This window comes from Photobacterium kishitanii (assembly GCF_000613045.3).
GTDB classification, from domain to species: Bacteria; Pseudomonadota; Gammaproteobacteria; order Enterobacterales; family Vibrionaceae; genus Photobacterium; species Photobacterium kishitanii.
The window spans coordinates 2,130,308-2,245,650 of record NZ_LN794352.1 but is presented as its reverse complement, the minus strand read 5'-3'; the positions used below and the strand labels follow the sequence as shown (position 1 = coordinate 2,245,650).

97 protein-coding genes (2 of these 97 running past the window's edge) are annotated in these 115,343 nt (G+C 39.0%); 48 read left to right on the top strand and 49 right to left on the bottom strand.

The genetic code is table 11. From position 1 onward, the window contains the following. From PPBDW_RS10515 to PPBDW_RS10480, 8 genes are all read right to left on the bottom strand, one after another. Positions 1-537 carry the 5' portion of a septation protein A gene (locus PPBDW_RS10515; protein ID WP_036795361.1) on the bottom strand. It extends 3 nt beyond the left edge of the window, so 537 of the gene's 540 nt are visible here — the first part of the coding sequence; its start codon is at positions 535-537; its stop codon lies beyond the left edge, outside the window. A 117-nt stretch (positions 538-654) separates the two neighbouring features. Continuing rightward, positions 655-1,899 (bottom strand): dicarboxylate/amino acid:cation symporter, encoded by a 1,245-nt coding sequence (locus PPBDW_RS10510; RefSeq protein WP_080888901.1) that lies wholly within the window; start codon positions 1,897-1,899, stop codon positions 655-657. A gap of 409 nt (positions 1,900-2,308) precedes the next feature. After that, positions 2,309-3,115, bottom strand: a complete 807-nt coding sequence (gene trpA / locus PPBDW_RS10505) for a tryptophan synthase subunit alpha (RefSeq protein ID WP_036795357.1) — start codon at positions 3,113-3,115, stop codon at positions 2,309-2,311. Beyond that, positions 3,115-4,305, bottom strand: coding sequence for a tryptophan synthase subunit beta (trpB, locus tag PPBDW_RS10500; protein WP_036795356.1), 1,191 nt, complete (start codon positions 4,303-4,305; stop codon positions 3,115-3,117). Before trpB ends, trpA begins: the two co-directional genes overlap by 1 nt. 2 nt (positions 4,306-4,307) lie before the next feature. Continuing rightward, complete coding sequence (gene trpCF, locus PPBDW_RS10495; RefSeq protein ID WP_036795354.1) at positions 4,308-5,708, bottom strand: bifunctional indole-3-glycerol-phosphate synthase TrpC/phosphoribosylanthranilate isomerase TrpF; 1,401 nt, start codon at positions 5,706-5,708, stop codon at positions 4,308-4,310. Positions 5,709-5,710: 2 nt separating this feature from the next. Continuing rightward, positions 5,711-6,721 carry an anthranilate phosphoribosyltransferase gene (trpD, locus tag PPBDW_RS10490; protein ID WP_036795353.1) on the bottom strand — a complete coding sequence of 337 codons (1,011 nt, stop codon included), beginning with the start codon at positions 6,719-6,721 and terminating at the stop codon, positions 5,711-5,713. 11 nt (positions 6,722-6,732) lie between these two features. After that, on the bottom strand, positions 6,733-7,362 hold the full coding sequence (locus PPBDW_RS10485; RefSeq protein WP_036795352.1) for an aminodeoxychorismate/anthranilate synthase component II: 630 nt from the start codon (positions 7,360-7,362) through the stop codon (positions 6,733-6,735). Between the two features lie 10 nt (positions 7,363-7,372). Beyond that, positions 7,373-8,965: an anthranilate synthase component 1 gene (locus tag PPBDW_RS10480; protein WP_054262059.1), complete on the bottom strand. Its 1,593-nt coding sequence runs from the start codon at positions 8,963-8,965 to the stop codon at positions 7,373-7,375. Between the two features lie 493 nt (positions 8,966-9,458). Here PPBDW_RS10480 and rnm point away from each other — a divergent pair, with 493 nt between their 5' ends. The 3 genes from rnm (at position 9,459) to rluB (ending at position 12,457) form a co-directional block, all read left to right on the top strand. Next, on the top strand, positions 9,459-10,352 hold the full coding sequence (gene rnm, locus PPBDW_RS10475; protein WP_036795351.1) for an RNase RNM: 894 nt from the start codon (positions 9,459-9,461) through the stop codon (positions 10,350-10,352). Beyond that, positions 10,349-10,969 (top strand): L-threonylcarbamoyladenylate synthase, encoded by a 621-nt coding sequence (locus PPBDW_RS10470; RefSeq protein WP_036795349.1) that lies wholly within the window; start codon positions 10,349-10,351, stop codon positions 10,967-10,969. Before rnm ends, PPBDW_RS10470 begins: the two co-directional genes overlap by 4 nt. A 309-nt stretch (positions 10,970-11,278) precedes the next feature. Continuing rightward, entirely contained in the window at positions 11,279-12,457 is a 1,179-nt protein-coding gene (rluB, locus tag PPBDW_RS10465) for a 23S rRNA pseudouridine(2605) synthase RluB (RefSeq protein ID WP_036795347.1), read from the top strand. Between the two features lie 105 nt (positions 12,458-12,562). Here rluB and PPBDW_RS10460 read toward each other — a convergent pair whose 3' ends face one another. Further along, positions 12,563-13,333: a YciK family oxidoreductase gene (locus PPBDW_RS10460; protein ID WP_036795346.1), complete on the bottom strand. Its 771-nt coding sequence runs from the start codon at positions 13,331-13,333 to the stop codon at positions 12,563-12,565. Between the two features lie 264 nt (positions 13,334-13,597). Between PPBDW_RS10460 and sohB the strand changes: the two genes are divergently transcribed. After that, entirely contained in the window at positions 13,598-14,659 is a 1,062-nt protein-coding gene (sohB, locus tag PPBDW_RS10455) for a protease SohB (protein WP_036795345.1), read from the top strand. Between the two features lie 56 nt (positions 14,660-14,715). Here sohB and PPBDW_RS10450 read toward each other — a convergent pair whose 3' ends face one another. Next, a complete protein-coding gene (locus tag PPBDW_RS10450) occupies positions 14,716-14,973 on the bottom strand; it encodes a YciN family protein (RefSeq protein ID WP_036795344.1) in 258 nt (85 codons plus the stop codon). Between the two features lie 617 nt (positions 14,974-15,590). On the opposite strand from PPBDW_RS10450, the gene topA reads away from it, so the two are divergent. Further along, the gene (topA, locus tag PPBDW_RS10445) at positions 15,591-18,242 is read left to right on the top strand and encodes a type I DNA topoisomerase (protein ID WP_036795343.1); all 2,652 of its coding nucleotides are present in this window, start codon (positions 15,591-15,593) and stop codon (positions 18,240-18,242) included. An 84-nt stretch (positions 18,243-18,326) separates the two neighbouring features. Here the strand turns inward: topA and miaE are convergent, their stop codons facing one another. Beyond that, a complete protein-coding gene (miaE, locus tag PPBDW_RS10440) occupies positions 18,327-19,124 on the bottom strand; it encodes a tRNA isopentenyl-2-thiomethyl-A-37 hydroxylase MiaE (protein WP_036795342.1) in 798 nt (265 codons plus the stop codon). 91 nt (positions 19,125-19,215) lie between these two features. Then, positions 19,216-19,977 (bottom strand): hypothetical protein, encoded by a 762-nt coding sequence (locus PPBDW_RS10435; protein WP_036795340.1) that lies wholly within the window; start codon positions 19,975-19,977, stop codon positions 19,216-19,218. 448 nt (positions 19,978-20,425) lie between these two features. Here PPBDW_RS10435 and cysB point away from each other — a divergent pair, with 448 nt between their 5' ends. Both cysB and PPBDW_RS10425 read left to right on the top strand, forming a co-directional pair. Continuing rightward, positions 20,426-21,400, top strand: a complete 975-nt coding sequence (gene cysB / locus PPBDW_RS10430) for an HTH-type transcriptional regulator CysB (protein WP_036795338.1) — start codon at positions 20,426-20,428, stop codon at positions 21,398-21,400. A 123-nt stretch (positions 21,401-21,523) separates the two neighbouring features. Continuing rightward, positions 21,524-22,726, top strand: a complete 1,203-nt coding sequence (locus tag PPBDW_RS10425) for a methyltransferase (RefSeq protein ID WP_036795336.1) — start codon at positions 21,524-21,526, stop codon at positions 22,724-22,726. A 40-nt stretch (positions 22,727-22,766) separates the two neighbouring features. Here the strand turns inward: PPBDW_RS10425 and PPBDW_RS10420 are convergent, their stop codons facing one another. Together PPBDW_RS10420 and tyrP are read right to left on the bottom strand one after the other, a co-directional pair. After that, on the bottom strand, positions 22,767-24,737 hold the full coding sequence (locus PPBDW_RS10420) for a putative bifunctional diguanylate cyclase/phosphodiesterase (protein ID WP_036795334.1): 1,971 nt from the start codon (positions 24,735-24,737) through the stop codon (positions 22,767-22,769). A 189-nt stretch (positions 24,738-24,926) separates the two neighbouring features. Next, positions 24,927-26,141, bottom strand: coding sequence for a tyrosine transporter TyrP (gene tyrP / locus PPBDW_RS10415; RefSeq protein WP_036795333.1), 1,215 nt, complete (start codon positions 26,139-26,141; stop codon positions 24,927-24,929). Positions 26,142-26,565: 424 nt separating this feature from the next. Between tyrP and PPBDW_RS10410 the strand changes: the two genes are divergently transcribed. The 4 genes from PPBDW_RS10410 (at position 26,566) to adiA (ending at position 32,809) form a co-directional block, all read left to right on the top strand. Next, the gene (locus PPBDW_RS10410; RefSeq protein WP_036795332.1) at positions 26,566-27,783 is read left to right on the top strand and encodes a CinA family nicotinamide mononucleotide deamidase-related protein; all 1,218 of its coding nucleotides are present in this window, start codon (positions 26,566-26,568) and stop codon (positions 27,781-27,783) included. A 210-nt stretch (positions 27,784-27,993) separates the two neighbouring features. Continuing rightward, positions 27,994-28,836 (top strand): META domain-containing protein, encoded by an 843-nt coding sequence (locus tag PPBDW_RS10405; RefSeq protein WP_036795331.1) that lies wholly within the window; start codon positions 27,994-27,996, stop codon positions 28,834-28,836. Positions 28,837-29,140: 304 nt separating this feature from the next. Further along, the gene (potE, locus tag PPBDW_RS10400) at positions 29,141-30,463 is read left to right on the top strand and encodes a putrescine-ornithine antiporter (RefSeq protein WP_036795330.1); all 1,323 of its coding nucleotides are present in this window, start codon (positions 29,141-29,143) and stop codon (positions 30,461-30,463) included. 54 nt (positions 30,464-30,517) lie between these two features. Next, complete coding sequence (adiA, locus tag PPBDW_RS10395) at positions 30,518-32,809, top strand: arginine decarboxylase (RefSeq protein ID WP_036795328.1); 2,292 nt, start codon at positions 30,518-30,520, stop codon at positions 32,807-32,809. Positions 32,810-32,888: 79 nt separating this feature from the next. Here adiA and yfaE read toward each other — a convergent pair whose 3' ends face one another. The 5 genes from yfaE to PPBDW_RS10370 all read right to left on the bottom strand — a co-directional run bounded on the left by yfaE (position 32,889) and on the right by PPBDW_RS10370 (position 38,149). After that, positions 32,889-33,188, bottom strand: coding sequence for a class I ribonucleotide reductase maintenance protein YfaE (gene yfaE / locus PPBDW_RS10390; RefSeq protein WP_036795326.1), 300 nt, complete (start codon positions 33,186-33,188; stop codon positions 32,889-32,891). Continuing rightward, positions 33,185-34,318 carry a class Ia ribonucleoside-diphosphate reductase subunit beta gene (gene nrdB, locus PPBDW_RS10385; protein WP_036795324.1) on the bottom strand — a complete coding sequence of 378 codons (1,134 nt, stop codon included), beginning with the start codon at positions 34,316-34,318 and terminating at the stop codon, positions 33,185-33,187. The genes yfaE and nrdB overlap by 4 nt, the downstream gene beginning before the upstream one ends. Before the next feature lie 45 nt (positions 34,319-34,363). Next, entirely contained in the window at positions 34,364-36,631 is a 2,268-nt protein-coding gene (nrdA, locus tag PPBDW_RS10380) for a class 1a ribonucleoside-diphosphate reductase subunit alpha (protein WP_036795322.1), read from the bottom strand. A 501-nt stretch (positions 36,632-37,132) separates the two neighbouring features. Continuing rightward, on the bottom strand, positions 37,133-37,843 hold the full coding sequence (gene ubiG, locus PPBDW_RS10375; RefSeq protein ID WP_036795320.1) for a bifunctional 2-polyprenyl-6-hydroxyphenol methylase/3-demethylubiquinol 3-O-methyltransferase UbiG: 711 nt from the start codon (positions 37,841-37,843) through the stop codon (positions 37,133-37,135). A gap of 162 nt (positions 37,844-38,005) precedes the next feature. Beyond that, positions 38,006-38,149 (bottom strand): hypothetical protein, encoded by a 144-nt coding sequence (locus PPBDW_RS10370; protein ID WP_162836313.1) that lies wholly within the window; start codon positions 38,147-38,149, stop codon positions 38,006-38,008. Positions 38,150-38,639: 490 nt separating this feature from the next. Between PPBDW_RS10370 and gyrA the strand changes: the two genes are divergently transcribed. The 4 genes from gyrA to PPBDW_RS10350 all read left to right on the top strand — a co-directional run bounded on the left by gyrA (position 38,640) and on the right by PPBDW_RS10350 (position 45,680). After that, entirely contained in the window at positions 38,640-41,309 is a 2,670-nt protein-coding gene (gyrA, locus tag PPBDW_RS10365; RefSeq protein ID WP_036795318.1) for a DNA topoisomerase (ATP-hydrolyzing) subunit A, read from the top strand. A 266-nt stretch (positions 41,310-41,575) separates the two neighbouring features. Next, positions 41,576-42,658 carry a 3-phosphoserine/phosphohydroxythreonine transaminase gene (serC, locus tag PPBDW_RS10360; RefSeq protein ID WP_036795316.1) on the top strand — a complete coding sequence of 361 codons (1,083 nt, stop codon included), beginning with the start codon at positions 41,576-41,578 and terminating at the stop codon, positions 42,656-42,658. 158 nt (positions 42,659-42,816) lie between these two features. Further along, complete coding sequence (locus PPBDW_RS10355; RefSeq protein ID WP_036795315.1) at positions 42,817-44,868, top strand: EAL domain-containing protein; 2,052 nt, start codon at positions 42,817-42,819, stop codon at positions 44,866-44,868. Between the two features lie 86 nt (positions 44,869-44,954). Further along, positions 44,955-45,680, top strand: coding sequence for a sulfite exporter TauE/SafE family protein (locus PPBDW_RS10350; RefSeq protein ID WP_036795313.1), 726 nt, complete (start codon positions 44,955-44,957; stop codon positions 45,678-45,680). 52 nt (positions 45,681-45,732) lie between these two features. Here PPBDW_RS10350 and PPBDW_RS10345 read toward each other — a convergent pair whose 3' ends face one another. Genes PPBDW_RS10345 through PPBDW_RS10335 form a run of 3 tightly spaced genes read right to left on the bottom strand, consistent with a single transcriptional unit; the run spans position 45,733 to position 48,163 of the window. Then, a complete protein-coding gene (locus tag PPBDW_RS10345) occupies positions 45,733-46,257 on the bottom strand; it encodes a lipocalin family protein (protein ID WP_036795311.1) in 525 nt (174 codons plus the stop codon). Positions 46,258-46,272: 15 nt separating this feature from the next. Further along, complete coding sequence (locus PPBDW_RS10340) at positions 46,273-47,523, bottom strand: sensor histidine kinase (protein ID WP_036795310.1); 1,251 nt, start codon at positions 47,521-47,523, stop codon at positions 46,273-46,275. Then, positions 47,492-48,163: a response regulator transcription factor gene (locus tag PPBDW_RS10335; protein ID WP_036795309.1), complete on the bottom strand. Its 672-nt coding sequence runs from the start codon at positions 48,161-48,163 to the stop codon at positions 47,492-47,494. Before PPBDW_RS10335 ends, PPBDW_RS10340 begins: the two co-directional genes overlap by 32 nt. 100 nt (positions 48,164-48,263) lie before the next feature. Here PPBDW_RS10335 and PPBDW_RS10330 point away from each other — a divergent pair, with 100 nt between their 5' ends. Then, entirely contained in the window at positions 48,264-49,403 is a 1,140-nt protein-coding gene (locus tag PPBDW_RS10330) for a DUF5666 domain-containing protein (RefSeq protein WP_036795308.1), read from the top strand. 81 nt (positions 49,404-49,484) lie between these two features. Here the strand turns inward: PPBDW_RS10330 and PPBDW_RS10325 are convergent, their stop codons facing one another. After that, positions 49,485-49,913 carry a nucleotide triphosphate diphosphatase NUDT15 gene (locus PPBDW_RS10325; protein ID WP_036795307.1) on the bottom strand — a complete coding sequence of 143 codons (429 nt, stop codon included), beginning with the start codon at positions 49,911-49,913 and terminating at the stop codon, positions 49,485-49,487. Positions 49,914-50,086: 173 nt separating this feature from the next. Here PPBDW_RS10325 and aroA point away from each other — a divergent pair, with 173 nt between their 5' ends. The 7 genes from aroA (at position 50,087) to pyrF (ending at position 56,873) form a co-directional block, all read left to right on the top strand. Further along, a complete protein-coding gene (gene aroA, locus PPBDW_RS10320; RefSeq protein WP_036795306.1) occupies positions 50,087-51,367 on the top strand; it encodes a 3-phosphoshikimate 1-carboxyvinyltransferase in 1,281 nt (426 codons plus the stop codon). 213 nt (positions 51,368-51,580) lie between these two features. Then, a complete protein-coding gene (cmk, locus tag PPBDW_RS10315; protein ID WP_036795304.1) occupies positions 51,581-52,258 on the top strand; it encodes a (d)CMP kinase in 678 nt (225 codons plus the stop codon). A gap of 124 nt (positions 52,259-52,382) precedes the next feature. Next, positions 52,383-54,053, top strand: a complete 1,671-nt coding sequence (gene rpsA / locus PPBDW_RS10310; RefSeq protein WP_036795303.1) for a 30S ribosomal protein S1 — start codon at positions 52,383-52,385, stop codon at positions 54,051-54,053. Positions 54,054-54,133: 80 nt separating this feature from the next. Further along, positions 54,134-54,424 (top strand): integration host factor subunit beta, encoded by a 291-nt coding sequence (gene ihfB / locus PPBDW_RS10305; RefSeq protein WP_036795301.1) that lies wholly within the window; start codon positions 54,134-54,136, stop codon positions 54,422-54,424. Positions 54,425-54,552: 128 nt separating this feature from the next. Further along, complete coding sequence (locus tag PPBDW_RS10300) at positions 54,553-54,837, top strand: LapA family protein (RefSeq protein WP_036795300.1); 285 nt, start codon at positions 54,553-54,555, stop codon at positions 54,835-54,837. Positions 54,838-54,843: 6 nt separating this feature from the next. Beyond that, on the top strand, positions 54,844-56,013 hold the full coding sequence (gene lapB / locus PPBDW_RS10295) for a lipopolysaccharide assembly protein LapB (RefSeq protein ID WP_036795299.1): 1,170 nt from the start codon (positions 54,844-54,846) through the stop codon (positions 56,011-56,013). Positions 56,014-56,162: 149 nt separating this feature from the next. Further along, a complete protein-coding gene (pyrF, locus tag PPBDW_RS10290) occupies positions 56,163-56,873 on the top strand; it encodes an orotidine-5'-phosphate decarboxylase (RefSeq protein ID WP_036795298.1) in 711 nt (236 codons plus the stop codon). Positions 56,874-56,948: 75 nt separating this feature from the next. Here the strand turns inward: pyrF and PPBDW_RS10285 are convergent, their stop codons facing one another. The 6 genes from PPBDW_RS10285 to pspF all read right to left on the bottom strand — a co-directional run bounded on the left by PPBDW_RS10285 (position 56,949) and on the right by pspF (position 63,388). Next, positions 56,949-57,773 (bottom strand): peptide ABC transporter ATP-binding protein, encoded by an 825-nt coding sequence (locus PPBDW_RS10285; RefSeq protein WP_036795297.1) that lies wholly within the window; start codon positions 57,771-57,773, stop codon positions 56,949-56,951. After that, on the bottom strand, positions 57,770-58,768 hold the full coding sequence (locus PPBDW_RS10280; RefSeq protein WP_036795296.1) for a peptide ABC transporter ATP-binding protein: 999 nt from the start codon (positions 58,766-58,768) through the stop codon (positions 57,770-57,772). The genes PPBDW_RS10285 and PPBDW_RS10280 overlap by 4 nt, the downstream gene beginning before the upstream one ends. Position 58,769: 1 nt before the next feature. Next, positions 58,770-59,657, bottom strand: a complete 888-nt coding sequence (sapC, locus tag PPBDW_RS10275) for a putrescine export ABC transporter permease SapC (protein ID WP_036795295.1) — start codon at positions 59,655-59,657, stop codon at positions 58,770-58,772. Continuing rightward, the gene (locus PPBDW_RS10270; RefSeq protein WP_036795294.1) at positions 59,644-60,606 is read right to left on the bottom strand and encodes an ABC transporter permease; all 963 of its coding nucleotides are present in this window, start codon (positions 60,604-60,606) and stop codon (positions 59,644-59,646) included. Before PPBDW_RS10270 ends, sapC begins: the two co-directional genes overlap by 14 nt. 3 nt (positions 60,607-60,609) lie before the next feature. After that, on the bottom strand, positions 60,610-62,229 hold the full coding sequence (gene sapA, locus PPBDW_RS10265; protein WP_036795293.1) for an ABC transporter substrate-binding protein SapA: 1,620 nt from the start codon (positions 62,227-62,229) through the stop codon (positions 60,610-60,612). 136 nt (positions 62,230-62,365) lie between these two features. Next, entirely contained in the window at positions 62,366-63,388 is a 1,023-nt protein-coding gene (gene pspF, locus PPBDW_RS10260) for a phage shock protein operon transcriptional activator (protein ID WP_036795292.1), read from the bottom strand. A 218-nt stretch (positions 63,389-63,606) separates the two neighbouring features. Between pspF and pspA the strand changes: the two genes are divergently transcribed. The 6 genes from pspA to tyrR all read left to right on the top strand — a co-directional run bounded on the left by pspA (position 63,607) and on the right by tyrR (position 69,379). After that, positions 63,607-64,275: a phage shock protein PspA gene (pspA, locus tag PPBDW_RS10255; protein ID WP_036795291.1), complete on the top strand. Its 669-nt coding sequence runs from the start codon at positions 63,607-63,609 to the stop codon at positions 64,273-64,275. A gap of 76 nt (positions 64,276-64,351) precedes the next feature. Further along, the gene (pspB, locus tag PPBDW_RS10250; RefSeq protein WP_036795289.1) at positions 64,352-64,579 is read left to right on the top strand and encodes an envelope stress response membrane protein PspB; all 228 of its coding nucleotides are present in this window, start codon (positions 64,352-64,354) and stop codon (positions 64,577-64,579) included. After that, complete coding sequence (pspC, locus tag PPBDW_RS10245; RefSeq protein ID WP_036795287.1) at positions 64,579-64,965, top strand: envelope stress response membrane protein PspC; 387 nt, start codon at positions 64,579-64,581, stop codon at positions 64,963-64,965. The genes pspB and pspC overlap by 1 nt, the downstream gene beginning before the upstream one ends. A 139-nt stretch (positions 64,966-65,104) precedes the next feature. Then, entirely contained in the window at positions 65,105-66,502 is a 1,398-nt protein-coding gene (locus PPBDW_RS10240; RefSeq protein ID WP_036795285.1) for a YcjX family GTP-binding protein, read from the top strand. Next, complete coding sequence (locus PPBDW_RS10235; RefSeq protein WP_036795284.1) at positions 66,499-67,530, top strand: YcjF family protein; 1,032 nt, start codon at positions 66,499-66,501, stop codon at positions 67,528-67,530. Before PPBDW_RS10240 ends, PPBDW_RS10235 begins: the two co-directional genes overlap by 4 nt. 310 nt (positions 67,531-67,840) lie before the next feature. Beyond that, a complete protein-coding gene (tyrR, locus tag PPBDW_RS10230; protein WP_036795282.1) occupies positions 67,841-69,379 on the top strand; it encodes a transcriptional regulator TyrR in 1,539 nt (512 codons plus the stop codon). A 76-nt stretch (positions 69,380-69,455) separates the two neighbouring features. Here tyrR and PPBDW_RS10225 read toward each other — a convergent pair whose 3' ends face one another. Next, positions 69,456-69,950, bottom strand: coding sequence for a methylated-DNA--[protein]-cysteine S-methyltransferase (locus PPBDW_RS10225; RefSeq protein ID WP_036795281.1), 495 nt, complete (start codon positions 69,948-69,950; stop codon positions 69,456-69,458). A 163-nt stretch (positions 69,951-70,113) separates the two neighbouring features. Between PPBDW_RS10225 and rimJ the strand changes: the two genes are divergently transcribed. Continuing rightward, positions 70,114-70,698, top strand: coding sequence for a ribosomal protein S5-alanine N-acetyltransferase (rimJ, locus tag PPBDW_RS10220; RefSeq protein WP_036795280.1), 585 nt, complete (start codon positions 70,114-70,116; stop codon positions 70,696-70,698). A 75-nt stretch (positions 70,699-70,773) separates the two neighbouring features. Here rimJ and pyk read toward each other — a convergent pair whose 3' ends face one another. Together pyk and PPBDW_RS10210 are read right to left on the bottom strand one after the other, a co-directional pair. After that, a complete protein-coding gene (pyk, locus tag PPBDW_RS10215; RefSeq protein WP_036795279.1) occupies positions 70,774-72,219 on the bottom strand; it encodes a pyruvate kinase in 1,446 nt (481 codons plus the stop codon). 185 nt (positions 72,220-72,404) lie between these two features. Then, entirely contained in the window at positions 72,405-73,262 is an 858-nt protein-coding gene (locus PPBDW_RS10210) for a MurR/RpiR family transcriptional regulator (RefSeq protein ID WP_036795278.1), read from the bottom strand. A gap of 342 nt (positions 73,263-73,604) precedes the next feature. Between PPBDW_RS10210 and PPBDW_RS10205 the strand changes: the two genes are divergently transcribed. The 5 genes from PPBDW_RS10205 (at position 73,605) to PPBDW_RS10185 (ending at position 80,156) form a co-directional block, all read left to right on the top strand. Next, positions 73,605-74,429 carry an SDR family oxidoreductase gene (locus tag PPBDW_RS10205; RefSeq protein ID WP_036795277.1) on the top strand — a complete coding sequence of 275 codons (825 nt, stop codon included), beginning with the start codon at positions 73,605-73,607 and terminating at the stop codon, positions 74,427-74,429. A gap of 776 nt (positions 74,430-75,205) precedes the next feature. Then, positions 75,206-75,850 (top strand): TetR family transcriptional repressor PsrA, encoded by a 645-nt coding sequence (gene psrA / locus PPBDW_RS10200; RefSeq protein ID WP_036795276.1) that lies wholly within the window; start codon positions 75,206-75,208, stop codon positions 75,848-75,850. Between the two features lie 63 nt (positions 75,851-75,913). Then, the gene (locus tag PPBDW_RS10195; protein WP_036795274.1) at positions 75,914-78,172 is read left to right on the top strand and encodes an acyl-CoA dehydrogenase; all 2,259 of its coding nucleotides are present in this window, start codon (positions 75,914-75,916) and stop codon (positions 78,170-78,172) included. A gap of 207 nt (positions 78,173-78,379) precedes the next feature. Then, on the top strand, positions 78,380-79,582 hold the full coding sequence (fabV, locus tag PPBDW_RS10190; RefSeq protein ID WP_036795272.1) for an enoyl-ACP reductase FabV: 1,203 nt from the start codon (positions 78,380-78,382) through the stop codon (positions 79,580-79,582). 163 nt (positions 79,583-79,745) lie between these two features. Further along, on the top strand, positions 79,746-80,156 hold the full coding sequence (locus PPBDW_RS10185) for a PACE efflux transporter (protein ID WP_036795270.1): 411 nt from the start codon (positions 79,746-79,748) through the stop codon (positions 80,154-80,156). A 47-nt stretch (positions 80,157-80,203) separates the two neighbouring features. Here the strand turns inward: PPBDW_RS10185 and PPBDW_RS10180 are convergent, their stop codons facing one another. The 5 genes from PPBDW_RS10180 to PPBDW_RS10160 all read right to left on the bottom strand — a co-directional run bounded on the left by PPBDW_RS10180 (position 80,204) and on the right by PPBDW_RS10160 (position 85,834). Then, on the bottom strand, positions 80,204-81,547 hold the full coding sequence (locus PPBDW_RS10180; RefSeq protein WP_036795268.1) for an ATP-binding protein: 1,344 nt from the start codon (positions 81,545-81,547) through the stop codon (positions 80,204-80,206). Beyond that, positions 81,544-82,218 carry a response regulator gene (locus tag PPBDW_RS10175; RefSeq protein WP_036795267.1) on the bottom strand — a complete coding sequence of 225 codons (675 nt, stop codon included), beginning with the start codon at positions 82,216-82,218 and terminating at the stop codon, positions 81,544-81,546. The genes PPBDW_RS10180 and PPBDW_RS10175 overlap by 4 nt, the downstream gene beginning before the upstream one ends. Positions 82,219-82,498: 280 nt before the next feature. Next, entirely contained in the window at positions 82,499-84,181 is a 1,683-nt protein-coding gene (locus PPBDW_RS10170) for an aspartate:alanine antiporter (RefSeq protein ID WP_036795266.1), read from the bottom strand. Positions 84,182-84,441: 260 nt separating this feature from the next. Further along, on the bottom strand, positions 84,442-84,705 hold the full coding sequence (locus PPBDW_RS10165; RefSeq protein ID WP_036795265.1) for a GrxA family glutaredoxin: 264 nt from the start codon (positions 84,703-84,705) through the stop codon (positions 84,442-84,444). A gap of 178 nt (positions 84,706-84,883) precedes the next feature. Next, the gene (locus tag PPBDW_RS10160) at positions 84,884-85,834 is read right to left on the bottom strand and encodes a porin (RefSeq protein WP_036795264.1); all 951 of its coding nucleotides are present in this window, start codon (positions 85,832-85,834) and stop codon (positions 84,884-84,886) included. Positions 85,835-86,148: 314 nt separating this feature from the next. On the opposite strand from PPBDW_RS10160, the gene PPBDW_RS10155 reads away from it, so the two are divergent. Next, positions 86,149-87,321 carry an iron-containing alcohol dehydrogenase gene (locus tag PPBDW_RS10155; protein WP_036795263.1) on the top strand — a complete coding sequence of 391 codons (1,173 nt, stop codon included), beginning with the start codon at positions 86,149-86,151 and terminating at the stop codon, positions 87,319-87,321. A gap of 502 nt (positions 87,322-87,823) precedes the next feature. Next, on the top strand, positions 87,824-88,414 hold the full coding sequence (locus PPBDW_RS10150) for an acetate uptake transporter (protein ID WP_036795262.1): 591 nt from the start codon (positions 87,824-87,826) through the stop codon (positions 88,412-88,414). A gap of 119 nt (positions 88,415-88,533) precedes the next feature. On the opposite strand, the gene PPBDW_RS10145 is transcribed toward PPBDW_RS10150, so the two are convergent. From PPBDW_RS10145 to pabB, 5 genes are all read right to left on the bottom strand, one after another. Beyond that, complete coding sequence (locus tag PPBDW_RS10145; RefSeq protein ID WP_036795260.1) at positions 88,534-89,418, bottom strand: helix-turn-helix transcriptional regulator; 885 nt, start codon at positions 89,416-89,418, stop codon at positions 88,534-88,536. Between the two features lie 362 nt (positions 89,419-89,780). Next, positions 89,781-91,142, bottom strand: coding sequence for an L-serine ammonia-lyase (locus PPBDW_RS10140; protein WP_036795258.1), 1,362 nt, complete (start codon positions 91,140-91,142; stop codon positions 89,781-89,783). Between the two features lie 240 nt (positions 91,143-91,382). Beyond that, positions 91,383-92,642: an aromatic amino acid transport family protein gene (locus PPBDW_RS10135; RefSeq protein WP_036795256.1), complete on the bottom strand. Its 1,260-nt coding sequence runs from the start codon at positions 92,640-92,642 to the stop codon at positions 91,383-91,385. A gap of 180 nt (positions 92,643-92,822) precedes the next feature. After that, a complete protein-coding gene (locus PPBDW_RS10130; RefSeq protein ID WP_036795254.1) occupies positions 92,823-93,431 on the bottom strand; it encodes a CoA pyrophosphatase in 609 nt (202 codons plus the stop codon). Positions 93,432-93,471: 40 nt separating this feature from the next. Further along, a complete protein-coding gene (gene pabB / locus PPBDW_RS10125) occupies positions 93,472-94,869 on the bottom strand; it encodes an aminodeoxychorismate synthase component 1 (RefSeq protein ID WP_036795252.1) in 1,398 nt (465 codons plus the stop codon). Positions 94,870-95,045: 176 nt separating this feature from the next. Between pabB and PPBDW_RS10120 the strand changes: the two genes are divergently transcribed. After that, entirely contained in the window at positions 95,046-96,560 is a 1,515-nt protein-coding gene (locus PPBDW_RS10120) for a fumarate hydratase (protein ID WP_036795250.1), read from the top strand. Between the two features lie 85 nt (positions 96,561-96,645). Here PPBDW_RS10120 and pyrC read toward each other — a convergent pair whose 3' ends face one another. Together pyrC and PPBDW_RS10110 are read right to left on the bottom strand one after the other, a co-directional pair. Continuing rightward, a complete protein-coding gene (gene pyrC / locus PPBDW_RS10115; protein ID WP_036795247.1) occupies positions 96,646-97,677 on the bottom strand; it encodes a dihydroorotase in 1,032 nt (343 codons plus the stop codon). Positions 97,678-97,846: 169 nt separating this feature from the next. Next, complete coding sequence (locus PPBDW_RS10110) at positions 97,847-99,850, bottom strand: methyl-accepting chemotaxis protein (RefSeq protein ID WP_036796435.1); 2,004 nt, start codon at positions 99,848-99,850, stop codon at positions 97,847-97,849. 352 nt (positions 99,851-100,202) lie between these two features. Here PPBDW_RS10110 and hinT point away from each other — a divergent pair, with 352 nt between their 5' ends. The 6 genes from hinT to PPBDW_RS10080 all read left to right on the top strand — a co-directional run bounded on the left by hinT (position 100,203) and on the right by PPBDW_RS10080 (position 104,960). Continuing rightward, the gene (gene hinT / locus PPBDW_RS10105; RefSeq protein WP_036795245.1) at positions 100,203-100,553 is read left to right on the top strand and encodes a purine nucleoside phosphoramidase; all 351 of its coding nucleotides are present in this window, start codon (positions 100,203-100,205) and stop codon (positions 100,551-100,553) included. Positions 100,554-100,755: 202 nt separating this feature from the next. Continuing rightward, positions 100,756-101,151: a YcfL family putative periplasmic lipoprotein gene (locus PPBDW_RS10100; protein ID WP_081045104.1), complete on the top strand. Its 396-nt coding sequence runs from the start codon at positions 100,756-100,758 to the stop codon at positions 101,149-101,151. Positions 101,152-101,181: 30 nt separating this feature from the next. Continuing rightward, positions 101,182-101,775, top strand: coding sequence for a penicillin-binding protein activator LpoB (gene lpoB / locus PPBDW_RS10095; protein WP_036795243.1), 594 nt, complete (start codon positions 101,182-101,184; stop codon positions 101,773-101,775). Positions 101,776-101,809: 34 nt separating this feature from the next. Continuing rightward, entirely contained in the window at positions 101,810-102,727 is a 918-nt protein-coding gene (locus PPBDW_RS10090; RefSeq protein ID WP_036795242.1) for a phosphotransferase, read from the top strand. Between the two features lie 215 nt (positions 102,728-102,942). Further along, positions 102,943-103,482, top strand: coding sequence for an alpha/beta hydrolase YcfP (gene ycfP, locus PPBDW_RS10085; RefSeq protein ID WP_036795241.1), 540 nt, complete (start codon positions 102,943-102,945; stop codon positions 103,480-103,482). A 188-nt stretch (positions 103,483-103,670) separates the two neighbouring features. Beyond that, complete coding sequence (locus PPBDW_RS10080; RefSeq protein WP_036795240.1) at positions 103,671-104,960, top strand: NAD(P)/FAD-dependent oxidoreductase; 1,290 nt, start codon at positions 103,671-103,673, stop codon at positions 104,958-104,960. Positions 104,961-105,047: 87 nt separating this feature from the next. Here PPBDW_RS10080 and bamJ read toward each other — a convergent pair whose 3' ends face one another. Then, positions 105,048-105,521 (bottom strand): BamJ family beta-barrel-assembly machinery protein, encoded by a 474-nt coding sequence (gene bamJ / locus PPBDW_RS10075; RefSeq protein ID WP_036795239.1) that lies wholly within the window; start codon positions 105,519-105,521, stop codon positions 105,048-105,050. 285 nt (positions 105,522-105,806) lie between these two features. On the opposite strand from bamJ, the gene PPBDW_RS10070 reads away from it, so the two are divergent. Beyond that, complete coding sequence (locus PPBDW_RS10070; RefSeq protein ID WP_081045105.1) at positions 105,807-106,811, top strand: VirK/YbjX family protein; 1,005 nt, start codon at positions 105,807-105,809, stop codon at positions 106,809-106,811. A gap of 200 nt (positions 106,812-107,011) precedes the next feature. Here the strand turns inward: PPBDW_RS10070 and PPBDW_RS10065 are convergent, their stop codons facing one another. From PPBDW_RS10065 to PPBDW_RS10050, 4 genes are all read right to left on the bottom strand, one after another. Then, on the bottom strand, positions 107,012-107,260 hold the full coding sequence (locus PPBDW_RS10065) for a YecH family metal-binding protein (protein ID WP_081045106.1): 249 nt from the start codon (positions 107,258-107,260) through the stop codon (positions 107,012-107,014). 94 nt (positions 107,261-107,354) lie between these two features. Next, positions 107,355-107,906 carry a GNAT family N-acetyltransferase gene (locus tag PPBDW_RS10060; protein ID WP_036795238.1) on the bottom strand — a complete coding sequence of 184 codons (552 nt, stop codon included), beginning with the start codon at positions 107,904-107,906 and terminating at the stop codon, positions 107,355-107,357. Between the two features lie 85 nt (positions 107,907-107,991). Next, the gene (gene mfd, locus PPBDW_RS10055; RefSeq protein WP_036795236.1) at positions 107,992-111,450 is read right to left on the bottom strand and encodes a transcription-repair coupling factor; all 3,459 of its coding nucleotides are present in this window, start codon (positions 111,448-111,450) and stop codon (positions 107,992-107,994) included. Continuing rightward, entirely contained in the window at positions 111,440-112,024 is a 585-nt protein-coding gene (locus PPBDW_RS10050) for a PilZ domain-containing protein (RefSeq protein WP_036795235.1), read from the bottom strand. Before PPBDW_RS10050 ends, mfd begins: the two co-directional genes overlap by 11 nt. A 241-nt stretch (positions 112,025-112,265) precedes the next feature. Between PPBDW_RS10050 and lolC the strand changes: the two genes are divergently transcribed. The 3 genes in view from lolC to lolE are tightly spaced (each overlapping or abutting the next) and all read left to right on the top strand, a layout consistent with a single transcriptional unit that may run on beyond the window. Next, a complete protein-coding gene (lolC, locus tag PPBDW_RS10045) occupies positions 112,266-113,474 on the top strand; it encodes a lipoprotein-releasing ABC transporter permease subunit LolC (protein WP_036795234.1) in 1,209 nt (402 codons plus the stop codon). After that, positions 113,467-114,156: a lipoprotein-releasing ABC transporter ATP-binding protein LolD gene (lolD, locus tag PPBDW_RS10040; protein ID WP_036795233.1), complete on the top strand. Its 690-nt coding sequence runs from the start codon at positions 113,467-113,469 to the stop codon at positions 114,154-114,156. The genes lolC and lolD overlap by 8 nt, the downstream gene beginning before the upstream one ends. Next, positions 114,156-115,343: the 5' portion of a lipoprotein-releasing ABC transporter permease subunit LolE gene (lolE, locus tag PPBDW_RS10035; protein WP_036795232.1), read on the top strand. 57 nt of this gene lie beyond the right edge of the window; 1,188 of the gene's 1,245 nt are visible here — the first part of the coding sequence; the start codon lies at positions 114,156-114,158; its stop codon lies off the right edge, out of view. The genes lolD and lolE overlap by 1 nt, the downstream gene beginning before the upstream one ends.

Genomic DNA, 115,343 nt, shown 5'->3' with positions numbered 1-115,343 from the left:
TTTATCATCAGGGCTTTTAGGTAAGTGGCGATAAATATAGCCACCCGTGGCTAAGGTAAATAGTAGCGTTAACGCTAGTAAACCAAATACCTTGAAATCCACCCAAATATCAAGCGGGAAATTGAATGCAATATAAATGTTTACAATAGCACAAACAACAAAAAATACTGTCCATGCCATATTGATACGTAACCAAACGTTATCTGGTAGGGTCATTTCTTTGCCAAGCATCGATTTAATCAATGGTTTGCGCATTAGTTGGCTAACTAGCAGTGCGAGTGCAAATAGACCATAGATAATAGTAACTTTCCATTTAATGAAGTTTTCATCATGTAAAATAAGAGTCAAACCACCAAAAATGGCGACCATAACAAAGGTAATTATCTGCATTTTTTCTAGTTTTTTATAGATAATCCACGTAACGATCAGTTGGATTGCCGTCGTCACAATCAACGCACCTGTGGCGACAAAAATACCATTGGTTTTAAATAACACAAAAAAGATCAGTAATGGAATAAACTCTATCAGTTGCTTCATTGGTACGGCTCATTAAAAAGAATTAACCAGAGTATACCCGTTCCAAGCCTTGAATGAAAAAAAGCTACTTAGTTGCCCAAGTAGCTATTGATTATATTGTAAAATGAGTAGTGACTATTATGATGTTACTGCAACTGGTTGTTGTTGATCTTCATATAAACTATCAATAATTACGGCACATGCCGCATCACCAGTAATATTGAGTGCGGTACGAATCATGTCAAAGATACGATCAAGCGCAAATAATAATGGTAAACCTTCAATCGGAATACCAGCAGAAAGAAGTACAGCAACCACTAAGAATGATGGTCCTGGTACACCGGCTTGGCCAATAGCACCGATGGTTGAGGTGACAATGATAGCAATATAAGCACTCATACCCAGTTCAATATTGAAAATTTGAGCAAAGAAAACAGCAACTAAACCATAGTAAATAGCATTACCACTCATATTAATAGTGGCACCTAGCGGTAATACAAATGAAGCGGTTGAGTTTTTAACGCCGAGATCTTCTTCACATGTTTCCATTGTAACGGGTAATGTTGCCATTGATGATGCTGTAGATAATGCTACTGCTTGGGGCTTTTTCATAGCTGAAAGAAATTTAAGCGGTGAAGTTTTTGAGAACAGCTTAATCATGATTGGGTAACCAATAAAGCCATAGATCAAAATAGCGGCAACATAAACAGTAAATAGTTTTAGTACGACAGTTAGCGCGCTGAATCCAAAAGTACCGATCGCATCAGCCATTAAACCAAACACACCGATAGGTGCAAACTTCATTACAACGTTAATCATCCATACCATTGCATCTACAATAGCATTTATGCCGTTAATTAATGGTTGGCGACGTTCTAGTTCTAGTTTAGAAAGTGCAATGCCAAAAAATAAGCAAAAAACCAAAATTTGAAGGATATTAGCTTCATTTAAGGAGTGAAAGATATTAGTTGGGATCATACCTAAAATGGTTGCCCAAAACGAAGGTAATGCTCCTTTATCGGCATAAGTGTTGGCAAACATTCCTGCAACACCAGATAAATCAACCCCAGTTCCTGGTTGGAATACTACCCCCATCACAAGCGCTAATGCGACCGCAAGTGCCGACGTTATTCCGAAAAAAGCTAATGTTGTGACACCTATTTTACCGGCGGCATGGCTACTACCTAAGCTTGCAGCACCTGAAATAATAGCGACAGCAACTAAAGGTATAACTAGCATTTTAATAAGATGGATGAAAAGACTACCAAGCGGCGCAAACATTACTGCATCATGTCCCATTATGATGCCGACAATCGTACCGATGATCATTGCTATAACGACTTGTATGCCGATATTATTTAACAATTTTTTATTTTTTAACACGATATATACCCCTGTGATATCGAGATGACACTTTAGCGATGTTGTTGGTTTGTTTTTATTTGTTTCAAATGTTGCCGTTATTGTTATTTTGTATATTTGGTGTGTCTTTTACACTGAAGGGGATATGTTGGCAATATATAAATGATTATTTTACTGATGATTATTATGTATTTTATGAATATACAAATTATTATCATTGGAATATTTTGAGCAGATGTTGAAATTTAAATAATAAAACATGAGGGGGTTTATTGATGTTTATTAGCTGGGGTAAGTATGTGGGGTGAATCAGGTGTGATTTATTGTTAACAGAGTATTTCATTGTTAACGATGAGGCCGATCAGTCGAGCCTTGTGAGCATAGGCAACAATAGTCACCAAAAAACGTTGGTGACTATTGTGATAATAAATTAGAAGCGTGTTGCTAATTTCATCTGGGTGACAAAGTGACTTAATGCATTAAGCATCTCACTTTGATCCTGTAAGTTGTGTTCGATAATATTGACGACGGCTGATCCTGAAATTGCCCCTGCTGCGCCAGCTTTAATTGCAGCTTGAACTTGGGCTGGGGTTGAAATCCCAAAACCTAATAATGCTGGCGGTGCGTTATGTGATTTTAAGCAGGCTAAAAGAGGTTCAATTGGCATTTCAGCTTTTGTTTCTGCACCTGTTACTCCTGCTCGTGAAAGCAGGTAAGTATAACCACCACCAAGTTCTGATACTGTTTTTAAAGTTTCTGTGTCAGCGTTAGGTGGAGCGATAAAAATAGGGTGAATACCATGTACTTCTGCTGCCATTCTAAATTCGTGTGAAGCATTAACGGGCACATCGGCAATTAACACTGAATCAACTCCTGCGTCAGCACAGCGACGATAAAAATTATCGATACCAGAGGCAAACACTAAGTTAGCATACATCAGTAAACCGATAGGTAATTCAGGATACTTAGCTCGAATCTTGGTTAGCATTTCAAAACAGATTGTTGGAGTGGTTTTAGCAGCAAGCGCGCGAATGTTTGCACCTTGAATCGTTGGTCCATCAGCAAGAGGATCAGAAAAGGGAATACCTAATTCTAATGCATCTGCACCTGCGGCCACTAAGGTATCAATAATATCCATTGAGTGCTGTGGCGTTGGATCGCCAAGAGTTACAAACGGTACAAAAGCCCCTTCATTACGGGCGCTAAGTTGAGTAAATAGGTTGTGATAGCGATCCATTATAAAACTCCTTTCGCCGTTAAAATATCATGGACAGTGAAGATATCTTTATCACCACGACCTGACAGGTTGACCACCAGCAATTGTTCTTTTTGTGGTTCGTCGGCAATCATTTTTAATGCGTAAGCGAGTGCATGAGCTGACTCTAGGGCTGGAATAATACCTTCTTTACGGGCTAGTAATTGAAACGCCTCTAATGCTTCGTCATCAGTAACTGCACCATATTCTGCACGACCAATCGCATTTAGATGTGCGTGTTGTGGTCCAACAGATGGAAAATCTAACCCTGCAGAAATAGAATATGACTCTTCAACTTGGCCATGTTCATCTTGCATTAGCGGGGCTTTCATACCAAAGAAAATACCAAGTTTGCCATGTTTAAGCGGTGCGCCATGCATGTCTGTGTCTAATCCTTTGCCTGCTGGTTCAACCCCAATTAAACGGACATTACTTTCTTCGATAAAATCAGCAAACATACCAATGGCATTTGAGCCACCGCCGACACATGCAATAACGGCATCAGGTAAACGGCCTTCTTTAGCCATAATTTGGGTTTTCGTTTCTTCCCCAATGATTTTTTGAAACTCACGTACTATGGTTGGAAATGGATGTGGTCCAGCCGCGGTGCCTAATAGGTAATGGGCTGTATCATAACTGGCTGACCAATCACGCATTGCTTCATTACAAGCATCTTTTAAGGTTGCTGATCCTGAATGGACGGCGATTACTTTCGCTCCCATTAATTTCATCCTAAAGACATTGGGGCTTTGGCGTTCAATGTCTTTTGCTCCCATATAAATACGACATTTTAATCCCAGTAGTGCACAAGCGAGTGCTGTTGCAACGCCGTGTTGACCAGCACCTGTTTCAGCGATAATTTCTTTTTTCCCCATTCGCTGGGCAAGTAATGCCTGGCCTAATACTTGGTTGGTTTTATGTGCGCCACCATGAAGAAGATCTTCACGTTTAAGGTAAAGTTTAGTGTTTGTGCCTTGAGTTAAATTTTGACACAACGTTAATGCTGTTGGTCGGCCAGCATATTCTTTTAATAGGCTCATAAATTGTTGCTGAAACTGTGGATCTTGTTGGGCGTCAATAAAAGCATCTTCGAGTTGATCTAGCGCTGGCACTAAAATTTGGGGGACATATTGGCCACCAAACTCACCAAAGTAGGCATTCAATTTACTCATAATTATTTATCTTCCTTAATGTGTTTGATTGCTGCAAAGGCTGCTGCTAATTTCTGGGGATCTTTTTTACCGGGGGCTGTTTCAACACCTGAATTTAAATCTAAGCCACTAAAACCCAGTGATGCAGCATGGTGTGCATTATCAGGGGTCAGTCCACCAGCGAGTAAACAGTTTGATTTGTCAGTAGTGGTAATCAGTGACCAATCAAAGCTGACGCCAGTACCGCCACTTTTCCCTTCAACTTTACTGTCAAAAAGGTGTTTATCAGCTGGCCAGAGGCTGATATCAGGGACGCTATCGGTAATGGCATGCGCTTTCCATATTTGACAATCAATGGGCAGCTTTTTACGTAACTGATTAATATATTGTGGTGACTCATTACCGTGTAATTGTACTGCTGTGAGTGCTAATTTTGTGGCGATCGTTATAACTTCAGTGAGTGGACTATTTTGGAATACGCCGACAAAACCTAGCGGTGCAGAAGTAACGATAGCTGCCGCTTGATCGATGCTGATATAACGCGGTGATGATGGTACGAAAATTAAACCGCCATAAGTTGCCCCTTGCTGGTAGACTTCATTTGCATCTTCGGTTGACGTTAAGCCGCAGACTTTATGCTCACCAAATAATACTTTGCGTACCGCGAGATCAAGGTTATCAGCAGCCATTAATGAACTACCAATTAAAAAGCCGTTAGCATAATGTGATAGTTCACGTACTTGCTGATGGGTATAAATTCCTGATTCAGAGATAACAATCGTACCTTCAGGGAGATCAGGTGCAAGTTGCTTAGTACGATTTAAGTCAATAGTGAGGTCGCGTAAGTTACGGTTATTAATGCCGACAACTTTCGCTTTAAGATTGATGGCGCGTGTCAGTTCAGTTTCATTACTGACTTCAGTTAAAATACCTAATTGTAGCGATTCAGCAACGGCTGCAAGGGTTTGGTATTGATCGTCATCCAGTACCGATAGCATCAGTAAAATAGCATCAGCTTGATAATGGCGTGCTAAATAGACTTGGTAGCTATCAATCATAAAGTCTTTACACAAGATCGGCTGTTTAACCTGACTACGTACTTTGGGTAAAAATTCGACATTACCTTGAAAGTATTTTTCATCAGTGAGTACTGAGATAGCACTGGCGTATTGGTTATAGACAGTTGCAATATAATCTAAATCAAAATCTTCACGGATTAAGCCTTTAGATGGCGAGGCTTTTTTACATTCAAGAATAAAAGCAGGGCGGCGAACATTATTATCGTCAGTGTTGTTTAGCGCTTGATAAAAATCACGATCACTTGGGGTTAGCTGATGGCGAAAACTGGCAAGTGGTTGGGCTTCTTTACGCGCATCAACCCATATCTTTTTATCCGCAATAATTTTAGTAAGTACTGTTTCCATAATTAACCTCGTGCGGCCAGTTGTTGTACTAATTGATAAGCGCTGCCTGAACGCATAGCGGCAATGGCTTGTTGGGTATTTGCTTTAAGATCTTGTTGACCAAAAAGGCGCAGTAATAGTGCGACATTGACTGCGATCGCACCTTCTTGAGCCGGTGTCCCTTTACCCGTTAGAATATTTTTGATAATGGCTTGATTTTCTTTTGGTTCCCCACCGCGAATAGCTTCTAAAGGGTAACTGTTAAGCCCGAAATCAGCAGGAGTGAGAGTATATTCGGTAATAACACCATCAATGATTTCAGCAACATGGGTTTCACCATGAATCGCGACTTCATCAAGGCCACTGCCATGCACAACAGCTGCGCGTTTTAATCCCATGGTTGCTAAGGTTTCAGCAATAGGACGCACTAAAGCATTATCGTAAACCCCCATTAATTCAATATTAGGTTTGGCAGGGTTAATTAATGGTCCTAATACATTGAAAATAGTGCGAGTTTTTAATGTTTGTCGTACCGGCATTGCATGGCGTACACCACCGTGATATTGAGGAGCAAATAAAAAACAGACTCCGAGCTCATCTAATGCTTGGCGCGCTGTTTGAGCTGGCATTGCTAAGTTGATACCAAACTTATCGAGTAAATCAGATGAACCTGATTTACTTGAAACGCCACGATTACCATGTTTAGCGACTTTAACGCCACAAGCTGCTGCTACAAATGCGGCAGTGGTTGAAATGTTAATGGTATTAGCCCCATCGCCACCGGTGCCGACAATATCAGCAAAATCATAATCAGGACGAGGGAAAGGATTGGCATTCTCCACTAGCGCTTTTGCGGCTCCTGCAATTTCATCCGGTGTTTCACCTTTGATTTTTAATGCAGTTAATACTGCTGATAATATAATAGGTTCAACCTCGCCATTAATAATGGCATCAAACAGGGTATGGCTTTCTGCTTGGCTTAGAGGTTGTTGAGCATAAAGCTTCTCAGCAATATCAGAAATAATAGCGTTCATAATCATCTTCCTTAATGGTTATTTTGGCATTCTGTAGGTGACGCCATCACCCAAGCCAGTGTGTGAGTGAGTAGCTCTGCGCCTTGGGTTGTGAGGATTGATTCAGGGTGAAATTGAAAGCCACAGACTTTATCGTGTTCATTGATAACGGCCATCACCAGTCCATTTGCAGTAGCAATCGTTTTAAGTTCTGTTGGTACTTCAGTAGCAACTAATGAGTGATAACGGGCCACGGCTAATGGGCTTGCGAGCTGACCAAAAACAGGATGTTGATTATGGGTCATCATTGCAGCTTTACCATGAACAATATCGCCTGCGCCAGCGACTTGACCACCATAAGCTTCGACAATCGCTTGATGACCAAGACAAATCCCCAGTATCGGAATTTTACCCTTAACCGATTGAATAAGGGCTGGCATGCACCCAGCATCAGCCGGAGCACCGGGACCTGGTGATAACACTAACACTGGATTCTCATGTTCAAGTAATGCGTGTTCGATGTGCTGCGCTGATAGGTTATTACGATAAACGGTTACCGGTAAACCGAGGCTACGAAATTGATCAACAAGGTTATAGGTAAAAGAATCAAAGTTATCGAGTAGAACAATATGGGGATTATGGTGACTATTTTTAATGGTCATACTGTGCTCCTTAACCTTGATGGGTACTACGAATAGCATTGATAACGGCTTGTGCTTTGCTTCTGGTTTCGTCGGTCTCAGCTTGCGGTATTGAGTCGTAGACGACCCCCGCTCCAGCCTGCACACTGGCAATTCCGTTTTCAACATACGCTGAACGGATCACAATGCAGGTATCCATATCGCCATGACCAGTGATATAGCCAACTGCGCCGCCATAACTACCACGTCGACGCTGTTCAACATCACGAATAAGCTGCATGGCTCTAATTTTAGGAGCGCCAGTTAAAGTGCCCATGTTCATACAGGCTTGGTAAGCATGAAGGGCATCTAGATCATGACGTAATTGACCAACCACTCGTGATACGAGGTGCATTACATGGCTATAGCGGTCAACATGTAATAGATCGGCAACGTGGCGACTACCTGCTTGGCAAATACGCGCGATATCATTACGAGCCAAATCAACGAGCATCATGTGTTCGGCGTTCTCTTTAGTATCACAACGCAGTTCTAATTCGATGCGAGTATCGAGATCTAAATTGATTGAGCCATCACTGTTTTTACCCCGTTGACGAGTACCTGCGATTGGGTAAATTTCAACTTGATTGGACTCAGAGCAATACTTTAAGGCACTTTCTGGTGATGCACCAAATAAGGTAAAATCAGTATCATGTAGATAAAACATGTATGGACTTGGATTACCTATTTTTAATGCCTTATAAGCGTTAAGCGGTGATGGGCATGGCAAAGTAAATTGACGCGAAGGAACTACTTGAAAAACATCACCACGAATAACAAAGTGTTTGAGATCTGCCACTGTTTGGCTAAAAGCGTCATCACTAATACTGGTGTGAGGTTCACATGCAGCAACAGGTTCTGGTGTTGGTAACGTTTGCGGATTTTGGCAATGGGTTTTTAGTGTCTCTAAACGTTGCTGAAGCTGGTCGTAAACCTGTGGTGTACTATTATCAAAAATAGTCGCTTGTAAGTGGGCTTGTTGACGTTGGTGATCGATGATCAATAACGTTTCGGCGATATAGAAAATGTAATCAGGGCAGTTATTATCGCTATCAACGGCTGCGAGAGGTTCAAAGTCAGCCACTAAATCATAGGCAAATAAACCACCAATAAATAACGCATCCCGAGGGTGGTTATCAGTATCAAATGCTTGTTGAATCAGACGTAATGCATCAAAAGATGATGTTTGACGTAGGCGACTATCTTCATCTAAAAGTTGATCGTGATTTGGAAATTGTAACTGTAAGTTATCAGCACAATAAGTCGCTTCAATATCAGGCTTGAGATGTGTTTTTAGTGCGCGTAATAACTGGCGACCATTGTCTGACTGGGGTTCTAATACAACAGTTTTTCCACGACAGACAATGCGTATTGCTGCATCAATTAAGAGCAAGCTTTTCAGATCTTGCTTAGAATCGACCTCGGCCGATTCTAATAGTAGATGGCAAGGACTATCGCCACAAAGCGTATAATAAACGTCAGTTGGGTCAGCAATATATGCTACATCTAAATTTAGTAATTCAATCTGATGTTGGGCTAGTGCTGTCGCGTTATAAGGATGAGATCCAATCGAGTTAGTATTCACAGCGTTCTCCCTGCCGTTTGTACAAAATAGCAATCCTGCTTTCATTGTTCGATAGTGGCGTAAACTAAGCATTTGAGCAAGACTAGTTTTTTACTTTTACCTACAATTATTAACAATATGTTTTTTTGCACATTGTTTGGGTCAAATTTATAATAATCAATATATTGGGATGTTGTTTTTAGCTGCGTTATAGCCCCAAAAAGCCCGCTATAATAACGGGCTAATGTGAAACTGCAGATTGTTACTGAATTTCACACTTCCCATACGTAACAATGCCACCAATAGGTCATGAATAAAGTCGATTGTTGTGTACTAATTTGCTGTAACATGACGTTATCCTATTTGTCTGCTGCTATATCCAAGGTTTATCGAGGTGTATAGCAGTGAATTAGTTTAAACTAGCTAAAGGTTGGGTTATTGAAACTGACCATCATTGCCTAGTAATTGCGTACTAGTAAACTAGTTCATAAAAACAAAGTCAAGAAGTAAAGTTATGTTGTTTGATTTACATTGTCATACTACAGCGTCAGACGGCCGCTTATCGCCGCAAGATCTTGTTCGACGTGCCGTTGAAATGCGAGTTGATGTGTTGGCAATTACTGATCACGATACAATTGATGGGCTTGCACAAGCACATGCAGTTATCGAGCAAGAACAATTACCGATCACATTAATTAATGGTATTGAGATATCAACAGTATGGCAAAACTTTGATATTCATATCGTTGGGCTTAATATAGATCCCAATCATCCTGAGTTAATTTCATTTATTAACGCTCAAGCTGCACATCGACTTGAACGTGCAAAAGAGATTGGCGCACGATTAGAGAAAAACAAAATGCCAGGTGCTTTTGAAGGCGCTATGGCATTGGCGGGTGACGCATCGATTACACGTGCGCATTTTGCTCGTTGGTTGGTTGAACAAGGTTATGCCAAAACTATGCAAGCGGTGTTTAAGAAATTCTTAACCCGTGGCAATCCCGGTTATGTACCACCTAGTTGGTGTTCCATTGCTGATGCCGTCACCGTGATTCATGCTGCTGGTGGTCAAGCAGTTATTGCACATCCCGGTCGCTATCAAATGACGGCAAAATGGATAAAGCGTTTAATTCAACACTTTATTGAAGCGGGAGGTGATGGTATTGAAGTTGCTCAACCTCAACAAGCACCGCAAGAACGACGTACCTTTGGGGATTACGCCATCCAATATAATTTACTCGCCTCACAAGGGTCTGATTTTCATTATCCATCACCGTGGACTGAATTAGGCCGTAACTTGTGGTTACCAAAAGATGTGTCACCGCTGTGGCAAGATTGGACGGTAGAGAAAAAGCGAGTAGAGGTAGAAATAACCGCTGAGTTATCTACCTCGAAGGAGGATAAATGAGTCAATTTTTTTATGTACACCCAGAAACACCTCAAGCACGCTTAATAAGTCAAGCTGTTGAGATTATTAAAAATGGTGGTGTTGTTGTTTATCCAACAGATTCAGGTTATGCCTTGGGTTGTCAAATGGAAAACAAACAGGCACTTGAGCGTATTTGCCAAATTCGACGTTTAAATGATAAGCATAACTTTACGCTGTTATGCCGTGATTTATCTGAGTTGTCGCTTTATACTCGTGTCGATAATATCGCCTTTCGTTTATTAAGAAATAATACTCCTGGTGCGTATACATTTATCTTTAAAGGTACTAAAGAAGTACCACGCCGATTGATGAATGCTAAGCGTAAAACGATCGGTATTCGTGTTCCTGATAACAATATCGCTCTGGCGTTGTTAGAAGCGTTAGGCGAGCCAATGATGTCGACCAGTTTAATTTTACCGGGTAAAGATACTACGGAAGCCGATCCGGATGAAATTCGTGATCAATTAGAGCACGCCGTCGATTTAATTATGCATGGTGGATATCTTGGTGAGCAACCAACCACTGTTATCGATTTTAGTGATGGTGATATCAATATTGTACGTGTCGGTGCTGGTGATATTACACCGTTTGAATAAAACAGTTTAATTTACCTGTAATTGTATTGCGATAATATGCATTTTTATAAACGTATCTCATTGTTTGCGATACGTTTTTTTTATCGCTATTTTTATGGTAAATAAGCTATATATTTGCGATAATAATCGGCTACATATCTAGCATGATAAATTGTTTATTATCAGGTTAGAGTCTAAATTATTGCTATTCGCATCAATCATCCATAATCACTTTCTTTGTCGTGCAATGTTTGCCGTAAGAAGCTATGAGTATATGGCAATTTTGATGAGAATTTCGACGCCTGTGAAGGCGACAAAGGTTTGTTTATAATGAGTGAAAAATTACAAAAAGTGTTAGCGCGTGCTGGCCAAGGTTCACGTCGTGAAATCGAATTAATGATCCAAAACGGCCGTGTGAGCGTTGATGGTGTTGTAGCTAAACTTGGTGATCGTCTTGAAGATCTAAGCGTGAGTGTACGCATCGATGGTCACAATATCGCACTAATTTCGTCAGATGAAGAAATCTGCCGAATTTTGGCTTACAACAAGCCGGAAGGTGAGCTATGTACTCGCCATGATCCTGAAGGTCGTCGTACTGTTTTTGATCGTTTACCACGTTTAACAACAGGCCGTTGGGTTTCTGTTGGTCGACTAGATGCAAACACGTCAGGCTTATTACTGTTCACTACGGATGGTGAATTAGCTAACCGTTTAATGCACCCAAGCCGTACTGTTGAACGTGAGTACATGGTACGTGTGTTCGGTGAAGTGAACGAGCAGATGGTAAAAAATGTCGTTAAAGGCGTAGAGCTAGAAGACGGCATCGCACGTTTTGAAGATGTTGTTTATTCTGGCGGTGAAGGTATGAATCATACTTTTTACGTTGTAATCACTGAAGGTCGTAACCGTGAGGTTCGTCGTCTATGGGATTCGCAGGGTGTAACAGTTAGTCGTCTGAAACGTGTTCGTTACGGTGATGTTTACTTAACTAAAGACATGCCTCGTGGTGGTTGGAGCGAGCTTGAATTAAAAGAAGTGAACGAATTACGTGCAACGGTAGAATTGCCGCCTGAAACTGAAACTGTATTAACAGTTGAAGGACAGAAGCGTAAAAAAGGTATTCGTCAAATTCGTCGTGCTGTTCGTCGTCACGAAGAGCGTGTTGAAACAACGGGTCCTGCTGGTCGTCGTGGTCGTAACAATGATCGTCGTGTACCGTCAAGTTCAAGCCGTAATGCTGAAGTTGATTCTCAACAACAAGAGCAACGTGGTGGTCGCGGTCGCACAAAACCTGCACCAACAGGTCGTGATAACGCAAAGCCACGTTCAGATCGCGCTCAAGGCAAATCTGTTCATATAGCGGGCAAGCCACGAGATGATGAGAAGAAGCCTTATAAAGCATCAGATAAGCCACAAAGTACATCTGGTAAGCGTAAGCCTTCAGGTAATGCGGCAAATCGCCGTAACCCGTTAGCGAATAAGCCTGCTAAGCCACGTACACGTAAGTAATATTTAAATGTTGCTTACGATGTAAGCGCACTATGAGTATTAAAAAGCCGACAGTGATGTCGGCTTTTTTTATCACTATCATTTACAAATCACTGTATAAATTACTTATTCTTCTTCACAACTGATGCCTGGTTTACGTTGTGGTTGAGCGTCGATACATTGTCCTGAAACATGATGGCTTTCAGGCCCCATTAAATATAAGTAAAGTGGCATAATATCTTGTGGTGTTTTGAGTAAACGGGCGTCCTCAGCAGGAAAGGCTTGTGCGCGCATGCCTGTGCGAGTGCCGCCAGGGTTAATGGCATTCACATTAACAGTGGTATCACTAAGTTCATCAGCCAAGACTTGCATCATGCCTTCGGTGGCAAATTTAGAAATAGCATATGTGCCCCAAAAAGCACGACCACTGTGACCAACTGTTGATGAGGTAAAGATAATACGGCCATCGGGTGATTGCTTGATCAAAGGTAAAATAGCTTGAGTCAGTAATAGTTGCGCTTTAACGTTAACTTGCATTACATCATCAAAAATAGTTTCTTCAATATGCTCGATAGGGCTTAATGCTCCTAATAGACCAGCATTATGTAATACGCCATCTAAACGTCCAAATTGTTGCTCAATAGTATGTGCCATATCAAGATAATGTTGTTTGGTCGCACCCATTAAATCTAGGGGTACAATGGCAGCTTGCTTACCGCCATTTTTTTCTATTTGATCATAAACAGCTTCGAGCTTAGCAACTGTTCTACCTAATAAAATAACAGTAGCGCCATGAGCTGCATATTGAATTGCAGCTTCTCGACCGATACCATCACCAGCACCTGTAACTAAGATCACTCGATCTTTTAAATTGTCTGCAGCAATTAGATAATCCACGCTAGCTTCCTTTTAAATAATGTCTTTTTGTTGTTATTTGAGTGTTTTTTCGTCGAAGTACGCATCAAGTCTTGAGCTTAACTGTAATATCGATTACTACTAAAACATATCAGAATTTATACTCTGAGAGAACGTACATTTATTTGAAAATCGTGACGGTGAGCTTGATTTATTATAGTGATAAATTGAAGTGATAGCGGCGATAATGATTACACAGTTACAATAACTTATGGCGCTTTTTCTTGCCTAATAGAGGATTTAATATTGGAATTTTTGTTTGAATATGGTTTATTTTTCGCCAAAATAGCGACAGTTGTGATTGCGATTGTGGGTGTATTGGTGTTAGCAAAAGCCTTAAATGGTCGTCATGGTTCGCAAAAAGGTGAACTAGAAGTGATCGATTTAACTGAACAATATAAAGACACCGTTGAGCAGTTGGAATCACATTTATTTGATAAAGCTTTATTAAAAGCACGTGATAAAGCGGAGAAAAAATCAGATAAAGAGCACGATAAAGCACGTCAAAATGAAATCAAGCAAGCGGTAAAAAATGGCAATTTAACTACAACTCGTGAACCGCGTTTATTTGTAATTGATTTCCATGGCAGTATTGATGCGCGTGAAGTTTCATCATTACGCCAAGAAATTAGTGCAATTTTAGCGATTGCGATTGAAGGTGATGAAGTATTGCTACGCTTAGAAACTGGTGGCGGTATGGTGCATGCTTATGGCTTAGCGTCATCACAGCTTGATCGTTTAAAAGCTGCCGGTATTACACTAACAATTGCTGTTGATAAAGTTGCAGCAAGTGGCGGTTATATGATGGCATGTGTTGCTGATAAAATAGTATCAGCCCCATTTGCTATTGTGGGCTCAATTGGCGTTATCGCACAACTACCAAACTTTAGTAAGGTATTGAAGAAAAACGATATTGAGTTTGAACAAATTACAGCAGGTGAGTTTAAACGTACCTTAACAATGTTTGGTGAAAACTCTGATAAAGCGCGTGAGAAATTCAAGGAAGAAATTGAAGAGACTCATGGTTTATTTAAGCGATTTATTGCCGTTCACCGCCCAGAGCTTGATCTTAATAAAGTAGCAACGGGTGAGCATTGGTTTGGTCAACAAGCACTTGAATTAGGTTTAGTGGATCAGATTAGTACCAGTGATGATTTGATCACTGAAGCCTGTAAAGCACGTGAGGTGCTACAAGTTAAATATGTGCGTCGTAAGAAGTTGATTGAGAAACTATCTGGTGCATCAAGTGAGGCTGCTGATAGCTTATTAATGAAGTGGGTTGCTCGTGGTCAGCGTCCCTTCATGTAAGATTGTAAGTTGATTGAGAATCAAGAAAACCCGCAGTAATTGCGGGTTTTTTTAATTTAAACAAGTAGGGTGTTTAAGGTAAATTCTGGTGATAATTTATGAGCGAGAAACTTAAACATATTAAATACAGCAGTAGTTTTAGCGGTTGGTAGGCCTTCATCATCGAGGAAGTATTCGCCTTTGAAGATCAGTACACCGTCTTTTTCTGTTACAGATGTTGCGCGCATACCTTCAACATAATCTTTATGATCTTGAATGATTTGGTTAGCGATCATTAATAGCTCATTGATTGAAATTTCAGCTTTATTAGCCATGATTGATCCTCATCGATAGTGAAATAGCAACAGTCTAAGTAACTTGGTGTCAGAAAACAAATAACAGCTTTGTTAATTGGTTAATATCTATTCAGGTATGGTCATTAACCATATCAAAAAAAGCGGATATTGTGATTAAATGCAAAAAAATTTACTAAGGCTGATCAAATTATTCTATACAGATGATAATGGTAACGCGGTTTTATGTTATTACAGTGGTCATTGATCATCAAAGTGATTGTCCTATAAGGTAAATTATGATTTTATCACCTTGATAATCAGTACGTTGTAAATGGATTAAACTAAGCTAGAAACAGATTTACAAATTAATAACAATTGCAGAAGGTACAACCAAATAGACGAAATAAATTAAAAACCAGTTGACCTTCTTGTTTTCTAGCCCAATATGTAAAGAGTATTTTACGTAAATGAAGTGCAATAATTAATTGCAAATATGTATCATTATCAAATTGGAACTCATCATATTAATTCACTGCTCTTAGATTTTTCGATTAGTGACTTAATGAGATTGGTCGAATGTTGTGGCGCTAATGATTAGCTAAGCAGTTATTTATATTTTTAGTATTTAGCGAGCACGAGGACGTAATAGGGTCATTATGGGTAAATCTCTCGTTATCGTGGAGTCCCCAGCCAAGGCGAAAACAATTAATAAGTACTTGGGTAAGGATTTCATTGTAAAATCAAGCGTTGGTCACGTACGTGATTTACCAACGGGCGCACGCAGTGGCGGCAAAAAAGCGGCAGCAACATCGACCAAAGGGTTGAGTGTTGAAGAAAAAGCAGCGATTAAACAGAAGAAAGATCGTAAAGCGTTAATCAGCAAGATGGGTGTTGATCCCTATGATGATTGGAATGCGCACTATGAAATACTTCCAGGTAAAGAAAAAGTCGTTAGTGAACTTCAAAAATTAGCAGAAGATGCTGATTTTGTTTATCTCGCAACGGATTTGGACCGCGAAGGAGAAGCCATTGCGTGGCACCTTCGTGAGATCATCGGCGGCGATGAGTCACGCTACAAGCGAGTTGTATTTAACGAAATTACCAAAAATGCTATTCAACAAGCGTTTGAACAGCCTGGTGAATTAAATATTGATGGTGTGAATGCGCAACAAGCACGTCGATTCCTCGATCGTGTTGTTGGTTTCATGGTATCACCACTATTATGGAAAAAAGTTGCACGTGGTCTATCGGCAGGCCGTGTACAGTCGGTGGCAGTAAAACTGATTGTTGAGCGAGAGCATGAAATTAACGCGTTTGATCCTGAAGAGTTCTGGGATATTCATGCTGATACTTTAACGGTAGGCAAAGATGCCTTACGGTTAATGGTCGCGCAACAGGCGGGAAAACCATTCCGCCCAGAGAATAAAGTCGATACGATGGCAGCTCATGCGCTACTTGAAAAAGCAGCCTATGAAGTGATTGAGCGAGAAGATCGCCCAACCAGTAGTAAGCCATCTGCGCCTTATATCACCTCGACATTACAGCAAGCGGCAAGTACACGTTTAGGTTATGGTGTTAAGCGTACCATGGGCCTTGCACAGCGTTTGTATGAAGCTGGTTATATTACTTATATGCGTACTGACTCAACCAACCTTTCAAAAGAAGCGGTTGAAGCAGCTCGTGAGTTTATTGGTAACGAGTATGGTAATGAATATTTACCTGAAAATGCCAATATTTATGGTAGTAAGAAAAACGCTCAAGAAGCGCACGAAGCTATTCGTCCTTCAAGTGTTGATGTAAAAGCTGAAAATTTAGAAGGCATGGATCAAGATGCAATTAAGTTATATGACTTAATTTGGCGTCAATTTGTGTCTTGTCAGATGATGCCAGCAAAATATGACTCAAGTACGATTAACGTTAAAGCAGGTGATTTCTTGCTAAAAGCGAAAGGCCGTACATTGCGTTTTGCTGGTTGGACATTAGTACAGCGCCCATCAGGCAAAAATGAAGATACGACACTGCCTGAAGTGAACGTTGGTGATGTACTAAAGTTAGAGCAACTTGAGCCTAAGCAACACTTTACTAAGCCACCAGCTCGCTTTACAGAAGCAGCATTGGTTAAAGAACTTGAAAAACGTGGTATCGGTCGTCCATCAACGTATGCGTCGATTATTTCAACTATTCAAGATCGTGGTTATGTACGTGTTGATCAGCGTCGTTTCTACGCTGAAAAGATGGGTGAGATTGTTTCTGACCGTCTTGATAACAGTTTCCCTGATTTGATGGATTTTGACTTTACCGCCCGCATGGAAGGTAATCTTGATAAAATCGCTGAAGGTGAGAAAAACTGGAAAAAAGTACTTGATGAATTCTTCTCTGATTTTACAGCTGAGCTTCAAAAAGCTGAGTTAGATGAATCAGAAGGCGGTATGCAACCTAACAATATCGTTCTGACAGACATTCAATGTCCAACCTGTTCTCGTCCGATGGGTATTCGTACCGCATCAACAGGGGTATTCCTTGGTTGTTCAGGTTATGCACTGCCACCTAAAGAGCGTTGTAAAACAACCATCAATTTAGGCAGTGAAGATGGTATTGTTAATGTACTTGAGGAAGACGTTGAAACAGCAGCATTACGTGCTAAGAAACGTTGTCCTATTTGTAGTACAGCAATGGACGCTTACCTGATTGATCAAGATCGTAAACTACACGTTTGTGGTAATAATCCAAGTTGTGATGGTTACATCGTTGAAAAAGGTGAGTTCAAGCTTAAAGGCTATGAAGGCCCGTTGATTGAATGCGACAAGTGTGGCTCTGATATGGAGTTAAAGAACGGTCGTTTTGGTAAGTATATGGGGTGTACCAATGAAGCTTGTAAGAACACCCGCAAGATTCTAAAGAATGGCGAAGTTGCGCCACCAAAAGAAGACCCTGTACATTTACCAGAGATTCCATGTACCCAAGATACTAGTGCGTACTTTGTTTTACGTGATGGTGCTTCTGGTTTGTTCATGGCAGCAAGTACATTCCCTAAATCGCGTGAGACACGTGCTCCTTTAGTGGAAGAGCTTGTACGCTTTAAAGATCGTTTATCACCTAAGTTCTTATACTTAACTGATGCGCCTGTTGCTGACCCTGATGGTCTACCAACTGTCGTTCGTTTCTCTCGTAAGACCAAAGAGAATTACGTGCGTTCAGAAGTCGACGGTAAACCAACCGGTTGGACGGGTTTATTTGTAGATGGTAAATGGGAAATTACCGATAAGCGTAAGAAACCTAAAAAAGCGAAATCAGCAGAAGAAGAGTAATTAATTATTCTTTTGCATTAAAAAAAACCGCCAAATTTGGCGGTTTTTTTATTGGTTATGATAGTAATATGTTAGCGACTTGGCTTAAGCAGAACAAACAGCCATCACTGGAATACCACTGTGAAAACGGAAAGTATCATCTGGCGTGCTAATTAATTCCGCTTCTTTGATACCAATAGCCCTGATACGATCGGCTATATTCTTACCGGCGATTTTTTCTGCAAGGGTAAGGTAATCCTGATAATGGCGTGCTTCTGAACGTAATAATGAAATATAGAATTTCTTAAGCTCTGGATCTAAATAAGGTGCTAATTTAGCAAAACGTTCACAGGAACGTGCCTCAATGTATGCGCCAACAATTAATTTATCAATTAAGGTTGCTGGTTCATGAGTGCGTACGGCTTTCATCAATCCTTTAGCATAGCGCCCAGCATGAAGATTACTATAAGGGATATCACGCTTATCCATAATCTCTAATACTTGCTCAAAGTGATGAAATTCTTCTTTGATTAAACGTACCATTTTATCGATTAATTCTTGCCCATGAGCAAAATCATTGCGTGGTATTAAAGGTGCGAGTAAGCCATTTTTTTTATCATGAAAGTCAGTAGTTGAACGGCTCTTACCACCATAAACAAAATCTTCGTACGGTTTTGCCCATGCCATTAATATTGCGCCACTTGGTTTATCAATGGCGTATTTACGCACCATAAACATCGCAGTCTGACTTGCCTTTAATTCACAATTACAGTGATCGACTAATAAAGCAGTTAGATTTTCTGGTTTACGAGCTTCTTCAATCCAGCTATCAGGGGTTTCACATTGAAGAAATTGATTAATAGGTTGGAGTAACATATTAATCATTTGTTGAGTGTTATCCATAAGGCATGTCTTTTTATTGTTATTGAAGGCGTAAAAAAGGCCGCTATTGCGACCTTTGTCGTTGTACTATTTTAAGCCAAAGTGAATCAGATCACCATTTTCGCTTCGGTTGAAATAATACATCTAATTCATCGTTATCTTTATCAAGTAGTTGTTGACGTTCTTGTTCGCTACTTACGCTCATGTTGTTGTCGATTTCGTTGAGCATATATTGCAGTTTTTGTTGCGCTTTGGTGGCGTAGTTATCATTACGTGATGATAGAACATCAATGCCTTTTTTAAGTAATTGCTTAGCGGTACCAAATTGGCGTTTTAAACGTGCGTCATTAGCTCTTTTAACGACATTTTCAATATTAATTCTTAATTGCATGTTATCTAGACGTGTATTTTCAAGTACATAGGTTTGGGTCGCGATACGACCTTTACTATGCTCTCCTTTAAGAACATTTTTTAAACGCTTAACTAATTGCAACATGCCAATTGCCTGACGATCTGAGTTAGGTACTTGAAAAGGAACAACATTGGTTTGGTCAAAATGGGTTTCTAAATGTGCTAATTGTTCGCTAACATGATGAATTCGTTGTTTTAATGATCTATCTTTAGTATCGATTTCGGCTGTACTTTCAAGTGCATAAAGGATACGTTTATTAAGGCAGATTAATAATTCTTTACTATAGGGTAAGTGATTAGCGTTACTAATGAGTTCTTCTGTTGCATCAATGATCGCAACTTGTTTTGCTAATTCTTGCTGTTTAGCACTTTCTAGTCGTTGGCGATATTGAATGATTATGTTGTAACCAATAATTAAAATTAGTAGAAGACTGATTAAGCCAATAACAAGAGGGATACTCATAAAGTGTGTCTATCTTCCATGGTTGATATATAACTATGGAAGATACACTATCTCATTGTTTAGTGGTAGTTTATTAGTAAAAAATGCTAACTAAATAACGCTGTAGAGAAAGATATAGTTTTTTAATTAAATACTTTGTTTTTATTCTGACTTTACTTCAATATGCAGAATTAGAGTGTAAATATATTATTATTTATTCCCCTTTCTAACACCTTATTTAATATGATTAAGCGCTTATATTTTGGTAAGTGTTTGTGCATTGACTTATGCCTATTCGATAGTGAAACCGTATTTTTATGGTTAAAAGTAAATAAATACTATGAAATAGGGTTAATTCAATATATAAAATATTTATTACATGGTTGCACGATCATGCTTTGAAATGAAAATCAGTGGCTGAGTTTATGGATAAGTGTGAAAGGTAACGGATTATTGACTGGGCGAGACCATGAAATTACAACAATTACGTTATATCGTTGAGGTCGTAAATCATAACCTTAACGTATCATCGACGGCTGAGAGTTTATATACCTCTCAACCGGGTATTAGTAAACAAGTACGTTTATTGGAAGATGAATTAGGTATTCAGATTTTTGAACGTAGTGGTAAACATTTAACTAAAGTTACCTCTGCTGGTGAAGATATAGTACGGATTTCGCGTGATATTTTATCACGTGTTGAGAGTATTAAGGCTGTTGCTGGTGAGCACACCCATCCAGAAATGGGAACGCTGAATATTGCGACTACTCATACGCAAGCACGTTATGCGCTACCACATGTTATTCAAGGTTTTACACATCGATTCCCTAAAGTCTCATTACATATGCATCAAGGTACACCAGCGCAAATTGCAGATGCTGTTGGTAAAGGGAACTCTGACTTTGCAATAGCAACCGAAGCGCTGCATTTATATCAAGATATGATTATGTTGCCTTGTTACTATTGGAATCGTTCAATTGTGGTGCGTAAAGATCATCCCCTTGCGACTAAACAAACTATCACCATTCATGATTTAGCAGCATATTCATTAGTGACCTATGTGTTTGGATTTACTGGGCGTTCTGAACTAGATAGTGCCTTTAATCGTTCGGGCCTAACGCCAAGAATTGTTTTTACCGCTACAGACGCTGATGTTATTAAAACATATGTGCGCTTAGGTATTGGTGTCGGTGTGATTGCCAGTATGGCAATGGATCCTGATGCCGATCATGATTTGGTTGCTATTGATGCAAGTCATATCTTTGCCTCTAGTACGACCATGATAGGTTTTAAAAAAGGTACTTTCTTACGTACTTATATGTATGACTTTATGGAACGTTTTGCGCCTCATCTTACCCGTAATGTGGTGGATCAAGCGATTGGATTAAAAAATGCAGCAGAAATAAACGAGATGTTTGCATCAATGGATTTACCTGTTAGATAACGTGAAATATTGTTGTTGGAATTAAATAGACCGCTAGTGATAGCGGTTTTTTTATTTGGTTAATGTGTCAGGCGTAAGCTTGGTATACACTAGCCCCAATTTTTGGTGGGTAAATGGTTGTTTATGTCTAACTACGTTGAGCTTTTTCATCGTCTTGATGCATTATTGGTAAAAAATCGTCAATTTTGGCAGTTTATGCCTTTTGCTGAACGTGGCTTCGTTTGGCCCCAACATGCGCAATTTTGCCAATGGTTAATGACTATAGATGACAGCCAATTACAATTGTTAACTCATGATATCAATGCATTAACAGCAGCATTAATGCCATGGATTGAAGATGCCGAATTATTAACTCACCTTACAACTGAAATACAGCCTTTAAATCGCACCGCGAGATCAGTACCACAGGGGTTTGATAGCGGCATTCCTGGTCGCAAGTGGCAACAAATTATCGCGTTTAATGAAGTGTTACCACCATTAGGCTTGCCATGGTTAGAGTGGTGCGCCGGTAAAGGCTATCTTGGGCGTGTACTTGCCGTATCACATCAACAGTCAGTAACTAGCCTAGAGTGGCAACAGCAGCTATGTATTGATGGTGAGCAAGCAGCTAAGCAATTAGAATTGGATATTAATTTTGTTCATGCTGATGCGTTTAGTGCGGATAGTGACGATGCTATTGCTACTGAGCAACATGCCGTTGCCTTACATGCTTGTGGTGATTTGCATGTCTCATTATTGCAGCGAGTTGTGGCTAAAAAAGGTGCCGCCGTAAGTATTTCACCTTGCTGTTATCATTTAATCCGTCAATCACATTATCAGCCGATGTCAGCCGCTGCTAAGACAAGTACATTGGTTTTATCTAAACATGATCTACGGTTGCCATTACAAGAAACTGTTACCGCTGGTAATCGAGTGAGACAGTTACGCTTTGTCGAGGTTAGCTTTCGTTTAGGGTTTGATTTATTACAGCGCGAGTTAAATAACACTGATACTTATCTTGCTATTCCTAATGTACAAAAAGCATTATTAACACAAGGTTTTGAAGCTTTTTGTCAGTGGGCAGCATTAAAAAAGGGGATTGAGTTACCTGCCAATATTGATTTTAATATGTGGCAACGCCAAGGTGAAAAGCGATTTGCAATTACTGAAAGAATGGAGCTTGTTCGGCAATTATTTCGACGACCACTTGAAATTTGGCTTGCGCTTGATCGGGCTTGTTTTCTTGAAGAACAAGGATATAAAGTCGTGCTCGGATCTTTTTGTGATAAGCCAATAACACCTCGTAATTTATTGATCCATGCTGAGCGTGGTGATATCGCAAAATAAGGGTGATATATTCCCTATCAAATTAATGATAGGGAAATAGTTAAGCTGATAATTGTATTGGCATATCCGCTAATTGGACATGAAAGTATTTCTGTTCGATCTCGTGAACAGGCATGGGTTTACTAAAGAAATATCCCTGACAGTAATCAAAACCGCATTGATTGATATAATCAAGCTGAGCTTGTGTCTCAACACCTTCTGCAACAATCTTTAGATTTAATTTCTCACAGATAGCTTTGGTCGCTTCAATGATGACTTTGCTACTTGTGTGTTCGCCTTGTACAAAACTTTGATCAAGTTTAACGGTACTAATTGGTAAATCATGTAACTGTGATAATGAAGAATATCCAGTACCAAAATCATCTAAATAGAGCTCAATACCCATCGCAGCTAATGCATCTAAGCAAGGCTTAGTTTCGCAGTAATCCTGCAGCATCGCTGATTCAGTGATTTCTAATGCAAGTTGTGATGGATTGACATTATATTGATTGATAATTTGTTCAATAGTTTGGGCTAAGTTCGGCTGTAATTGTGCTCGTGATAAATTAATACTGATGATAAACGTTTGCTTATAAAGTTGTGTCCAATATGCAAGCTGTTGGCAAGCACTGTGTAAAATCCATAATCCCAGCGGTACAATTTGGCCTGTTTCTTCTGCTAGCGGAATAAATTCAGCTGGTGAAACTTGGCCTAAAGATTCATCATACCAGCGGATCAAGGCTTCAAAGCCTTTTAATTGTTGAGTGCTTAAGTCAATAATTGGCTGATAATATAACTCGAAATCTTGATTTTCGAGTGCTTGGGATAAGTGGTGACGCAAGGTCATTTTGCGATATAACGCATCGGCCATTTCTTGTAAAAAAGGATAAGAACAATTGCGCCCTCGCTGTTTAGCGCGGTGCATTGCCATATCTGCTTGTGTTACCAGCGTATCAAAATTATTGGCATCATCAGGGTAGTTTGATGTACCTATACTGCAACTAATTGAGAGCTCACCAATATCTTTAATGTGGAACGGTCGATTTAACGTTTCTATTATTTGATTTGAAAAATTGGCAATGGTTGTGTAATTACGTCTCTCTATTTGAATAATAAACTCATCACCACCGAAACGTGCTACCAAGCCTTTATCTTTAACGACATTTAATAATCGTATTGCCACAGCACGTAGTAATTTATCGCCAGCAGCATGGCCATACGTATCATTAACAAGCTTAAAACCATCAAGATCAAGAAATAGTAAACTATATTGTGACAATCGATGATGACTGGCTTTTAATGCCGCAGATACCCCTCGACGATTCATTAGCCCAGTAAGGAAATCATGTTCAGCATTGTATTTTTCTTTATTTAGTTTTTCTTTATCTTTAGTGACATTAACCAGTTGTAATAATAATTGTGAATTATCGCAAAGCCATTTAGCTTCAATATCAAACCAATGATGACGTTGGCCTGTCCAACATAAACTGTTGCATTTGAAGTGATTATTTTTTTTGGCGTTATCGAGCCATTGCTGTGCAATATTAATATCACCAATGAACTCTGAAAGATCGACTAAATGATTACCGTAACTACTTGAAAAGGCATCATTAGCGCTAATGAATTTGCCATCACTAGAGAAAAGAAGTGCTAAATTTGAACAATCTGAAAAAGCGAGATCGCGGCGTAGAGATGATTCATCAGCAATCACTTCAACCAGCATTGCAGTGCGGCCATCATCGAGTGGAATACCCGAAAATAAGCACAGCATATTTTTAGTGATTTTTTTGGGGTTAAAACGCCACCAAGTTTTAATTACTTTGTTTAATTTAAAAGCTTGTTGGTATTCTACTAATGTTGCCCCCGCTGCCGCGGACATATCTTGACCTAAATCACGATTTAAGAGCTCTTCAATAGATGTAGCTTCCCATAAACGTAGCGATTTATCATTTGCCCATAGGATTTTTTTATTATCAACATCAAATACCCAGATTGGATTTTGGAGATAATGTAAAGGCGAGAATGGATCCATCTCCAACTTCTTTCTTTTTATTGAGGTGTTAATTCCTGAGAGAATAACCGAAATAATATCAGTTAAACATCCTCTTATTATCACTACGTGATATTAGTTCATGTTTTTATATGTCAAATGTGGATGACTAACTGTAATAAGAGCAAAAAAAAGAGGCTAGTAATAGCCTCTTTTTATATATCAGTATAATTAACCGACTGCAGGTATTATTCCAACCATTTGTAATAACTGTGCGGTGATAATAATAATACCGACGATAGTTACAAGACCTAAAGACAATGAGCCACCTTTTACAACATAGCCTGATTGATGGTTTGTAGCATGCTGTGCTTTACGTTGTGCTCTAACCATAGCGACGGGTAAAAATATAGCCAAAATCACCAATGAAATAGCAGCGTAACCTAATGCCATAATAAACCCTTGTGGGTAGAACACAGCAAAAGCGAGAGGTGGCAAAAAGGTGATTAAAGCTGTTTGCCCACGACCAGCAAAATGATTACCACGATTAAGTGTATCAGCTAGAAAATCAAACAGTCCTAAGCTCACACCAAGGAATGAGGTTGCTAATGCAAGGTCTGCAAAAATAGATACAGACTGACCTATCATTGGATTGTGAAGTAATTGACTTAAGCTACTGATAAACGAACCAAGGGTACTGTTAGCCATTAATTGTGGCTGCCCCATAATACCTTGGCTGGCTAATTGCCATAAAATGTACACTACCAGTGGTAGTGCAGAGCCAAAGATCATGATTTTTTTCAGTGCTTTAATATCAATCCCAATGTAACGCACAATTGAAGGGATACTGCCGTGAAAGCCAAAGGATGTAAAAATAACAGGTAAGGCAGATAAAATTAACCCCTTCTCGATCGGCATTTCAACCAGATGTTGCCCCTGAACATGTGGCAGTAATAATCCAAGCATTACTGCAAGAGCCACTACTTTTGCAGTGAAGAGGATACGATTAACCATATCAACACTGTGTGTGCCTATTGATACAACACTAGCAATAGCGATAGTAAAAATCACCGCACCTATTTGAGGAGCAATAGTTGTTCCTGTCCAAGTAGAGATCTTTTCACTTAATTGGCTTCCACCTCCAGCAATGTAGGCGGCGCATAATGCGTAAAATAAGAAGAACATTGCCAATGTTGCAATGGTTTGTCCCTTACGACCTAATAATTGGTGTGCCAATGAATTTAATGTCGAAGAGGGATCTGCGTGTTGATGAACTTCTAGCATTAATAATGCGGTGTAGGTCATTAATGCCCAAATACCGATCATAATAATTGTTGCAGTGGTAAAACCTAAACCTGCAGATGCAAGAGGAAGAGCTAGCATACCTGCACCAATAGTAGTGCCAGCAATGATCAGCATACTGCCGAATGTTTTATTTAAAGACATGATTATGTCACTCCCTGAGGATAAAAAATGTAACTTGGGAGGGGGTATAAATACACCTGTGGTCGCTCCCTATATATAAAGCAGGCCACAATGGCATAATCGAGATGACGTGTTTTAAAATGTTTACACCTAGATTGAGCCACTGTGGCTATCGATAGGCTGTGTTTAGACGGTTAGTTCGCACGTTTATTCTCTCTTCATTAGATATAATAACAAATTAAAGATGTTCAGCTGTTGCTATTAGTCGCTACATTAACGATAGAGTTTGCGGCTGTCAACTTATCTTTATCGTGTAAACAATTATTTACAGTGCTTGTTAAGATAAACAATAATCAATAATAAAGCCGATATAATATTCTATCTATGGCTTAAGGTTAGGCATAAACTGTAGTTAATAAACAGGATTTTATAAGGAATAATAACCATGCTTAATGTAGTGATGATCAGTACTGGGGAAGAAGTACTGTATGGCGATATTACGGATACAAATGCAGCATGGTTATCGGCACAGTTTTTCGAACAAGGTTTTGCGATGACGCGTCGAGTAACTGTGGGTGATGACTATGAAGCATTAGCGAAAGAAATTGAGATGTGTAGTTTAAGTGCCGATATTGTGATCGTAAATGGTGGCTTAGGACCAACATCAGACGATCTTACGGCGGCATCTGCTGCAATGGCTGCTAATGTTGGTCTTGAGCAATCGGATGCTTGGATTGCTGAGATGAAAGCGAAGTATCAGCAATTGGGGCGAGTGATGCCTACTGCTAATCTTAAACAAGCGATGTTACCCGAAGGTGCGGAATTAATTGATAATCCTGTTGGTACTGCATGTGGGTTTATTATGCAGTTAAATCGCGCGTGGTTGTTTTTTACTCCCGGTGTGCCGAGTGAGTTTAAAGTAATGGTGAAGGAACAAATATTACCGCGCCTGCAAGCTATGTTTAATGTAACGGATAGTAAAGTTTGCCATCGTCTTTATACTTATGGATTATCTGAATCTAGCATTAGTGATCTATTCCAAGTCTTAACATTGCCTGATGGCTATTGCTTAGGTTATCGATCATCGTTGCCTTTTATTGAAATAAAGTTATTTGCTCCTCAAGATGATATTCGGTCAACGGCGTTATTATCCCAAATGACAGAGTTACTTGGTGACAATATTGTCGGAGAAGGGTGTTCTTTACTTGATTCAATTGCGAACTTATTACCAAAGGATGCCACGCTAGCATTATCAGAACAAAGTTCGGGTGGATTTGCGATTAATTGGTTACAAGATGTGTCGTCATTAAGTGCGAGATTAGCGCAGAGTGAGGTCATGACTGATAGGGTAGATGAGCATGCTTGTGTTGAAGAATTATCAACCTTAATTGCATTACGTGCACAGCGATTGCATTTACACTCATCTGCAACTTATACACTAACAACTGGCCCGTCATTAATTGATGGTGGATTTATGCTAGGCCTTACAACCCCTGATGGTTGCTGGTGTCAGCAGTTAATGTTTAAGCGTCAATATCGTAATTATGATCGACGTTGGATTATATCAACCGTGTTATTTGATATGTTACGTCGCTATTTACAAGGTAAAGAAGTGTTTGGCTGTTATGAGTCACTCGATCGTGTTGTAAGTGAGCGATTATAGAATCTTATAATAAGAATAAGGTAATGTATTACAGGCATTATTATTATTTTGAATGCTGTATTATTGTGATAATAAGTGATAGGATTCAGAAAAAGTTAGTCGCAAATCATTGTCTGTATGATTAATACTGAAGTTATGATCATGATCGCGACTCAAAAAATAAGCAGAGTAATTTCTTCAAATAAATAGACATAGATTTAAGGAAAAATAATGGCTTTCAAATTAAAAAAAGTAGTATTAGCAACATCCGTTATGTTATCCGCTTTAATGCTACAAGCATGTAATGATAAAGAAGCTACTGTTAAAGCACCTCAGCAACCAACAGCTGTTGTTCAAGCAGAGAAAGCTGATATGAAACCATTAGATGTAAGTGTTATTTATTTAGATCGTCGTATGCTACCGCCAGGTGCTGTGTTGAATGTTACACTTGAAGATGTATCACTTGCAGATGCACCATCAGTAACATTGAGTACCGAGTCAATGGATATAGCGGGTGCGCCACCTTATCCAGTAACGTTGAATTATGATGCCAATAAAGTAAAAGCTAATCATCGTTACAGTGTTCGTGCAACAGTGAAAGTCGATAATAAATTGATCATGACTTCAACTTCAGCAATGGATCCATTTGCAGCTGATGCAAAACAGCCATTAGCGGTTAAATTAGATCGTGTTGCACCTGCTCAAAATGCAGCTCCAAAGGCGAATCAACCGAGCCTTGCTGGGCCACAATGGCAATTAGTCACCTTATCAGGTCAAGCTGTTCAACCTGGCGCAGGTGGTAATAGTGCTTTTATTCAATTTGATGCGACGACTAAAAATGCCAGCGGTTTTTCTGGCTGTAATAATTTTCACAGTGCATTGGAGTCTCAAACAGCAACAACATTGACGTTAGGTCAAGCAGCATCTACACGTAAAATGTGTATGGATGGAATGGAACTAGAACAAGCATTTTTAGCTGCATTACCTGAGTTTTCTACTTATAGCATTAATAATAATATATTAAGTATTAAAGATAATAACGGTAATGTTATTGCGACTTTTAAAATAAAATAATAGTCTAATAAAAAAGTATTATAGCGTATAGAAGAAGCTTTTCTTTTATGCGCTTTTTTTTGTGTAAATATTAGTTATTGATTAATAAATAAATAACAAAATTACTTAGTTCATGTATTTAAAATATGCAAAAAAAAAGGTTATTTTATTCTTACCACCTCAAAATATTTGAATATATCATTAACAAATAAACCTATCCTCATATTTTAAATTATACTTATTCCGATATAAAACATTGGTGTCTAATTTCATTGAAATAATATTGTTTTAAAGATAATTAATAAGCTATAAGGTAGTTTACGCTATGAGTTCAAACAGTAACAAAATGGGACTAATGGGATTAACGACCATAGTTACCGTTAATATGATGGGATCGGGGATAATATTATTACCCTCAAGTTTAGCCGCAACAGGAGGAATAGCTTTACTTGCATGGGTTGTTACTGCAATAGGTGCATTAGCAATAGCTTATGCGTTCGCTAAATGTGGTATGTATTGTAGCGATGATGGTGGTATGTCAGCTTACGCAGAAAAAGCGCATGGTAAATCCAGTTTTTTTATTGCCTCTTATACTTACTATGTGTGTCTTGTTATTAGTGCCGTTGCTATTGCGGTATCAGCTGTAGGATATTTGGAGTATTTTATTCCATGGTTAAAAGAAACGCCAATACATACCTTTGTTGGTGTTATTTCCATTTTAATTATTACTATGTTTGCGAATGTAAGAGGAGCAAAAATAACGGGGGGGATCTCAACAATAACAGTATGGGGGATTATTATTCCAGTGCTGGGTTTATCTATAATAGGCTGGTTTTGGTTTGATCCTAAGATATTTGCAGAAGCATGGAACCCTAATGATATCTCTGTTGGTAGCGCTGTCTATGCGGGTATGGCATTAACATTATGGGCATTCTTAGGTATTGAATCAGCAGGTGCTAACTCAGGAACCGTTGAAAATCCAGAACGTAATGTACCACTTGCTTGTATGCTTGCCACTGTGTTTTCTGCTGCTACATATATTGCTTCAACAACAGTTATTCAGGGGATTATTCCTAATGAAGTATTATCTAAATCCGATTCCCCATTTGGATTAGTTTTCGCGCAGATGTTTAATCCATTTGTAGGTGAAATTATTACAGCAATGGCAATTGTTGCATGTCTTGGTTCATTATTAGGTTGGCAGTTTACGAATGCGCAAGTATCTAGAGTTGCTGCAGATATGCGATTATTCCCTAAAATATTTGGTGAATTAAATAAATATGATGCGCCGTTTAAAGGCATGATGCTTATGTTGGCATTTGAATTAATTCTTGCCGTTATGACAATTTCCCCAACATTATTAAAACAATTTAATGTGTTAGTTAATCTTGCTGTATTTATTAATATGGTACCTTATATTCTTTCTCTAACTGCCCTCGGTATTATTATGAGAAATGCCAATGTGAATCAAAAGGAATATCGTAACGGTATTATTATTGGTTCTGTCGCTGTTTTATATAGTATTTATGGCGCTTATTCTACTGGAGAAGAGGCCGTATTTTATGGTGCTATAATTACCTTGCTTGGTTATTTCTTCTATGGGTTTATTGCTAGTCGTGAAGCTGTAATTAATAAAGAGTCATCGTGAATTTAATTATATTAAATGAAATTTAATTATTAATCTGATATTAAAGGATTGTATATGTTGAATTATGGTAAGCATATGAGAGTGTTAATTTTTGATAACTCTCAAGCTACAGGTGTGGTTGCTAATGCTATCGACCGATTAGTTGAGCAATTTGAAGATGAATCAATTATTGTTGCTAAAGCATCTACTTACGATGATTGTTATTCAATGCTAAATGTCAATATGGCTATTGATTGCTTTATGTTGACCTCAAGTATGACGGGGCAACAGCAAGAAGAGAACGATATGTTCTTTTCACTCATAGAAAAGTTGAATCAGCGTCAACAAGGTGTTCCTGTTTTCTTATTAGCGGAACGTAAGAAAATGACCTTAACCGTTGATCGCCATCTAATGTCATTAGTGAGCGAATTTGCTTGGATTCTAGAAGATACCTCTGATTTTATGGCGGGTCGAGCGATTGCTGCGATGCAACGTTATCGAGAGCAATTATTGCCACCGTTAGCAAATGCAATGATGAAGTACGATAGTGTGCATGAGTATTCATGGGCAGCCCCTGGTCACCAAGGTGGGGTGGGTTTTCTAAAAACACCTGAAGGTCAGCGGTTTTATAATTATTACGGTGAAGGGCTCTTTCGTTCAGATATGGGGATTGAGCGTGGTTCTTTAGGTTCATTACTTGATCATACCGGTGCATTTGGTGAAAGTGAGGATTATGCCGCTAAGGTCTTTGGGGCAGATAAATCCTATTCATTGGTAACAGGAACTTCTGGAGCCAACCGTACCATCATGCAAATTTGTATGAGGGAAAACACCTTAGCGATTTGTGATCGAAATTGTCATAAATCGATAGAGCAGGGGTTAATGTTAACTGGAGCATTACCTGTCTATATGGTACCGACTCGTAATCGTTATGGGATCATCGGTCCAATTTATCCTGAGCAAATGTCGCCCGAAGGTTTAAAAAAATCAGCCGAAAGTAGTGAGTTAACAAAAGCTCAAGCTGGCGGGCAGGCAACCTATGCGGTGGTAACAAACTGCACTTATGATGGTTTATGCTATAACGCTAAACGCGCTCAAGATATTTTAAGTGAAAGTAGTAATAGAATTCACTTTGATGAAGCATGGTATGGCTACGCACGTTTTAATCCTATTTATACCGATCACTTTGCAATGCGTGGCGAGCCAGAAGAAACCCCTGATGATGGACCAACGGTCTTTGCTACTCATTCAACCCATAAATTGTTGAATGCACTTTCTCAAGCGTCATGGATCCATGTTCGTTATGGTAAAGATCATATCAACTTTGAACGTTTTAATCAGTCATACATGATGCATGCGACTACATCACCGTTGTATGCTATTAGTGTTTCTAACGATATTGCCGTTTCACAAATGGCTGGTAATCGAGGGGAGTCATTAACCAATGAAGTGATTAAAGAAGCGGTTGATTATCGTCAAGCAATGGGACGTTTACATCGAGAGTTTGTGGCTGATGGCGATTGGTTCTTTAAACCATGGAATGCGGAATCTATCGTTGATCCAGATACTGGGGTCGAATATGCATTTGAAGATGCACCAGCAGAATTATTAGCCACTAATCAAGATTTTTGGATCATGAAGCCTGGTGATAAATGGCATGGTTTCGACGATATTCCCAAAGATTGGTGTATGCTCGATCCAATTAAGGTCAGCATTTTAGCGCCAGGTATGGGGGATAATGGTAAGTTACTTGATACAGGTGTTCCGGCAGCGTTAGTGACGCAATATTTAACCCGTTTTGGTATTGTGCCAACGCGTACCACTGATTTTCAAGTGATGTTCTTGTTCTCAATGGGGATAACGAAAGGTAAGTGGGCAACCTTAGTGAATACCTTACTCAGTTTTAAAACGCACTATGATAATAATACCCCATTAAAATCAGTACTGCCTGATTTAGCAGCGAGTCACCCGCAAGTGTACGGCGATTTAGGCTTGAAAGACTTGGGTGATAAGATGTTTACCTATCTAAAAACGCATACTCCATCTGAAATGTTGAATGCCGCTTATTCGACGTTACCAAAAGCAGATATCACCCCACGAGCAGCGTTTGAAGCGATAGTCGATGATAATGTTGAAATGGTACCATCGACGAAACTACAAGGCCGTATTGCTGCAAATGCAGTTATTCCTTATCCACCAGGTATTCCAATGTTGATGTCAGGTGAGAACTTTGGCGATGCAAATAGCCCTCAAATTGGTTATTTACACAGTTTAGAAATTTGGGATAAAGAATTCCCTGGTTTTGAGCATGAAACTGAAGGTACGGAAGTGGAAGATGGTGTTTATCATGTGATGTGTGTGAAGTAATTACAGTTAACGATTATATTTATAGTAAGTAAAAAATAGCCCTTTATATTTTATTTTGATTTAATGAGTTAAAGATATTTTAGAGGGCTATTTTAGTGTTAGTTACTTTAAGGTTACGATTAGGTTGGTAATCAAAGCTAATTTCAATATCTTGTTGTGGAATAGAGCAACAACTTAATATTTCATTTAAACCAACGAAAGCTAGAGTATCTTGCTGAGTGACAGAGCCTGAGATCAGTTTACATCGACAAGCACCGCACATTCCATGGCGACACTGATACTCTGGTTCAATACCTGCTTTTTCTAATTGGGTTAATAAAGGTTCATGGCGATTGCCACAAACCTTAATGCCATTAACCGTAATGGTTAATTGACTCACAACTCAAAATCACCGAGATCATCAGCGCTAATATCATTATCGATTTGACCGACAAGATATGAGCTAATTTCAGCTTCCTGAGGAGCAACTTGGACGTTATCTGATGATAACCAAGAATTTATCCATGGAATTGGATTTTGATTTGCGCCGTCATAAGCTGGACGTAAACCGACAGCAGCCATACGTAAGTTAGTAATGTATTCAACATACTGGCACAAAATTTCTTTGTTTAAACCAATCATTGAGCCATCTTTAAATAGGTATTCTGCCCATTCTTTTTCTTGCTCTGCTGCTGCTTTAAAGATACTGAAACACTCTTCTTCACATTCCGCTGCAATAATTGCCATTTGTGGATCATCATGGCCATTACGTAGCAAGTTCAACATATGTTGAGTACCCGTTAAATGTAATGCTTCATCACGAGCAATAAGCTTGATGATTTTTGCATTACCTTCCATTAACTCACGCTCAGCAAAAGCAAATGAACAGGCAAAACTAACATAGAAACGTATAGCTTCTAATGCGTTTACTGACATTAGACACAGGTACAGTTTCTTTTTAATTTCATGTAAATCGACAGTGAAACTAATGCCATTAGCTGAGTGTTGGCCTTCACCGTAACGATGATAATCATTGGTTGCTGAGATTAAATCATCATAATATTTAGAAATATCACCAGCACGCTTGATAATATGCTCATTACGGACGATATCATCAAAGATAATCGACGGGTTATTAACGATATTACGAATAATATGCGTATAAGAGCGTGAGTGGATTGTTTCAGAAAATGACCATGTTTCGATCCATGTTTCTAATTCAGGTAGTGAAACGATAGGCAGTAATGCTACATTTGGGCTACGACCTTGAATGGAATCAAGCAGGGTTTGGTATTTTAAGTTACTGATAAAAATATGTTTTTCATGATCTGGCAGGTTATTGTAATCAATGCGATCACCAGATACATCCACTTCTTCTGGACGCCAAAAAAAACTTAGCTGCTTTTCGATAAGTTTTTCGAAAATTTCAAATTTTTGTTGATCGTAACGTGCAACATTCACTGACTGACCAAAGAACATTGGTTCTTTAAGTTGATCGTTACTTGTTTGACAAAAAGTACTGTAGGCCATGATATCCTCAAATCAAAGAGGAGCCCTAAGGCTCCCTTTGAATGCTTAAATTTTACAACTTGTACAATCATCACCACTCAGGTCGCTCTGGCTATCAGATGCGCCATCTCGAGTGTTATGGTAGTACAGTGTCTTAACACCTAATTTATAAGCATTAAGCAGATCTTTTAGTAGCAGTTTCATTGGAACTCTGCCACCAGGCTGTTTACTCGGATCATAGTTAGTATTTGCCGAGATAGCCTGATCAATAAATTTCTGCATAATGCCAACAAGTTGTAGGTAGCCATCGTTGCTGCCAATGTTCCAAAGTAACTCGTAGTTGTCTTTGTATTTAGCAAACTCAGGAACAACTTGCTTGAGGATACCATCTTTTGATGCCTTTACGGAAACGTATCCACGAGGTGGCTCAATACCATTGGTCGCATTTGAAATTTGCGATGATGTTTCTGATGGCATTAAAGCAGAAAGGGTCGAGTTACGCAGACCATGAGTTTTAATCTCTTCGCGTAATGTTTCCCAATCGTAATGCAACTCAGCATTACAAATATTATCGATATCTTTTTTGTAAGTATCGATTGGCAAAATACCTTGTGCGTAGGTTGTTTCGTTAAATAACGGACATGGACCTTGCTCTTTTGCTAAATTAACAGATGCTTTCAATAGGTAATATTGAATCGCTTCAAAAGCTTCATGAGTTAGATTATTTGCACTACCGTCTGAATAACGAACACCGTGTTTTGCTAGGTAATAAGCAAAGTTGATAACGCCAACACCTAGAGTACGACGATTCATGGTAGAACGACGTGCAGCAGGCAACGGGTAATCTTGGTAATCTAATAATGCATCGAGTGCACGAACTGTTAATTCAGCGAGTTCTTCTAAGTCATCTAAGGTGTCAATTGCACCTAAGTTGAATGCAGATAATGTACATAATGCGATTTCACCATTTTCATCTTCAACATTCTTCAATGGCTTGGTTGGCAAGGCAATTTCAAGACATAAATTTGATTGACGAATTGGCGCGACAGCCGGATCAAATGGGCTGTGTGTATTACAATGATCAACGTTTTGAATGTAGATTCGACCCGTTGACGCACGTTCTTGCATTAGCAATGAAAATAATTCAATCGCTTTAATCGATTGTTTCTTAATGCTGTCATCTTGCTCATACAAGTTGTATAAACGTTCAAATTCTACTTGGTCTGCAAAAAATGCATCGTATAGCCCTGGAACATCAGAAGGAGAGAACAATGAGATGTTCTGACCTTTGATTAAACGGGTGTACATTAATTTGTTAATTTGTACGCCGTAATCCATATGACGAACACGGTTTTCTTCTACGCCACGGTTGTTTTTAAGCACTAGCAGCGATTCAACTTCACGGTGCCAAATAGGGTAGAATAACGTTGCCGCACCACCACGAACACCACCTTGAGAGCAGCATTTAACCGCCGTTTGGAAGTATTTGTAGAACGGGATACAACCGGTATGGAATGCTTCGCCACCACGAATTTCGGATCCCAATGCACGAATTCGACCAGCGTTAATACCAATACCTGCACGTTGAGAGACATAACGTACAATTGAACTTGCCGTTGCATTAATTGAATCGAGGCTATCATCACATTCAATTAGTACACATGAGCTGAATTGACGTGTAGGTGTACGTACACCAGACATGATCGGCGTTGGTAATGAAATTTTGAACGTTGAAGAAGCGTCGTAAAAGCGTTTGATATAATCAAGACGTGTTTCTTTCGGGTATTTATTGAACAGTGCAGCTGCAATTAATAAATACAGAAATTGCGCACTTTCAAAAATTTCACCAGAGACACGGTTTTGAACAAGGTATTTACCTTCAAGCTGCTTAACTGCAGCGTAAGAAAAATTCATGTCGCGCCAGTGATCGATAAACGTATCCATCACTGCGAATTCTTCTTCGGTATAATCATCTAATAAATGGCTATCGTACTTACCTTTTTCGACCAAGTTTTTGACATGGGTAAATAAGGCTGGTGGCTCAAATTGACCATAAGCTTTTTTACGAAGATGGAAAATTGCCAATCGAGCAGCAAGGTATTGGTAATCTGGTGTTTCTTCTGAAATAAGATCAGCCGCCGCTTTGATGATAGTTTCGTGAATATCATCAGTACGAATACCGTCATAAAACTGGATATGTGACTTTAGTTCGACTTGAGAAACCGATACATTTTCTAAGCCTTCTGCAGCCCAGTCGATGACACGATGGATTTTGTCGAGATCGATAAGTTCTTTACGACCGTTGCGCTTGGTAACTGTTAGTTGTTGAGTCATTTGTTGTTGTTTTCCCAGTTTTCCTTGCAGATGATATTTTTTTGCAATTTATCTATTAGATTAGCAAAGAATGTGATCTTTATTTATAAATATCGTTATTCGGCAGAAACACTACATGTTGGGGTGTTGAGCGAAAGTGCTTACAAGATAGTGGTGAATGCGAGGTTTTGCAAGATGGTATTTTTTGACCAGCTGTGGATAACATGGGGATTTTAATAAAAAAGTTAGTACCAACTCACTGATGTAGCGAATAGCATCAAATAGATAGTAAAAATCAATGCCTTTTACGTTATTTTTTTAGAGAAATAAAATATTTTTTTATTGCTTTTTGGGCTCGAATTTGAGTTGGATAAATGGTGAGTTTTTAGTTAAAGACAGCGTTAATAGTCCTTGATCTTGCTAGTTTTTTTTGGTTGTAAAATCGTAAATGTAATTACATTTGTTAGTAGAATGTAGTTTAAAGGAGATAATGTGATCTCCTTTAATATTTGTTTTGATCAACTACAATGGTTTAATCGTATGAACGATGTAATTCACATCGACATTATTGCCTAGACTATAGGTGTTGGTGAGTGGATTGTAGTGAAGTCCAATAATATGACGATCTTGTAGTGGTGTTTTATCGATCATTGCCATTAATTCTGATGGACGAATGAATTTTTGATGATCATGAGTCCCTTTAGGTACGAGCTTCATAACATATTCGGCACCAACAATCGCAAATAAATAGGATTTAATATTACGATTCAATGTTGAGAAGAAAACATGCCCGCCAGGTTTGACCATTTTGGCACATGAAGCAATAACTGATGCAGGGTCGGGTACATGTTCTAGCATTTCCATACATGTTACGACATCGTAAGCTTCATGATGATGTTCAGCGTGTTCTTCGGCTGTACATTGAACATAATCGAGTTTTGTTCCTGTCTCTAATGCATGTAATTTTGCAACCATTAAAGGTTCTTTACCCATATCAAGGCCAGTTACATTAGCCCCTTCAATTGCCATGCTTTCCGCTAAAATGCCACCGCCACAACCGACATCAAGTACTTTTTTGCCAAATAAACCATTGGCATTGTCAATGATGTAATTTAAACGTAAGGGATTGATTTGATGAAGTGGTTTAAATTCGCCTTCTAGATCCCACCAGCGTGAAGCTATTTGTTCAAACTTTTCGATTTCTGCAAGGTCAACATTGCGTGATTTGGTCATGTTAATGGTGCCATTTTCCTTAATAGATAGTCGCTATTATGCGAAATAAAGTGGTAGTTGCAAAGGATAACTGTGAGAAACACGGGCACAAAAAGAGGATATTCATAATAAGAAAAGTATATGGGCGCCAAGTACAATCGTGCTACTTGGCGAAATTTGGTGTCACTCATTAAAATTACTTATTGTGGCTGGAATGAGTTCTGGTGTGAACATACCACCAGACAAAGTGGTGATAGCAAGAATGAGCATTAAAATATATTTACCTACAATGATTGATATGCCAATCATATTAATTGCTGCACCCATCACTTTATCCTCAGTGGATTTATGTTGCTAACAAGTATGGAGTGTTCAAATTAACGATAAGGGGTATTTTAAACACTAATGTATCAGTTATTGCGAAAATAAGTTCATTAACAGCAATCGCTAATATTTAATACAGTGTGCTCAATAAAGATGATTGATAAATGGTCAAATGTCGCATTTTTGATTTTATTTTGTTAATTTTCAGCTGTTCTCTTATAAAACAGTGTTACATCTTGCTTTTACAAATGGTTACATACTCTGTAGGTTAAAGGGAGTAGTTTAAGGTAGTTGGCATAATGAACAATAAATAAACAGCCATATGCGGTTAATCCACAGATGTGACGATGTTTGTTTCTGTTTTCTTTAAATTCCGCTAAATTACTCATAACATAAGTCGTGAAAGGTGGCCTATTTAGGCTGAAATATGCTATATTATTGCACCTTGCACGTATAAAAATACGACAGAAATTACCTGAGGGATATTGGCTCCATGAGCGATCTTGCAAAAGAGATCACGCCCATAAATATTGAAGAGGAGCTGAAAAGCTCTTATCTCGACTACGCGATGTCAGTTATCGTTGGTCGTGCTCTTCCTGATGTGCGTGATGGCCTTAAGCCTGTGCACCGCCGCGTTTTATTCGCGATGAATGTGCTAGGCAATGACTGGAATAAAGCATATAAGAAATCTGCCCGTGTGGTAGGTGATGTTATCGGTAAGTATCACCCACATGGTGATAGCGCTGTATACGATACTATTGTACGTATGGCGCAACCGTTCTCACTGCGCTACATGCTTGTAGATGGTCAAGGTAACTTCGGTTCAATCGATGGTGACTCTGCCGCTGCGATGCGTTATACCGAAGTCCGTATGTCTAAAATTGCCCATGAATTATTGGCTGATTTAGATAAAGAAACGGTTGATTACGTTCCTAACTATGATGGAACCGAGCAAATACCAGCAGTTTTACCAACGAAGATCCCTAACTTATTAGTGAATGGTTCTTCTGGTATTGCCGTGGGTATGGCGACGAATATACCGCCCCATAACCTTGGTGAAGTGATTAACGGCTGTTTAGCATATATCAATGATGAGAGCATCACTATTGATCAGCTAATGGAATATATTCCAGGCCCTGACTTCCCAACTGCTGCGATGATCAATGGCCGTAAAGGTATCGTTGATGCTTATCATACTGGTCGCGGTAAAGTTTACATGCGTGCCAAAGCTGAAATCGAAACTGAAAAGAATGGTCGAGAAACTATTCTGGTTCATGAGATTCCATATCAAGTTAACAAAGCACGTTTAATTGAAAAAATTGCTGAGCTTGTTAAAGATAAGAAAGTTGAAGGTATTAGTGCATTACGTGATGAGTCAGATAAAGACGGCATGCGTATTGTTATTGAATGTAAGCGCGATGCGGTTGGCGAAGTTGTTCTGAACAACCTTTATGCTCAAACTCAGTTGCAAACGACATTTGGTATCAACATGGTTGCGCTTGATAATGGCCAACCAAAGATCTTCAATCTAAAAGAAATGATTAAGTGCTTCGTTAATCACCGCCGTGAAGTGGTGACACGTCGTACAATTTACGAATTGCGTAAAGCACGTGATCGTGCTCATATTCTTGAAGGTCTTGCACTTGCATTAGCGAATATTGATGAAATTATTGAATTAATTCGTCAAGAAAATACCCCAGCTGAAGCCAAAGCAGCACTAGTTGCTCGTGGTTGGCAGTTAGGTAACGTTGCCGCAATGCTTGAGCGCGCAGGTACTGATGCAGCACGTCCAGATTGGCTAGAAGAGCAATTTGGTATTCGTGATAATCGATACTATTTAACGGAACAACAAGCGCAAGCTATTCTTGATCTTCGTTTACATAAGTTAACAGGTCTTGAGCATGGCAAGATTCTTGAAGAATATAAGCAACTTCTAGAAGAAATCGCTGAACTAATGTTCATTCTATCAAGCTCTGAGCGTTTGATGGAAGTTATTCGTGAAGAACTAGAGCTAGTGAAAGAACAGTTTAGCGATGAACGTCGTACTGAAATCACAGCTGCAAGCAATGATATTGATTTAGAAGATCTGATCCCTAAAGAAGATGTTGTTGTAACACTTTCTCACGAAGGCTACGTTAAGTACCAAATCTTGAGCGATTATGAAGCACAACGTCGTGGTGGTAAAGGTAAAGCAGCAACGCGTATGAAGCAAGAAGACTTCATTGAACGTTTGTTGGTTGCTAATACCCATGACACGATTCTATGTTTCTCAAGCCGCGGTCGTATGTACTGGCTGAAAGTATATCAATTACCATTAGCTAGCCGTACTGCTCGTGGTAAGCCAATTGTGAATATTTTACCACTAGAAGAAAATGAGCGTATTACTGCTATTCTTCCTGTGCGTGAATACACAGAAGACAAGTTTGTCTTTATGGCAACCGCTGATGGTACCGTGAAGAAAACACCATTAACTGACTTTAGTCGTCCTCGTAGTGCCGGTATTATTGCCGTTAATCTACGTGAAGGTGATTCATTGATCGGTGTTGATGTAACTGATGGTGATTGCGATATCATGTTGTTCTCAGCATTTGGTAAAGTAGTACGTTTCTACGAAAGCCCAGTTGTTATTGACGATGAAGGCAATACCAAAGGTGGCGTACGCGGTATGGGTCGTACTGCAGCTGGTGTTCGTGGTATTAAACTTGCTGAAGGCGATAAAGTTGTTTCGCTAATTGTGCCACACAATGAAGGCGATATTCTTACAGTAACTGAAAATGGTTATGGTAAGCGTACTGGACTTGCTGAGTACCCGGCGAAGAGCCGTGCAACTCAAGGTGTAGTTTCAATCAAAGTCTCTGATCGTAACGGTAGCGTTGTTGGTGCTGTTCAAGCAGAAGATGGCGATGAGTTTATGATGATCACTAATGGAGGCACACTGGTTCGTACTCGTGTTGCTGAAGTAAGTCGTGTTGGTCGTAATACTCAAGGCGTTACACTTATCCGTACCGCTGAAGACGAAAAAGTAGTTGGTCTACAGCGTATTGATGAGCCGGCGGAAGAAGAGTTAATTGAAGATGCAGAGTTAGTTGATGGTGAGACTGTTGAAAATACAGAACAACCAGCAGCAGACGCAGAATCAGGTGATTCAACCGAACAAGAGTAAGCATTATAGTGCTTTATTCTAAATAAAACGCAGCCATTGGCTGCGTTTTTTTTATCTTCGCATTTATAAATAATGTAATTTTTAATTAAGCCTTTAAAGTTGCGCAATAAAGGTGTAAAAATAAATAAACGATCTCTATCACAATGTTGATATTTACCGTTAATGTCTGTTTTTTAATGCTAAAAGTAGCACAAATTGTGATGCTATTAGCTTTATGAAGCAGTAATTTTTTATTGTGCAACTCGAGCAGGAGCAAGTACAACATTATGGATAAGGTTTATAACTTTTGTGCCGGACCGGCAATGATCCCCGCTGATGTGATGGCGCAAGCCCAACAAGAATTAATCGACTGGCAGGGTTTAGGCACTTCCGTTATGGAAATCAGCCACCGTAGTAAAGAGTTTCTTGCGGTTGCTGCTCAGTCAGAACAAGATTTACGTGAATTACTGAATATTCCAGCTAATTACCATGTGTTATTTTGTCATGGTGGTGCCCGTGGCCAGTTTGCTGCTGTACCGTTAAATTTATTGGGTGAAGCAACAACAGCTGATTATATGGATGGCGGTTTTTGGGCGCACAGTGCGATTGAAGAAGCATCTAAGTATTGTCAGCCAAACAGTGTCGATATCACTTGTATTAAAGAGGGTAAAAAAGCTATTTTACCAGCAGTAGAATGGCCGCTTTCCGATGACGCTGCATTTGTGCATTTTTGTCCAAATGAAACTATTGATGGCATTGAAATTCGTGACTTACCTATTACAGATAAACCGATTGTCGCAGATATGTCATCGACTATTTTATCGCGTCAAATCGATGTCTCTAAATATGGGGTCATTTATGCAGGAGCCCAGAAAAATATTGGTCCTGCTGGATTAACGATTGTTATTGTTCGTGATGATTTATTAGGTAAAGCAAAATCAATTTTACCGAGTATTTTAGACTACACAGTTTTAGTTGATAAAGAGTCAATGTTTAATACACCACCGACATTTGCATGGTATTTAGCGGGTGAAGTGTTTAAATGGTTAAAAAGTGTCGGCGGCGTTGCGGCAATGGAACAACGTAACCTTGTGAAAGCTAAATTATTATATGATTTTATCGATCATTCTGACTTCTACATTAATGACGTCCATGCAGATAATCGTTCAGTGATGAATGTACCATTCCAATTGAAAAATTCTGAGCTCGATGATGTATTTTTAGCCCAAGCAGAAAAAGCAGGATTAAAAGCATTGAAAGGGCATCGTGTGGTTGGTGGTATGCGCGCCTCTATTTATAATGCGATGCCATTAGAAGGCGTACAGGCTTTGGTTGATTTTATGCGAATGTTTGAAAAAAATAACGCTTAATTAATTTAAATGTACAGCATTGATAAAAATACACACCTAAAGTGTGTATTTTTTTATAAATAAGCAATAATAAGTAATACCTAGTTACAATGTTTTTGATTGAGCCTTTAAAATTGCTATATATAATCCATGGCTAATTTCTATTGCTATGTGAACGTATGTACAAAAGCTCAGTATTAAAATCATATTACAACGATTATATCCGTGATATTTCGATTGTTTTCTTATTATTACTGCCTTTAATTATTTGTAATGCGATTACGCTATTTGTTGGCCATGGATTAAATTTGGCTCAGTTGAGTGATCTAGCCAATAATTTTTTTTATTTTTCTAACTTATTAATTGGTATTTATCCTATAGCACTGTGTTTAATCACTAGCTATTATATTGCAACTAAACATGGCGTGAATGCAATGGTGGTAGTGCCATATTCATTATTGCTATTCATTGCAGTATCCGTCCCTAACGAATTAGTTTCAGCACAGAGTGGTTTGCCTAATAATCCATTGATAGCGTTACTTGCTGCAATGATATCTGCAATATGTTGTATCTCATTTCGTCTCTTTCCATTAGATCCTTCACGAATTGATTTTGTAAACACGCTTTATAAGCATGTATTACACTTTTTTTGTTTCCTGCTTTTCACTGTGGCCTTGGCAAAACTAACTAAAATTATTATAGCCTTAAGTGAATACGTGCGACATGACCTTTCTCTTAATCCATTAACATTTTATGGCGGTTTATCGTATCAATTTATTTTAGGATTATTAGGTGCAATTGGTATTAATGGACATAATTTCCTTTTTAGAGCCAAACAACAACTATTTGAAAATACCCAACAAAATATTGCTGATTGGCAAGCAGGGGAAGCCTCTTTAAATGTGTTAGGGCAGGGTTTCTATGATGCTTTTTTATCAATGGGAGGTTCTGGAAATACCATTAGTCTGTTGTTATGTGTTTTATTATTTTCAAAAGAGAAACGGCATATTACCTTGGCTTTATCAGCTTTACCGTTAGTGATATTTAATATAAATGAACTATTACTCTTTGGTTTACCCATTATTTTTAATCCTATATTAATTATACCTTTTGTGTTGGTACCATTGGTTAGTTTTGTGGTTGTATATGGCGCAATTACATTTGGATTAGTGAATCCAGTCAGTACTATTGTTGATTGGATGACACCGCCTTTTATTAGTGGCTATATTGCAACTCAACACAGTTTATCTGGTGTGTTATTGCAAGTTGTGGTGGTCATAATTGGTATTGGTATTTATCGACCTTTTTACCTTCATTATGTGGGAAGAAGTCAAAATAATAATATGACAATAAGTCGGCAGCACGAGCTTGACCGCAGCACATTAAAGTCATTTTTAGGTGATGTTAACCAAGCAATGAGTAGCTATATCAATAAACATGATATCAGTCGCCGTGTGAGTCGAATGCTTAGTCGTGGCGAGTTTATTATGCATTATCAGCCACAGGTACATTTGAATAATGAGCATTGTTTATCTTTTGAATCTCTTATTCGCTATAAAGATCCTGAAGGAAAATTATGGCCACCAGTCTTTATTCAAGATTTTCAGCAATTAGGTGCCATAAAACAGTTGGATCAAATGGTTATTGATTTAGTATTAATTGATATCCAAAAAATGCCATTAGAGAAAAATTGTAAAGTGGCAATTAATGTTTCAGCAGAAACAATTTCTGATAAACATATTGTGGCATATATTGTTGAACGCTTAAGTTATTATGATATTTCACCGCAGGTACTGGAAATAGAGATCACAGAAGAAGCAATTATTGATAATGATAAACAAGTTTCTGAGAATATTGCAGTATTGCAAGCATTAGGTATAACAATTGCCATTGATGATTTTGGCTCAGGTTATGCTTCTTTTCCTCATTTACTCAAATTCAATTTTGATAAGGTGAAGTTAGATCGATCATTATTGTTTAATATTGAAAATGAGCGTGAAAAAAGTTTATATCAGCTTTTAGCTAAAATTAGCGAAGTAACTGGTTGTGTATTGGTTGCTGAAGGTGTGGAAACTGAGGCTGAAAAACACTTCGTGCAGCAGTGCGGTATTGATATTTGCCAAGGATTTTATTTTGCTAAGCCAATGCCGCTTGATAATGCTTTAGCGTGGACTAAAACTGTAGCGTTAAAGGATGAAAATGTTACGAAGCAAGACTGCTTTTCAATCTAAGATTTCATTTGTTAAGCGCTGATTGTACTTTATGAGTAAAAATAAAGAGTAGGATTATTAACAGTCTTTCACTGTATAAGAATGTTATGGATCCACTTATCTTTTTCGCTTGTTTATTGGTATTTATTTGTGGATGTTTTATCCAAAGTGCTCTCGGTTTTGGTATGGGAGTTCTTGCTGGGCCATTTATTTTATTACTTGAGCCGCGTTTAATGCCGAGTGCCGTTGTTTTTATCGGTATGTTTATGTCTGCAATTGTGTGGTATCAGTATCGTCATGCTGTATCACTTCGTTTTTTAATCTTTGCTTTTTTAGGACGCTTACCAGGTACATTAGTTGCTGCTTATGTATTAATGGTGATCTCTACCGATCAATTAGAGATTATGCTGGGAGTGACGGTATTAGCGGCAGTGATATTAAGTTTAGCTAAATTACGCTTAGCGCCAACATCACTTAATTTGTTTATTGGTGGTTTTATTTCGGGTGTAACAGGCACAGCGACAGGAATTGGTGGCCCACCGATTGCTTTGCTGATGCAAGATGAAGAGCCAGAAAGTATTCGCGCTAATTTAGCTGCGTTTTTTTGTGTAACAGGTGTTATTTCATTGGTCGCACTTCATTATTCAGGACGGTTCACAATGGCTGATTTTAGCTCTATTGTATGGCTGTTACCTGCCCCTATAATTGCTAGTCTTATTGCTTATCGCGTCCGTAATAAAATCAAAAAACAGGTGATGCAATATGGAGTATTAGTATTATGTTCGTTGTCTGCTGTTGTTTCATTATCACAAGGGCTACATGTGTTCCGTTAGAACAATAATATTCTGAGTTAATAAGTTATGAATGATAATAATATAGGTTTAGTTATTGTTGAGGATAAATAAATTTATCAGTATCAAATCCTGCTTGCTTAGCGAGGGTAAGGTAGTGAGTGAGTAATTTCGGTGATATGTTTTTTTCGCGTGCTAAAATCCATAAATAGTCATAGTTATAGCTACTGACTAGCGCTGCAGAATAATCCTTTTCAAGGGCAAAGATAATATAGCTACCATAAAAGGGTCCAAAGAAAGACACTTTGAGATAGCCAATGTTTGGTTGTTTAACAAATTTTGCTTTGCCTTGTGCCTGTTGCCATTGTTGATTAGCACTATCAAAACCGCGGTTAATAACGTTGATCGTTTTATCTGTATTTAGACTATAAGTCGCAGTTACCTGATCTAAACCGCGTTCAAAACTATGATCCAATCTCGCTATTTCATACCATTGGCCTAAATAACGATTTACATCAAAATTTGTAATTGGTTCAACGTTATTGGGCTTGCCTGTAGTACAGCCGCTAATCATGCTTAATAAGCTGATACTGCAAAACCATTTAATATAAGCAAGCATCCAATATTCCTTAATCTATGGCTGTGGTGATGAGAAAGTAACCTTAGCGGTAAAAGTGACCTCATTATCTGTAATCGTGAACGGCCATTGCATGCGCTCACAAATACGTTGCACGATAACCAATCCGCAGCCATAGCCTTGGTTATAGATTTCATTACCATCATGGCGATTGATGATTATCAGTTGCTCATGTACCAATTTTATTTCTATATCACCAATACTGTAGCTAAATGCATTTTTTATCAGATTATTAATGATGATAGTAATAAAACTGAGAGGGGCACTAATAGTCGCTGCATGATTAATCTCAAGATAGTAGCTCGCGTCTTGTTTAGCAAATAAAGGCTCCATTACAATTAGTTGCTGACGAAGCTGAGCGGCAAGATCACACTGGCTAAAATGATGCTTTTCAATTGATTCTTTACCTAACAATAAAAATGTCTCGGTTAAGATCCGCATATCGTCACTAGCTTGATGTAATCTATTTATCGCTTTTTTGGCAACGTTAGGTTGGTTGGGTACTTTATTGAGTAAATCAGCTGAGCCTTGAATCACCATGATTGGAGTACGTAATTCATGGGATGCAAAACGACTAAACTCTTTTTCACGTTGAAAAAAGCCAGCAATATTGTTTTTACTATCAAGTAATGCTTGTTCAATCTCTCGTGTTTCACGGTATTGCGTTTCAACTTCAAAGTTTGGTTGATCAGGCGGCATTTGGCGAATTTTCTGATCTATTTTGGCTAATGGCTGTGATAAAGAACGTACAAAATAGAAGCTGTATCCACCCATGATTAACGATAGTAGTAGCCCAAAAATGAAGGTGAAATAATGCAGGCTATCTTCATAGTCATCAAGATAATCATCGGCATCATCTTGATAAATAACATACATTAGTCCTCTTCCTGATGGGTGATCAAAGACTAAAAAATGTTTATCTTCCGTACCACGTAAATGCTCAAAAAAACCTGGCTTATTGTATTTTTTTATCCAATTTGGTAATGATTTCTCACTCCAATAACTTTTAAATTCACTATTATTAGGTAGGGGGGCATTCTCACCCATTTCTTTATAATCAATAATATATTGGCTTGATTCTTTATCTAGCCAATGATGAAGACTAATAATCTCTAATTGATTTTCTGCAACATAAATGACGACCCAGAATAAAACAAACATGCCAAATGTCATTAATCCAAAACTTAAGCCAACCTTACGGTAAATACTTGGAAAATTATTCGGTTTTGATGCGGTAACCTTGTCCATGAATTGTCTCTAATCGTGAAGTGGCAAAATCTTTATCAATTGCGTTGCGTAAACCATAAATATGGCTACGTAAAGCGTCGCTAGATGGGGACTCTTCTCCCCAGACCGTATCAATTACTTGTTGGCGACTAACAATATTGGGTGCATGGTGTAATAACACTTTAAGTATTTTAAATTGAATACGACTTAACTTGATGGTTTTTCCATCACGACTGACTTGATCGCTACGGTTATTCATTACAATATCAGCGTATTTTAATAGTCCAATATCTTGTCTAGGACCTCGATTTGCTAAGGCATATAGTCGTAAGCACAGTTCTTCCATCGCAAAAGGTTTTAATAGATAATCGTCCCCACCTGCTTTAAAGGCTGCAACTTTATCCTCTAGGGTATCTTTAGCGGTTAAGAAAAGAATCGGAGTGCCGCAATAGATTTCGTTACGTATTTTTTGTACTGCAGCAATACCATCTATTTTAGGCATCATGATATCCATGATGATGACATCATAATGGTTATTTTCAACAAACGTTAATGCCGCTTGTCCATGATAGGCACAATCAACTGTCATACCTTCTAGTTCTAAGTAATCAGCAATAGTTTCAACAATCTGATGGTTATCATCAACAATAAGAATTTTCATCTGTTCAATTACGCTCTTCACGAATACTTCACGTTTGAGGGGGTAGTATACGCGCCAATAAAACAATATTCATAATTTGTTCATAAAAAGGTTTGTATTCATGAAGAAAATCACATTAGCGACATTGGTTGGTTTCGTTCTTACTGGTTGTGGTGGTGGCGGTGATGATAGTGCTTCACCTCAACCGCCTGTTGAGACCAAGCCACAAGCTGTTCAAGGTACAATTAATGCCGTTAATGTTGGCGCTAATACGATAGAAGTTAATGGTCACAGTTATAACGTAGCGTCAGTAGCGTATGGTACAGATACCCAGTTTACAATTAATGATCTTCAACAAGACATGATGGTTGCTGTTTCTACTTCATCAAAAGTCGGGGCACAAGTTCAATTAGAACCAACCATGGTAGGTAGGGTTACAAATATTGATCGTGCTAAGTCAACATTTGTTGTTAATGGTGCGACATTAAAATTCTTGCTTAATCAACATATTGACGTTGGTGATTGGGTGATGGTGTCATCGTTACCACAAGCAACTGACGCTGGTCTTGGCTATAAAGTACTTTCAGTCGTGAAATTTGAGCATGAGGGTATTGTTGGTCAGTATGAAGTTGAAGGGCGCTTATCAGCACTAGATCCGAACGTTAAATCATTTGTATTAGGTGCTGCAACTAACGTTGATTATAGCGGTGCCGTAATTGAAGATAATGCGAAATTGCAAAATGGTCAGTGGGTTGAAGTAAAAGGTCAAATGAGTGGTAACACCTTTAATGCCGCGGAAGTTGAAGTCGAAACCTATGATGATTTCGATAATGACAATGAAATTGAAGGTGTCGTAACCTGGGTGAGCCGTGATAAAAGCCAGTTTGAGTTAAATGCCCGTGGTCGATTTATGGTGACAGGAGTTACTCGCTTTGAAGATGGTACTAAAGCTAACTTAAATGTTGGAGTAATGATTGAAGTTACAGCTGTGAATGGCATCGCGCGCGAGATTGAATTTGAAAATGATTTCGATGGTGATTTTGGCGACTCTTGGCGTGAATTTGAATATATTGGTCAACCATCAATTGTGAGTCAGGATAATACTTTTACTATCAATAAAAAAGTGGTTCATATTGATGCTTACACTGAGTTTGATGATGGTTTAAATAAAGATAATATTAGTTATCATAAAGTTGAAGTTGAAGGTGTGATTATTGGTACTCGTTACGTTGCGCGTGAAATCGAGCGTGAAGACGACTAACTAAACCGTAATCATTGCTACAAAAGCGCCTATTATTGAGGCGCTTTTTGCATTTTAAGAGAGCGGTTTTATTTATAGTGACTATTCATTGATACAAAAACGTTGTTCTAAGTAACATTGAATTGATTGTTCGCTAGCATCAAATTGTGGTGAAGGTACCTTAGTTGGATCGATCCACTGCCAGCCCTCACATTTATCCGGTTCTTTTAAGGTTAATTCGCCGCTAAATTGAGTTGCGAGTAGAGCGATACTAATATAATGCTTACCTGATTCATGATAAGTCGTGAGGTTATTGGTTACAGCGAACACTTGTGGTTGATAAATAGTGAGTCCAGTTTCTTCTTCAACTTCACGAATAGCGCATTGGCTGAATGTTTCGCCTAATTCCATGTGTCCGCCGGGAATAGAATAATACGGTGCATGACTATTTTTACGTTTACCAATTAATATTTGACCGTATTGATTAACAATAATAATCCCAATCCCAACCATGGGTGTTACAGCATTCATTATTACTCCAAGATTTAGCCATGTTATATACAACTACTTTACCGCAATTAGTAAGTAGATGGTGGAACTATATTTAATAGAGTTATCAAAAATATAAAAAACTGTCGCTAGATAACAGCGACATTATTGGGTACTCTGCTAGATAAGAAAAATTAGGATTGGAAGAATAATAAATGGAAAGTTTAACCTTACAACCGATTGCCAAAGTTAATGGCGAAGTGAATTTACCAGGATCTAAAAGTGTCTCAAATAGGGCTTTGTTATTAGCGGCTTTAGCACAAGGTACAACACGCTTAACTAACTTATTAGATAGTGATGATATTCGCCATATGCTTAATGGATTAAAGCAACTTGGGGTTAATTATCGGTTATCAGCAGATAAAACCGAATGTGAAGTTGATGGTTTAGGGCATGCCTTTATTGCGACAGAACCGCTTGAATTATATTTAGGTAATGCAGGCACCGCAATGCGACCATTAGCGGCCGCACTGTGTCTCGGCACTGGTGAATATATATTGACTGGTGAGCCAAGAATGAAAGAGCGCCCAATCGGTCATCTTGTTGATGCTCTACGTAGTGCTGGCGCTGAGATCACTTATCTTGAAAATGAACACTACCCACCATTAAAGATTATTGGTACTGGCTTAAATGGCGGTGAGGTTGAAATTGATGGTTCGATTTCAAGCCAATTTTTAACTGCATTTTTAATGGCGGCGCCACTTGCTAGCGCTGATACGGTGATCACTATTAAAGGTGATTTGGTTTCGAAACCTTATATTGATATTACCTTACATATTATGGCGCAATTTGGAGTTAAGGTTGAAAACCGTGATTACCAACAGTTTGTCGTTAAAGGTTGCCAGCAGTACCAATCACCGGGAGAGTTTTTGGTTGAAGGTGATGCTTCATCAGCCTCGTATTTTTTAGCAGCGGCTGCCATTAAAGGTGGGGCGATAAAAGTAACGGGTATTGGCAAAAATAGTATTCAAGGTGACATTCAATTTGCAGACGCACTTACCGCTATGGGGGCTGATATTGAATGGGGTGATGATTACGTCATTGCTCGTTGTGGTAAATTAACCGCTGTTGATATGGATTTTAATCATATTCCAGATGCAGCGATGACAATAGCAACAACAGCATTGTTTGCTAAAGGCACAACTTCAATTCGTAATGTTTATAACTGGCGCGTAAAAGAAACAGACCGTCTTGCTGCTATGGCAACCGAATTACGCAAAGTAGGTGCGGAGGTAGAAGAGGGCAGTGATTACATTACTATTACGCCACCAACAAAGCTTAACCATGCAGTGATTGATACTTATGATGATCATCGAATGGCGATGTGTTTTTCGCTGGTGGCATTAAGTGATACCGCGGTGACGATCAATGATCCTAAGTGTACCTCAAAAACATTCCCAGATTATTTTATTAAGCTGCAGAGCTTAAGTGCGTAGTTTTGAGTAGTTGATTATTGATATATAAATTTACACTCGTATTAAGCCTGATGTGATTGCATCAGGCTTTTTATTTAGTATAAAAAGGTATGATAGATAGGGAATAACTATATAAATTTAAGATTTTTTTCCGTATAATGTGCCACCGTTTGATGGCTAACCTTTATTTAGGTTAAGTTGCCGCTATTACGGATCCATATTCGGAGAAAACTTATGTCTACTCATGCTCCAGTCATTACTGTTGATGGGCCAAGTGGTGCTGGTAAAGGCACACTATGTATGCTGTTAGCAGAAAAACTTGGCTGGAATCTGCTTGATTCTGGCGCGATTTATCGTGTTCTTGCACTTGCAGCACTTCATCATGGTGTAGATACTGAATCAGAAGAGGCTTTGGTACCACTTGCTGCACATCTTGATGTTCAGTTTGTTGCTGAAGGTGAATTGGTGCGAGTCATTCTCGAAGGCGAAGATGTTTCAGATACACTCCGTACTGAGAAAGTAGGCAATGCGGCATCAAAAGTCGCGGCATTACCGCGAGTGCGTGAAGCATTATTGCGCCGCCAGCGTGCATTTAGTGAGCAACCAGGCTTGGTTGCTGATGGCCGCGACATGGGTACCGTAGTGTTTACATCGGCAGAAGTGAAAATCTTCTTAGATGCTAGTGCTGAAGAACGTGCAACTCGCCGCATGAATCAGTTGCAAAAAAAGGGCTTAGATGTTAGCTTTAGCAGCCTTTTGAGCGAAATTCAGGAGCGAGACTACCGCGATCGTAATCGTGCTGTAGCGCCTTTACGCCCTGCTGATGACGCTTTGGTACTTGATTCAACTGAAATGTCAATTGAACAAGTATTAGAAAAAGTCTTGGCATATGTTGATGCTAAGCTAAAATAAACGAATCCATATTTAGTTGCGTAAGCAGCTAAATAACGTCGGTGTCATGGATGATAACTGACTTTATTATCAACCCCATGCGGTAGGATACCCATGGTTGTTTATCATATTGAAGATTAATTAAATGACTGAATCTTTTGCTCAACTCTTTGAAGAGTCGCTAAACCTAGTTGAAACTCGCCCAGGTGCAATCGTTAAAGGTACTGTAATCGCTATCGAAAACGGTTACGTACTAGTTGACGCTGGTCTAAAATCTGAGTCATCTATTCCTGTTGAAGAATTCAAGAACGCTGCTGGCGAACTAGAAATCGAAGTAGGCGCTCAGGTTGACGTTGCTCTTGACGCGATCGAAGATGGTTTTGGTGAAACTAAACTTTCTCGTGAGAAAGCTAAGCGTCACGAAGCTTGGATCCAGCTTGAAAAAGCTTATGAAGATGCTGAAACAGTTGTTGGTATCATCAACGGTAAAGTTAAGGGCGGCTTCACAGTTGAACTTAACGGCATCCGTGCGTTCCTACCAGGTTCACTAGTAGACGTACGTCCAGTTCGCGACACTGCTCACCTAGAAAACAAAGAACTTGAGTTCAAAGTAATCAAGCTTGACCAGAAGCGCAACAACGTTGTTGTTTCACGTCGTGCTGTTATCGAGTCTGAGAACAGTGTTGAACGTGATGAGCTACTTGCTTCTCTACAAGAAGGCATGGAAGTTAAAGGTATCGTTAAGAACCTTACTGACTACGGCGCATTCGTTGATCTTGGCGGTGTTGACGGTCTTCTACACATCACTGACATGGCTTGGAAGCGTGTTAAGCACCCTTCTGAAATCGTTAATGTTGGCGATGAAATCAACGTTAAAGTTCTTAAGTTCGACCGTGAGCGTACTCGCGTATCACTAGGTCTTAAGCAACTTGGCGAAGATCCATGGGTTGCAATCGCTAAGCGTTACCCAGAAAGCACTAAGCTTACTGGTCGCGTAACTAACCTTACTGACTACGGCTGCTTCGTTGAAATCGAAGAAGGCGTTGAAGGTCTTGTTCACGTTTCTGAAATGGATTGGACTAACAAAAACATCCACCCATCTAAAGTTGTTAACGTGGGCGATGAAGTTGAAGTTATGGTTCTTGATATCGACGAAGAGCGTCGTCGTATCTCTTTAGGTCTTAAGCAGTGTAAAGCTAACCCATGGCAGTCATTTGCAGAAATGCAAGCTAAGGGCGACAAAGTAACTGGTAAGATCAAGTCAATCACTGATTTCGGTATCTTCATCGGTCTTGAAGGCGGCATCGACGGTCTAGTTCACCTATCTGACATTTCTTGGAATGTTTCTGGTGAAGACGCAGTTCGTGACTTCAAGAAAGGCGACGAAATTTCTGCAGTAGTTCTTGCAGTTGACGCAGAGCGTGAGCGTATCTCTCTAGGCGTTAAGCAAATCGAAGAAGACCCATTCAACAGCTTCGTAGCTGATACTAAGAAAGGTGCTCTAGTAACTGGTAAAGTTATCGCTGTTGACGCTAAAGGCGCAACTGTTGAGCTAGGCGAAGGCATCGAAGGTTACCTACGCGCTTCTGAAGCATCTGTAGACCGTGTTGAAGACGCAACTCTAGTTCTTTCTGTTGGCGATTCTGTTGAAGCTAAATTCACAGGCGTTGACCGTAAGAACCGCGTAATCAACCTTTCTGTACGTGCTAAAGACGTTGCTGAAGAGCAAGAAGCAATGGCTACACTAAACAAAGCTGACGATGCTGCGTTTGGTAATGCTATGGCTGACGCTTTCAAAGCTGCTAAAGGCGAATAATTGAGCGTTGAGGGAAATCGCTTTAGCTTTTTCCCTCTAAACGGCTATACTATTGAGAAACTTACTAAAACGGAGTGTTTATGACAAAGTCTGAATTAATTGAAAGACTATGTAGTCAACAAACACATCTTTCTGCCAAACAGGTAGAAGATGCAATCAAGGATATCCTTGAACATATGGCGAACACACTTGCTGAAGGTGATCGTATTGAGATCCGTGGCTTTGGTAGCTTCTCTTTACATTACCGTGCTCCTCGCGTTGGCCGTAATCCAAAGACAGGTGATAAAGTTGAGTTGGACGGCAAGTACGTTCCTCACTTCAAGCCAGGAAAGGAATTACGTGACCGTGTTAATGCATCGATAGCTGCTTAACCGCGAATAGAACAAAAAAACGGCATCCTCTCGGTATGCCGTTTTTTTATGTCTATAGATCATGGTTTGATCAGTAAAATTACTGCATAATCAGTAATTATAATTTAGATTTAGTGAGAGGATTCACGATGAAGATTTTAGGAATTATTGTTCTAGTAGCTGCCTTTTTAATCACTCTGGCTCTTGGTGCTCAAAATCAAATAATGGTTAGCTTTGATTATTTAATCGCTCAGGGTGAATTTCAACTTTCTACGCTATTAGGCACAGCATTTGGTGCTGGTTTTGTTATTGGCTGGGTGATTTGTGGTACTTTATATCTTAAAGCTCGTTTTGCTAAAAATCGTTTAATGAAAAAAGTAACGAAGCAACAGCAAGAACTTGATCAACTTCGTGCTAAGCCTATTAAGGAATAAGAATTAATGCTTGAATTGTTGTTCCTACTTTTACCTATTGCTGCCGCTTACGGTTGGTATATGGGTAACAGGAGCGCAAGTAACCAAAAGCAAGAAAAGTCTGACCACTTATCTCGCCAATATGTAACAGGTCTTAATATGCTGTTATCAGATGAATCTGATAAAGCAGTAGACCTGTTTATTGAGTTGCTTCAGGTTGACAGTGAAACTATTGATACTCATCTTGCTCTCGGTAATTTATTCCGCAGCAGAGGAGAGGTCGATCGCGCCATTCGTATTCACCAAAATTTGATAGCCAGACCTAATTTATCGATTGAACAGCGCAATTTAGCCTTACAACAATTAGCAAAAGATTATATGGCTGCCGGTTTTTTTGATCGTGCTGAGCGTATTTTTGAGCAGTTGCTGGATGAGCCTGATTATCGAAAGCCAGCATTACAACAGTTATTAGCTATTTATCAACAAACACGTGAGTGGGAAAAAGCCATTGAGATGGCAACCCAGTTGGTGAAATTAGGTAAAACTAAATTAAAGCACGATATTGCCCATTATTGGTGCGAACTCTCCATGCTTGAGCTTAGTGCTCAGAATCAAGATAAAGCGATTCAGTTATTAAAAAAAGCACTGTCAGTGGATAAACATTGTGTGCGTGCCTCGATTGCAATGGCTAAAATACAAGTTAAACAACAAGAATATAAGCAAGCAGCAAAAATTTTAGAAAGGATCTCAGATCAAGATATTGAGTTTGTTGGCGAAGCTTTACCGCTACTACTTGAGTGTTATGAAGCGATGCACAATCAAAATGCATGGCTAAAGTTTTTACAACATTGTGTCGAACAAAAAGCAGGGGCAAGTGCCGAGTTAATGCTCGCTGATGAAATTGCCAAGCATGACGGTGCAGTAACGGCGCAGTCTTTTATGACCCGCCAACTTCAAAAAAATCCGACCATGAAAGGTTTTTATCAATTGATGGAATATCATCTTGATGAAGCTGAAGAAGGTCGTGCTAAAGAAAGTTTAACCAGTTTACGCCACTTAGTGGGTGAACAGCTTAAGGTGAAGCCTCGCTATCGTTGTCGTCAATGTGGCTTTGCTACTCATTCATTGTATTGGCAGTGTCCATCTTGTAAGAGCTGGGGACAAATAAAGCCAATTCGAGGGCTTGATGGTGAATAATGACCATCGAATGTTTTTTCTAAAACCAGTGCAGTTATGTACTGGTTTTTTTGTAGTTGTAGCTATCAAATTTAATCAATTGATGTAGAATCCTGCCGGCGGTTGGGACAACCGCACAGTGGATGTATTTAGATATAATAGGAGCCTCAATGCTAGACGCTAAAGTAACAGACCCTAAAGTAATCGTTGCCCTTGATTATGATAATCATAATGAGGCACTCGCTTTTGTCGATCGTATTGAGCCGGGAAGCTGCCGTTTAAAAGTCGGTAAAGAGATGTTCACTTTTTTTGGCCCTGACTTTGTGCGTCAATTGCATGATCGGGGTCATTCTGTATTTCTAGACTTGAAATTTCATGATATTCCAAACACTTGTTCGAAAGCGGTGAGAGCTGCTGCTGAATTAGGTGTATGGATGGTAAATGTCCACGCCAGTGGTGGTGAGCGGATGATGACGGCATCGCGTGAGATTCTAGAACCCTATGGTAAAGATCGACCACTATTAATTGGTGTGACGGTACTGACAAGTATGGAAGCGAATGATTTAGCGGGTATTGGTATTTCATGCCAGCCACAACAACAAGTATTGAATTTAGCAACATTAACTAAAAATAGTGGTCTTGATGGGGTGGTTTGTTCAGCACAAGAAGCGAGTTTGTTGAAAGCGCAGCTTGGACAACAGTTTAAATTAGTCACCCCGGGTATTCGTCCTGTCGGTAGTGAAGCTGGTGATCAGCGTCGTGTGATGACGCCTGTAGAAGCAATGGCTGCGGGATCTGATTATCTGGTGATTGGTCGTCCAATTACTCAAGCAAGCGATCCTGCTGCAGTATTGGCTGCCATTAATAAAACATTAGCTTAATTTTTAACGATTAAGCAAACGATAACGCCAGCATTTTTACACTAATATGTAGTAATGCTGGCGTTTGTTTTATGATTAATAGCTAATTTTTGGAGTGCTATTAAGTATTCGGCCGCTTTTTTCTCGTGTTGGTGAGCTAAAGTGACTATCAAGTAGTTTTTGCGTTAACGAGTGCTTGGGGTTTGCGAAGACATTAGCGGTACGTCCTTTTTCTACTACTTCGCCATCTTGCATTACCATGACTTTGTCACTGAAATGTTTTATCACGCCCATATGTTGTGATACATACACATAAGACAATCCCATCTCTTCTTGCAATTCGAGCAACAGGTTTATCATCTGTGAACGCATTGACATGTCTAAACCATTTAACGCTTCATCAGCGACAATAATACAAGGTTGTAAAATCAACGCACGCGCTAAGGAAACACGTTGTTTTTGTCCTGTTGCCAGCATTTGTGGGTAGAAATACGCATGTTCTGGTAATAATCCAACTCGTTTTAGGGTATCCATGATACGTTTTTCACGGGCTTGCGGAGTCATGTTGGTATTACGCTTTAGCGGACCCTCTAGAATACGACCAATCTGAATACGGGGATTCAGCGACGTATTGGGGTCTTGAAAAATCATCCGTATTAGTTTGCAGCGAGTCTGGTAATCATGGTGATGTAGTTGTTCACCATTCACTCGTACAATCCCTTCTGTTGGAGTGATTACGCCAGCTAACATTTTTGCTAATGTGGATTTACCTGAGCCATTTTCACCTAACAGGGCGATTGTTTCGCCAGCATTTAGTTGAAATGAGACTGGCTTTACAGCTTCAATAGTACGGCGACGAAATAAGCCTGAGCGATAATGGTAATCTTTTTTCAGGTTTTCAACTTCAAGTAATGAACTCATTTGTTGTCATCCTTCATATTTAGCGGAAAATGACAGCTAAACTTGTGACTTTTAATTTTTTGGCGCTGAGGTACCTCAACACATTTTCGTTGTGCATAAGGGCATCGTGGCCCTAAACGACAACCTATCGGTAAATGTTGTAGTGGTGGAATAGAGCCCGGTAGTGTTTCTAGCTTACATTTGTGGCTTACATCCATTGAAAAGTCAGGCATTGCGCGCATTAATGCCGCAGTATAAGGATGATGAGGGAGTTCAAGTAGTTGCTTAGAAGTGCCAGATTCTACTGATTGCCCACAATACATTACAGTGATCCTATCTGCCCATTGAGTCACGGTATTTAAATCGTGGCTTACTAATAAGATCGTTGTGTTACCTAATTGGTTCATGCGACTTAGTAGTCGGAAAATTTGCGCCTGAGTAATAGGATCAAGATCGTTAGTCGGTTCATCAGCAATCAGTAATCGAGGACGGTTAGCTATCGCCATCGCAATCATCACTTTTTGACATTCGCCATCGGTTAATTCATAAGGATAACTGCGCATTACGCGTTTATGCTCTTTAATACCGACTTTATGGAGCAAGGCAATTGCTTGCTTTTGGCGCCAATGAAAACGCTGCCAAATACGGCCATTAAAGGATGATGACGGAATGGCTTCTTCTAGTTGTTCACCAATACGCTCTGATGGATCAAGACAAGTTGATGGTTCTTGGAAAATCATCGCGATTTCGCGGCTAACAATTTTACGCCGTTGGCGAGGCGACAACGCTAATAGATCAACATCACCTAAGCGCATACGGTCAGCGTTTACTCGCCAGTTATCTTTACATACGCCGGCAATGGCTTTTGCAACTAAGCTTTTACCTGATCCTGATTCACCAACTAAGCCACGAATTTCGCTTTCGTTAATGGTGATACTCATGCGATCAACTGCTTTTACCATCCCTTGGGGGGTATCGATTTCTATGGTTAGGTTACGTATATCGAGTAATGGCATATTAATCAATTCCTGCGTTAAGTGCTTGGCGTATACCATCACCAACAAGGTTGATAACTAACACACTAAACATAATCGCAAGCCCTGGCAGTGTCACTGTCCATGGCGCGAGATAAATAAGATCAATTGAATCCCCAAGCATTGCACCCCATTCAGGTAACGGTGCTTGGGCGCCTAAACCAAGAAAACCAAGCGCTGCAATATCCATAATGGCAACTGAGATAGCACGAGTCATTTCAGTAGTAATTGTGGTTAAGATATTGGGTAATATCGAGTTATAAAGGAGATAAAAGTTGTTAGCACCATCAAGGCGAGCAGCAATAATGTAGTCTTTTTCTACCTCAGCATGCACGGCTGTGTATACGGCACGAATGAAACGAGGGATTAATGCTAGCCAAATAGCCAGCAGAATATGTGTTTCCCCTGGTCCCATGTATGCAACAACAATTATCGCCAGCAACAATGATGGAATTGATAATACGGTATCTAAAATATGGTTAAGAAAGCTAGACTTAAGGCCGCTACTCATGCCAGCTAAAATACCAATTAATAGACCAATTGCGCTTGATGCAAATGCGACCAGTAAAGCGTAGCCGAAGGTTAATTGACTCCCAATCAATAACCGCGACAAAATATCGCGCCCAAGATCGTCAGTACCAAAAAAGAATGATACATGGCCTGAATTATCCCATGACGGTGGCATCAGTAACTCACCGACTTGCTCTATCGCAGAATAGGGAGCTAACCAGCGGGCATTAATGGTAATTAATAGCAGTGCTAGTAGGCTCCACAAACCAAACATGGCTAATGAATTAGCACGGAAATTTTGCCATGATCGTTCCCATTGAGTAGGGATTGTGGCTTCTTGGTAAACACTATTTGATGGCATACCATTCCTTCCTTACCAGCGGATTAACAATTGCGCCAACAATATCAGACAAAATATTAGCTAATAAAATAAATCCACCAACAGTAATAACACCAGCTTGGATTGCAACATAGTTTTGGGCTGCAATTGCATTGAGTAGCCAGCGACCAATACCGGGCCAGTTGAAAATAGATTCGGTTAGCATTGCGAATGTCATCATTGCTGCAAACTGCATCCCAAGCTTGGGAATGATGGGTGGAATCGCATTTTTCATACCGTGACGACGGACAATTTCAAAGGTTGAAAGGCCTTTGGTTTGCGCGACTTTAATATAGTTTTTAGTCATAACCTCAGCAATTGATGCGCGTGTTAAACGAATGACCTCAGTGGTTGGTGCCATCGCTAAGACAATAGTAGGCAAAACAAGGTGTTTAACAGCATCAAAGAAAGCTTCCATGCGATAAGGCTTATCGGAGAGCAAAATATCAATCAATGCAAACCCCGTCACGTGGTTAAATTGATACAATAAGCTATAACGACCTGAAACAGGTAACCAGCCTAAGTTGAGTGAAAACAGTAAGATAAGTAACATTGCTAGCCAAAATAATGGAATAGAGTAGCCTAATAATGTAATTGAACTTATTACTGTATCAATAGGACGGCCGCGACGGACGCCAGCAATGGTACCTAAAGGAATACCAATGACTAAAGATAAAATAAAAGCAAAAAAGCATAGCTCTAATGTTGCGGGAAAAACTTTGAGTATTTCTGCGCTCATAGGTATACCTGACGGGCTAATACCTAAGTTACCAGCGAATAAATTTTGTAGATAAATGATCCAACCCTGCCAAAACGGCTCATAGGCCCATTGTAATTGGGTATCAAGTCTTAAAATGCTAAAACTAACGATAGTTAGAATGAGTAACGTAATAATAAACAGATTTAAGCGACGTATAGTGTAGATAAACATACTTTACTCAGTCCGATAGACACTGGAAAATGAACGCGAGCCGAAAGGGCTCATTTGTAGTCCGCCGAGTGTTTTATTATGCGCTTGAAAATGCACGCCATGAGCAAGAGGGATGATCGGCACTTGCTGATCGAGGATATCTTGTGCATGTTGATAATAGTTGACTCGTTGCTGAGTTTTATTCGTGCGTGATGCTAGTTCAAGTAAATTATCAAATTGAACATTGCACCAATTCGCAACATTTAGCCCAGCATGTTTAGCATTACAAGAGAGTAATGGGCGTAAGAAATTATCAGGATCACCATTATCAGCAATCCAGCCAGCTAACATCATATCGTAGTTATTCATATCATTAACGCCAAGACGACCAACGTTATCTTGATGATAAATAATAACATTAATTCCAATTGCTTTGAGGTTAGCTTGAATAAGTTCTGCCGTTTTTTGTGGGCTTGGGTTGTAAGGTCGAGACTCTAAAGGTACCCACATGGTTAATACTTGATCGCTGTTATAACCTGCTTGTTTAAGTAATTGTTTGGCTTTTTTAGGATTATAATTAACCGCTTTACTGTCATTGTTATAAGCCCAAGATGTTGGCGGTAATAAGCTTTTTGCTTTGGTTGCCGTACCATAATAGACCGAATTTAATAAGGTGTTTTTGTTAATGGCATAGCTAATGGCTTCACGCACTTTGAGATTATTTAAAGGAGCAATACTGGTATTTAAGGCTAAAAATGACACGTTCATGCCCGCTTGTGCCAATAATTCATAGTTATCATTGTCGGTGATCACCGGTAACTGACTGGCAACGGGGGACGCTAATACATCACATTCCGCGCTTAATAATTTAGTTAAATTGCCCATGCCACGTGAAGAAATATCAAACACAATTTGCTCCATTGGTGCGACACCTTGCCAATAACCAATATGGTGCTTTAAACGAATTAGATCGTTAGGAATAAACTGATCAACATAAAATGGTCCAGTACCAATAGGACGGCTATCCAATTTACCTATTTGACCTGATTTTAGCAGTTGTTTGCCATATTCGGCTGAATATACAACCGCATAGCTAGTCGCTAAATTTGATAAGAAAGAGTTATCAGGACGTCGTAGAGTAAATTGTACTGTGTGTGGATTCAGCGCTTTAATACTTTCAATATCATCAGCAAAGCCGAGACTTTCAAACCACGGATAACGACCACCTGAAATATGATGGAAAGGATTATCGGGGTTTATTACGCGTTCAAAGCTAAATACAACATCATCAGCATTCATGGTACGCGTTGGTGTGAACCAGGTTGTGGTTTGAAACTTTACACCTTGACGAAGGGTAAATGTATACACTAATCCGTCGTCACTAACTGTCCAGCTTTTAGCAAGATCAGGTAATGGCTTATGGCTGACGGGATCAAGTAATAGCAGACGGTCAAAAATTTGTGCCGAAAGGGTTTCTGCTGTTAGCCCACCGTCTGTTAACTGGGGATTAAGTGTTGTCGGTGTATCTTGGCCACAATAGACAAAACCCCGATGTTGAATAACTGAATCTTTTGCTGGTTGCTTACACCCACTAAGGGTCAATAAAACCAAACTAGCGATAAAAAGACGATAGTAAGCGCTCATATGTAATAGGCGTTATTTGAAATTAAGTTTTTAAATTTAACATTTTCCATCTCGCTCACCAAGTTATCCAGCCTGTTTTGAATTAAATTAGCGAAAAAGCGTCAATTATGTTGAGTTTTCCCCTCAATTTGGTTGATTAATCACCATTAACATTGAGGTCATATTTACGAATTAAGCCTCTTAGTTGATGGTAGCTAAGACTTAATAACTCGGCAGCTTTTGTTTGATTAAATTTAGCGAGTGCCAAAGCTTGTTCAATCCATATGATTTCTTGTTGTTGCAGTTGTTGACGCAGATCTATTGGAAATGTCAGCGCATTAGAATCTTGATTTGCAGGTGATTTAACTGTTATTGGTTGAGAATCTTTCTCGGTTATTACTTTATCCCATGAGGTCATAAAGGGATCAATAATAATAGTATCGATAATTTCATCTTCTATTGCGTGGCGAAATACCGAACGTTCAACCACATTTTTTAATTCACGAATATTACCAGGCCATGAATAGTTTAATAACTGTTGTTGGGCCTGATAACTAAAACCAGCAAAGTAGCTAAAATTCATTTCACGACACATTCTTACAGCATAGTGTTCAGCGAGGGGTAAAATATCATCAAGTCGTGCTCTTAGGGGCGGTAAATGGATCACCTCAAAGGCTAATCTATCGAGTAAATCGGCGCGAAACTTTCCGTCAGCAGCGAGTTGTGGCAGGTTTTGATTGGTAGCACAAATTAATCGTACATTGGCTTGGCAGCTTTTATTACCGCCAACACGTTCATATTCACCATATTCAATCACACGTAATAGTTTTTCTTGGACACCCATTGGCGCTGTGGCGAGTTCATCTAAAAACAGAGTCCCATTTTCGGCGCGTTCAAATCGCCCTTGATGACGGCCTTTTGCTCCTGTAAATGCTCCTGCTTCATGACCAAACAGTTCCGAATCAATCACCCCGTCAGCTAATGCGGCACAATTTAAGCTGATTAATGGTTGATCCCATCGCGTCGATAGATAATGGATTCGTTGTGCTATTAGTTCTTTACCTGTACCGCGTTCACCTAAAATAAGTACCGGCCGGTTAAGTGTTGCAAGCCGTGATGCATGATCAAGTACTGCTAAAAAAGCATCTGACTCACCGATTAAATTTTCGGTCTTTCTCATTGGTAAATCTCACTACAATTTAGTTATATTCACTATATCATTATTTGTTAAAAGCGCGTGTTATTTATTTAGTTTAATTAAAACAATAACTTAAAAGTTGGCACGCAAGTTGATATGTATATAACAGAATTACACCTCACATGACAACATAACGTTAGTCTGATGATATAAACCGTTAATTGAACGTGATTCAATGCGGTTGACCAAGGAGTTTTATTATGGGTATTTTTTCTCGTTTTGCTGACATCGTAAATGCTAACGTCAATTCATTATTGGACAAGGCAGAAGATCCACAAAAATTGATCCGTCTTATTATTCAAGAAATGGAAGATACATTAGTTGAAGTGCGTACTTCTTCAGCGCGTGCGCTAGCAGATAAAAAAGAATTGCGCCGTCGTATCACTGCGATTGAAACGCAATCGACAGATTGGCAACAAAAAGCAAGTTTAGCGATTCAAAAAGGCCGTGAAGATCTAGCACGCGCTGCATTGATTGAAAAACAAAAGCTAGTTGATGTTGCGTTAACGTTAAATGAAGAATATAAATTAGTAGATGAAACGATTGAAAAATTATCGTTAGAAGTTGCTGAACTTGAACGTAAATTGCAAGAGACACGCGCTCGCCAGCAAGCGTTAGTTACTCGTCATAAAGCTGCGGGAACACGTCGTGATGTCCGTCGTCAACTTGATACCAGTAAAGTCGATGAGGCAATGTCGAAGTTTGAACAATATGAGCGTCGTATTGATGAAATGGAAGCAGAAGCGGATAGCTATAGTTTTGGTCGAGGAAAAAGCTTAGAGTCAGAGTTTGCTGATCTTCAAGCACAAGATGATATTGAAAAAGAGCTTGAGCGTCTAAAAGCAAGCATGAATGATAAACAACAGTAATCGCAGGACAATTGTCTTTTAAATTATATAAAAAGAATAATATTGCTATTACCCCTGCGTGAAAGGAGAACAACAAATGTCGATGGGTTTTATTAGTGTTCCATTAGTGGTGTTTATGGTTGTTGTTGCACCATTGTGGTTAATTCTTCATTACCGCAGTAAGCGTAAATCAGGTGAGGGATTATCTGGTGAGGATCATAAAAAGTTAGAAACCTTAGTGGCACGCGCAGAGGTGATGCAAGAGCGGATTGTTACGCTAGAGCGAATTTTAGATGCTGAAGCACCACAATGGAGGCAAAAATAATGCGCAAAACATTATATCGCGATCCTAACAACGGTAAATTGGGTGGTGTGTGTGCCGGTTTGGCTGAATATTTTGGCGTTGAAATTTGGCTAATGCGTATTTTAGCTGTTACTGCTTTTTTATTAGGGGTCGGCTTTTTTGCAACGGTTGCCTATATCGCGGCTTGGTTAATTTTAGATAAAATGCCACTACAACGTAAAGAACAGCAGCATCAATATACTGAACATAATGTTAAGCAAAAACCATGGCAAACAGGGCAGTCACCGCAACAGATTTTGGATAATGTAGAAATTGAACTTGCGCGCAGTGAAGTGAGTATTCAAAAAATGGAAGCTTATGTAACGTCATCTGCCTTTAAAGTTGATCGTGAATTTAATAAACTTTAGTGCAGAAATCTAAAGTGCTTGATGTTATTTGTGTAGATTATGTCTATAAATAATATCAATATGAAGCAGGTACTGATGAGGTCAGGCCTGCTTTTTTTATGGTCAGTTGTAAGACTATATAGATGAATAGGAAAGCGTAATGAATCGAATTAGCAATGAAGTGAATAAATGGGTTAACCGTAGCCTTGATCGCCATGTGCGTCTTGCGGTAACAGGTTTATCACGTGCGGGAAAAACGGCCTTTATTACGTCACTGATTAATCAACTGTTACACGTCAGTACTAATCCTCGATTACCGATGTTTTCAGCTGTTAGAGAAGGTTATTTACTCGGTTCTAAAAGAGTACCGCAGTTGGATATGCATGTTCCTAAATTTGGATATGATGATGGGATGAATGCGTTGTTATCAACGCCACCAACATGGCCTCAGCCGACAAGTGATGTGAGCCAAACTCGATTGGCATTGCGCTTTAAACCACAAAAAGGGGCGCTAAAATTATTTCAAGATACCGCAACGTTGTATCTCGATATTATTGATTATCCTGGTGAGTGGTTATTAGATTTACCCTTGCTTGATCTGGATTTTATTAGTTGGTCTAAGCAACAGGCACAAGCATTAAAAGGTCAGCGGTTAGCATTAGCACAATCATGGTTGGCAATGGGGGAGCAATTTGATCCTTTTGCACCAGCTGATGAAGCTTTAATTGAAACGATAGCCGCGGCTTTTACTGATTATCTACACCAATGTAAAGCCGAAGGTGGTTTACATTGGGTGCAACCGGGGCGATTTGTGTTACCGGGAGAATTAGCGGGAGCACCAGTATTACAATTCTTTCCGATGATATGGACCAATAAGTATACCGAACAACAATTAGCCGCCGCGGCTGATGACAGTAACTATGGCATGCTAAAGAAACGTTATAAGTATTATCAACAACATGTTGTGAAGGCTTTTTATAATGATCATTTTTCCAAATTTGATCGCCAAATTGTATTGGTTGATTGTCTGCAACCTTTGAATGCTGGACATGAGTCATTTAATGATATGCGCCAAGCTTTAGATCAATTGATGCAAAGTTTTAAATATGGCCGTAGCTCTATGTTACGTCGATTATTTTCACCACGAATAGATAAAGTGCTATTTGCGGCTACAAAAGCCGATCATATTACACCAGAGCAACATCCTAATTTAGTCGGACTATTACAACAACTCGTTAATGAAGCATGGCAAACCGCGTCGTTTGAAGGAATTAGCATGGATTGTGTGAGCCTGGCATCGATTCAAGCTAGTGAGCCAGGGTTTGTGAATTATCAAGGCCAACAAGTCCCAGCATTGCGTGGCATCGATATGGCTGGTAATGCACAAACATTTTTTCCTGGTGAGGTTCCACGACGGTTACCTAACCAAGAATTTTGGGATGAAAATGGATTTGATTTTATTAATTTACGTCCATTGCCACAGCAGATAGATGAACCTTTACCGCATATTCGAATGGATAAAGCATTGGAATATTTATTGGGAGATAAATTGCAATGACAGAGCCATTAAAGGCCAAAATGGTGTTTGATGAGGCACAGCAGCCATTAAATCAACAGCAGCCTGATTTGACCGTAAAAATGAACTTTGAACAACAAAGTGAGTTTTTACCAGATACTGTTGAAATTGCTGAAATGGAAAGTGAGCAAACACTAGGGCAAATTTTAGCGGCTAAACCTAAACGTCGTTATCGTTGGTTTAAAGGACTATTAGTGGCTGGTGCGGCTATGGTCGGATGGCAAACAGTGGATCATGTAACGACTGCTTATCAAACGGGCAATTGGTTATCATTGGGATGGAGTGCCATTGTTGCGGGTATTGCAGTTGCAGGTATTGGTGCACTAGGACGTGAGTTTATTAATTTACGCCGTTTAAAACAACGCCAAACTGAGCGCGAACAAGCGCATGAACTATTAGCTGCTGACGGTATAGGATCTGGTAAGGCATTTTGTATTAAATTAGCTAAATTGAGCCAAATCCAAACGGATAATCATGGTTATGATCGTTGGTTACATGCCTTAGCTGCGACACATAATGATCGAGAGGTACTGGCACTTTACGATCAAATGGTCGTGAGTCAGCAAGATAAATTAGCACGGCAGTTGGTTGCTAAATATTCGAGTGAAGCTGCATTGATGGTGGCTTTGAGCCCATTAGCTGCCGCAGATATGTTGTTAGTCGCTTGGCGTAATTTCCGTCTTATTGAGCAAGTTTCTACAATTTATGGTATTGAACTTAGTTATTGGTCACGGATTAAATTAGTGAAATTAGTACTCGCTAATATGGCATTTGCTGGTGCATCTGAAGTGGTGGCTGATTTAGGAATGGATATGCTGTCGATGGATCTTGCTGGAAGAATGTCAACCCGAGTTGCGCAAGGGGTTGGTGTCGGTTTACTTACTGGTCGATTAGGTCTTAAAGCCATTAACCTTATGCGTCCCTTACCTTGGATGGAAGGCGAACAGCCGAAGTTAAGTGAAATTCGCCGTGATTTATTAAGCCAATTAGGGAATAAAAATAAGGGCTAATAGCTGAGTAATTTTAGATAGTTAAAAAGAGAGCCTCGGCTCTCTTTTTTTTCACTGAAAATTGCTATTTTTGTATTTAATCGATGCAGATGCGATCTCGTGGCTTGACTCGTTAAAGGGTTAGTCGCACACTGATATCACTGTCAGGAATAGTTGACAGTATAGAGTTATAAACTTTTTTAATTATGTGGATTAAGCCTCTCAAAATTAAAGCTTAACACTTTGATTATTAATAGTATTTTTAGAAATTATCCCTAATGGATAACTGTAATTAAATGCACATAAGATGAATAATAAGAAGGTGTAAACCATGAGATTACAGGTCTTTTGCGAAGATAGAGTGGGGATGACCCGCGAATTATTGGATATTTTAACCAGTCAAGAAATTGATCTTCGTGGCATTGAAATTGATCGTATTGGTATCATCTATTTAAATTGCCCTGAAGTTGAATTTGAACAGTTTAGCCAATTAATGTCGCAGATCCGTCAGTTAGATGGTGTTACTGATGTACGTAAAATTCAGTTTATGCCAAGTGAGCGTGAACATACTGAATTATCTGCTTTATTACAGACCTTACCCGATCCTTTCTTTACCATTAATCTAAACGGTAAAGTAGATTTCGCTAATCAAGCTGCTGAACAATTAATAGGGCACCGTAGTGAGGATTTATTCAGTGAAAATATTCAAACTTTACTTGGATTTAATTTTACTCGGTGGCTAGATAAAAATCAGGCACAAAAGCATAGCGAAATTGTGGTTATTTCTGGGTTAGATTACCAAATGGATATTATGCCTGTTTTTGTGAGTGATGAAGCACCGGAGCCGGTGCTTGCAAGTGCTTTAATTTTATTAAAATCACTTTCTGAAGCTAAAATGCCCGTTGTTATGCGCCCGATCAATGGTGACAGTGGGTTTGAACATTTGATTGGGCAATCATCACGGTTTAAGCACCTATTAGGCCAAGCAAAGAAATTAGCATTATTAGACGCCCCTTTGCTGATACAAGGCGAAACGGGAACTGGCAAGGAAATGTTAGCGCGTGCTTGTCATCAGCGTTCTGTGCATCGAGATAAACCATTTTTGGTGGTTAACTGCATTTCAATGCCTGATAATGCAGCAGAAACTGAGTTATTTGGTTGTGTTGCGAGTGCTAATGAACCGGCTAAAAAAGGTATTTTTGAGCAAGCGGCTGGTGGTACTGTTTTTCTGTATGAAATTGGCGAAATGTCGAAACATCTACAGATTAAATTATTACGCTTTCTTCAAGACGGTACTTTTCGCCGAGTGGGTGAAGAAGCTGAAATAAAAGTATCTGTGCGAGTGATTTGTTCTACGCAGAAAAAATTGCCAGAGTTAGTTGCTGATGGAGAGTTTCGAGAGGATCTTTATTATCGACTTAATGTGCTTGCTTTAGTCGTTCCGCCATTACGTGAACGTGCCGCTGATATTGTGCCATTAGCTGAATTATTCTTAGCCCAATTTGCACAAGAGTTACATCAACCGAAACCGTCGCTTTCTGAAGAATTAGCATTAGCGCTTAAGCAATACGCATGGCCGGGTAATATTCGCCAATTACGCAATGTATTGTTTCGTGCTATGACTCAGGTGGAAGGCATTGAAATGACCTCTGCGGATGTACAGCTACCTGAAAATGAATCGAGTACAGTGATTAGTGAAGAGACGTTAACCGGATCATTGGATGAGATTATGAAGCGTTATGAGTCTGGCATTTTATCTAATCTGTATCAGAGCTATCCATCAACCCGTAAATTAGCTAAACGATTAGGGGTTTCTCATACTGCGGTGGCGAATAAATTGCGTGAATATGGGCTTAGCAAACGGAACTAATCTCAGGTGTTATAAAGAAAGAGATAGCAAATAGCTATCTCTTTCAATAATAAACAGCAATGCTGATTGATTAGAATTAGTCGTTTTGATGTGCTTCAAGCAAGATGGTATCACCCGATTCTAACGCTAATAATAGCGCAACGATATCTTCGCCATAACGATAACCACATAATGAGTTATGACTATTTAATACTCGGTGACAAGGGATCACAATCGGAATTGGATTAACATTTTTTGCCATACCGATTGCTTGGGTTGCTTTGGTATTTCCAATATTTGCGGCTATTTGCTCGTAGGTGACAGTTTCACCATAAGGAATATCTGCGATAGCATGCCAAATTTGCTGCTGGAAGATGGTGCCTTGAGGTGCGAGGGGGAAGGTAAATTTTTTCCGAGAGCCGGTGAGGTATTCTTTGAGTTGTTTAATGAAAGGGGCCATAAACTCAGGGTTATGTTGCCATATTTCATTCGGGCTATAGCTGGGACTTGTAATCGATAATTGTCGAAGACCTTGATGATCGGCCAGCAACATAATATTCCCCAGTTCTGTTTCAATACAATCGTAATACATCAATAACTCACTAAAGGCGTAATAATTAATAACATTGACTGACAAAGAGTAACAGACAACCGCACGCTAATATATCGAATATTGAATGTGGCTTGTATTCATTATCATGTAAACTCACAAAATGTGCGTTATATCAATTAACATTGTCGTGTCGAGGTAGTACTTGTTTCATTCAATTATACATCGCTCATCAACTATTGTACTTGACGATATAAAAGTTCGCTTGATTGAAGCGCAAGATGCGGAACAAATTACCGCATATTATCAGCGTAATCGTCATTTTCTTGCGCCTTGGGAGCCATTACGGCATGAGGCTTTTTTTAGTTTAGCTGGTTGGCAGCAGCGTCTAGAACAAATTGCGACCTTACATCGTCATGAAATGGCTTTTTATTTTGTTATTGAACACCGTGTAACTGGCGATATTATTGGGGTGATTAATTTTAGTAACTTAGTTAAGTCCCCGTTTTATGCTTGTCATGTCGGCTATTCTTTAGATCAATATCATCAGGGACAAGCGGTGATGCGGCGAGCACTAACCGCGGTGACTGAGTGGATATTTATCGATAAACATTTTCATCGTATTATGGCGGCATATATGCCTCATAATAACAAAAGTGGCAGTGTGTTAACTGCTGTCGGTTTTGAGCAAGAAGGGTTAGCGAAAGATTATTTATTGATCAATGGCCAATGGCAAGACCATATCCTAACATCATTGGTTAATCCTAACTGGTCACTACCAATAAGCTAATATGTTTGTTGGAATTAAAAGGCTGAGGGTGTGCTCTCAGCCGGTGATAGGTAACTTATTGGTTATTAATGCTATTTAATCAACCATTAAAATGCGCATATTGTTAGTTGAGCCAACGGTATCCATTTTATCACCTTGGGTAATAATGGTTAAATCTCCCGCTTGTACATAACCTGCACTTTTTAGAACATCAAGTGCATGTTTTGCTGCATCTAATCCTGCGTCACTGTCACGATCAAAAAATACCGGTGTTACGCCACGAAATAAAGCAGTACGATTAAGGGTCGTTTTATTACGTGAAAGCGCAAAAATAGGTAAACCAGATGATATTCGTGACATCAGGCGTGGTGTTCGACCAGATTCTGTCATTACCACAATAGCTTTAATGCCAATCATATGGTTGGCGGCGTACATGGTTGCCATCGCAATGGTTTCTTCAGGATTGGAAAATTTACGATCTAAGCGATGATTAGAGACATTTATACTTGGCTCTTTTTCCGCACCCAGACAAACACTAGCCATAATAGTGACGGTTTCGACTGGAAAGTCCCCCGCGGCTGTTTCAGCTGATAGCATTACTGCATCAGTACCATCTAAGACCGCATTAGCAACGTCCATTACCTCTGCACGCGTTGGCATTGGGCTAGTGATCATTGATTCCATCATTTGAGTTGCTGTAATCACGGTTCGATCTAAGCTTCGTGCGCGGCGAATTAATTTTTTTTGTACGCCAACTAGTTCAGGATCGCCAATTTCAACCCCTAAATCACCACGAGCAACCATTACTACATCAGAAGCTAGAATAATGTCATCCATTGCTTCTGTGGTTGCAACGGTTTCTGCCCGCTCTACTTTAGCGACTAATTGTGCAGTTAACCCTGCTTCTGTTGCAAGTTGACGTGCGTAGTGCATGTCTTCGCCATTACGTGGAAAAGAAACCGCTAGATAATCAACACCCATTGCCGCTGCCGTAATAATGTCAGCTTTATCTTTTTCTGTTAAGGCAGCAGCAGATAATCCACCACCTTTTTTATTGATGCCTTTATTATTTGATAATGGGCCAGCTACAGTGACGATAGTGTGTACTTTATTGCCTATTACTTCGGTAACTTGGAGTTGCACTCGACCATCATCAAGTAATAAAACATCACCTGTAATAACATCGTTAGGTAGTTCTTTATAGTCAAGTCCAACTGCATCTTGATGGCCTTCGCCTTTAGGTAAATCACTATCAAGAGTAAATTTATCACCAATATTTAGTTGGATCTTACCGTTTTTGAAGGTAGATACGCGAATTTTAGGCCCTTGTAGGTCACCTAAAATTGCAACATGTTTACCCAAGCGAGTTGCAATCTCACGTACTTGTTGGGTACGAAGGATATGATCTTCAGGACTACCATGTGAAAAGTTCATACGAACAACGTTAGCACCAGCGGCAATGATTTTTTCTAGATTATTGTCACGATCAGTTGCAGGGCCGAGGGTCGTAACAATTTTTGTACGTCTTAGTCGTTCAGACATTGTAAGCTCCATGTGAAATAAGCAGGTCGATTAACGAATATCAATCAAAGCATAACGGTATGATATTAGAGAATAAGACCTTAAGAATGAGTGCTACTCAGTAAGTTTGAAAGCATAAGAGGGGATAAATCTGAGTGCATCATTAGCTGTGATAGCGAAGCCGAAACTTCGCTTGGCGTCGAGAGTTATAAAGAATAACCATCTTTAGAAAAGCGTGAATCTTTGAGTGAATCTTTTACGCGTTTTAAATTATCACGAAAACTTGATCCTCGGCGTAGAGTAAAGCCCGTTGCTAGTACATCAATAACCGTCATTTGCACCACTCGGCTCGCCATTGGCATATAGATATCTGTATCTTCAGGAACATCAAGGCAAATCGATAATGAACATTCGCGCTCTAATGGTGAGTATTTAGCTGTAATACCGATGACTGTTGCACCATTTTCCCGCGCCATTTGTGCGATTTCAACCAAACTTTTGGTACGTCCCGTGTGTGAGATCACAACAACGACATCACCATCACTGCAATTGATAACACTCATACGTTGCATAACAATATCGTCAAAGCAAACAATAGGAATATTAAATCGAAAGAACTTATTTTGGGCATCATGTGCAACAGATGCTGAAGCGCCTAAACCAAAGAAGGATATTTTTTTCGCCTGGGTAAGTAAATCAACTGCACGGTTAATTTGCATGGGATCAATGCTGTTCTTCGCAACATCTAAACAAGCCATTGTTGATTCAAATATCTTAGCTGTATAGGCATCTGGTCCATCATTTTCTTCGACATTACGATTTACATAAGGGGTACCGTTTGCCAGACTTTGTGCTAAATGTAATTTAAAGTCGGGAAAACCCTTGGTATCAAGTCGACGACAAAAACGGTTAACAGTCGGCTCACTCACATCGGCCATTTTTGCCAATGTTGCAATACTTGAGTGAATAGCTGTTTGTGGCGAGGCGATAATAACTTCCGCTACTTTACGTTCAGATTTGCTGAAGTGTTCTAAGTTATTTTGTATTTTTTCTATGGTATTCATAGGTATTTATGCACTTCGTTATTGAATTTCATTTGTAGCATTCTTGTCAACAAGTTGCCCATATAATGAAACTATACTACTTAACTCTTAACATATTCTAGTGATTCACGGCCTTTTTTAGGGGTTTTTGTTAGATTTTGATCGGGATCGACTTTTTATTTTCAGAATTGAAACTTATAAAACAAAGAATGTTGCTATTTATTGTTTTATCTTTCTAAATCTGAGTATTTGTTTCTTAAATAAAGACTTATTTTAAGCTATGAAATAAATCTTTATTTTATAATTTTCAAATGATTTATATATTTAATCAAGATTGATATAGATAAATGGAAAGGAATGTCGATGAAAGTCAGTATTTGTGGCTGCGGATGGCTCGGGTTACCGTTAGCATTATCACTAAAATCTCAAGCGATTGAGGTCTGGGGGTCAAAAACAACATTGGCTGGTGTAAATATATTACAACAGCAGGGGATTCATGGTTGTTTATTAACATTACCGCTGATAGAAAATATCAATACGCAAGTTGGGCAATTTTTAGCAACTGATGTGTTGGTTATAGCAATCCCACCTGGTCGTAAGAATCTTAATTCACAAGCGCATATTAAAAATGTGATGTCATTATCTGCTGCAGCACAGAAAGCGGGATGTAAACGGGTTATTTTTATCAGTACGACTTCAGTGTATGACCCATTACAAGGTGAAGTGTTTGAAACAACGCCTGTCTGTCCAAGTTCGGCATCTGGGCAGTTACATTATCAATTAGAACAGCAGTTACGTCAGCAGTGGCAGCATAATTTAACTGTATTACGACTCTCGGGTTTATTTGGACCATTACGGCATCCAGTAACATTTTTATCTGGTCGTCAACAGCTTAGTGCAGGTAAACAACCGGTTAATCTCGTTCATTTAGATGATTGTATTCAAGTTATCTCCGCTATTATTCAGCAGGAAACGTCGATGTTGATTATGCATCTTGCAGCGAGTACTCATCCTAGTCGAGAACAGTATTACACTGCAATGGCGCTTAAATCACAGTTACCACCACCTCATTTTAATGATGATAATGATGGGGTTAATGGTAAGAAAATAAATTCAAATCAAACGCTTAAGTCACTTGGTGTGATTATGAAGCATGATGATTTATTACAATATGATCCACAAATATAACCATATTGATAAGCAAATAGGTAAAAAAAAGCGCTGAAATAACTATTTCAGCGCAAACGAAAAATACAATTAGGAGTTAAAGCAGTAGTAGTAGCAATTTAAATTACAGGTCTGTTTGACGGCCAGAAAAACAAAATACTTACCTATAATTTTAATTCTTATAAAGTCAGACTGCGCCTGAATGAGAAAGTTCAGTTTAATGCAAAAAAAGAGGTATTTATTTTTTGTTGATGGTTTTTATGCTGAGGTTAGGGAGATGATCTTAACAATAGGTAAATTTTAGAGATAAAAAAATCCCGCTGAAAATATCAACGGGAAGGAGATTATCCAAAAAAAATACAATTAGGATTTAAAGCAGTAGTGAATTAAACATTAATAAAAAGGCATTACTGCAGAGCAGAATAACGATTTATCAAATTGAATACATAAATAAGAGTGGTGATTTCACAGAAAGTTCAAAAAAAATGATTTTATTTAAAAAAATTATTTTGTAATTGGATCAGGGGCAGAGCAGATAAAGAAAACCCATCAACAAAAATATGTTAATGGGTATTGAAGCAAAAACTTCTAAAAAAAGCAGTGGTATCTGTAAGACATTAATTCACACTATTGGTTCCCTATCATTTCGTATATAACTCTCAATATTTTTATTATTAATTTTCAAGTCGTTAATTTTTCAGGATCTTATTTTAAATAGTAATTCGTGATGTAGTTCAATTGTTAAACTTAATGTAATTGTGTAACATTTAAACGGGTGTTTAAATTGGGTGGATATTATGGCAGAACAAGGAGCGACTAAAAATCGAATACTGGATGCTGCTGAGTTGCTGTTTGCTGAGCATGGTTTTAAAGAAACGTCTTTACGTGCGATTACTACTGCTGCCAGTGCTAATCTGGCATCAGTAAACTATCATTATGGCGATAAGAAAGGGCTGATTCGTGCAGTATTGAGTCGCTATCTTGAGCTATTTATTCCTGCATTTAAAATGGAATTGGTGGCCTTACATCAACGTGATGAGTTTGACATGAATGATGTGTTTTTATGTACCAAACGACCATTACTTCGATTGAATAGCTTTAAAAATAATGGTACTACGATTTTCATGTCATTGATTAGCCATGGTTATACCGATGTTCAAGGGCATTTACGGTGGTTTATAACGACACATTATGATGATGTTATTCAATTGTTCATTGGTGCAGTTCGACGTGCTTATCCTTGTCTAGATCCTGAGACATTATTTTGGCGATTGCATTTTACCCTTGGTGCATCTGTGTTTACGATGACTTCAAGTACAGCACTTTGTGATATTGCAGACAGTAACTTTTCAAATCGAGTCCAGACCGAAGATTTAATCAATCGCTTAGTGCCTTATCTTGCGGCAGGTGTTACGGCACCGATAGAGCTAAGAAGGGTTTAGTCACGAACAACTCACCTTATACATTACCGATACTCGTCATTGAATCACAAAAGGATATGCATTATGAATTCGTTCTTAACCATGCGTAAACGTTATTTGAGTGATCCTGCTTTTAAACTGTTCAAGAAAGTATTACCACCATTATCAAACACTGAAAAAGAAGCCATGGAGGCAGGTAGTGTGTGGTGGGATGGCGAGTTATTCAGTGGTACTCCACATTGGCAAACGTTGCTTGATTACCCTAAACCAAGTTTGAGTGATGAAGAACAACGATTTATTGATACCAAGTTACAAACATTATTATCAATGTTAAATGATTATCAAATTGTTCAGCAACAAAAGGATTTACCACCTGAGGTATGGCAATACTTACGTCGTGAAAAGTTTTTTGCTTTAATTATCAGTAAACAATATGGCGGACTTGATTTTTCAGCACATGCGAATTCGACCATTGTTGCTCAAATAGCAACGCGTAGCTTAAGTGCGGCTGTATGTGTGATGGTGCCTAACTCGTTAGGTCCAGGTGAATTGCTGACTCATTATGGAACCCAACAACAAAAAGACTATTGGTTACCACGATTAGCAAATGGCGATGATATTCCGTGCTTTGCATTAACCGGACCAGAAGCGGGATCGGATGCGGGTGGAATACCCGATGAAGGCATTGTATGTTATGGCGAACATGAAGGTGAGCAAGTTTTAGGTTTAAATCTTACTTGGAATAAGCGTTATATCACGCTTGCTCCAGTAGCAACTGTGCTTGGTTTGGCATTTAAAATGAAAGATCCACAAGGGTTACTTGGGGACAAAATAGATCTAGGTATTACTTGTGCGTTGATTCCTGCCGATCATGTTGGCGTTGAAATTGGTGAGCGTCATGATCCATTGAATATGGCATTTATGAATGGGCCAACGCGAGGTAAGGATGTCTTTATCCCACTTGATTGGATTATTGGTGGTCAAGATTATGCCGGCAAAGGTTGGCGTATGCTGGTGGAATGTTTATCGGCAGGTCGAGGCATTTCATTGCCTGCATTAGGTGCTGCGATAGGGCATTTGGCAGCAAAAACAACGGGTGCTTATGCTGTTGTTCGTAAACAATTCGGTATGCCTATTGGTAACTTTGAAGGCGTTGCACAAGCGCTAGGGCGTATTGGTGGTTTTACCTATATGTTAGAAGCAACAAGAACATTGACGACAACCGCGTTAGATATGGGTCAGACTCCAGGTATTGTGACGGCAATTGCTAAATATCATATGACGGAGATGTCTCGTACCGTACTTAATGATGCTATGGACATTCATGCTGGCCGCGGTATTCAACTTGGACCAATGAATTATTTAGGTCACCATTATTTTGGTGTCCCTGTTGCGATAACCGTTGAAGGGGCTAATATCCTTACTCGAAACCTAATGATCTTTGGTCAGGGTGCTACCCGTTGTCATCCTTATGTGCTCGACGAAATGACTGCCGCAGCTAACCCTGATGAAGACCAAGCAGCGAAAGATTTTGATCGTTTATTAATCAAACATATTGGTTTTACTGCTGGGAATATAACTAAATCACTGTTAAATGCTGTTAGTAGGTCATGTTTTAATCGTACGCCTGTAGGTAGTGAGCTCAGCGATTACTATCGTCATTTATCGCGAATGTCAAAAGCACTTGCTGTTTGTGCCGATGTTTCAATGCTGAGTTTAGGCGGTGAGCTAAAACGGCGAGAATTGTTATCTGCGCGATTAGGTGATGTGTTAAGCCATTTATATTTAGCGTCAGCAACATTAAAACGGTTTGAGGATGATGGCTGCCAGCAGCAAGATTTACCATTGGTACATTACGCATTGCAGTATTGTTTATATCAATGTGGTGTGGCGTTTGAGGGAGTCTTTAGTAATTTTCCACGTCAAGGTGTAGGACGGATATTACGTTTACTCACTTTCCCATTGGGAATACATTATTCAGCGCCCAAAGATGAAACAAGTATTCGTATCGCTACGTTGTTAATGGCACCGAGTGTACATCGTGATCGATGGACTCATTTATGTTATGTCGGTTCTCAAGCCGATGATCCGATTGCGATAGTGGAGCGTGCTTTTGTCGCACTGCATGAGATCAAACCTTTAGAGCGTAAATTGCTACAAGCGACACGTAATGGTGAGATCCCGCGCAAAGCTTTATTGATAGATAAATTGCAGTTAGCGTTGGATGCGGGGGTGATCACAGAAGATGAATATAAAAAGATAGAAAATGCAGAGAAGCTAAGACAAAAAGCGATTCAAGTGGATCATTTTTGTGCTGACCATTTTAAACAAGTAAGCATGTAACCAGGGAAGGCAGCTTAGGGTTACTTAGCCAGTGAAATATAAACCTGGAATCTCCCGTGTGCCACGTAAATACGTGGCACTTTTTTTGACCAAAATTTAGGGTAACACCTCCAACCACTGTGATTTTTGTTCATTTATGGCATAAATTTAATGCGTATCTGCCTTTAACCTTTTATCCTATTCACAATTATGTAAGGGAAGTTGAAAATGATCATCAAACCTAAAACTCGTGGATTTATTTGTACAACAACGCACCCTGTTGGTTGTGAAGATAACGTAAAGCAGCAAATTGCTTACACTAAAGCACAAGGTCCAATTGCAAATGCACCAAAACGTGTATTGGTAGTCGGCTCTTCTAGTGGTTATGGCCTGTCATCACGTATTGCAGCAGCATTCGGTGGTGGCGCGGCAACAATTGGTGTTTTCTTTGAAAAACCCGGTACAGAGAAAAAGCCAGGTACAGCAGGTTGGTATAACTCAGCGGCATTTGACAAGTTTGCTAAAGCAGAAGGTCTTTACTCAAAAAGTTTAAATGGTGACGCTTTCTCTAACGAAGCCAAACAAAAAACAATTGATTTGATTAAGCAAGACCTTGGTCAAATTGATATGGTTATTTACTCATTAGCATCACCTGTGCGTAAATTGCCACAGACAGGTGAAGTTGTTCGTTCATGTCTAAAACCGATGGGCGAAACGTATACCACAACAGCTGTTGATACCAATAAAAACGTATTAATCGAAACGAGTATTGAACCAGCAACAGAGCAAGAAATTGCCGATACTGTTACCGTTATGGGTGGCGAAGACTGGGAACTATGGATTGATGCGTTAGCAGACGCTGGTGTACTTGCAGATGGTTGTAAGACTGTTGCTTATAGTTACATTGGTACTGAGCTAACATGGCCTATTTATTGGCATGGCGCATTAGGTCAAGCCAAAATGGACTTAGATCGCGCAGCGAAAGAGCTAAACACTAAGCTAAGTGTAACAGGTGGTTCTGCAAATGTAGCAGTATTGAAGAGTGTTGTTACTCAAGCAAGTTCTGCAATTCCTGTTATGCCATTGTACATTGCGATGGTGTTTAAGAAAATGCGTGAAGAAGGCGTACACGAAGGCTGCATGGAGCAGATTCTACGCATGTTCAGCCAACGTCTTTATAAACAAGATGGCACAGTCGCTGAGGTTGACGCTGAAAACCGTTTACGTTTAGATGACTGGGAATTGCGCGAAGATATTCAGCAGCATTGTCGTGATCTATGGTCAAAAGTAACTAATGACAACTTGTATGATGTTGCTGATTACCAACAATACAAAGATGAATTCTTAAAGCTATTTGGCTTTGGCATTGATGGTATTGATTACGATGCTGATGTGAATCCTGTTGTTGATTTTGATGTAGAAGATATCTAATCGTATTGAAATATTAATGTTTTACAAAACCGCTATCATGGCGGTTTTTTTATATCTCTATTTTCAATCTATCTTTAAATCGGATGGTATGTGACTTTGTTCCTAGTTATTTATAGATATATTAAGCGTATATTTTATCGGTAATTGTGAAAGAGATATCAAAATGAGAACAACATTTGATCGTATTCGTCATGCAATTGGTTTTGAAGTTATTGGTTTGCTATTGATGGTCGGTATATTGAGTCAATTTGGGTTTGAACTTGGCCATGTAGGTGCTGTCGGTGTGTTCTTTTCTATTGTGGCGACGTTGTGGAATTATGTTTATAACCAATGGTTTGATAATTTTATGCAGCAAAAATATAGTACAACGCAGAAGACAGTCAGAATACGGTTACTGCATAGTTTAGGATTTGAGGCTGGATTACTTGTCGTTACTATTCCAGTATTAGCATGGGTGCTTAATGTTAGCTTATGGCATGCATTTGTATTAGATATTGGCATGGTTGTATTTTATTTATTCTATGCCTATGGCTACAATCTTATTTATGATCGTATCTATCCTATTAGCGGATAAAAATCAGCCAGCGATACACGCTGGCTAATTTATTTGATTGTCAACGCTTAGCTCTTAGGCAGTTTAATAATAAACGCAGCGCCTTCAAGTGCCGAATTTTCCACATGAATTTTGCCTTGATAACTATCAACAATTTCGTTACAAACAGATAAACCAATACCTTGACCTGGGTTGAGTTGGTCCGCTCGTACGCCACGTTGAAAAATAGCTTCACGTAATTCAGGTTTAACCCCTGGGCCATCGTCTTCAATTGCAATGGTAAAATAATCATTGCTTTCAATAACGGACAGTTTCACTTGGCTAATGCAAAAACGGAAACTATTTTCAAGCATATTGCCAAACAGTTCCATTAAGTCATCTTTATTTATCGGTAATTTTAGCTTGTCATCAAAATGGTAATGCAATATCGCATGTTTATCGGCGTAAATCTTACTTAACATTCGATCCAAACTGGTGATGATAGGTTTTAGCTCGACATTGCTTTTCTGCAATCCTTGCTGACCTACCATCGCACGCTTGAGCTGGTATTGGACCAAATCATCCATTTGGCTGATTTGTTCCATGATACGTTGATTTAGCTCGCGACGATCTAAACTTGAGTCATCAAGCAAAGCATTAGTGGCTGCTAAGCGAGTTTTTAAACTGTGGGCAAGATCATCCATAGCATGTCGATAACGACCTTGTTGATCATTACTTATATGACTTAAACGGTTAACAGCCATGGTGACTTCCTGCAGTTCCATTGGATAGTCATCATCGAGTTTATCTCGTTTAGCTTCAGCCATTTGATCAAGCTGAGAAGCTAATTTTCGTAATGGTTGGAAACCCCAATGAAAGGCTGCAATAAGAAAAGCGACCGCAATCAACACAAAGAGGCCTAAATAGAAAGCCGTTCGTTTATGTAATTGTGCCAGTGAATGTTCATAAGCATCAGCTGAACGCAGCACAACTAATTGATAAATAGTGCCATTTTCTTTATTTCGACTAAGGTTATAGGCTATATAGCCTTGATGGTTTTTCATCGTAATTAGCGTGGGTGTCGATATATTCTCTGGTAAATAACGGCAAACATCACGTAATTTTGCAGCGGAGGATTTATCTGAAACCCATGTTGTTTTGTCACTTTGATCACAGACAACGGCAATATAATCAGTATCGGATGGATCAAGAGAATCAATCCATTTATCGACATCTTTAATTAATCCAGCCCGATTAAGTTGTGCCACAACCATTGGCATTTGAGCGACAAGTTCAGATGAATATGATGCCATGTAACTTTGGGAATAAAGCTTATTAATGACCGCAGCAAGCGCTGAAGTCACTAATGCAATAATTGCCACAGAGGTGATCAATACGCGTTGTCTTAATCGTGGTTGGAAAAATCGATTCATTGGGCATTGAGTTCAAAAATATATCCCTGACCACGAATGGTTGAGATAGGATTATTTTGTCCTGTTTTAGTAAATTTCTTGCGTAAGCGGCTGATCATTACTTCAATAGTATTAGGATCGCCTTCTTGATCTTCATAAAGGACATCAAGTAAGCGTTGTTTGGAGACAACTTGACGACTATGGCGCATTAGGTATTCTAATAAATCATACTCGAAAGCCGTTAATTCTAGTAATTCTTCACAAATATAAACTTGCTTAGCTAATAAATCGACTCGAATATCGCCAGCCGTCATTTCTGGTTTTACAAAGCCAGCGCTACGACGAACCAATGCACTTAAGCGAGCCACCATTTCTTCTTTTTGAAACGGCTTGACTAAATAATCATCAGCGCCAGCTTCAAGACCTGTGACTTTATCTTGCCAATTTGAACGTGCAGTTAAGATCATTATCGGTAGACGTAAGCCTTTTTTACGCATGTCTTTAATTAAGCTGATACCATCTCTATCAGGTAAACCAATATCGACAATTGCAATATCGTTAGGGTAATTTTGCGCAAAAAATAGCCCTTCTTCGGCATTATTGGCACATTGAACTTGATTTCCTAATTCGCTGAGTTGCGACTTTAGGTGATGGCTAAGGATGGCATCGTCTTCGACAATAAGAATTCGCATAGATTGGGCACCAGAGAGATAACGAATGGTATTAATAAGCTATGGTAAGGTATCTAATAATAAAGCGCATTATTTATTGTTACCATAGTCTCATGATAGGACATGCAAACTAGCGGGAAAGCGGGAAATTGAATAATAAAAGATCAATGGTTTGTTTTGCTAGTTACACTTAAACGCTAATAGTCAGTGTAGAGAATTAGACTGAATAGGGGCTGACTCATTAGTAAACTAATGAGTCAGCCCTCTATAAAAGGTAGGCGAAGTGCTAGATTGATCGCAGTTATTGGAAAATAAAGATCAGTGTACCGGCAATGGTCAGCAATACGTTAGCAATCGCATAAGTTCCTGCATAGCCTAGTGCTGGAATAGTACTACGAGCATGTTCATTGATCATATCCATTGCTGGCGCACATGTTCGTGCACCAATGATGGCACCAAATAATAACGCTCTGTTCATCTTCAGAACATAAGCGCCAAAGAGGTAGGCCAATACAACGGGGATAACACTCACCATTAAGCTGGTAACAAATACCGTTAGACCAATATGTGCGATAGAAGCGAATAAATTAGAACCTGCGCTTAAACCTATACCGACCATAAATACCATTAGGCCTAAATCTTTAGCCATGTTAAGTGCGCCTTGAGGCACATAACCAAATGTTGGGTGGTTGGCTCGTAAGAAACCTAAGGTAATACCAGCAATCAATAATCCTGCAGCGCTACCTAAACCAAAGGCAACATGACCGAACTTCATTGTGACTAAGCCCATTAATAGGCCAATAATAAAGAAACAGCAAAAAGCGAGAAGATCGGCAATTTGACTATGAATAGAGATAAAACCAATTCGTTCAGCAAGCCCTAAAACACGACTTTTTTCACCACTGACTTGAAGGATATCACCTTTACTCAACAGAATATTATGATCCATTGGCATTTCAATTTGTGCACGTACTACACGGTTAAGGAAACAGCCATATTCAGATAAATTTAATTCTGATAAACGTTTGCCTGCAATACCATCGTTTTTAACCACTATTTCTTCTTCTACAATACGTAGATCGAGTAAGTCGCGATCAAATACTTCTTTACCATTACGGAAACTAGGATCAAGACGAGCATGGCTATCAGGGTAGCCAACTAATGCTATTTCATCACCTTCTTGTAAGATAGCATCTCCATCAGGGTTAGCTAAAATTCCATTACGGCGTACACGTTCGATATAACAGCCTGTTTGACGATAAATACCCAGTTCGCGTAGGTTACGTCCATCAATCCAGTTGATTAGTTCAGGACCTGCTCGGTAGGCACGAATAATAGGTAAATAAACTTTGCGTTGTGAAACTTCGCCGATACCACGCTCACGGGCAATTTGTTGTGATGATTCAGCAAGGTTTTGTTTTTGCAATTTAGGCATTAGTTTTGCTAGAAAAATTAAGCTAACTAAGCCAACAAGATAAGACATGGCATAGCCAACACTTAAGCTTTCGCTTAATTGCTTAATCATCGCGGGATCGGTAATACCAGCAAGACCATTGTTCAATGCATCTTTCGCACCCACAAGTACCGGGGTTGCGGTTAGTGAACCTGCCATCAAGCCGGTCGCTAAACCTATATCCATGTGCAAATAACGCGCCATGGTCATGGTTATAGCAATTGATGATAGTAAGACGACTAATGCTAATAGTAAGTAGTGCTTACCATCGCGGAAGAAGATACCAAAAAAGTTTGGTCCAGCTTCTATGCCAACACAAAAAATAAATAGCATAAAACCAATATTTAGTGCATCAGTGTCAAACGTAAAACCAGCATTACCAAATAATAAAGCAGTCAGTAGAACGCCAATAGAGTTACCTAGTGTCATCTTGGCAAAGCGAATTTTACCGAGACTTAAACCAACAGCAAGGACTACAAATAGCAATAAAATATCATTTTGGTGTAGAAGAGCGGCTACATCAATGTTCACAACGGGTTTCCGAAATAATGGAAAGATAAAGTGGGATAAATTCTAGCTGATTTTGATGGGAGGTTATAGTTTATATTATAAATAAATAGAGAAAATGTATTTTATAAACGAACTCGTTAAGATAATTTATATTTTTGTAAGAATGATGATTTTAAAGGGGGAGCATACGTTAAAAAATAGTGTTTTAATCATGAACAGTAATGGCCTATACATAAAAAAGGCTGACGATGCCAGCCTTTTCCGTTAATCAATCTTTGCGCTTATTTAAAAAGAAGGTTATGTTCTTTTGCATAAGCTTCAAATTCAGTGCAACCGCCAATATGGTCTTGATCAACAAAAATTTGAGGCACAGTTTCAACTGGCTTACCTACGGTCTTTTCTAAATCAGCTTTACTGATACCTTCGGCATGGATATCAACGTAGCGAAAGTTAAAATCGTCGCGCTCTTCTTTAATTTTTTCTGCTAGTTCTTTTGCACGAACACAAAATGGACAACCTGGACGACCAAAAATAACAACGAACATAAATTTCTCCTGCATAATTTTTAGCTACTATAGCGTGACTGTAGCAATAGCGGAAGAGGGTTTTTTCTGTTAAACCAATAGATAAAAGCGATATCGTTTATGTAAGCATTGATTGTGTCCAAAAAAACTAAAAGCCAGATATTTTATCTGGCTTCGTGACAATGCTTAATGAACGTATTTAAAAGTCGTAACGAATACCTGCCTGTAATTCATCATCTTTTGTGCCAAGCTGTTGGAATTTATAACCGATGTAAGTATGTAGACTTTTGTTGAATTTATAGAGGCCTTCTAAAGCAAAATAGTCAACTTCGTCTGTGGTGACATTGTTAGTTTCTGATTGCTGAAAATTGTAAACGCCTCGTGCGGTAAATTGATTAAATGTATATGCTGCTGCCAACTCATAACCATTTAAGTCAGCATCGCCATGTTTACCATTAGCGTATGTTGCACCCGCATAGATATTATCGAGTTCATAACTTATAGCGAGGTTAAATTGGTTGGCATCTATATCAACTCCGTCATTACCATTAACATAGCCCGCACCTAAATTTAATCCAAAAGGAAAGCGATATTGGGCGGCAATACCAACGCTGTTACTGTCTTTCGTGGCACTGTTATTTTCTGTAATATAGTTAGTCGCAATGGCAAGATTATTAAACTCACCGAGATATAAAAAATTATTTTCGCGCTTGTCTTTATTACCATCAACCAGATCAACAGCATCACCACCAAAGGTTGATAAAATATCTGTAAAATCAGTGATCATCACTTGAGCTGAATCTTGTTTACCATATGAAAAGGCACCAAATTGCGAGTCTAATCCTGTATAAAGGTAACGGGTGGTGACAGTGCTATCTTTATTATCTGAAATTTCAGCTTCATATTTACCAAAAGCGGTGAGTTGTTGATTAATTGCAGACTTTCCTTTTAAAGTGAGGCGAGCACGGCTTTTATCTTTAAATTCATTACTGTCGTTATTAATACCTTTATTTTGTTTTGAGATATTAAAACGTGCTTCTGCTCTACCACCCACTTCAATCACAGTGTCGTTATTATCATACACCGTTGCTGCGGTTGCAGTTGCTGATAAGCTGGTAAAGATAGCGGCTACCACTGCTGCTTGTTTCATGGTTCATTCCTCGTTAAATCATTATATGGCTTCATTGCCGTTGAACGCTATGTAGCCTATCAATGCATTATTACGCTTCTGTTGCGGTAAAAAGTCACTTTTACGATATCTGTTTGTTAGTGATTTATTACTGCTATTGTGAGTGAGGATTGATCTTAACGGTGTAGTTCTTGAAACAAGCAAAAAATTGTTTGTAATCAATATTAGGTTAACTTATCTGATTGAATCTAGTTGCGTACAATTAACAATAACGGCAGTAGTCAGAGTTGATACTTTTATTTAATTGGCGTGATTTAGGGTGAGGTAAATAGCCTATGTTTCAGTTCATGACTTCAACACGGATTATTTTTGGTGAGGGTGCTCTACATAATTCTTTATCGTTGCTGAATCAATTTGGCTACAGTGCATTATTGGTTACAGGACAAGATCCGCTGCGTTCACAACAACTTGAGCATTATTTTAAGCAGCAGAATATACGTTATCAGCGGTTGGTGATAAAGGGCGAACCATTCATTGCGATGATAGAAGAGCTTGCTGCCGTTGGACGTACTTTTTGTCCTGACATGGTGATTGGTATTGGTGGTGGAAGTGTACTTGATGTGGCGAAATCACTAGCGGCATTAATTCCTAATCAAGGCAGTGTTTACGACTATGTTGACATTGTTGGACGTAATGTACCGCTACAAGTTAAATCATTGCCATGTGTTGCGATACCGACTACAGCGGGTACCGGAGCCGAAGTTAGTAAGAGTGCTGTTTTACAATCGGCACAAGAGCAAGTGAAAGTTAACTTAAGCAATGCTGAACTTTTTCCTGATTTGGCAATTATTGACCCAACCTTAACTTATGGTATGGATGCTGTGTTATCGGGATACTGCGCTATGGATGCGTTTACTCATCTTATGGAATCTTATGTTTGTAGTGAACCGAATCCATTGACGGATATGATCTGTGAGGAAGGGTTAAAGCATATTGCGATGTCCATACTTCCAGCTTGTCGAGATGATCATTACCCTTCTCGAAGTAATATCGCTTTTGCTGCAATGCTTGGGGGGATGGCGCGTTCAAATGCGAAATTAGGTGCCGCTCATGGATTAGCATCAGCATTAAGTGGGCGTTTGAATGCTCCTCATGGGCTTATAACGGCACAATTATCTCCTTACGTGATGACAGAAAATATTTCAGTAGCGATAGAGTTAGGTAGAAGTGATGTTTTGGCTCGTTACCGAAAATTAGCAGTAATATTAACGATGGATAATGATGCGAATATTGAAGATAGTGTGCAATGGGTAGAAAACATACTAGCAAAATTACAGCTGCCATCATTATCTGTCTATGGTTTGTGTAATACCATGTTTGAAGAGGTTGCCGAAGATGCCTTGCGTACTAGTGCGATTAAGGGCAACCCATTACCATTAAATCAACAGCGATTAATCACGATCTTACAGCAAGTGTGCGGCCTGAATTGTCATTATCAAGTGTTATAGTTTGCTAATAGATAGCGTCATTAAAATAGATGTGGTTTATGTTTATATTAAGTTTTACTGGTTTTGCACAAAAAGGTGACTTAGGTCGCTTTTTTTTTGTCTCTACATTAGAAAAAAATCGATATTTTCACGACATTTTTAAATTCCCTGTTTTAAGTTATAAAATAATTATATATATTTAATATTATTTCAAATTCGACTGTGAATATTAATGAAATTAAATGCATTATATATCAGAATGTTACGTGTGTTTTTGTATGTAATTAATGATGATGTAACGGAGTTTTATTTTTTTAATAATTACTAACAATTTTACGCCTTTAGTATCATAAAGGTTCTTTACATATTTTATACTTTAATAGTGTTTTTTGATTTAGATGCTGTTTTTTGTGATATAGGCATTGATCTGTTTCGCTGGTTACATTAAAATTCGCCGCGCATAAATATGCGAACACATTTTGAAAATTTATCACTTTTGTTGAAAATCCTGTAGGGGAAAAAGATGTCTACGAAACTTGCTAATCCAGCACCATTAGGTCTAATGGGCTTCGGTATGACTACCGTTTTATTAAATATCCATAATGCTGGATTTTTTCCTCTAGACTCTATGATTCTAGCGATGGGTATTTTCTATGGTGGTGTAGGACAAGTTCTTGTTGGCATGATGTGTTTTAAACGTGGTGATACTTTTGGTACAACAGCGTTTACATCTTATGGTTTATTTTGGTTGACCTTAGTTGGCTTAATCGTACTACCTAAGTTTGGGTTTGCAGCGAGCCCAGCCCCGTTCATGGCGTGGTATTTACTATTATGGGGTGTATTTACAGCCTTTATGTTTATTGGCTCTTTACGTTACCCACCAGCCAAGCAAGTTATTTTTGGTTCTTTAACGATTCTATTCTTCTTACTTGCGGCTCGAGATTTCACTGGTAGTACAACGATTGGTTTTATTGCTGGTATTGAAGGTATTTTCTGTGGTTTAAGTGCTATCTATTTTGCAATGGCACAAGTGCTAAATGCAGAGTATGGCCGTGTTATTTTACCTGTTGGTATCGCACCTAAAGATCGTGAATTACAGCAAGTTGAAGCATAATTTTTAATATGTAGTTTGATCTAGCCCTGCTTATTTTGGCAGGGCTTTTTTATATCTATTGTTTTTAACCTATAAAAAAACCTCGCATTGCGAGGTTTTAATATTGATGCTCTGTTTTTTTAATGACACATTTCTGGTAAATGTTCAGCGTGTTCTTTACGAGTAAAGCACCCATCAGTATCCATATCATTTTCTTTTCTAGAGCTGATTCTAAATTGTGATGGCGTTACATTATATTTGCGTTTGAATGCATCACAAAAATAAGCAGCGCTGCCAAAACCAGAACGATTACCTATTTGTGATATTGAGTAATTGGAAAAAGTTAAAAAGTTTAGTGCAAGTCCCATTCGAACGTCTAGCAATAATTGGCTAAACGATACACCTTCTTTTGCTAAGTGGCGACGTAATGTTGATTGGGTAGTAAACAATGCTTTTGCCATATCATCAACGCTCCATTTACGCTGAGGATCTTGGGTTATTAAACGTGCAATAGTACGTTCTTTGGGTTCGTCATAATTAAAACGATAAACATTGAAAACATCAATACCAGTATTATTAAGTGCAATTAAAATGAATACTAAGCACTGGCTCAGCAAAGTTTGCTCCATTGTTGATCCACTAATGCTTGGCAATAGTTGATTAAATAATGCGAAATTTTGCTCAACAATTTCTGATGAATCAATGAGATAGACAGGTGAGCAATTTGAGGTTGCTAACATTGGCTGTTTTAAAGCACTAATATATTTGAAGGCTTCAGTTATTGCATCTTCATCAATCATTAAGATTTGCAGTTCAATGTTCTCTTGACTGTTTAATTGATTAATAGAACAAGAGATATGACTGAATTTAGGTATAGCTAAAATGCTATTATTTTTTATATCTATAGTGTGACCGTTAATGTGAATATTACCTTCTACATTAGATAACTTCACAATTAAATGATGATCGACATAAAACTCTTTCAGAACAACATGGCTCTGCGAGAGGATACGCTTATATTTCATAGCAGTATTGCTTCTCTATAAAGGGAATAAATCCTTCATTACATATCGTACATCAATGATGTAAAAGGGCGATATACGCATCCATGCTAATACTACATTAAGGACAATGAGTATGTTTAAGTGAGTATAGGACTAAAATAAACGAAAGAATAGACACAATTGGTTATATAAAGAGCATAGGAGGGGGCTAATAGTTATATTGATATAATATAGTCATATATCTTAATACTATTGTATTGCTAGGTAATTATTAATGAGTCATGTTGTATATAAATTTGACTTTTAAAGGGGTATTTTGAGCGTAAAACAAAAAAACTATCCGAAGATAGTTTTTTAGTTAGAACTAAACTACGTGTTTTAGTTTAGCAAATCACTTTAATGGCTAAGCCACCCTGTGATGTTTCACGGTATTTTGCATTCATGTCTTTACCGGTTTCAAGCATTGTTTCAATAACTTTATCCAGTGATACTCGTGGTGCAGACGAACGACGAAGTGCCATACGAGTCGCATTAATTGCTTTTACTGCTGCAATACCATTACGTTCAATACAAGGAACTTGTACTTGTCCTGCAACGGGATCACAAGTTAAACCAAGATTATGTTCCATTGCAATTTCAGCAGCCATACAAACTTGTTCTGGACTTCCACCCATTAGCTCTGCTAAGCCAGCAGCAGCCATTGAACAAGCAACACCAACTTCGCCTTGGCAACCGACTTCAGCACCAGAAATAGACGCATTACGCTTATATAACCCGCCAACAGCACCTGATGCAGCAAAGTATCGGGTGTATTCTTTTGGTCCAACTGATTGCACAAATTTGTCGTAGTAAGCTAATACTGCTGGAATAATGCCACATGCACCATTCGTTGGTGCTGTTACAACTCGACCACCAGCTGCGTTTTCTTCATTAACGGCAAAAGCATACATATTAACCCAGTCAACAACTGTCATCGGGTCATTATTTAACTTTTCAGTGGTGATAAGTTGTTGACGTAATGCCGCAGCACGACGAGGCACACGTAGTGGTCCAGGTAAAATACCTTCTTCATTCATGCCTCGCTCCATACATTCACGCATGGTTTTCCAAATATTAGCGAAGTATGTACTAATTTCATCTTCTGCATTCATTGCACGCTCGTTAGCCATAACAAGAGCACTCACAGATAGACCGTGTTCATTACATTGATCTAGCAATTCAGATGCGTAAGAGAATGGGTAAGGAACTTCAACAGTATTTGTTTGTTCTTTACCAAAGTTTTCTTCATCAACAATAAAACCACCACCAATAGAGTAGTAAGTTTTAGAGAAAATAACCTCGTCACCAATCCAAGCGTGAATTGACATACCATTTTCATGCAGAGATAAGTTAGTTGTATGGAAGTTCATACCGCCATCGCGTGGAAAATCAACAGTGTGGCAGTGCATGCCAACAGGAAGACGTTCGGTTTCTTCTACGCGAGAAATAAATCCAGGAATACTATCAATATCAACATGTTCAGGTGAGTTACCTGCAAGACCCATAATGATAGCGATATCAGTGTGGTGTCCCTTGCCCGTTAGAGATAAAGAGCCATAAACATCTACGGTAATTTTAGTAACGTCACGTAATTTGCCTAATGCACGCAAGTCATCGATAAACTCTTTACCTGCTTTCATTGGACCGACAGTGTGTGAACTTGAAGGACCTACACCAATTTTGAAAATATCGAAAATACTGATCATGTTATTACCTAAGTCAGGGGGAGGCGATTCTGCCTCCGGCAAGACTGTTATTCATTGATATCCTCGCTCCTTCCTTGGCGAGCGCACTTAAACTAAAAGAGTAATGATGCTCGAAGCGCCTTTACTCTTAAGTATCGTATATTTTACGTCATTTGTGCTAGTAAACACCATGAGTACTAGCACAAATTTTTGCTTTGATGCGATTAATTATTCGCATTTGGTACATTTTTAATAGTTATATTAAAAAGCACCGTAAATGACAGAAGTGATTGCAGCGATACCACATAAAACAGTGAAGACACGAGCAAATACTGATGTTTTGTATTTAGCCATTGCTGGTACTGTTTGCATTGCGATAACGGGTAGTAAGAACAAAATACCAGCAATCATTGGTGCGCCCATTGTTTCAATCATACCTAGGATGCTTGGGTTAATGATAGCGACAATCCATGTTGTGATAACAATGAAAGCAAGTGAGATTTTTTCAATGTTAGCTACTGGCATTTTAGAACGAGATTTTGCTAGACCAACAAGACCTTCATGTGCACCAAGGAAGTGACCAAAGTAGCTTGAAGTAATGGCAGCAAATGCAACCAGTGGACCTAAGTAAGAAATCGCAGGTGAATCTTTAACGTTAGCTAAGTATGAAAGTACTGAAATATTTTGCTCTTTTGCCATGTTTAGTTGCTCAGGTGTCATTGAAAGCACTACTGAGAATACAAAGAACATAACAAAGCCCATTAGCATCATTGCTGCACCGCCAGTGATCATGTCGGTTTTCTTAACCGCTTCATCACCGTAGATACGACGTTGTTCTTTAGCAAACTGGCTGATCACTGGGCTGTGGTTAAATGAAAACACAATGATTGGAATTGCTAGCCAAATAATTTTAGGCATTGCAGACCAATCAGCTTCTGTCTGTATCATTGACATGTTCCAGTCAGGGATAAGGTATACAGAAAGAATCAGTAGAATAATTACTAGTGGGTAAACCATGGCTGATGTTGCTTTCAGCATTAACTCTTTACCGAACACTACACCTGCTGTCATAAGTGCAATTAATACACCTGATAGTAACCAGCGAGGGATTGACTCCATACCTAGTTGGTTAACCATGAATGAGTCGACAGTGTTTGTGATGCCAACTCCATAAATTAATACGATAGGGTAGATGGCAAAGAAGTAAGCAAAGGTAATTAGGTTTGCGCCTGTTTTACCGTAATGCTCTTCTACAGTGTCTGTAATATCGGCATTTGGATTTTTTGATGATAATACAAAACGCGCTAAGCTTTTATGCGCGAACCAAGTCATTGGTGCCGCGATAAGAGCAAGAATAACTAGCGGCCAGAAACCGCCCGCACCCGCTTTAATTGGTAAGAATAGAACACCGGCACCTACTGCAGTACCAAATAGAGAAAGAGCCCATGTGAAATCTTTATAGGTCCATCTGGTTTTTGTCGCACCGGTTGCTGACGCTGATGCTGTCGATGTATTTTGCATGCTGTGATATCCAATAAAAGGGAACGGAACGGAATATAGGAACGGGCGCATTGTCGCTATTTATTGGGGGAACACAAGGATAAAGATCTCGTTCTGTAATACGAAGATTTTGTGATACAAATAAACCAGACCTGCATCACATAAATTGGCTTGTAAGATTAAAGTAAAACGTCTAACTGGTTATTTTTTATCTTCCCAAATTTGGTTGGATAATAGTTTAATCATCTGTGCTGTTGCGCCCCATATGGAATAATTATTATAAGGTATTGCATAAACACGGTGGAATTCACCTCGAAGGTGGAACTGATGAGATTTAATATTTTTAGGATCAAGTAGGTAATTGAGTGGCACTTCAAAGATAGCATCAACCTCGCCAGGATCAGGTTTAGCACTATAGTTACTGCTAATGGTTGAGATAAAGGGAGTAACAATATAGCCACTGGTCGTTGCTAGTGGTGTTAATTGGCCAATAACATTATTACGTTGGCAAACAATCCCTGTTTCTTCATAAGTTTCACGTAATGCTGTAGTGATCAGATCGTTATCAGATGTTTCAAAACGACCACCGGGGAATGCTATTTGCCCCGGATGGTGTTTTAGATGTTCAGCTCGGCGGGTTAATACGACATTAAAGCCTTGTTCTCGAGGAACGAGTGGAATGAGAACGGCAGCAGGTTTGAAATGAATATCATCGCTAAAGTGATGATCAATTCTGCGCTTATGGCTCGCGTCGTACTGTTGACTTGGTGCCATAAGAAACCGAGTTAGAATTTGCTGCTGTTCACCCATAAAGCCTCCATTTACAACTTTTTCACTAAATTTAGCGTTATTATAAGGTTGGCAGAATTTTACTTAATTTGTCGAGAGTTTCTTGATATTCACTCTCGGCATTGCTATCAGCGACAATTCCACCGCCTGCCCATGCGTATAAACGATGTTGATAGGCGACCAATGTGCGAATTGCAATATTAGTATCCATGGTGCCACAACGACTGATATAGCCAATACTACCGCAATAGATACTGCGTCGATTAGGTTCTAGTTCTTCGATAATTTCCATTGCTCTAACTTTAGGCGCTCCGGTAATCGAACCGCCAGGGAAGCAAGCACGTAATAAATCCGTGGCTGAATAATTACTGGCTAGTTGACCAGTAACAGTGCTGACTAAGTGGTGTACTGCTGGAAAACTTTCAATGGCAAATAGTGCCGGTACACGAACACTTCCAGGTACGGCTACTCGACCAATATCATTGCGCAGTAGATCTACAATCATCACATTCTCAGCCCGATCTTTGGGGGCTTGCTGAAGCGCCAGTGCATTCGCTGCATCTTCAATGGTATCAGAACTACGAGGACGAGTACCTTTGATCGGCTTTGTTTCAATATCAGATTGATTTAATTGTAAAAAACGCTCTGGTGATACTGAGAGTATGGCGCCGTTATCGGTGCGAATAAAACTTGAAAAAGGCGCGCCATTTGCTGTTTCTAAACGGCAATAAGCTTGCCATTCATCACCTTGATAGTGGGCACTGAATCGCTGTGCAAGATTGATTTGATAGCAATCTCCCGACAATAGATACGACTGTATAGTGTTAAATTTGTTGCAATAATCCTCTTTAGTCATATTTGATGACCATGAAGATGTTAATTGGAACGTCGTATTATGGTTACTTTTTTGTGATGTTAATGATGATTTAGCTTGGGATTGTTGTTGTGTTAACCACGCTAGACGGTGACTATTTTTAGATTCAATCAGCCATGATTGTTGTAATTGATGATCGACAATCAACGCCCAATCATAAATACCAACAGCCATTTCAGGTAATGGAATATCATGAGTCGCTGTGGTGGCTATTTTTTCTACTCGACGGCCTAAATCATAGCTAAAATACCCTAGCGTTCCGCCAATAAATGGCAAATCTATGAGTGTGCTAAGTGGTGGTAATAACTCACTTTGTAGGGTGTTAATGACCTTAAAAGGGTCATCGGTAGTGGTACGTTGGTCACCATTTGAAAACTTAATATAAGTTGTATCATTTTGTGTCTCAATAGTGGCTAAAGGATCGGCAACTAAAATATCATAACGATTATCTGGATGCGTTGTTGCTGCCGAACGTAATATCATTGCCCATGGCAACCCCGATAATGGTGTAAACCATGAAAGAGCGGCATCTTTTGAGTAGGGTAATGAGGTAATGCTTAATTCTGGATGTGATTTACAAATCATTTTCTTTTTTGTGACAAGAGGTTTAATTGGCGCATAGCGCAATGTTATAGGCAAGAGTATCATATTCAGAGAAAGACGCCCAAGATTGAACAGTGTTATTTGGCTGTTTAAGACCCCTACAATTTGGAAGATTTAAATCGGGCGCCATGGAATGATAATACTTAACGAGGGTAATTATGACCATCATCCGTAAAGAAGATGTAATCAGTAGTGTCGCCGATGCTTTACAATATATTTCTTACTACCATCCTTTGGACTTTATTCAAGCATTAGAAAAAGCTTATAACAAAGAACAAAGTCAAGCTGCGAAAGATGCTATTGCCCAAATTTTAATTAATTCTCGTATGTCAGCTGAAGGTCGTCGACCGATATGTCAAGATACGGGCATTGTTACATGCTTTGTTAAAATTGGCATGAATGTGCAGTGGGATAGTGATTTAACAGTACAACAAATGATTGATGAGGGTGTGCGTCAGGCATACACCAACGCTGATAATCCATTGCGTGCATCTGTTGTTGCTGATCCTGCAGGGGCGCGTAAGAATACTAAAGACAATGCTCCTGCCGTTGTGCATGTAGAGATGGTTACGGGAAATAAAGTTGAAATTCAAATCGCAGCTAAAGGTGGCGGTTCTGAGAATAAAACTAAAATGGTAATGCTTAATCCTTCTGATGATGTTGCCGAGTGGGTAGAAAAAACAGTGCCATTAATGGGGGCGGGTTGGTGTCCTCCTGGTATGTTAGGCATAGGCATTGGTGGTACCGCTGAAAAAGCAGCAGTACTTGCTAAAGAGTCATTGATGGAAGCCGTTGATATCCATGAATTACAACAACGTGGTGCTAAAACAACAGAAGAAGCATTACGATTAGATATTTATGATCGTGTCAATAAATTAGGTATTGGTGCACAAGGTTTAGGTGGTTTAACCACTGTGCTTGATGTGAAAATTAAAAGTGCGCCAACGCATGCGGCGTCTAAGCCTGTATGTATGATCCCTAATTGCGCAGCAACACGTCATGTTCACTTTACTCTTGATGGTAATGGCCCTGCTGAGTTAACACCGCCGAAACTAAGCGATTGGCCACAAGTAACATGGGAAGTAGGTGATAATGTACGTCGGGTTAATCTTGATAATATTACTAAAGCTGATGTGCAAGAGTGGCGTTCAGGCGAAACCGTATTATTGTCAGGTAAGATCTTAACGGGCCGTGATGCGGCACATAAACGCATTCAAGAAATGCTAAGTAATGGTGAAGGTCTTCCTGAAGGGGTTGATTTCACTAATCGCTTTATTTATTACGTTGGCCCCGTTGATGCTGTACGTGATGAAGTTGTTGGGCCTGCTGGGCCGACGACATCAACCCGGATGGATAAATTTACTGAAATGATGCTAGGTGAAGCGGGTCTTACAGGCATGATCGGTAAGGCTGAACGTGGACCGGCAACCATTGAATCAATTAAGCAACACAAAGCCGTTTATTTAATGGCGGTTGGTGGTGCAGCATATCTGGTTGCGAAAGCCATTAAAAAAGCACGTGTGGTTGCTTTTGCTGATTTAGGTATGGAAGCAATCTATGAGTTCGAAGTTGAAGATATGCCCGTGACTGTTGCAGTTGATGCTGAGGGAATAAATGCCCATCAAACTGGCCCAGATACATGGCGAGTTAATATTGCTGAAATGACCCAGTAACTTGTTAATTTGTTAGTATAAAAAAGGCTTCCAATCATACGATATGGAAGCCTTTTTAATGAAAAGTCGTTAGTGAGTTAGTCTCTTAAACGGTTACTTTCCAAGTCATCATTTCACCTGCTTTAATTGGCACAACGGTATCATTGCCAAATTGCATTTCTTCAGCGACTTTCCACGCGTCTTTAGTCAGTGTAATCGTATCAGCATTACGTGGCAGGCCATAAAAATCTGCACCATTAAAGCTCGCAAAGGCTTCTAATTTATCTAATGCGCCTGCTTGCTCAAATATTTCAGCATATAGCTCAATTGCTGCATGAGCCGTGTAAGATCCTGCACAACCACAAGCTGCTTCTTTACGGCCTTTTGCATGTGGTGCGCTGTCTGTTCCTAAGAAGAACTTCGCATTACCGCTGGTTGCTGCGGTGATTAAGGCTTGCTGGTGGGTGTTACGTTTTAAAATCGGTAAGCAATAAAAATGAGGGCGAATACCACCCACTAACATATGATTACGATTGAACATTAAATGATGAGCAGTAATGGTTGCACCAACATTTGGACCTGCATTAGTAACAAACTCAACTGCATCAGCAGTAGTGATATGCTCTAGTACGATTTTCAGTGTTGTAAATTCAGCAACAATTGGTGCTAATACTGTCTCTAAAAAGGCTTTTTCGCGATCGAAAATATCAACATCATTATGTGTTACTTCACCGTGAATGAGTAATGGCATACCGACTTGTTGCATGGCTTCTAATGCTGGGCGAATATTATCAATTGAAGTGACGCCTGAATCAGAATTAGTGGTCGCACCTGCAGGGTATAACTTGGCTGCGTATACATGACCAGATGCTTTGGCTTTCTTAATCTCTTCAGCAGATGTGTTATCTGTCAGGTAGATAACCATGAGTGGTGTGAAAGTAGAAGCAGGCTGCGCCGCTACAATACGATCTCGGTAAGCAAGAGCTGATTTGGTATCAGTAACAGGGGGGATCAGATTAGGCATTATGATCGCGCGTCCCATATAACGGCTAATATCGCGAACTGTGTCAGCGAGTACATCGCCATCACGTAAATGTGTATGCCAGTCGTCTGGACGTGTAATTGTTAACGTCGTCATTTGTGCTTCCCTCCCAAAAATTTGTCCGATTCTAAAAGCATCGCCCTACGAAGTAAAGTTTATAAATCAAACAATATGGTTAATTGCTGCTTTAAAGCGCAATCGTTTGCTGTGAGGGTGGAAAATGTGAAGCATACTCATCGACCGTTTGATCGATGAGTATTTATAGCTACAATTTAAAGCGGCTCACGAGGGTATTTTGTTCAGTCGCTAAATGTTCGAGTTTCACACTGGTATCGGCCATTTCTTCCATGGCGTTATAACTGTTATCAGCAATATGACTAATATCTTCTAAGCTACGAGCAATTTCGGTTGTAGTACAGCGTTGTTCTTCTGCCGCTTGTGCTATCTGACTGCTCATATCACTAATATCAATAATAATAGCTTGAATTTCTTCCATTGAACTATTGGCATTAGATGCTTGACCAATACTGTTATCCATTTCAGTCACACAACTTTGCATCATGTCCATTGCTTGGCCTGAGCTGGTTTGTAAATTTTTGATCATTGCTTCAATTTCAGCAGTAGAATCAGTTGTGCGTTTAGCTAACACTCGTACCTCATCGGCAACAACCGCAAATCCACGTCCTTGTTCACCTGCTCTGGCGGCTTCAATTGCGGCATTAAGGGCTAATAAGTTAGTTTGATCAGCAATATTACGAATAACATCCAAAATTGAACCAATGTTACTACTCATTTTTTGTAGTTGTTCAACGGCCTGTACTGATTCATCTAGGCGGCTAGAAAGTTGGTGGGCTGTATTGATATTACTGGTCATAACTTCTCGACCAGCCGCTGATGCTTGTTCTACCTCATTAACCCGTTCCATGGTGAGCTGGGCACTTTTTGAAACATCGGTGACTGAGTGCTCCATTTCAACCATTGCTGTTGCTGCAGAGGCTGTTTGTTGACGTTGACTGTTTAAGCGAAGCTTAGCCTCTGCTGTCGTTGCATGATTTTCAGTGGCAACTGTGCTTAATTCTGATGATGCATGGCTAATTTGACTTAATATTTGTTGTAAATTTTGAGCAAGCATATTGATATGGTGACTAAGCTGGCTAAACTCAATGAAATTACTGTTTTCAGTGCGTTGAGTCATATTACCTGCAGTTAGTGCCTCTAATGTGTTTAACATTGCCATTAAAGGTCGACGTACACAGCGAGCTAAATACCAGCCGACAATGATAGCTAAAAAGATTACCGCGACACCGATGATAGTGGCTTTTGTCACTACGTCTGTATAGGTTTTGTTGGCTGTAGTAATAGTGTGGCTCATTTGATTATTAGCTTGTTTATTAAAGCTGCCAATAATCTCCATTGCTTGATTAATTTCTTTGGCTAAAGTAGCAATATTGTCATACAGGCGATGCTGTGCCTGAATGTATTCAAAATGTTGGTCAAGTACACCGCCAGTACGTCCAATATCAAGGCCATATTGTTCTACGGATAGACCAAATGCTGGTTTTAATTCGGGTTGTAATACAGATAAAGAGCGGAAGGTGTTTTTAAGATGATTAACGCTGATCTTATTACTTTTAATTGCTTTTTCAATAACAGCAGTATCATCAGAGGCTAACGCGTCGAGGGTAATTGTTTCTGTTTCTTTTAATTTTATAAAATAGTTTTTTGATAGCATTTTAACCGTAAGGTTATCTTGCTCGTTAATAAATTCTTTCATGCCAATATTGAGTTGTGTTTGTAGTTGTTGAAATTGGCGTGAAGATTGTTGGCGTTCATTAGCGGTAAGCAGTAATAAACGATAGTTTGTCATTGCGGTCGTGGCTTCAGAAAAATAGCGTTGCTCTAATGCCGTTAAAGCCTGAATCGATTGTGTTAATTGTGGATTATTTTTCGTAACGTGTTCAAGTTGATTGCGAGCCTGTTGAAAAACATTGGTTTGTTTTTCAAATTCAGTGCTATAGGTTGCCATTGCTTGGGGATCTTGACTGGTTAGATAATCTTTGAATATCTTATCTGCGAGCAGTAGCTGTACGCTGACATTATTTGAAACTGAAACTAGGGGTAAGGCATCGGCAGTAATTGACTTTAATTGATTATGAATACGGCCTACACCATCAAGCATGAAGATAATGGTGACGACAAATAATGTTACTAAGATAGCAAAGCCTGAGTACATACGACGTATGACTGAGGTTTGGTGTTTTTTTTTCATAATATCCCTAATTTCATAAAAGCTGATAACTTTGTACTTAATGATTAAAATTTCTTTTATAACAATGACAGCTAATGCTAAATCAATCATTAATGGTAATTGATGGTGTTGTTATAATTGATATTTCTAATGTTACGTCAGTTTGATTTATCTATCGACGCGAACTTCAAACTCTTGACTCTTTGAAGAGGGCATTGGTGAATATTTTGACTGTTGTTGCAAAAATAACGGTAAAAGATGAAATGAGACGCGAAAAAAGTGTTTAAAACGATGTTCAATATTGCCCTACTCACCTTGGTAGCGCATACTCAACCGAGAATACATTTAAGCTGATTATTTAATGGAGTCAGGTATGGCTGAAGAAACTATTTTTAGTAAGATCATTCGTAAAGAAATTCCAGCAGACGTTTTATATCAAGATGAGTTAGTAACTGCATTTCGTGATATTAATCCTCGAGCGCCAAGCCATATTCTTATTATTCCAAATAAATTGTTGCCAACGGTTAATGACGTTGAAGCAGAAGATGAGTTAATGATGGGGCGTATGTTTACTGTTGCACGTAAACTAGCAGAAAGTGAAGGTGTTGCAGAAGATGGGTACCGTTTGATTGTTAATTGCAATCCTTTTGGTGGCCAAGAAGTTTATCATATTCACATGCACTTATTAGGCGGTCGTCCATTAGGCCCAATGGTTGTAAGTTAAATAAGTGATAAATTCTTAGCATAAAGTTGCAATAGAATGTATTGATAATAAAGCTTGAGTATGACGGTGCTAATTCAGCAACAATGATTAGCAAGGAGTCACTCAAGCTTTTTTCATTCTTAGAGTAAACTTATAAAATAATGCTGATGAGTAATTCCATTGAAATTTAGGAGGCTACAGCCAAGCTGTACACGAATGTAGCATGAAGTATATATCTGCGTTGTCGCTATTGTTGGTCATACTTGTTACGGGATGTAGCGGAATAACAATGCCGGGGATTAGCCTTGATAAGGGTAATCATCAGGTTGTCATTGGTAATACGACATTAGCCAGCAAGCTTAAGTTTAGCCATTCACAAACAGATTTGCGTGATGGTTATTTGTATGCTTCTGTTGAGGCCATGAATAAAACTGACGCAGCCATATCATTGAACTATCGTTTTTATTGGTATGATGTTAACGGTTTAGAGATAAATCACCCAACGTCAGTCTCATGTACGCTGGCAATTAAGCCCAATCAAATATTGTTATTGCAAGCATTGGCACCTAGTACAGCAGCTACGCAATACCGTATTGTTGTGCGTGATACAAATAACTAAGCAAGATAGACAAATTTAAAGGTAATTAAAATGAAAAAGAGTGTAATAGCCTTGTTAGCAGCAGCAACGTTATTAGGAGGTTGTGCTCAACCAATTAATTACGGTGGCGGATTGCATGGAATTGAAAATGCGGTGACAAATTTTGGTGCCAGTGATTTAGAGAAATTATCATCGGCAATGGTTGATAAAATGCTAGCATCAGCTGCTGTGCGTTCGATGACAGCTAATGGTGAACCTATTGTTGTTGTTGATAGTATTAAGAATCAAACTCGTAATCATGTTGATACAAGCGCTTTAACGGCAATGATTAGTGAACAACTACAAGACTCAGGTAAATTCCGTTTTGTTGATCCCGTACGTGTTCAAGCTGTGCGTAAGCAATTAAATTTCCGTGAAGATGATCGCTTTGTAAACCAAAGTACGGCAATTCAGTTTGGTAATATGGTTGGTGCGCAATATATGCTTTATGGGCACGTAGCGACTGTAATGAAATCAACATCAAACGGTCAGCAAGCATATTATAAAATGATCATGCGATTGATGGATCTGAAATCAGGAGCTATTGAGTGGTCTGATCAAGATCAAGTGATGCAAGCTGCTGCGACAAATAGTGCTGCTTGGTAATTACAACGTCTAGTATCAGGTGAGGAGTAGCAATATGGATTGTTGTGAAAAGTTTGATTGTGATTTTTTACTTACCTTACCTGATACTGAATTTATTTCAGCATCAATGTTAACTGGTGGGCTGACTAATCGTTGTTGGAAAGTCGTATTATTTCACCCGTCAATAAATCAAACTAAAGAATATGTATGGCGACCATTCTCTGCTGCTACTCAGGTGTTTGGTATTGAACGTCAGCATGAATATCAGTTACTAACGATGATATATAATACTGATTTAGCCCCTAAACCATTACAGTTATTCGTCGATGTTGATTCTGCTGTCGAACGAGTGACAGGGCTTGTCGTGGAATGGTTACCTGGAACAGAAGCAACGTCTCGTTTTTCTGATACTGCATTATGTCAACTACAAGCAAAAGTACATCAATTGCCTCTCCCATCTTGGCGATTAGATGTTCAGCAACGGGCACAGCATTATTGGCAACATATCAATACTGATCATAAAACACCGTTACTCACTTCAATCTATACTTTCTTTCAGCATCAATCAGTGCCAACGGCGTTTGACGATTGTTGCTGTCATTTTGATCTTGGTCGCTATAACGTTATTTTGCCATTATCAACGGCGAGTTTAACTGATCACGCCAAAATTATTGATTGGGAATATGCCGCGGCAGGTGATCCGAGCTTAGATTTAGCGATGACAATCATCGCTAATGAATTAGATCCTGAGTTGGCAGTGAGTGATTATTGTGACTATCGGCAGCTGATTGAGCAAGGGACGCATTTTAATAAGTATGATTGGTTACAAGCGGTGAGTGGTTGGCTGCCGTGGTGCCAATACTTAGCGTTATTATGGTACTTGGTCGGCTATAAAATCTGGCACCAACCGGAATATTTACAACATGCTTCGCAATTACAGCAACAACTTATTGAATATATTAATAGATCTTAAATGATGTATAAGATAATTACCTTTAAAAACAATAAGTAAGTTATTACAAATAACACTTGAGTTAATATGATTATTACCTTGGTGAATAAAATTTTGTCGACTGGATCATGTTTTTTGTTTTAAATTTGTTAAAACACTACTCATATTATGGATTTAACTCAGCTATGTAGGTATAGATAGTAAGTAAAATTATTACTAGATAGCGAGAGATAACAATGATTATTTATTTACATGGCTTTGATTCAACAAGTCCAGGTAATCACGAAAAAGTATTGCAATTGCAATTTATTGATTCTGACGTTCGTTTTCTAAATTATAGTACGCTACATCCTAAGCATGATATGCAACATCTATTGAAAGAAGTTCATAAATTGCTTGAAAGTTGTGATGATCCACAGCCTTTGATTTGCGGTGTTGGTCTTGGTGGTTACTGGGCTGAGCGAATTGGATTCCTATCAGGCATAAAACAAGTGATGTTGAATCCTAATTTGCATCCAGAGCGCAATATGGAGGGTAAAATAGACCGTCCCGAGGAATACGACGATATTTTGACAAAGTGTGTAACAAATTTTCGTAAAAAAAATACAGGAAATTGTCTCTGTATCCTTTCAACTCATGATGAAGTGTTAGATAATCAGCAAACAAAAGATGAGCTAGATCAATTTTACGACATTGTATGGGATGAAAATGAATCTCATAAGTTTAAAAAAATCTCGCAGCATCTACAAAAAATAAAAGCGTTTAAAGCGCAGTAACAACGGAACCATTACCTCCTACATATCACAGACGGGTCGTAGATCCGTCTGCCTACATACGTGAATCTAAATATATAGATACTTTTTCGCCTAGCGGTCTTAGTGCTTGAATATTTACTCTAAGCAGACTGTTATGCAATTTAGTCTTTGTCAGTTTTTAAAAATCATAAAATAGAGAGGAAGCTATCTTGACACGTATTATCGTTGTTGGTGGTGGTGCTGGTGGTTTAGAATTAGCCACTAAATTGGGGCGTACATTAGGCCGCAAGCGTCGTGCTGAAGTTACATTAGTTGATCGTCGTGCAAGCCACTTATGGAAACCATTACTGCATGAAGTAGCAACGGGATCGTTAGATGCTGGTGTTGATGCAATTAGTTACCGAGCACATGCTAAAAATCATTCGTTTGATTTCCAAATGGGTTCATTACAGGATATTGATCGTGATGCAAAAACGATCACTTTAGCAGCATTATATGATAAGCATAATGAGCTATTGGTACCTGAACGTTCTCTAGAGTACGATATTTTAGTACTGGCGATTGGCTCTACATCGAATGATTTCAATACTCAAGGTGTGCGTGATAACTGTATTTTCCTTGATAGTCCAGAGCAGGCTCACCGTTTCCGTAGTGAAATGAATAACCAGTTCATGAAGTTACATGCGAATAAAGATCAAAAAACAGTTGATATTGCGATTGTAGGCGCAGGTGCAACAGGGGTAGAACTGTCTGCTGAGTTACACAATGCAGTCCAAGAATTACATAACTATGGTTTTGGTGATCTTGATAGTTCTCGCTTAAATATTAACTTAGTTGAAGCTGGTGAGCGTATTTTACCAGCATTGCCGCCACGTATTTCTCAAGCTGCGCACAATGAACTAACTAAGTTAGGTGTTAACGTTCGTACGGCAACGATGGTGACAAAAGCCGATGAAACTGGCTTAACAACCAAAGATGGTGAGCATATCCCAGCCCAAATAATGGTATGGGCCGCGGGTATTAAAGCGCCTGATTTCATGAAAGATATTGCGGGTCTTGAAACTAACCGTATTAATCAGCTAGTGGTTAAACCAACGCTACAAACAACCCGTGATGATAATATTTATGTTATTGGTGATTTAGCATCATGCGTGCAAGAAGATGGGTCATTTGTACCGCCACGGGCACAAGCAGCACATCAAATGGCAAGCCGTTGTTTTGCTAACATCGTAGCGAAATTATCTGATCGTGAGCAAAAGCCTTACATTTACAGTGATCATGGTTCGTTAGTATCATTAAGCCGTTTCTCAACGGTGGGTAGCTTAATGGGTAACTTATCTAAAGGTTCAATGATGGTTGAAGGCCGTATTGCGCGGATGGTATACATCTCGTTGTATCGTATGCACCAGATGGCGTTACATGGTATGTTCAAAACAGGCCTGATTATGTTAGTTGGCCGAATTAATCGTGTACTTCGTCCAAGCCTAAAACTGCATTAATATCATAGTAAAGTAATAAAAAACGCCAGTATTGTGAATTCTCTTTTTAGTTGAGATCAATACTGGCGTTTTTATTGGTTAGATAATTTAATTAATCTTAAATAACTCTACATCAAAGATCAGTACAGAGCCTGGAGGAATACTACCAGCTCCATTATTGCCGTAAGCAAGATCTGCAGGAATAAAGAAACGTACCTTTTCACCAACAACCATATGTTGTAAGCCTTCAGTCCATCCTTTAATTACCCGATTTAGTGGGAATGAAATTTTTTCACCACGATCAACTGAACTGTCAAATACAGTGCCATTAATCAATGTGCCATGGTAATGCACAGTAACTGTATCGGTTGCTTTTGGATGTTCAGTTCCAGTACCTGGCTGTAATACTAAATATTGTAAACCTGAAGCGGTGGTTTGTACGCCTTCTTTAAGTTTGTTTGCCGCTAGAAACTCCTGCCCAATCTTAATGTTTTCTTGCGCAGCTTGTTTGTTGTTGTAAGAGCGATAAAGAAAAAACGCAACTACGGCAGCGATAACCACTGCAATAATAATTTTTGGCACTAGTGTGTCCTTACTGAATAAATTTAATTTATAATATCATTCTCTTTCAGAAGTAACAGTATGAAATAACAATATAAGAATTTAAATTGAAGGTGGGATAATTAATCCTCTTATTTTTTCTAGCATATTGTTAGCATAATTATTCGTCAAAAAATTTTAGTTATGGTTTACATTTTATACTGCTAGTTGATTTGAATTTTTGTTACTGTAGTATGCTTATTTCGAATATTGTGATGGTGGTTTATTTTCACAAGAAATTATAAGCAGAAGGTTGATAGATAGAAAATGAACAATAATCTTAATGATATAAATTTACTTCAGCAAGGAGAGTTAATTGATGCGAGATATGAATTAAATTCTGATGATTGTTTTTTTAACAATATAAAAAATATTGCTAATGGTATTAATTATAAATCTTCTGGCTGGAAGAAAAAGCGAAAGGATACACGGTTTATAATATGGAGCTATTTGCATTATTCACGCTTAAAGCACTTAATGAATACCTTTTTAACACCCAATCTTAGTGTGATATTAGCGTTACACCCAAATATTGTAAAAAAACCATTTAAACCTTATTTATGTGTTAATTGGAATAAAAAACAGAGAATTACTTCTGTAACTCAACATTTTCAATGTATGTCAGAGTTATTTTCATCAAATTTACCCTTAATTTATCGAGATGAAGGCTATTGTTTATTAGAAATAGAAGATCGCGATGAAGTTAAATATAAATTGATATTAGATCGAGGTCAAAATAGAGAAGGTGCATTAGGCTTACGATTAGTTAATGATAAAAACCAACGTATCTATATGATAACAATGAATTTAAGTCCTGAATATCAAGGCTCAATGTATATAGGTTCGATACAAGGACCTAATCATGATGTTGAAAATAGAAATGATGTAATAAAAGCATTAACAAAAGGGTGTCATGGACTACGACCAAAAGCATTAATCCTTGAGTTTGCCATAATGCTTGCTCGCAGTATGGAGTTAAAAATGCTATTTGGTATAAGCAATAAGTCACATATGTATCAGTCTTGGCGCTATATTGGTCGTAAGCGCAATGCGGTAACATTTGATTATGATAGCCATTGGCAAGAATATGGCGCTGAAGTTTTTGATGGTAATTTTTATAAAATACCGTTAGAAGTACCTAAAAAAGATCTAGAAAGTTTAAATAGAAATAAAAGAAAGCTATATACTAAACGTTATCAGTGGTTAGAGGAAACTGAGTTATTATTTGATACTAATATTTCAAAAATAATAACTAAAACTGATAAAGAATAGAGCCTCTATTACTAGATATAACAATATAAATAAAATAAGCACCTGTACTTTAAAAATTTAAAGTACAGGCTTTTATCTTATTAATTCTGCTTGGTTCTATAAAACAAAAAACGTAGGTAATATTTACTAAAATAATGACTGAATTACTAATCATGTCAGTAAAATAAACGGGGTCGTGTGGTAATCGATAGACTACTGTATTAATGCTGACAGATTTGCTCTCTATTTGTATGTAAGTTATCGCTATCAAGAGTAAGTTTATTGCGGGATAAAAGAAAGGTTAGCAGCGCATCTAAAGAGAGGTTGTTTAATTTGCAAGTATGAAAATGAGTATCATCTCCCCAATGTTGTTCAACATATGCGTGTAATGTTTTGATTGTGAAAGGCGTTGAAGCATCAGCGATAAGGTTTAATACATCGTGGCCATGGCGAGATTCAGTAGAGGACATAATTATTGACTGTATAAAGAAATAGACTTGAATAGTAACTGAAATGTGGTTACTAAAGGTTGATATATACCAATGTAGATATAATTAATAATGCTTAATATAAATCTTGAGGCACTAATGAATACACATAGCCATTCATAGGTTTGTTTTGGTAAAAAATTCGGTTTCTTGCTTCACATTCAAAAATAGCGTTACAGGCAAGCGCTGTTTTTTGGCTGGCATAATTATCGGTATGGGTAATTATTTCCAGTCGAGTAAGACCTAACATTTGAAATGCAAATTGAATAATAGCGGTATTAGCTTCAGTTGCTATACCTTGACGATGATAATTATACTTGATCCAATAGCCGAGGTTAGCTGAATTAAATAATGGTGTAATGGCGCTAAGTGAAACGGTACCAACAAAATCATCATTAATTCGATCAAATATAGCTAATTCATAGCTGTAATCATGTTGCCAACTTAAACGGCTGGCATTGATCCATTCATAAGCTTGTTGTTGATCAAAATTATTATCACACCATTCTAACCATGGTTGAAGGTATTGATTTGATTGGTTAACCGCTTCAAGAAAAGCATGTAAATCTGCAGTTTTAAAAGGGCGTAAAATCAGTCGAGGAGTCGTAAGTTCAAAATCAAGTTTCATGATTATTTAGCCTCTAAGTGATGTTGTGCTTAATGCGGAGAGAGATAAGCCCCAGACGATGTGATTTATCTGAGGCTTGTCATAGTTAGATCATATTTTCTCTAAATTGGTTAAGTAGATCCTCAACAAATTTAATTCTCTTTTTACGATCCATCTCTCCTGATACAATTTTTAACTTCGTCGGGCCTTCCATTCTGAAATGCTGCGGTTGGGTTTGCAGTAAGCCAACTAAGAAGTGAGGGTTAATAGCAGCATCTTGTTTAAATTCAAAATAACCGCCTTTTTCATTACTCTCAATTTTTTTAACCCCAATAATTGCCGCTTTGAGTTTAAGGCTATTGACTGTAAGTAGGTTCGTTGCCGCTTCTGGTAATAAACCAAAGCGATCGATTAATTCTACTTTTATCTCATTAAGCTCATTATCATCAGTTGCGCTCGCGATACGTTTGTAAAGCGATAAGCGGGTATTAATATCAGGAATATAATCATCGGGTAGTAATGCCGGAATACGCATTTCTACCTCAGCTTGCTGTTTGAGTAAGTCATCAAGTGTTGGTTCTTTACCTTCACGTAATGATTCAACGGCTTGTTCTAGCATCTCCATGAATAAACTAAAACCAACGGATTGAATCTGACCACTTTGCTCGTCACCTAAGAGCTCACCCGCGCCACGAATCTCTAAATCATGAGTTGCAAGGGTAAAGCCAGCACCAAGATCTTCTAATGAAGCAATTGCTTCTAAACGTTTAACCGCATCTTTGGTCATACGTTTAGGATGTGGTGTTAGTAAATAGGCATATGCTTGGTGGTGGGAACGACCTACACGACCACGTAACTGATGCAGTTGTGCTAAGCCAAGATTATCAGCTCTATCCATAATAATAGTATTGGCGCTAGGTACGTCAATACCGGTTTCAATGATAGTGGTACAGACCAGTACGTTAAAGCGTTGATGGTAAAAATCACCCATGATCTTTTCAAGTTCGCGTTCACGCATTTGACCATGTGCAAAAGTCACTCGTGCTTCAGGTATTAACTTAGCTAAATCTTCAGTGGTTTTTTCAATACTATCAACTTCATTATGGAGGAAGTAAACCTGACCACCACGGCTGATTTCACGTAATATTGCTTCTCGAATAATATCGTCATCACCTTGACGAACAAAGGTTTTAATTGCTAAACGACGAGCTGGTGGCGTGGCAATAATTGATAAATCACGCATACCACTCATTGCCATATTCAATGTACGAGGAATTGGGGTTGCCGTAAGAGTAAGAATATCAACGTCGGAACGAATGGCTTTAATTTTTTCTTTTTGACGCACACCAAAGCGGTGTTCTTCATCAACCACCAGTAATCCTAGATCATGGTAGTTAACGCTGCTATTTAGTAGTTTATGGGTACCAATAAGGATATCAATCTTACCTTCTTCGACATCCTTCAGAATCTGCTTTTGCTCTTTGGCTGTTTTAAATCGTGATAAAACTTCAACGCGAATTGGCGTATTTGCAAAACGATCACGGAAGTTTTCGAAATGCTGTTGAGCCAATAATGTCGTTGGTACTAATATTGTTACTTGCTTATTATTATCAACGGCAACAAAGGCAGCTCGCATTGCGACTTCTGTTTTACCAAAGCCAACATCACCACAGACAAGACGATCCATCGCTTTAGGTTGACACATATCAGACAGAACTGCATTAATGGCTAAGGCTTGATCGTAAGTTTCTTCATAAGGAAAGCTAGTGCAAAAATCGGCATAGCTTTCGCGATTAAGTATAAATTTAAAGCCTGGCTTAAGTTCACGCATTGCGTAAACTTCGAGTAACTCAGCGGCGACATCTCGTACTTTTTCGGCGGCTTTACGGCGAGCTTTAACCCATGCTTCACCACCCAGTTTATGAATTGGTGCACTATCTTCTGCGCCGCCTGAATAACGGCTAATAAGATGCAGTGAAGCAACTGGTACATACAGTTTGGCGCCACCTTGATATTCAAGGGTAACGTATTCGGTTTTGATTCCGCCTGCTTCAAGTGTTTGCAGTCCTTGGTAGCGTCCAATACCATGATCGATATGAACCACCGGCTGACCAACTTGTAATTCAGCCAGGTTGCGAATAATCGTATCAGCATTGACGGTGGTTTTTTTGTCATTGCGACGGCGTTGCTGAATGCGTTCACCAAGCAAATCACTTTCACAAATAAAAGCGACGGCAGGTTTTTCGAGTATAAAGCCATTATCCGCCGCACCAATAACCAGGCAATGTTTATCTTTGCTTGCAATTGCTGCTTCAAGGTTGTCGTATACTGTCGGGCGCAGTTTTATTCGAGCTAATAAATCAAATAATGCTTCACGACGGCCTTCAGAAGCAACGGAGAAAATAATTTTTCCTTTAAATTGCTCTGTAAAGTGACGCAATTCAGCCAATGGCTCTTTGAGCTGATGATTAATTGTAATTGCTGGAATTGGCGATAGTGTCGGGTTGTAGCGACCCACTTTTTCATCATCAATCGGGTCGCGTTGTATCCTTACGCGCGGTAATTGCTTAAAACCAGCGAACATTTCATCTTTAGTTAGCCATAGTTCTTTAGGGGCAAGTAATGGTCGTAATGGATCGACTCGACGTTGATCATAACGATATTCGGCATCATGCAAGAATGTTTCAACGGCTGGCTCTAAGTCACCTAATGTCACTAATAAAGTATTGCTCGGTAAATAGTCGAATAAAGTTTCGGTATGATCAAAAAATAGCGGTTGCCAATATTCGATACCCGTCGGCCAGATTTTCTTGCTGACTTGTTGATAGATAGATTCAGGTTCACGGCGGGCTTCAAATCGTTCGCGCCAACGCATTCGAAAGTTTTCTATCGCTAACTCATCGGTTGGAAATTCATGTGCTGGTAGTAAATCAATAGTGGTGATTTCTGCAGTTGAACGTTGATTTTCAGGATCAAATTGACGGATAGAATCGACTTCATCATCAAAAAAATCAATTCGGTATGGCGCATTGCTACCCATAGGGAATAGATCCACCAATGAACCACGGCTAGCATATTCACCATGTTCCATTACTTGATCCACATGGCGATAACCTGATGCTTCTAGCTGAAGACGTAATTTTTCTAGCGAAATACGATCATCTTTTTTGACAATTAAAGCATGTTGATGAATAAATTCTTGGGGTGTTAATCGTTGTAATAGTGTGCTGATAGGCACTAAGATAATGCCCGTTTTCTGCGTTGGCATTTTGTATAAGCGCGCTAAACGCTCAGAGATAATATCTTGATGAGGTGAGAAATTATCATAAGGTAGTGTTTCCCAATCAGGAAAAACGTGTACGTCAAGATTACAAAACTGAGTAATTTCAGGCTGTAATCTCAGTGCCGTTTGGGTATCAGCAACAACGGCAAGTACAGGCCCTTTATGTTTGGTCGCTATTTCTGCTAATGACAACGCCAATGCAGAACCTGATAAATTACCGATGTAACGATTATCCCCAGCTTTCTTTGGTAAGGGGATTGAGAGTAATGTTTTATTCGTCATTGTTATTATTCATGTTTCGTTGTTGGGCCCGCTGACGTAAAAGCTTTTGTTGGCAATGCAGTGCGGCACGGATTAATAAATCACGATCATCTTCTAACAATCGCGTGTAATGCAACTGGATTAAAAAACGACCGTCTAAAGCGGAGCAATTAACCACCTCAGCATAACAATAAATTGCAGCGGCAGGGTGATCTAAAAATAGTTTAACGGTGACATTTTGCCCAATCGTAAAATCATGTGAGCTATAAAAGCTCAAATTACTTGCGCCAAATGTTTCAGTTATATAACGATAATTAACATTATCTTGTTGAGATAGCACGTAAGATAACAGCAGGTTTATTTTACTATTTTGAGCACTAAGATAATTAGCTAAGGCTTTACTATCTTCTTTACCAAACCCGTTTAATAGACGTTCTGCGTTTTCTTCAAGCGTGTTACATTCGCTGGCTATACGAAACAGTGGCGGTATTTCAGTACGAAAGGTGTCGATATTGGGGAGTGGGTGGCCATCTGCTAATGGTTCGACATTGATTGTTAGTCCTAAGTGAACTGAAAAATATTCATCTTGTCTCATTACTTACTCACTACCAGTTAATTGTCATCGACGTTGTCACTATTTAGGTTATGTAACCAACGTTAATATCGGCGACATTTGTTTCAATTATTACTTAGAGCGAAGTTACGAGCAAGCGATCTCAGTTAAGCGGTGATCTTTTACTCACTGTTTTTACATTACATTTACCTTGCTAGATGGTAAACCGAGTCGTTAACGAGTATTCTTGGATCATCAAATAAAGGAGTGGTTTTTTAAGCCTATGTTTCATCCTGTATCTTTTTTTATTGGTTTACGTTATTTGCGTGGACGTTCAGGTGACCGTTTTAGTCGCTTTGTTTCTTATATGTCAACGGCGGGTATTACAGTAGGAGTGATGGCATTAATTACCGTCATGTCTGTCATGAATGGTTTTGAACAACAACTCAAAGACCGAATATTAGGAGTCTTACCACAAGCTGTTGTGACGAATGCTGATGGACGAGTGCCTCTTTCTGAACAAGTACCTACAGTTTTAAAGCAGTTACCGCATGTGACAAAAGTAACAGCAATAACTCGTGGTGAAACCATCATTCAGAGTGCTAATTCATTAGCTGCCGGTATGATGATTGGTATTGAACCTAATCAATATGATCCTATTGCTGATCATTTGATGGTAGGTTCATTAAAGGATCTTCAACCTGGCAGTTTTAATGTCATTATTGGTCAAGCGCTGGCTGTTGAACTTGATATTCAACCAGGTGATAAAATTCGCTTAATGGTAACTAGTGCGAGCCAATTCACTCCATTGGGACGCTTACCAAGTCAGCGCAATTTTACCGTTTCTGGTATTTACGATACGGGTTCTGATGTTGATAAACAGTTGGTGTTTACAAATATCTCCGATGCGGGTCGATTACTGCATTACAAACTTGATCAAATGTCAGGCTGGCGTTTGTATCTTGATGATCCGTTTGCTGTCACTGAACTAGCGGAAATGCCACTTCCAAATCATTGGAAATGGTCGGATTGGCGTGAACAACGTGGAGAGTTATTTCAAGCTGTTAAAATGGAAAAAAACATGATGGGACTGATGTTGGGTCTAATCATTGGTGTCGCTGCGTTTAACATTATTTCAGCTTTGATTATGGTTGTGATGGAAAAGCAAGCTGAAGTTGCGATCCTAAAAACACAAGGGATGACTCATCGGCAGGTGCTGACATTATTTATGGTACAAGGCTCAAGTAGTGGTGTTATTGGTGCTTTATTAGGTGGTGTTTTTGGCGTGATAGTGTCCCATTACCTCAATCCAATTATGGCATTTTTGGGTGTAAACCTTGCTGCTATTGGTGGTTCTTTACCGGTGGATTTTGAACCGATGCAAATTTTAGCTGTTATTGTTGGCGCTATTATATTGAGTTTATTAGCGACTATTTTCCCTTCTTATCGTGCGGCCGCTGTCCGTCCTGCTGAGGCTCTTCGTTATGAATAATCCATTATTATCTTGTAATCAATTATGTAAAACCTACCAAGAAGGGCAGTTACAAACTGAAGTATTGAAACAGGTTAATATTGATATCGCTGATCATGAATTAGTCGCAATTGTTGGCTCTTCAGGTTCAGGTAAAAGTACCTTACTTCATATTTTAGGTGCGCTAGATGAACCGACTAACGGTGAAGTATTTTTTAAAGGTCAGCGTTTAGATACGTTAAGTTCAAATAAACAAGCAAAAATACGTAATCAAGATATTGGTTTTGTATACCAATTTCACCATTTATTGGCAGATTTTACCGCAACAGAAAATGTGGCAATGCCATTACTGATTGGTGGTGTTGCGGTGAGTGAAGCACGTACTCGTGCGCAAGATATGCTAGCATTGGTTGGATTAGATCATCGTTTTGAACATCGTCCATCAGAATTGAGTGGTGGTGAACGGCAGCGAGTTGCTATCGCACGTGCATTGGTGAATAACCCTGCGATCGTACTTGCAGATGAGCCTACGGGTAATTTAGATCATCAAACAGCGTTAGATATTTATGATCTGATGCGTAAGCTAAATGCAGAATCAGGTACTGCATTTTTAGTGGTGACTCATGATACTCAATTAGCTTCAAAGCTTGATCGTTGTATGCACATGCAAGACGGTATTTTATCAGAGGTTAAGGAGAAGTAATGTTTCGACCTTTATCCCTCTATATAGGTAGTCGTTTTAATCGTTCAAAAAAACGTAATCGCATGGTGTCGTTTATCTCTTTGTCATCGATGCTTGGTATTGCTGTGGGTGTCGCGGTGATCATTATCGGTTTATCGGCAATGAATGGCTTTGAACGAGAGTTACAAACGCGAGTGCTTTCTGTTATTCCGCAAGGTGAATTGCAAGCAGTGCAACCGCCATTGAATAATTGGAAACCGTTATTAAAGAAAGTTGAGCAACATCCACATATTACCGCTGCTGCACCTTATGTTGAATTTACGGCGTTACTTGAAAGAGGCGCCAAACTGAAAGCTGTTGCTGTACGTGGTGTCGATCCTAAAGAACAGCTTAAAGTGAGTGAGTTACCCCGCTATGTTAAGAATAATGCATGGTCAACTTTCACCGCAGGTAAGCGAGAGGTTATTTTAGGTCAAGGTGTTGCAACTAAACTTAAACTGAAGGTTGGGGATTGGATCACAGCAATGATTCCAAATACAGATCCTCAAATGAAGTTGAGAGCGCCAAAGCGTATTCGTCTACAAGTTGTTGGTTTGCTCGCTTTAGGGGGACAAATTGATCACAGTTTAGCCATTGTACCGTTACAAGATGCACAACAATATTTAGATATGGGACAAGGTGTCTCAGGTATCGAAATGAATGTTGATAATGTACTTGATGCACAACAAATCGTAAAAGAGGTCGGAGATACGTTACCGGTTTATGTTTACCTTAAAAGTTGGACGCAAAAATACGGCTATTTATACCGTGATATTCAAATGGTGCGTACCATTATGTATTTGGTAATGGTACTAGTGATTGGCGTTGCTTGTTTTAATATTGTTTCGACGTTGATGATGGCAGTAAAAGATCGTGCAGCAGACATTGCGATTTTACGTACTATGGGAGCGAGTGATCGACTGATTAAATCTATCTTTGTTTGGCATGGGGTATTGTCAGGTGTACTTGGTAGTATTATTGGTTCGATATTTGGTTCTTTAATTGCAATTAACTTAACGCATATAGTTCGCGTGATAGAGAAAATTATTGGGCATCGATTTTTGTCGGGGGATATCTATTTTGTCGACTTTCTACCAACACAGCTAGCTTGGCATGATGTTGTGATAGTTACCACTACTGCGATTGTATTAAGTTTGATAGCGACATGG

What these genes read in the sequence shown, in the direction of transcription:
- trpA (WP_036795357.1), bottom strand. Translation starts at nt 3,115, where the DNA reads ATGGATCGCTATCACAACCTATTTACTCAACTTAGCGCCCGTAATGAA.
- trpB (WP_036795356.1), bottom strand. Translation starts at nt 4,305, where the DNA reads ATGAGTAAATTGAATGCCTACTTTGGTGAGTTTGGTGGCCAATATGTC.
- trpCF (WP_036795354.1), bottom strand. Translation starts at nt 5,708, where the DNA reads ATGGAAACAGTACTTACTAAAATTATTGCGGATAAAAAGATATGGGTT.
- trpD (WP_036795353.1), bottom strand. Translation starts at nt 6,721, where the DNA reads ATGAACGCTATTATTTCTGATATTGCTGAGAAGCTTTATGCTCAACAA.
- PPBDW_RS10485 (WP_036795352.1), bottom strand. Translation starts at nt 7,362, where the DNA reads ATGACCATTAAAAATAGTCACCATAATCCCCATATTGTTCTACTCGAT.
- rnm (WP_036795351.1), top strand. Translation starts at nt 9,459, where the DNA reads ATGTTGTTTGATTTACATTGTCATACTACAGCGTCAGACGGCCGCTTA.
- PPBDW_RS10470 (WP_036795349.1), top strand. Translation starts at nt 10,349, where the DNA reads ATGAGTCAATTTTTTTATGTACACCCAGAAACACCTCAAGCACGCTTA.
- rluB (WP_036795347.1), top strand. Translation starts at nt 11,279, where the DNA reads ATGAGTGAAAAATTACAAAAAGTGTTAGCGCGTGCTGGCCAAGGTTCA.
- PPBDW_RS10450 (WP_036795344.1), bottom strand. Translation starts at nt 14,973, where the DNA reads ATGGCTAATAAAGCTGAAATTTCAATCAATGAGCTATTAATGATCGCT.
- topA (WP_036795343.1), top strand. Translation starts at nt 15,591, where the DNA reads ATGGGTAAATCTCTCGTTATCGTGGAGTCCCCAGCCAAGGCGAAAACA.
- miaE (WP_036795342.1), bottom strand. Translation starts at nt 19,124, where the DNA reads ATGGATAACACTCAACAAATGATTAATATGTTACTCCAACCTATTAAT.
- PPBDW_RS10435 (WP_036795340.1), bottom strand. Translation starts at nt 19,977, where the DNA reads ATGAGTATCCCTCTTGTTATTGGCTTAATCAGTCTTCTACTAATTTTA.
- cysB (WP_036795338.1), top strand. Translation starts at nt 20,426, where the DNA reads ATGAAATTACAACAATTACGTTATATCGTTGAGGTCGTAAATCATAAC.
- PPBDW_RS10425 (WP_036795336.1), top strand. Translation starts at nt 21,524, where the DNA reads ATGTCTAACTACGTTGAGCTTTTTCATCGTCTTGATGCATTATTGGTA.
- PPBDW_RS10420 (WP_036795334.1), bottom strand. Translation starts at nt 24,737, where the DNA reads ATGGATCCATTCTCGCCTTTACATTATCTCCAAAATCCAATCTGGGTA.
- tyrP (WP_036795333.1), bottom strand. Translation starts at nt 26,141, where the DNA reads ATGTCTTTAAATAAAACATTCGGCAGTATGCTGATCATTGCTGGCACT.
- PPBDW_RS10410 (WP_036795332.1), top strand. Translation starts at nt 26,566, where the DNA reads ATGCTTAATGTAGTGATGATCAGTACTGGGGAAGAAGTACTGTATGGC.
- PPBDW_RS10405 (WP_036795331.1), top strand. Translation starts at nt 27,994, where the DNA reads ATGGCTTTCAAATTAAAAAAAGTAGTATTAGCAACATCCGTTATGTTA.
- potE (WP_036795330.1), top strand. Translation starts at nt 29,141, where the DNA reads ATGAGTTCAAACAGTAACAAAATGGGACTAATGGGATTAACGACCATA.
- adiA (WP_036795328.1), top strand. Translation starts at nt 30,518, where the DNA reads ATGTTGAATTATGGTAAGCATATGAGAGTGTTAATTTTTGATAACTCT.
- nrdB (WP_036795324.1), bottom strand. Translation starts at nt 34,318, where the DNA reads ATGGCCTACAGTACTTTTTGTCAAACAAGTAACGATCAACTTAAAGAA.
- nrdA (WP_036795322.1), bottom strand. Translation starts at nt 36,631, where the DNA reads ATGACTCAACAACTAACAGTTACCAAGCGCAACGGTCGTAAAGAACTT.
- ubiG (WP_036795320.1), bottom strand. Translation starts at nt 37,843, where the DNA reads ATGACCAAATCACGCAATGTTGACCTTGCAGAAATCGAAAAGTTTGAA.
- PPBDW_RS10370 (WP_162836313.1), bottom strand. Translation starts at nt 38,149, where the DNA reads ATGGGTGCAGCAATTAATATGATTGGCATATCAATCATTGTAGGTAAA.
- gyrA (WP_036795318.1), top strand. Translation starts at nt 38,640, where the DNA reads ATGAGCGATCTTGCAAAAGAGATCACGCCCATAAATATTGAAGAGGAG.
- serC (WP_036795316.1), top strand. Translation starts at nt 41,576, where the DNA reads ATGGATAAGGTTTATAACTTTTGTGCCGGACCGGCAATGATCCCCGCT.
- PPBDW_RS10355 (WP_036795315.1), top strand. Translation starts at nt 42,817, where the DNA reads ATGTACAAAAGCTCAGTATTAAAATCATATTACAACGATTATATCCGT.
- PPBDW_RS10350 (WP_036795313.1), top strand. Translation starts at nt 44,955, where the DNA reads ATGGATCCACTTATCTTTTTCGCTTGTTTATTGGTATTTATTTGTGGA.
- PPBDW_RS10345 (WP_036795311.1), bottom strand. Translation starts at nt 46,257, where the DNA reads ATGCTTGCTTATATTAAATGGTTTTGCAGTATCAGCTTATTAAGCATG.
- PPBDW_RS10340 (WP_036795310.1), bottom strand. Translation starts at nt 47,523, where the DNA reads ATGGACAAGGTTACCGCATCAAAACCGAATAATTTTCCAAGTATTTAC.
- PPBDW_RS10335 (WP_036795309.1), bottom strand. Translation starts at nt 48,163, where the DNA reads ATGAAAATTCTTATTGTTGATGATAACCATCAGATTGTTGAAACTATT.
- PPBDW_RS10330 (WP_036795308.1), top strand. Translation starts at nt 48,264, where the DNA reads ATGAAGAAAATCACATTAGCGACATTGGTTGGTTTCGTTCTTACTGGT.
- PPBDW_RS10325 (WP_036795307.1), bottom strand. Translation starts at nt 49,913, where the DNA reads ATGAATGCTGTAACACCCATGGTTGGGATTGGGATTATTATTGTTAAT.
- aroA (WP_036795306.1), top strand. Translation starts at nt 50,087, where the DNA reads ATGGAAAGTTTAACCTTACAACCGATTGCCAAAGTTAATGGCGAAGTG.
- cmk (WP_036795304.1), top strand. Translation starts at nt 51,581, where the DNA reads ATGTCTACTCATGCTCCAGTCATTACTGTTGATGGGCCAAGTGGTGCT.
- rpsA (WP_036795303.1), top strand. Translation starts at nt 52,383, where the DNA reads ATGACTGAATCTTTTGCTCAACTCTTTGAAGAGTCGCTAAACCTAGTT.
- ihfB (WP_036795301.1), top strand. Translation starts at nt 54,134, where the DNA reads ATGACAAAGTCTGAATTAATTGAAAGACTATGTAGTCAACAAACACAT.
- PPBDW_RS10300 (WP_036795300.1), top strand. Translation starts at nt 54,553, where the DNA reads ATGAAGATTTTAGGAATTATTGTTCTAGTAGCTGCCTTTTTAATCACT.
- lapB (WP_036795299.1), top strand. Translation starts at nt 54,844, where the DNA reads ATGCTTGAATTGTTGTTCCTACTTTTACCTATTGCTGCCGCTTACGGT.
- pyrF (WP_036795298.1), top strand. Translation starts at nt 56,163, where the DNA reads ATGCTAGACGCTAAAGTAACAGACCCTAAAGTAATCGTTGCCCTTGAT.
- PPBDW_RS10285 (WP_036795297.1), bottom strand. Translation starts at nt 57,773, where the DNA reads ATGAGTTCATTACTTGAAGTTGAAAACCTGAAAAAAGATTACCATTAT.
- PPBDW_RS10280 (WP_036795296.1), bottom strand. Translation starts at nt 58,768, where the DNA reads ATGCCATTACTCGATATACGTAACCTAACCATAGAAATCGATACCCCC.
- sapC (WP_036795295.1), bottom strand. Translation starts at nt 59,657, where the DNA reads ATGCCATCAAATAGTGTTTACCAAGAAGCCACAATCCCTACTCAATGG.
- PPBDW_RS10270 (WP_036795294.1), bottom strand. Translation starts at nt 60,606, where the DNA reads ATGTTTATCTACACTATACGTCGCTTAAATCTGTTTATTATTACGTTA.
- sapA (WP_036795293.1), bottom strand. Translation starts at nt 62,229, where the DNA reads ATGAGCGCTTACTATCGTCTTTTTATCGCTAGTTTGGTTTTATTGACC.
- pspF (WP_036795292.1), bottom strand. Translation starts at nt 63,388, where the DNA reads ATGAGAAAGACCGAAAATTTAATCGGTGAGTCAGATGCTTTTTTAGCA.
- pspA (WP_036795291.1), top strand. Translation starts at nt 63,607, where the DNA reads ATGGGTATTTTTTCTCGTTTTGCTGACATCGTAAATGCTAACGTCAAT.
- pspB (WP_036795289.1), top strand. Translation starts at nt 64,352, where the DNA reads ATGTCGATGGGTTTTATTAGTGTTCCATTAGTGGTGTTTATGGTTGTT.
- pspC (WP_036795287.1), top strand. Translation starts at nt 64,579, where the DNA reads ATGCGCAAAACATTATATCGCGATCCTAACAACGGTAAATTGGGTGGT.
- PPBDW_RS10240 (WP_036795285.1), top strand. Translation starts at nt 65,105, where the DNA reads ATGAATCGAATTAGCAATGAAGTGAATAAATGGGTTAACCGTAGCCTT.
- PPBDW_RS10235 (WP_036795284.1), top strand. Translation starts at nt 66,499, where the DNA reads ATGACAGAGCCATTAAAGGCCAAAATGGTGTTTGATGAGGCACAGCAG.
- tyrR (WP_036795282.1), top strand. Translation starts at nt 67,841, where the DNA reads ATGAGATTACAGGTCTTTTGCGAAGATAGAGTGGGGATGACCCGCGAA.
- PPBDW_RS10225 (WP_036795281.1), bottom strand. Translation starts at nt 69,950, where the DNA reads ATGTATTACGATTGTATTGAAACAGAACTGGGGAATATTATGTTGCTG.
- pyk (WP_036795279.1), bottom strand. Translation starts at nt 72,219, where the DNA reads ATGTCTGAACGACTAAGACGTACAAAAATTGTTACGACCCTCGGCCCT.
- PPBDW_RS10210 (WP_036795278.1), bottom strand. Translation starts at nt 73,262, where the DNA reads ATGAATACCATAGAAAAAATACAAAATAACTTAGAACACTTCAGCAAA.
- PPBDW_RS10205 (WP_036795277.1), top strand. Translation starts at nt 73,605, where the DNA reads ATGAAAGTCAGTATTTGTGGCTGCGGATGGCTCGGGTTACCGTTAGCA.
- psrA (WP_036795276.1), top strand. Translation starts at nt 75,206, where the DNA reads ATGGCAGAACAAGGAGCGACTAAAAATCGAATACTGGATGCTGCTGAG.
- PPBDW_RS10195 (WP_036795274.1), top strand. Translation starts at nt 75,914, where the DNA reads ATGAATTCGTTCTTAACCATGCGTAAACGTTATTTGAGTGATCCTGCT.
- fabV (WP_036795272.1), top strand. Translation starts at nt 78,380, where the DNA reads ATGATCATCAAACCTAAAACTCGTGGATTTATTTGTACAACAACGCAC.
- PPBDW_RS10185 (WP_036795270.1), top strand. Translation starts at nt 79,746, where the DNA reads ATGAGAACAACATTTGATCGTATTCGTCATGCAATTGGTTTTGAAGTT.
- PPBDW_RS10180 (WP_036795268.1), bottom strand. Translation starts at nt 81,547, where the DNA reads ATGAATCGATTTTTCCAACCACGATTAAGACAACGCGTATTGATCACC.
- PPBDW_RS10175 (WP_036795267.1), bottom strand. Translation starts at nt 82,218, where the DNA reads ATGCGAATTCTTATTGTCGAAGACGATGCCATCCTTAGCCATCACCTA.
- PPBDW_RS10165 (WP_036795265.1), bottom strand. Translation starts at nt 84,705, where the DNA reads ATGTTCGTTGTTATTTTTGGTCGTCCAGGTTGTCCATTTTGTGTTCGT.
- PPBDW_RS10160 (WP_036795264.1), bottom strand. Translation starts at nt 85,834, where the DNA reads ATGAAACAAGCAGCAGTGGTAGCCGCTATCTTTACCAGCTTATCAGCA.
- PPBDW_RS10155 (WP_036795263.1), top strand. Translation starts at nt 86,149, where the DNA reads ATGTTTCAGTTCATGACTTCAACACGGATTATTTTTGGTGAGGGTGCT.
- PPBDW_RS10150 (WP_036795262.1), top strand. Translation starts at nt 87,824, where the DNA reads ATGTCTACGAAACTTGCTAATCCAGCACCATTAGGTCTAATGGGCTTC.
- PPBDW_RS10145 (WP_036795260.1), bottom strand. Translation starts at nt 89,418, where the DNA reads ATGAAATATAAGCGTATCCTCTCGCAGAGCCATGTTGTTCTGAAAGAG.
- PPBDW_RS10140 (WP_036795258.1), bottom strand. Translation starts at nt 91,142, where the DNA reads ATGATCAGTATTTTCGATATTTTCAAAATTGGTGTAGGTCCTTCAAGT.
- PPBDW_RS10135 (WP_036795256.1), bottom strand. Translation starts at nt 92,642, where the DNA reads ATGCAAAATACATCGACAGCATCAGCGTCAGCAACCGGTGCGACAAAA.
- PPBDW_RS10130 (WP_036795254.1), bottom strand. Translation starts at nt 93,431, where the DNA reads ATGGGTGAACAGCAGCAAATTCTAACTCGGTTTCTTATGGCACCAAGT.
- pabB (WP_036795252.1), bottom strand. Translation starts at nt 94,869, where the DNA reads ATGATTTGTAAATCACATCCAGAATTAAGCATTACCTCATTACCCTAC.
- PPBDW_RS10120 (WP_036795250.1), top strand. Translation starts at nt 95,046, where the DNA reads ATGACCATCATCCGTAAAGAAGATGTAATCAGTAGTGTCGCCGATGCT.
- pyrC (WP_036795247.1), bottom strand. Translation starts at nt 97,677, where the DNA reads ATGACGACGTTAACAATTACACGTCCAGACGACTGGCATACACATTTA.
- PPBDW_RS10110 (WP_036796435.1), bottom strand. Translation starts at nt 99,850, where the DNA reads ATGAAAAAAAAACACCAAACCTCAGTCATACGTCGTATGTACTCAGGC.
- hinT (WP_036795245.1), top strand. Translation starts at nt 100,203, where the DNA reads ATGGCTGAAGAAACTATTTTTAGTAAGATCATTCGTAAAGAAATTCCA.
- PPBDW_RS10100 (WP_081045104.1), top strand. Translation starts at nt 100,756, where the DNA reads ATGAAGTATATATCTGCGTTGTCGCTATTGTTGGTCATACTTGTTACG.
- lpoB (WP_036795243.1), top strand. Translation starts at nt 101,182, where the DNA reads ATGAAAAAGAGTGTAATAGCCTTGTTAGCAGCAGCAACGTTATTAGGA.
- PPBDW_RS10090 (WP_036795242.1), top strand. Translation starts at nt 101,810, where the DNA reads ATGGATTGTTGTGAAAAGTTTGATTGTGATTTTTTACTTACCTTACCT.
- ycfP (WP_036795241.1), top strand. Translation starts at nt 102,943, where the DNA reads ATGATTATTTATTTACATGGCTTTGATTCAACAAGTCCAGGTAATCAC.
- PPBDW_RS10070 (WP_081045105.1), top strand. Translation starts at nt 105,807, where the DNA reads ATGAACAATAATCTTAATGATATAAATTTACTTCAGCAAGGAGAGTTA.
- PPBDW_RS10065 (WP_081045106.1), bottom strand. Translation starts at nt 107,260, where the DNA reads ATGTCCTCTACTGAATCTCGCCATGGCCACGATGTATTAAACCTTATC.
- PPBDW_RS10060 (WP_036795238.1), bottom strand. Translation starts at nt 107,906, where the DNA reads ATGAAACTTGATTTTGAACTTACGACTCCTCGACTGATTTTACGCCCT.
- mfd (WP_036795236.1), bottom strand. Translation starts at nt 111,450, where the DNA reads ATGACGAATAAAACATTACTCTCAATCCCCTTACCAAAGAAAGCTGGG.
- PPBDW_RS10050 (WP_036795235.1), bottom strand. Translation starts at nt 112,024, where the DNA reads ATGAGACAAGATGAATATTTTTCAGTTCACTTAGGACTAACAATCAAT.
- lolC (WP_036795234.1), top strand. Translation starts at nt 112,266, where the DNA reads ATGTTTCATCCTGTATCTTTTTTTATTGGTTTACGTTATTTGCGTGGA.
- lolD (WP_036795233.1), top strand. Translation starts at nt 113,467, where the DNA reads ATGAATAATCCATTATTATCTTGTAATCAATTATGTAAAACCTACCAA.